The 115,343-nt window shown below is 62.7% G+C and carries 90 protein-coding genes, 4 other RNA genes and 16 pseudogenes (2 of these 110 cut by a window edge); 64 read left to right on the forward strand and 46 right to left on the reverse strand.

Annotated features, from left to right (window positions below; all coding sequences use genetic code 11):
* The 3 genes and pseudogenes from J5I97_RS20495 to J5I97_RS04025 form a co-directional block, all read left to right on the forward strand.
* Nucleotides 1–257: pseudogene (locus J5I97_RS20495) on the forward strand (winged helix-turn-helix domain-containing protein); its annotated part reaches 469 nt to the left of the window's first position; the annotation flags it as partial.
* 218 nt (nucleotides 258–475) lie between these two features.
* Nucleotides 476–1,369 (forward strand): helix-turn-helix domain-containing protein, encoded by an 894-nt coding sequence (locus J5I97_RS04020; RefSeq protein WP_208589220.1) that lies wholly within the window; start codon nucleotides 476–478, stop codon nucleotides 1,367–1,369.
* A gap of 49 nt (nucleotides 1,370–1,418) precedes the next feature.
* Nucleotides 1,419–4,388, forward strand: coding sequence for a TonB-dependent receptor plug domain-containing protein (locus J5I97_RS04025; RefSeq protein ID WP_208589222.1), 2,970 nt, complete (start codon nucleotides 1,419–1,421; stop codon nucleotides 4,386–4,388).
* A gap of 323 nt (nucleotides 4,389–4,711) precedes the next feature.
* Here the strand turns inward: J5I97_RS04025 and J5I97_RS04030 are convergent, their stop codons facing one another.
* Entirely contained in the window at nucleotides 4,712–5,860 is a 1,149-nt protein-coding gene (locus J5I97_RS04030) for an HDOD domain-containing protein (RefSeq protein WP_208589223.1), read from the reverse strand.
* Nucleotides 5,861–5,973: 113 nt separating this feature from the next.
* A complete protein-coding gene (gene ppa / locus J5I97_RS04035) occupies nucleotides 5,974–6,510 on the reverse strand; it encodes an inorganic diphosphatase (protein ID WP_208589225.1) in 537 nt (178 codons plus the stop codon).
* A 196-nt stretch (nucleotides 6,511–6,706) separates the two neighbouring features.
* Here ppa and J5I97_RS04040 point away from each other — a divergent pair, with 196 nt between their 5' ends.
* Both J5I97_RS04040 and J5I97_RS04045 read left to right on the forward strand, forming a co-directional pair.
* Complete coding sequence (locus J5I97_RS04040) at nucleotides 6,707–7,189, forward strand: hypothetical protein (RefSeq protein WP_208591544.1); 483 nt, start codon at nucleotides 6,707–6,709, stop codon at nucleotides 7,187–7,189.
* A gap of 117 nt (nucleotides 7,190–7,306) precedes the next feature.
* Nucleotides 7,307–7,382, forward strand: a non-coding RNA gene (locus J5I97_RS04045) — sX9 sRNA.
* A gap of 103 nt (nucleotides 7,383–7,485) precedes the next feature.
* Here the strand turns inward: J5I97_RS04045 and J5I97_RS04050 are convergent.
* Nucleotides 7,486–9,513 (reverse strand): sodium-translocating pyrophosphatase, encoded by a 2,028-nt coding sequence (locus J5I97_RS04050; RefSeq protein WP_208589226.1) that lies wholly within the window; start codon nucleotides 9,511–9,513, stop codon nucleotides 7,486–7,488.
* Nucleotides 9,514–9,762: 249 nt separating this feature from the next.
* On the opposite strand from J5I97_RS04050, the gene J5I97_RS04055 reads away from it, so the two are divergent.
* Nucleotides 9,763–10,287, forward strand: a complete 525-nt coding sequence (locus J5I97_RS04055) for a hypothetical protein (protein WP_208589227.1) — start codon at nucleotides 9,763–9,765, stop codon at nucleotides 10,285–10,287.
* 53 nt (nucleotides 10,288–10,340) lie between these two features.
* Here the strand turns inward: J5I97_RS04055 and J5I97_RS19760 are convergent.
* Nucleotides 10,341–10,616 (reverse strand): annotated as a pseudogene (locus tag J5I97_RS19760) (type IV secretion system protein); the annotation flags it as partial.
* A 142-nt stretch (nucleotides 10,617–10,758) separates the two neighbouring features.
* Here J5I97_RS19760 and J5I97_RS04060 point away from each other — a divergent pair.
* A non-coding RNA gene (locus tag J5I97_RS04060) (sX9 sRNA) lies at nucleotides 10,759–10,832 on the forward strand.
* A gap of 99 nt (nucleotides 10,833–10,931) precedes the next feature.
* Here the strand turns inward: J5I97_RS04060 and J5I97_RS04065 are convergent.
* On the reverse strand, nucleotides 10,932–12,194 hold the full coding sequence (locus J5I97_RS04065; protein WP_208589229.1) for a 6-phosphofructokinase: 1,263 nt from the start codon (nucleotides 12,192–12,194) through the stop codon (nucleotides 10,932–10,934).
* Nucleotides 12,195–12,354: 160 nt separating this feature from the next.
* Here J5I97_RS04065 and J5I97_RS04070 point away from each other — a divergent pair, with 160 nt between their 5' ends.
* The 4 genes from J5I97_RS04070 to J5I97_RS04085 all read left to right on the forward strand — a co-directional run bounded on the left by J5I97_RS04070 (nucleotide 12,355) and on the right by J5I97_RS04085 (nucleotide 15,420).
* Complete coding sequence (locus J5I97_RS04070) at nucleotides 12,355–12,918, forward strand: adenylate kinase (RefSeq protein ID WP_208589231.1); 564 nt, start codon at nucleotides 12,355–12,357, stop codon at nucleotides 12,916–12,918.
* A 344-nt stretch (nucleotides 12,919–13,262) separates the two neighbouring features.
* Complete coding sequence (gene mpl, locus J5I97_RS04075) at nucleotides 13,263–14,630, forward strand: UDP-N-acetylmuramate:L-alanyl-gamma-D-glutamyl-meso-diaminopimelate ligase (RefSeq protein ID WP_208589232.1); 1,368 nt, start codon at nucleotides 13,263–13,265, stop codon at nucleotides 14,628–14,630.
* Nucleotides 14,630–15,226, forward strand: coding sequence for an LON peptidase substrate-binding domain-containing protein (locus tag J5I97_RS04080; protein ID WP_208589234.1), 597 nt, complete (start codon nucleotides 14,630–14,632; stop codon nucleotides 15,224–15,226). Before mpl ends, J5I97_RS04080 begins: the two co-directional genes overlap by 1 nt.
* Before the next feature lie 118 nt (nucleotides 15,227–15,344).
* Nucleotides 15,345–15,420: non-coding RNA, sX9 sRNA (locus J5I97_RS04085), on the forward strand.
* On the opposite strand, the gene J5I97_RS04090 is transcribed toward J5I97_RS04085, so the two are convergent.
* Entirely contained in the window at nucleotides 15,415–17,523 is a 2,109-nt protein-coding gene (locus J5I97_RS04090; protein WP_208589236.1) for a bifunctional DedA family/phosphatase PAP2 family protein, read from the reverse strand. The two genes, J5I97_RS04085 and J5I97_RS04090, sit on opposite strands and share 6 nt — an antisense overlap.
* 162 nt (nucleotides 17,524–17,685) lie before the next feature.
* Between J5I97_RS04090 and J5I97_RS04095 the strand changes: the two genes are divergently transcribed.
* The 3 genes and pseudogenes from J5I97_RS04095 (at nucleotide 17,686) to J5I97_RS04105 (ending at nucleotide 19,233) form a co-directional block, all read left to right on the forward strand.
* Nucleotides 17,686–18,345 (forward strand): serine/threonine-protein kinase, encoded by a 660-nt coding sequence (locus tag J5I97_RS04095; RefSeq protein ID WP_208589238.1) that lies wholly within the window; start codon nucleotides 17,686–17,688, stop codon nucleotides 18,343–18,345.
* 60 nt (nucleotides 18,346–18,405) lie between these two features.
* A pseudogene (locus tag J5I97_RS04100) lies at nucleotides 18,406–18,725 on the forward strand (SDR family oxidoreductase); the annotation flags it as partial.
* 337 nt (nucleotides 18,726–19,062) lie between these two features.
* Nucleotides 19,063–19,233, forward strand: coding sequence for a hypothetical protein (locus J5I97_RS04105; protein ID WP_208589240.1), 171 nt, complete (start codon nucleotides 19,063–19,065; stop codon nucleotides 19,231–19,233).
* Between the two features lie 121 nt (nucleotides 19,234–19,354).
* Here J5I97_RS04105 and J5I97_RS04110 read toward each other — a convergent pair.
* A pseudogene (locus tag J5I97_RS04110) lies at nucleotides 19,355–19,783 on the reverse strand (ion transporter); the annotation flags it as partial.
* A gap of 73 nt (nucleotides 19,784–19,856) precedes the next feature.
* On the opposite strand from J5I97_RS04110, the gene J5I97_RS04115 reads away from it, so the two are divergent.
* A complete protein-coding gene (locus tag J5I97_RS04115; RefSeq protein WP_208589241.1) occupies nucleotides 19,857–21,083 on the forward strand; it encodes an acetylornithine transaminase in 1,227 nt (408 codons plus the stop codon).
* Between the two features lie 154 nt (nucleotides 21,084–21,237).
* Here the strand turns inward: J5I97_RS04115 and hemL are convergent, their stop codons facing one another.
* Nucleotides 21,238–22,527 (reverse strand): glutamate-1-semialdehyde 2,1-aminomutase, encoded by a 1,290-nt coding sequence (hemL, locus tag J5I97_RS04120; protein ID WP_208589250.1) that lies wholly within the window; start codon nucleotides 22,525–22,527, stop codon nucleotides 21,238–21,240.
* A gap of 171 nt (nucleotides 22,528–22,698) precedes the next feature.
* Between hemL and J5I97_RS19765 the strand changes: the two are divergent.
* Nucleotides 22,699–22,962: pseudogene (locus J5I97_RS19765) on the forward strand (hypothetical protein); the annotation flags it as partial.
* Nucleotides 22,963–23,170: 208 nt separating this feature from the next.
* On the opposite strand, the gene thiE reads toward J5I97_RS19765, so the two are convergent.
* Nucleotides 23,171–23,791, reverse strand: a complete 621-nt coding sequence (gene thiE, locus J5I97_RS04125) for a thiamine phosphate synthase (RefSeq protein ID WP_208589252.1) — start codon at nucleotides 23,789–23,791, stop codon at nucleotides 23,171–23,173.
* Between the two features lie 23 nt (nucleotides 23,792–23,814).
* Between thiE and J5I97_RS04130 the strand changes: the two genes are divergently transcribed.
* The gene (locus J5I97_RS04130; RefSeq protein WP_208589254.1) at nucleotides 23,815–24,054 is read left to right on the forward strand and encodes a rubredoxin; all 240 of its coding nucleotides are present in this window, start codon (nucleotides 23,815–23,817) and stop codon (nucleotides 24,052–24,054) included.
* Nucleotides 24,055–24,748: 694 nt separating this feature from the next.
* On the opposite strand, the pseudogene J5I97_RS04135 reads toward J5I97_RS04130, so the two are convergent.
* The 9 genes and pseudogenes from J5I97_RS04135 to J5I97_RS04175 all read right to left on the reverse strand — a co-directional run bounded on the left by J5I97_RS04135 (nucleotide 24,749) and on the right by J5I97_RS04175 (nucleotide 31,056).
* Nucleotides 24,749–26,114 (reverse strand): annotated as a pseudogene (locus tag J5I97_RS04135) (IS5 family transposase).
* 278 nt (nucleotides 26,115–26,392) lie between these two features.
* Nucleotides 26,393–27,274, reverse strand: a complete 882-nt coding sequence (locus J5I97_RS04140; protein ID WP_208589256.1) for a SirB1 family protein — start codon at nucleotides 27,272–27,274, stop codon at nucleotides 26,393–26,395.
* A gap of 172 nt (nucleotides 27,275–27,446) precedes the next feature.
* Nucleotides 27,447–27,896, reverse strand: coding sequence for a DUF192 domain-containing protein (locus tag J5I97_RS04145; RefSeq protein ID WP_208589258.1), 450 nt, complete (start codon nucleotides 27,894–27,896; stop codon nucleotides 27,447–27,449).
* Nucleotides 27,897–28,050: 154 nt separating this feature from the next.
* Nucleotides 28,051–28,698: a ribose-5-phosphate isomerase RpiA gene (gene rpiA, locus J5I97_RS04150; RefSeq protein WP_208589260.1), complete on the reverse strand. Its 648-nt coding sequence runs from the start codon at nucleotides 28,696–28,698 to the stop codon at nucleotides 28,051–28,053.
* Between the two features lie 89 nt (nucleotides 28,699–28,787).
* On the reverse strand, nucleotides 28,788–29,264 hold the full coding sequence (locus J5I97_RS04155; RefSeq protein ID WP_208589264.1) for an EVE domain-containing protein: 477 nt from the start codon (nucleotides 29,262–29,264) through the stop codon (nucleotides 28,788–28,790).
* Nucleotides 29,261–29,857, reverse strand: a complete 597-nt coding sequence (locus J5I97_RS04160) for a 5-formyltetrahydrofolate cyclo-ligase (protein WP_002812467.1) — start codon at nucleotides 29,855–29,857, stop codon at nucleotides 29,261–29,263. Before J5I97_RS04160 ends, J5I97_RS04155 begins: the two co-directional genes overlap by 4 nt.
* A 403-nt stretch (nucleotides 29,858–30,260) precedes the next feature.
* A non-coding RNA gene (gene ssrS / locus J5I97_RS04165) (6S RNA) lies at nucleotides 30,261–30,444 on the reverse strand.
* Between the two features lie 94 nt (nucleotides 30,445–30,538).
* A complete protein-coding gene (locus tag J5I97_RS04170; RefSeq protein WP_208589270.1) occupies nucleotides 30,539–30,838 on the reverse strand; it encodes a cell division protein ZapA in 300 nt (99 codons plus the stop codon).
* Nucleotides 30,835–31,056, reverse strand: a complete 222-nt coding sequence (locus tag J5I97_RS04175) for a TIGR02449 family protein (protein ID WP_039410450.1) — start codon at nucleotides 31,054–31,056, stop codon at nucleotides 30,835–30,837. Before J5I97_RS04175 ends, J5I97_RS04170 begins: the two co-directional genes overlap by 4 nt.
* Before the next feature lie 239 nt (nucleotides 31,057–31,295).
* Here J5I97_RS04175 and J5I97_RS04180 point away from each other — a divergent pair, with 239 nt between their 5' ends.
* Nucleotides 31,296–31,838 (forward strand): YecA family protein, encoded by a 543-nt coding sequence (locus J5I97_RS04180; RefSeq protein WP_208591545.1) that lies wholly within the window; start codon nucleotides 31,296–31,298, stop codon nucleotides 31,836–31,838.
* Nucleotides 31,839–31,852: 14 nt separating this feature from the next.
* Entirely contained in the window at nucleotides 31,853–33,196 is a 1,344-nt protein-coding gene (locus tag J5I97_RS04185; RefSeq protein ID WP_208589272.1) for an aminopeptidase P N-terminal domain-containing protein, read from the forward strand.
* 275 nt (nucleotides 33,197–33,471) lie between these two features.
* Here J5I97_RS04185 and pepQ read toward each other — a convergent pair whose 3' ends face one another.
* From pepQ to rph, 6 genes and pseudogenes are all read right to left on the reverse strand, one after another.
* On the reverse strand, nucleotides 33,472–34,800 hold the full coding sequence (gene pepQ, locus J5I97_RS04190; protein ID WP_208589274.1) for a Xaa-Pro dipeptidase: 1,329 nt from the start codon (nucleotides 34,798–34,800) through the stop codon (nucleotides 33,472–33,474).
* A gap of 66 nt (nucleotides 34,801–34,866) precedes the next feature.
* Nucleotides 34,867–35,221: pseudogene (locus tag J5I97_RS04195) on the reverse strand (PilZ domain-containing protein).
* A pseudogene (locus J5I97_RS04200) lies at nucleotides 35,220–35,622 on the reverse strand (DUF1631 family protein); the annotation flags it as partial. The pseudogenes J5I97_RS04200 and J5I97_RS04195, both read right to left, overlap by 2 nt.
* Before the next feature lie 107 nt (nucleotides 35,623–35,729).
* Nucleotides 35,730–36,887 carry a radical SAM family heme chaperone HemW gene (gene hemW, locus J5I97_RS04205; protein ID WP_208589276.1) on the reverse strand — a complete coding sequence of 386 codons (1,158 nt, stop codon included), beginning with the start codon at nucleotides 36,885–36,887 and terminating at the stop codon, nucleotides 35,730–35,732.
* A 6-nt stretch (nucleotides 36,888–36,893) separates the two neighbouring features.
* Complete coding sequence (gene rdgB / locus J5I97_RS04210; RefSeq protein ID WP_208589278.1) at nucleotides 36,894–37,493, reverse strand: RdgB/HAM1 family non-canonical purine NTP pyrophosphatase; 600 nt, start codon at nucleotides 37,491–37,493, stop codon at nucleotides 36,894–36,896.
* A 23-nt stretch (nucleotides 37,494–37,516) separates the two neighbouring features.
* Complete coding sequence (rph, locus tag J5I97_RS04215) at nucleotides 37,517–38,242, reverse strand: ribonuclease PH (protein ID WP_208589285.1); 726 nt, start codon at nucleotides 38,240–38,242, stop codon at nucleotides 37,517–37,519.
* Between the two features lie 111 nt (nucleotides 38,243–38,353).
* On the opposite strand from rph, the gene J5I97_RS04220 reads away from it, so the two are divergent.
* From J5I97_RS04220 to J5I97_RS04260, 9 genes are all read left to right on the forward strand, one after another.
* The gene (locus J5I97_RS04220; RefSeq protein WP_208589287.1) at nucleotides 38,354–39,214 is read left to right on the forward strand and encodes a YicC/YloC family endoribonuclease; all 861 of its coding nucleotides are present in this window, start codon (nucleotides 38,354–38,356) and stop codon (nucleotides 39,212–39,214) included.
* A 152-nt stretch (nucleotides 39,215–39,366) separates the two neighbouring features.
* Nucleotides 39,367–39,978, forward strand: a complete 612-nt coding sequence (gene gmk / locus J5I97_RS04225; protein ID WP_208589288.1) for a guanylate kinase — start codon at nucleotides 39,367–39,369, stop codon at nucleotides 39,976–39,978.
* 142 nt (nucleotides 39,979–40,120) lie between these two features.
* Entirely contained in the window at nucleotides 40,121–40,420 is a 300-nt protein-coding gene (rpoZ, locus tag J5I97_RS04230; RefSeq protein ID WP_002812428.1) for a DNA-directed RNA polymerase subunit omega, read from the forward strand.
* 127 nt (nucleotides 40,421–40,547) lie between these two features.
* Nucleotides 40,548–42,719, forward strand: coding sequence for a RelA/SpoT family protein (locus J5I97_RS04235; RefSeq protein ID WP_208589289.1), 2,172 nt, complete (start codon nucleotides 40,548–40,550; stop codon nucleotides 42,717–42,719).
* A 224-nt stretch (nucleotides 42,720–42,943) separates the two neighbouring features.
* A complete protein-coding gene (locus J5I97_RS04240; protein ID WP_208589290.1) occupies nucleotides 42,944–43,324 on the forward strand; it encodes a RidA family protein in 381 nt (126 codons plus the stop codon).
* A gap of 30 nt (nucleotides 43,325–43,354) precedes the next feature.
* Nucleotides 43,355–45,499 carry an ATP-dependent DNA helicase RecG gene (recG, locus tag J5I97_RS04245; RefSeq protein ID WP_208589291.1) on the forward strand — a complete coding sequence of 715 codons (2,145 nt, stop codon included), beginning with the start codon at nucleotides 43,355–43,357 and terminating at the stop codon, nucleotides 45,497–45,499.
* A 119-nt stretch (nucleotides 45,500–45,618) separates the two neighbouring features.
* The gene (locus J5I97_RS04250) at nucleotides 45,619–46,557 is read left to right on the forward strand and encodes a nucleoside hydrolase (RefSeq protein ID WP_208589292.1); all 939 of its coding nucleotides are present in this window, start codon (nucleotides 45,619–45,621) and stop codon (nucleotides 46,555–46,557) included.
* A gap of 71 nt (nucleotides 46,558–46,628) precedes the next feature.
* Complete coding sequence (locus tag J5I97_RS04255; RefSeq protein WP_002812414.1) at nucleotides 46,629–46,871, forward strand: type B 50S ribosomal protein L31; 243 nt, start codon at nucleotides 46,629–46,631, stop codon at nucleotides 46,869–46,871.
* Nucleotides 46,872–47,095: 224 nt separating this feature from the next.
* Complete coding sequence (locus tag J5I97_RS04260; protein WP_208589297.1) at nucleotides 47,096–48,385, forward strand: citrate synthase; 1,290 nt, start codon at nucleotides 47,096–47,098, stop codon at nucleotides 48,383–48,385.
* 83 nt (nucleotides 48,386–48,468) lie between these two features.
* Here J5I97_RS04260 and J5I97_RS04265 read toward each other — a convergent pair whose 3' ends face one another.
* The gene (locus J5I97_RS04265) at nucleotides 48,469–49,119 is read right to left on the reverse strand and encodes a hypothetical protein (protein ID WP_208589298.1); all 651 of its coding nucleotides are present in this window, start codon (nucleotides 49,117–49,119) and stop codon (nucleotides 48,469–48,471) included.
* Between the two features lie 194 nt (nucleotides 49,120–49,313).
* The gene (locus J5I97_RS04270; RefSeq protein ID WP_208591547.1) at nucleotides 49,314–51,836 is read right to left on the reverse strand and encodes a penicillin-binding protein 1A; all 2,523 of its coding nucleotides are present in this window, start codon (nucleotides 51,834–51,836) and stop codon (nucleotides 49,314–49,316) included.
* Between the two features lie 118 nt (nucleotides 51,837–51,954).
* Between J5I97_RS04270 and J5I97_RS04275 the strand changes: the two genes are divergently transcribed.
* From J5I97_RS04275 to J5I97_RS04295, 5 genes are read left to right on the forward strand one after another with little or no spacing between them, the layout of a single operon-like run.
* Complete coding sequence (locus J5I97_RS04275) at nucleotides 51,955–53,013, forward strand: pilus assembly protein PilM (RefSeq protein WP_343237655.1); 1,059 nt, start codon at nucleotides 51,955–51,957, stop codon at nucleotides 53,011–53,013.
* Complete coding sequence (locus tag J5I97_RS04280) at nucleotides 53,013–53,756, forward strand: PilN domain-containing protein (RefSeq protein ID WP_208589301.1); 744 nt, start codon at nucleotides 53,013–53,015, stop codon at nucleotides 53,754–53,756. Before J5I97_RS04275 ends, J5I97_RS04280 begins: the two co-directional genes overlap by 1 nt.
* Nucleotides 53,753–54,418: a type 4a pilus biogenesis protein PilO gene (locus tag J5I97_RS04285; RefSeq protein WP_208589302.1), complete on the forward strand. Its 666-nt coding sequence runs from the start codon at nucleotides 53,753–53,755 to the stop codon at nucleotides 54,416–54,418. The genes J5I97_RS04280 and J5I97_RS04285 overlap by 4 nt, the downstream gene beginning before the upstream one ends.
* Nucleotides 54,415–54,948: a pilus assembly protein PilP gene (locus J5I97_RS04290; protein WP_208589304.1), complete on the forward strand. Its 534-nt coding sequence runs from the start codon at nucleotides 54,415–54,417 to the stop codon at nucleotides 54,946–54,948. The genes J5I97_RS04285 and J5I97_RS04290 overlap by 4 nt, the downstream gene beginning before the upstream one ends.
* Before the next feature lie 19 nt (nucleotides 54,949–54,967).
* Nucleotides 54,968–56,860, forward strand: a complete 1,893-nt coding sequence (locus tag J5I97_RS04295; protein WP_208589305.1) for a type IV pilus secretin PilQ — start codon at nucleotides 54,968–54,970, stop codon at nucleotides 56,858–56,860.
* Nucleotides 56,861–56,909: 49 nt separating this feature from the next.
* On the opposite strand, the pseudogene J5I97_RS04300 reads toward J5I97_RS04295, so the two are convergent.
* Together J5I97_RS04300 and J5I97_RS04305 are read right to left on the reverse strand one after the other, a co-directional pair.
* A pseudogene (locus tag J5I97_RS04300) lies at nucleotides 56,910–57,599 on the reverse strand (transposase); the annotation flags it as partial.
* Nucleotides 57,600–57,617: 18 nt separating this feature from the next.
* A pseudogene (locus J5I97_RS04305) lies at nucleotides 57,618–58,547 on the reverse strand (IS4 family transposase); the annotation flags it as partial.
* Between J5I97_RS04305 and J5I97_RS04310 the strand changes: the two are divergent.
* Nucleotides 58,548–59,021, forward strand: a pseudogene (locus J5I97_RS04310) (IS5/IS1182 family transposase); the annotation flags it as partial. It abuts the pseudogene before it with no gap.
* Nucleotides 59,022–59,268: 247 nt separating this feature from the next.
* Here the strand turns inward: J5I97_RS04310 and J5I97_RS04315 are convergent.
* Nucleotides 59,269–60,074, reverse strand: a protein-coding gene (locus J5I97_RS04315) for an IS5 family transposase (RefSeq protein ID WP_208586475.1) whose coding sequence is annotated in 2 segments (ribosomal slippage) — nucleotides 59,269–59,744 and nucleotides 59,744–60,074 — 807 coding nt in all. Because the reading frame shifts where the segments join, the coding sequence is not laid out codon by codon here.
* Nucleotides 60,075–60,396: 322 nt separating this feature from the next.
* On the opposite strand from J5I97_RS04315, the pseudogene J5I97_RS04320 reads away from it, so the two are divergent.
* The 3 genes and pseudogenes from J5I97_RS04320 to J5I97_RS04330 all read left to right on the forward strand — a co-directional run.
* Nucleotides 60,397–61,250, forward strand: a pseudogene (locus tag J5I97_RS04320) (IS1595 family transposase); the annotation flags it as partial.
* A 55-nt stretch (nucleotides 61,251–61,305) separates the two neighbouring features.
* Nucleotides 61,306–62,110 (forward strand): IS5 family transposase gene (locus J5I97_RS04325; protein ID WP_208589313.1). Its coding sequence is split into 2 segments (ribosomal slippage): nucleotides 61,306–61,637 and nucleotides 61,636–62,110, totalling 807 coding nucleotides; the frame shifts between segments, so codons are not numbered across the junction.
* An 8-nt stretch (nucleotides 62,111–62,118) separates the two neighbouring features.
* A pseudogene (locus J5I97_RS04330) lies at nucleotides 62,119–62,229 on the forward strand (IS1595 family transposase); the annotation flags it as partial.
* A gap of 418 nt (nucleotides 62,230–62,647) precedes the next feature.
* Here J5I97_RS04330 and J5I97_RS19770 read toward each other — a convergent pair.
* The gene (locus J5I97_RS19770) at nucleotides 62,648–64,468 is read right to left on the reverse strand and encodes a hypothetical protein (protein WP_238135638.1); all 1,821 of its coding nucleotides are present in this window, start codon (nucleotides 64,466–64,468) and stop codon (nucleotides 62,648–62,650) included.
* A gap of 346 nt (nucleotides 64,469–64,814) precedes the next feature.
* Between J5I97_RS19770 and J5I97_RS04340 the strand changes: the two genes are divergently transcribed.
* The 9 genes from J5I97_RS04340 (at nucleotide 64,815) to J5I97_RS04380 (ending at nucleotide 75,983) form a co-directional block, all read left to right on the forward strand.
* Nucleotides 64,815–65,834 (forward strand): AAA family ATPase, encoded by a 1,020-nt coding sequence (locus J5I97_RS04340; protein ID WP_208589314.1) that lies wholly within the window; start codon nucleotides 64,815–64,817, stop codon nucleotides 65,832–65,834.
* Between the two features lie 21 nt (nucleotides 65,835–65,855).
* The gene (locus J5I97_RS04345) at nucleotides 65,856–66,818 is read left to right on the forward strand and encodes a DUF58 domain-containing protein (protein ID WP_208589315.1); all 963 of its coding nucleotides are present in this window, start codon (nucleotides 65,856–65,858) and stop codon (nucleotides 66,816–66,818) included.
* 2 nt (nucleotides 66,819–66,820) lie between these two features.
* A complete protein-coding gene (locus tag J5I97_RS04350; protein WP_208591551.1) occupies nucleotides 66,821–67,282 on the forward strand; it encodes a DUF4381 domain-containing protein in 462 nt (153 codons plus the stop codon).
* Nucleotides 67,279–68,286: a vWA domain-containing protein gene (locus J5I97_RS04355; RefSeq protein WP_208589316.1), complete on the forward strand. Its 1,008-nt coding sequence runs from the start codon at nucleotides 67,279–67,281 to the stop codon at nucleotides 68,284–68,286. Before J5I97_RS04350 ends, J5I97_RS04355 begins: the two co-directional genes overlap by 4 nt.
* Nucleotides 68,283–70,121 (forward strand): tetratricopeptide repeat protein, encoded by a 1,839-nt coding sequence (locus tag J5I97_RS04360; RefSeq protein WP_208589317.1) that lies wholly within the window; start codon nucleotides 68,283–68,285, stop codon nucleotides 70,119–70,121. Before J5I97_RS04355 ends, J5I97_RS04360 begins: the two co-directional genes overlap by 4 nt.
* Entirely contained in the window at nucleotides 70,118–71,857 is a 1,740-nt protein-coding gene (locus J5I97_RS04365) for a BatD family protein (RefSeq protein ID WP_208589318.1), read from the forward strand. Before J5I97_RS04360 ends, J5I97_RS04365 begins: the two co-directional genes overlap by 4 nt.
* A 287-nt stretch (nucleotides 71,858–72,144) precedes the next feature.
* Nucleotides 72,145–73,425 carry a dicarboxylate/amino acid:cation symporter gene (locus tag J5I97_RS04370; RefSeq protein WP_208589319.1) on the forward strand — a complete coding sequence of 427 codons (1,281 nt, stop codon included), beginning with the start codon at nucleotides 72,145–72,147 and terminating at the stop codon, nucleotides 73,423–73,425.
* A 206-nt stretch (nucleotides 73,426–73,631) separates the two neighbouring features.
* Nucleotides 73,632–75,632 carry a transketolase gene (tkt, locus tag J5I97_RS04375; protein WP_208589320.1) on the forward strand — a complete coding sequence of 667 codons (2,001 nt, stop codon included), beginning with the start codon at nucleotides 73,632–73,634 and terminating at the stop codon, nucleotides 75,630–75,632.
* A 150-nt stretch (nucleotides 75,633–75,782) separates the two neighbouring features.
* Nucleotides 75,783–75,983 (forward strand): hypothetical protein, encoded by a 201-nt coding sequence (locus tag J5I97_RS04380; RefSeq protein WP_208591864.1) that lies wholly within the window; start codon nucleotides 75,783–75,785, stop codon nucleotides 75,981–75,983.
* Nucleotides 75,984–76,084: 101 nt separating this feature from the next.
* Here the strand turns inward: J5I97_RS04380 and J5I97_RS04385 are convergent, their stop codons facing one another.
* The 3 genes and pseudogenes from J5I97_RS04385 to J5I97_RS19775 all read right to left on the reverse strand — a co-directional run.
* Nucleotides 76,085–76,798, reverse strand: a complete 714-nt coding sequence (locus J5I97_RS04385) for a M23 family metallopeptidase (protein ID WP_208589321.1) — start codon at nucleotides 76,796–76,798, stop codon at nucleotides 76,085–76,087.
* Between the two features lie 2 nt (nucleotides 76,799–76,800).
* The gene (locus tag J5I97_RS04390) at nucleotides 76,801–77,775 is read right to left on the reverse strand and encodes a L,D-transpeptidase family protein (RefSeq protein WP_208589322.1); all 975 of its coding nucleotides are present in this window, start codon (nucleotides 77,773–77,775) and stop codon (nucleotides 76,801–76,803) included.
* 331 nt (nucleotides 77,776–78,106) lie between these two features.
* Nucleotides 78,107–78,380, reverse strand: a pseudogene (locus J5I97_RS19775) (TonB-dependent receptor); the annotation flags it as partial.
* Between the two features lie 62 nt (nucleotides 78,381–78,442).
* On the opposite strand from J5I97_RS19775, the gene J5I97_RS04395 reads away from it, so the two are divergent.
* The 3 genes and pseudogenes from J5I97_RS04395 (at nucleotide 78,443) to J5I97_RS04405 (ending at nucleotide 80,655) form a co-directional block, all read left to right on the forward strand.
* Nucleotides 78,443–78,808: a BlaI/MecI/CopY family transcriptional regulator gene (locus J5I97_RS04395; protein ID WP_208589323.1), complete on the forward strand. Its 366-nt coding sequence runs from the start codon at nucleotides 78,443–78,445 to the stop codon at nucleotides 78,806–78,808.
* A pseudogene (locus J5I97_RS04400) lies at nucleotides 78,798–80,098 on the forward strand (TonB family protein). Before J5I97_RS04395 ends, J5I97_RS04400 begins: the two are co-directional and overlap by 11 nt.
* Nucleotides 80,095–80,655, forward strand: a pseudogene (locus J5I97_RS04405) (hypothetical protein). The pseudogenes J5I97_RS04400 and J5I97_RS04405 overlap by 4 nt, the downstream one beginning before the upstream one ends.
* 194 nt (nucleotides 80,656–80,849) lie before the next feature.
* On the opposite strand, the gene modC reads toward J5I97_RS04405, so the two are convergent.
* From modC to J5I97_RS04435, 6 genes are all read right to left on the reverse strand, one after another.
* Complete coding sequence (gene modC / locus J5I97_RS04410) at nucleotides 80,850–81,464, reverse strand: molybdenum ABC transporter ATP-binding protein (protein ID WP_208589324.1); 615 nt, start codon at nucleotides 81,462–81,464, stop codon at nucleotides 80,850–80,852.
* A complete protein-coding gene (gene modB / locus J5I97_RS04415; RefSeq protein WP_208591553.1) occupies nucleotides 81,464–82,150 on the reverse strand; it encodes a molybdate ABC transporter permease subunit in 687 nt (228 codons plus the stop codon). Before modB ends, modC begins: the two co-directional genes overlap by 1 nt.
* Before the next feature lie 15 nt (nucleotides 82,151–82,165).
* Nucleotides 82,166–82,942 carry a molybdate ABC transporter substrate-binding protein gene (modA, locus tag J5I97_RS04420; RefSeq protein WP_208589326.1) on the reverse strand — a complete coding sequence of 259 codons (777 nt, stop codon included), beginning with the start codon at nucleotides 82,940–82,942 and terminating at the stop codon, nucleotides 82,166–82,168.
* A gap of 76 nt (nucleotides 82,943–83,018) precedes the next feature.
* A complete protein-coding gene (locus tag J5I97_RS04425; protein WP_208589328.1) occupies nucleotides 83,019–83,843 on the reverse strand; it encodes an MBL fold metallo-hydrolase in 825 nt (274 codons plus the stop codon).
* Nucleotides 83,844–83,856: 13 nt separating this feature from the next.
* On the reverse strand, nucleotides 83,857–84,789 hold the full coding sequence (locus J5I97_RS04430) for a S1/P1 nuclease (RefSeq protein ID WP_371885828.1): 933 nt from the start codon (nucleotides 84,787–84,789) through the stop codon (nucleotides 83,857–83,859).
* Nucleotides 84,759–85,373: an OmpW/AlkL family protein gene (locus J5I97_RS04435; RefSeq protein ID WP_208589338.1), complete on the reverse strand. Its 615-nt coding sequence runs from the start codon at nucleotides 85,371–85,373 to the stop codon at nucleotides 84,759–84,761. The genes J5I97_RS04430 and J5I97_RS04435 overlap by 31 nt, the downstream gene beginning before the upstream one ends.
* A gap of 390 nt (nucleotides 85,374–85,763) precedes the next feature.
* On the opposite strand from J5I97_RS04435, the gene gap reads away from it, so the two are divergent.
* The 6 genes from gap (at nucleotide 85,764) to J5I97_RS04465 (ending at nucleotide 92,917) form a co-directional block, all read left to right on the forward strand.
* Entirely contained in the window at nucleotides 85,764–86,765 is a 1,002-nt protein-coding gene (gene gap, locus J5I97_RS04440) for a type I glyceraldehyde-3-phosphate dehydrogenase (protein ID WP_208589346.1), read from the forward strand.
* 213 nt (nucleotides 86,766–86,978) lie between these two features.
* On the forward strand, nucleotides 86,979–87,449 hold the full coding sequence (locus tag J5I97_RS04445) for a hypothetical protein (RefSeq protein ID WP_238135639.1): 471 nt from the start codon (nucleotides 86,979–86,981) through the stop codon (nucleotides 87,447–87,449).
* 467 nt (nucleotides 87,450–87,916) lie between these two features.
* A complete protein-coding gene (locus J5I97_RS04450; protein ID WP_208589349.1) occupies nucleotides 87,917–89,092 on the forward strand; it encodes a phosphoglycerate kinase in 1,176 nt (391 codons plus the stop codon).
* On the forward strand, nucleotides 89,089–89,736 hold the full coding sequence (locus J5I97_RS04455; protein WP_208589351.1) for an HAD family hydrolase: 648 nt from the start codon (nucleotides 89,089–89,091) through the stop codon (nucleotides 89,734–89,736). The genes J5I97_RS04450 and J5I97_RS04455 overlap by 4 nt, the downstream gene beginning before the upstream one ends.
* A gap of 188 nt (nucleotides 89,737–89,924) precedes the next feature.
* Complete coding sequence (gene pyk / locus J5I97_RS04460; RefSeq protein WP_208589358.1) at nucleotides 89,925–91,391, forward strand: pyruvate kinase; 1,467 nt, start codon at nucleotides 89,925–89,927, stop codon at nucleotides 91,389–91,391.
* A 521-nt stretch (nucleotides 91,392–91,912) separates the two neighbouring features.
* Complete coding sequence (locus J5I97_RS04465; RefSeq protein WP_208589360.1) at nucleotides 91,913–92,917, forward strand: class I fructose-bisphosphate aldolase; 1,005 nt, start codon at nucleotides 91,913–91,915, stop codon at nucleotides 92,915–92,917.
* A gap of 139 nt (nucleotides 92,918–93,056) precedes the next feature.
* Here the strand turns inward: J5I97_RS04465 and J5I97_RS04470 are convergent, their stop codons facing one another.
* The 3 genes from J5I97_RS04470 to cobA form a co-directional block, all read right to left on the reverse strand.
* Nucleotides 93,057–93,626, reverse strand: a complete 570-nt coding sequence (locus tag J5I97_RS04470; protein WP_208589362.1) for an O-acetyl-ADP-ribose deacetylase — start codon at nucleotides 93,624–93,626, stop codon at nucleotides 93,057–93,059.
* A gap of 314 nt (nucleotides 93,627–93,940) precedes the next feature.
* On the reverse strand, nucleotides 93,941–94,900 hold the full coding sequence (gene cysK / locus J5I97_RS04475; RefSeq protein ID WP_208589364.1) for a cysteine synthase A: 960 nt from the start codon (nucleotides 94,898–94,900) through the stop codon (nucleotides 93,941–93,943).
* Nucleotides 94,901–94,916: 16 nt separating this feature from the next.
* Nucleotides 94,917–96,122: a uroporphyrinogen-III C-methyltransferase gene (cobA, locus tag J5I97_RS04480; RefSeq protein WP_208589366.1), complete on the reverse strand. Its 1,206-nt coding sequence runs from the start codon at nucleotides 96,120–96,122 to the stop codon at nucleotides 94,917–94,919.
* Nucleotides 96,123–96,283: 161 nt separating this feature from the next.
* On the opposite strand from cobA, the gene J5I97_RS04485 reads away from it, so the two are divergent.
* Nucleotides 96,284–97,267 carry a LysR family transcriptional regulator gene (locus J5I97_RS04485; protein WP_208589368.1) on the forward strand — a complete coding sequence of 328 codons (984 nt, stop codon included), beginning with the start codon at nucleotides 96,284–96,286 and terminating at the stop codon, nucleotides 97,265–97,267.
* Between the two features lie 158 nt (nucleotides 97,268–97,425).
* Complete coding sequence (locus tag J5I97_RS04490; RefSeq protein WP_208589370.1) at nucleotides 97,426–97,707, forward strand: hypothetical protein; 282 nt, start codon at nucleotides 97,426–97,428, stop codon at nucleotides 97,705–97,707.
* A gap of 331 nt (nucleotides 97,708–98,038) precedes the next feature.
* On the opposite strand, the gene J5I97_RS04495 is transcribed toward J5I97_RS04490, so the two are convergent.
* Entirely contained in the window at nucleotides 98,039–99,235 is a 1,197-nt protein-coding gene (locus tag J5I97_RS04495) for a sensor histidine kinase (protein WP_208589371.1), read from the reverse strand.
* A 313-nt stretch (nucleotides 99,236–99,548) separates the two neighbouring features.
* Between J5I97_RS04495 and J5I97_RS04500 the strand changes: the two genes are divergently transcribed.
* The 3 genes from J5I97_RS04500 (at nucleotide 99,549) to J5I97_RS04510 (ending at nucleotide 103,746) form a co-directional block, all read left to right on the forward strand.
* Nucleotides 99,549–99,986 (forward strand): DUF2946 family protein, encoded by a 438-nt coding sequence (locus J5I97_RS04500; protein WP_208589373.1) that lies wholly within the window; start codon nucleotides 99,549–99,551, stop codon nucleotides 99,984–99,986.
* 200 nt (nucleotides 99,987–100,186) lie between these two features.
* Nucleotides 100,187–102,190, forward strand: coding sequence for a TonB-dependent receptor (locus J5I97_RS04505; RefSeq protein WP_208591556.1), 2,004 nt, complete (start codon nucleotides 100,187–100,189; stop codon nucleotides 102,188–102,190).
* A complete protein-coding gene (locus J5I97_RS04510) occupies nucleotides 102,190–103,746 on the forward strand; it encodes a PepSY-associated TM helix domain-containing protein (RefSeq protein ID WP_208589375.1) in 1,557 nt (518 codons plus the stop codon). Before J5I97_RS04505 ends, J5I97_RS04510 begins: the two co-directional genes overlap by 1 nt.
* Here J5I97_RS04510 and J5I97_RS04515 read toward each other — a convergent pair whose 3' ends face one another.
* The 3 genes from J5I97_RS04515 to J5I97_RS04525 form a co-directional block, all read right to left on the reverse strand.
* A complete protein-coding gene (locus J5I97_RS04515) occupies nucleotides 103,747–104,475 on the reverse strand; it encodes a phosphoadenylyl-sulfate reductase (RefSeq protein WP_208589377.1) in 729 nt (242 codons plus the stop codon).
* Entirely contained in the window at nucleotides 104,472–106,178 is a 1,707-nt protein-coding gene (gene cysI, locus J5I97_RS04520; RefSeq protein WP_208589384.1) for an assimilatory sulfite reductase (NADPH) hemoprotein subunit, read from the reverse strand. The genes J5I97_RS04515 and cysI overlap by 4 nt, the downstream gene beginning before the upstream one ends.
* Before the next feature lie 123 nt (nucleotides 106,179–106,301).
* The gene (locus J5I97_RS04525; protein WP_208589393.1) at nucleotides 106,302–108,149 is read right to left on the reverse strand and encodes an assimilatory sulfite reductase (NADPH) flavoprotein subunit; all 1,848 of its coding nucleotides are present in this window, start codon (nucleotides 108,147–108,149) and stop codon (nucleotides 106,302–106,304) included.
* A 181-nt stretch (nucleotides 108,150–108,330) separates the two neighbouring features.
* Here J5I97_RS04525 and cysD point away from each other — a divergent pair, with 181 nt between their 5' ends.
* From cysD to J5I97_RS04545, 4 genes are all read left to right on the forward strand, one after another.
* Nucleotides 108,331–109,236 (forward strand): sulfate adenylyltransferase subunit CysD, encoded by a 906-nt coding sequence (gene cysD, locus J5I97_RS04530; RefSeq protein ID WP_208589401.1) that lies wholly within the window; start codon nucleotides 108,331–108,333, stop codon nucleotides 109,234–109,236.
* On the forward strand, nucleotides 109,236–111,212 hold the full coding sequence (gene cysN, locus J5I97_RS04535; RefSeq protein WP_208589409.1) for a sulfate adenylyltransferase subunit CysN: 1,977 nt from the start codon (nucleotides 109,236–109,238) through the stop codon (nucleotides 111,210–111,212). The genes cysD and cysN overlap by 1 nt, the downstream gene beginning before the upstream one ends.
* A 261-nt stretch (nucleotides 111,213–111,473) precedes the next feature.
* Entirely contained in the window at nucleotides 111,474–112,541 is a 1,068-nt protein-coding gene (locus J5I97_RS04540; protein WP_208589417.1) for an efflux RND transporter periplasmic adaptor subunit, read from the forward strand.
* On the forward strand, nucleotides 112,538–115,343 hold the 5' portion of the coding sequence (locus J5I97_RS04545; RefSeq protein WP_208589419.1) for an efflux RND transporter permease subunit. Its footprint extends 320 nt past the window's final position; the window shows 2,806 of its 3,126 coding nt (coding positions 1–2,806); its start codon is at nucleotides 112,538–112,540; its stop codon lies off the right edge, out of view. Before J5I97_RS04540 ends, J5I97_RS04545 begins: the two co-directional genes overlap by 4 nt.

The following is a 115,343-nucleotide window of genomic DNA, read 5'->3' on the forward strand; positions in this document are numbered from 1 at the left end:
AGCCTGCGCGGCCGTTACCCGCTGCGCCAACATCGTTGCGTCAGCGTCGCTGGATGGCCTTGGCAGTCGCCAGCGCGGCGTTGTTGGTGGTGCTCGGCTTGGCTGCACGCACGCTGCGCTTGCGCGGCCCTTCGACGGCTTCGTCAGAGCTGTTGGGCAGCCCCAAGCGGCCGTATCACGTCATCACGGCAGGCGGCGGTTTCGATCTCACATCCAGCCTGCCGCCGGATGTGAGCGAGAGTGAACCCGCCTCGTTGCGTTTGATCGAAGGGTTGCGAGCGCATGCGCGTCAGGCCTCAGACCGGTCCGCCGACTCGCAACGCCTGCTTGTCAGCGGCAGCGATGCGGACGGGCATGCAGCGCTGTTCGAAGCGACCCCGAGCACCGGCAAGGCATTGCGACTGCCGGTGCCTCAGCCATCGCAGGCGATTCACCTTCTCGATCTAAGCCATCTTTTTTACGGGGCACTGCCAATATGCAACGGGTCATCACCGCAGATCGCGGACTTGCACTTTCATTGGATGGTGCCAGCGAGTTGGCCTCGACCACCTGTCTGGCAGCCTCGCGTCTGGGCAGCATCCGGACCGTTGCTTCGACATTCACGCTGTGGGTGCAGTTGCGCGGCCGCGCCTGGGTGGAATCCAAGGAAGGACGTTTTCGTCTGCGCGCCAGCGACTGGATCGCCTTCGACAAGGATTCGCATCCCACGGTGCAGACAGACCGCAGCGCGCTGTGCGTTGGCGTCAGCCTCGATGGCGACAGCTTGCAATCGCTGGCCGCATTGACCGATGCCACTCTGTATCCGGGCCGCAGCCAGCTATCGCGTAGCGATCTGCGGATCGCGTTGCGTTTATGGCGTCATGCCGCTGCACAGAGCGGCAGCGCATCGGCACGCCCATTGTTGTTGCACTTGGCCGCAATGCAACGCGACTTTATCGAGCAAGAACAACGTTGCCCGGGTCGCTCGCGTAGCCGCCGTCGTCAGGTGTTCGGTCGCATGCAGCGTGCGCGGCTGTATCTGGAAGGCAATAGCGACCGCGTGGTGCGTATCAGCGAACTGGCGCAGCTGACCAACTTCTCCAGTTGGTATGTCTCCAAGACCTTTCAAAGTTTGTATGAAGAGAGTCCGCAGGCTTTGTCGGCGCGTTTGCGTCTGGAACGTGCATCCGACCTATTGCGTGATACCTCCATGATGATCGGCGAGGTTGCTGCCGCTAGCGGCTTCGACAATTGCTGCAGCTTCGCGCGTGCCTTTCGTGCGCGATTTGGTGTCTGCGCATCGCACTACCGCGATCAAACGGAAAATTCGCCAGATTCGGCAAAGCCACGGAACGTGACGCGCAAAGCTACGGTGTTTACGCAATCGTAACTTGGACGGATGCGCTTAACGCGCTACTAAACGAACCCTGGAGAGATTGATGAACCTTCGCACTTCCGCAGTGCGGCTGGGCCTGTTGCCCGCCGGTATTGCGATCGCGTTGACGCCGGCATTTGCTGCCAATGCACAAGAGCAGTCCGCACCGTCTACCACGACGTTGGACCGCATTGAAATTACCGGCTCGCGCATCCGCTCGGTCGACGTGGAAACCGCACAGCCGGTGTTTACCGTCACCCAGCAGGACATTCAGAAGTCGGGCCTTGTCAGCGTTGGCGACATCCTCCAGAACTTGTCGATTGCTGGTACGCAGACCTACAGCAAGGCAGCAGTGCTGACCTCCGATCCGGAACAGGGTGGCCAGTACATCAACCTGTATAACCTCGGTGAGAACCGTACCCTGGTGCTGGTGAACGGCAAGCGTTGGACCAGCAGCCTGTCTGGCCTGAGCGACATGTCCACGATTCCGAGCGCGCTGATCGAGCGCATCGAAGTCTTGAAGGACGGCGCTTCGGCGATCTATGGTTCCGACGCAGTGGCCGGTGTGGTCAATATCATTCTGCGCAAGAACTATGAAGGTGCAGAAGCGTCGGCGTACTTCGGTCAGAACGGTCGTGGCGACGGTTCCAAGGAGCAGTATTCCTTCACCGCCGGTACCACCAACGAGCGTTCGTCGCTGGTGTTTGGCGTCAACTACACCCAGGAAGATCCGGTGTGGGCCAAGGATCGCGCGCTGACCCGTTACTCGGCTGGCCCGAACCATATCGAAGACAGCTTGAGCGCAACCGGCCCGTGGGGTCGTTTTAACGATCCGCGTGCAGTGGGAACGCCGGGCGCGGGCAACTATCTCGACGCCGACGGCAATGTGGTTGGTGCTGGCGCGGGCGCATGGTCGCCCAATCAGTGGGTGCTGAACCACACGGGTTCGTTTGATGGCAAGGGCGTTGGCGCCGATTCGCGCGACCTCTCCAACTATCACGTTGGCGCGGGCGTGGACGACTACTACAACACCGTCAACCAGATGATGTTGCAGCAGTCCAGCAAGAACAAGTCGATCTTCACAAGCGGCAGCTACAACATCACCGACAGCATCACCTTCAAGTCGACGGCGATGTATTCCGAGCGCGATTCAAACCGTCAGATTGCCGGCTATCCTCTGCAGGCCGCATCGCAGCCGCAGTTCCCGGTGGCGATCAGCGGTAGCAGCTACTACAACCCGGTCGGCCAGGACATCAACAGCTGGTTTCGCCGTATCGTCGAGTTGCCGCGTACCACCGAGAGCAACGTCAAGTCCACCCACCTCGATGCAGCGCTGGAAGGCGTGCTCGATGTCGGCAGCCACGGCTGGAACTGGGACGTCGGCTTCAACTACAACAAATACGACGTGACCCAGGTCTCGCGGGGCAACATCAACCTGTTGGCGTTGCAGAAGGCGATCGGTCCGTCGTTCCTCAACGCGCAGGGTCAGGTGCAGTGCGGTACTGCTGCCAGCCCGCTACCGCTGGGCACCAGCAATGCGCTGGGCCAGTGCACCCCGTTCAACGTCCTGGGCGGCCCATCGGCCTCCACCCCGAATGCGCTGCAGTACATCAATGCATTGGGTCAGTCGACGCAGCAGAGCCTGAGCAAGCAGTGGACCGCCAACATCACCGGCGGCCTGTTCGACTTGCCGGCAGGTGAGCTGGGTTTCGCTGCAGGTTTCGAACACCGCGAGATCAGCGGTTACGACTACCCGGATCAGCTGTCCAGCGCCGGTTACACCACCGATCTGGCCGCGCAGGCAACCGAAGGTAGCTACCAGACCAACGAAGCCTATCTGGAGTTCTTGATTCCGGTACTGAAGGATCTGCCGGGCGCCAAGCAACTGTCGTTCGACGTCGCTGCACGCTACAGCAACTACAGCCGCTTCGGCGACACCACCAACAGCAAGTTCAGCTTCACCTGGAAGCCGATCGACGACCTGCTGGTGCGTGGTACCTACGGCACCGGCTTCCGGGCGCCGACGCTGGCCGACACCTTCGGTGGTGGCTCGCAGACGTTCGACACCTTCACCGATCCGTGCGATGCAACCTTCGGTTCGTTGGGTAACAGCGGGGTGGCAGCACGCTGCGCTGGCGAAGGCCTGCCGGCTGACTTCCATCAGACCGATAGTGCTGGCAACCCGGTGACCCGTCGCGATGTACAGGGCAATGCGCCCTTCAACTCTGGCGTCGGCAATGCCGAGCTGGAGCCAGAACGCAGCATTACCCGCACCGTCGGCATGGTCTATAGCCCGCACTGGGTGCAGGGTCTGGACTTCTCGCTGGATTGGTACCGGATCTCGATCTCCAACATCATCACGCTGCTGTCGGCCAACGATGTGTTGAACAATTGCTACCTAAACAATGTGGCAAGCTACTGCGCCGACTACGGTCGCGATGCGGTGACCGGTCAGGTCACGACGCTGAGCCGTGGCAACGTCAACCTGGGTCGTCTGGAAACCGAAGGCTATAACTTCGGAGTGCGTTACCGTTTGCCGGAAATGGGTATCGGCAAGTTCGCCGTTAACCTCGACACCAACTATCTGACGACCTACAAGTCTCAGGCCGAGTCTGGTGCCGAGTGGCAGAACGATGCCGGTTACTGGAACTTCCCGCGCGTGCGTGCAACGCTGGGTGTTGATTGGTCGCGTGATTCGCTGTCGGCCAGCTGGGACCTGCGTTACTACGGTGGCTTCCGTGACTACTGCTGGGATGCTGCGGCTGGTATCGAGTGCAACGACCCCAACTACCAGACGTCCAACCCGGCATGGGGCGGCGGTAACGGAGCCAACAAGAAGGGCTCGATCTCCTATCAGGACGCCTCTGTCAGCTGGCAGGCTCCGTGGGACGGCAGCGTGACCATCGGCGCACGCAACGTGTGGAACAAGAAGCCGCCGATCACCTACTCGATCACCAACAGCAGCACCGCTGCGATCGATCCGATGCTCGATTACGACCGCTTCCTGTTCGTGCAGTACAACCAGCGTTTCTGATCATCGAAGCGTCGTAAGGCTTTAAAAGAAGCGGGCCGCAAGGCCCGCTTCTTTTGTGGTTCGCTTGAAGTCGCGTGTGATTGCGGGCGAGATATGGCGAGGTCATTGCCGAGAGGAGTGTCTTGTTAAGCGCGCTTTTTCGGCATCCTACGAAATCATCGATATCGGTACATATTGATTGCCTCCATGCTTGCTCAGGTGCACACCGAAGCGCTGTATATGCATCTGTATAGTGCATTCGAAAGAACTCCTCGAGAGAATCAAAGAAAAAGGGCGCGACCATGTCGCGCCCTTTTTTATTCATCAACCGCATTACCACCAACTCACGCGTCGGCAAGCCCCAATAACGTATCAGCCTGCTCGCGCCAGACCGGCAAGCGGGCGATGACGCCGACCTTGTTCAGATACTCTTCGTCCACGGTTTCGCCGCTGGCCAGTGCCGTTGCAACATGCACAGCGCCGGTCACCCAGAAGCTGCGCAGGCTGGAGCGCTGCGGGTTGCGATAGAAGGCCACCGCTTCGATGATCGGCATCGGCAGGCCCCATAGACCGAGCAGGTACGCACCGGCTTCGGTGTGACCCGGGCGCTCGTCGCCGCCTTCCGGCGGCGGTCCGCGCTCGTCACGAACGCCAGGCAGCAACAAGCCGATATCGGCCAGAAGCGCTGCGGTGGAGCCGAGTTCTGCGCTGGTTGGCTGCAGTATCCTGGCCGCCAAGCGCGAGGAAAGCAGGGCGCGGCGCTGCATTGCGCTGCGCTCGACCGGAGCGAGGCTCTGCACCGAGAATACTTCGCTGGCCAGCACCAGATCTCGCAATGTCGACACGCCCAGGCGGGTCACTGCCGTGCGTAGATCGGTGATGCTGCGGCCGCCGGAAAAGAAGGCCGAATTGCACAGCTGCAACACCTTGGCCGCGATCGCCGGGTCGCCGGCGATCAGTTTGGCAATATCCGCCGCATCGGCGCCATCGTCTTCTTCCAGCGCGTGCATCAAACTCAGATAAAGGTGTGGTGGCGACGGCAGTTTTTCGATACGCCCGATCGCTGCGCGCAGACGCGGGTTGCTGAGCAGATCGCGCAATTCTTCCAGGCTGGTGACCGCTTCGAGCAGCACTTCCGGCGCCAACGGCATCGGCAGGAAGCGATGCGCCACGCCGATGATGCGTGCCGGCGGCGTGCGCTGGCCGTCTTGCCCATCGATCAAGGCGATGCGGATGGTGTCCGGGCGCAGCGTGCGAATCTGTCCCAGCAATGTGGCGGCAGTGAGGTCCGGCAACACGGGTGCAACGATGACCGCATCGAACGGCGACAGTGCGGTAGCTTCAATCGCCGAATTTCCGTCGGCCACCTGCTGTGCCTGCCACTGGTCGCCGAGATCGGCAACATAGTCGACAAGGTCGGACGGAAGACTTGCTTCGTCCCCAACAAACAGAATACGCAAGACACTTCCCCAAGAGTCACCGGTGACAGACACCGGCCAGACGCTGTCGGCAATGTACCCAATCTGCCGACGGCGGTCATCGGGATCACGCCGGAAGCGTGATCCCGATCGCTTCACGTCTGCGGGTGTGCATCACGGTCGATGGATCAGGGGGCGTCGGAATTGTAGCGCTCTACCGACTCCACCAGAATGCGCTTGGCCTCGACCGCGCCGCCCCAACCGTCCAGCTTGACCCACTTGCCCTTCTCCAAATCTTTGTAATGCTCGAAGAAATGGCCAATGCGTTCCATCCAGTGGCTGGACACCTGGTCGATGTCTTCGATGTGCGCGTAGCCGGAGAAAATCTTCTCGATCGGGACGGCTAGGATCTTTTCGTCGCTGCCGGCCTCGTCGCTCATACGCAGCACGCCCACCGGACGGCAACGCACCACCGAGCCCGGAACCAGCGGCAGCGGCAACACCACCAGCACATCGGCCGGGTCGCCGTCGCCGCACAGGGTGTTGGGCACGTAACCGTAATTGCAGGGATAGCGCATTGGGGTCGACAGGATGCGGTCGACGAAAATCGCGCCGCTGGCCTTGTCCACTTCGTACTTGACCGGCTCGGAATCCTTCGGGATCTCGATGACGACGTTGATTTCTTCCGGCAGATTTTTGCCAGAGGTGACCAGTTCAAGGCCCATGCGGGTAGCTCCGAGGCGTCAGCAGTGTGTGGAACACAATTCTACGCGTTCGGCTGTTGCGCTGCAGCGACACTGAATGGGCAATGTTCTGACGGTCGCGCGCGGCATATCCCGCGTTCATCGCGAGGAGGTCGCCGATCATTGCAACCAACACTGCGGCGCACGCTACAGGCTCATCCATTGCTCGGGAATCGCCATGTCCAGGCTCGCGCGTTTGCTCGTCGTATTGCTGCTGTCCCTCATCGCACAGCTTGCTGCCGCGGTAACGCTACCGCCGACCTTTGTGGACGCGGTAGACTGGCCAGCTAATGGCGAAGGCTGGGAGGCTTTCATCGATCTGGAACAGCGGCTGGATCACGACTTCGACCAGATTTGCGGCGACACCTTTTGCGGCGGCGAGTTCAGCAACTATCAGCCGCTGCGCTTCCGTTGCTCGGTGCATCGTGTGACCGGGGTGGTGCGCAGCTGCATCTGGACCTTTGGTGCCAGCGAGGTCAGCGTCGATCCCCGCAGCGGGTTCCTACACTCGAATAGCCGGGTCTGGCGCTGCACGGCGCCATTGAAGGATGGGACCCGCCTGGACGAGATGTATCGCACGCTTGCGGTAAACAATCCGCTGTTCGAGCCGCTGCCGAACGGCGCGTCGCCGATTTACGACGGATTGATCGATTGCCTTTGAGCCTGATGTCAAAGGGCTGCACATGGTCGTACAGCCTTTCGCGCCCTCCAGCTAAGAGCGGCTAACAAAACGACTGCGCTCACCGCCAGGCGGGCGCGGCCGGTGCTCGGAATCGGCATGTACCACGCGTACACTCCGGTTCCTGCGCGCCGTGAGCACCCACCTGACGACTGCTCGCTACGTTTTGTTAGCCACTCTAATTTCATGGGGCGCGCTCGGTCGGCGAGCAAGTGCGATTGGGGCGATAACCACAGCGTTGGGTTGGCTCCAAGCAGTGCGTACGTCTGGTTGACTGTTTAAAGCAACGGGACCAACAGCAAAGCCACGATATTGATGATCTTGATCAGCGGATTGATCGCAGGCCCGGCGGTGTCCTTGTACGGGTCACCTACCGTGTCGCCAGTGATTGCAGCTTTGTGCGCCTCGCTGCCCTTGCCGCCGAAGTGGCCGTCTTCGATGTACTTCTTGGCGTTGTCCCAGGCACCGCCGCCAGTAGTCATGGAAATCGCCAGGAACAAGCCGGTCACGATTGTGCCGATCAGCAAGCCACCTAGTGCGCGTGGGCCGAGCAGCAGCCCGACCACGACGGGAACGACGAGCGGCAGTAGCGAAGGCACGATCATTTCGCGGATTGCCGAGCGGGTCAGCATATCCACCGCGCGGTCGTATTGCGGTTTGGCGGTGCCGGCCATTAGGCCGGGGATCTCGCGGAACTGGCGACGCACTTCCTCGACCACTGCCCCTGCCGCGCGGCCCACCGCTTCCATCGCCATCGCCCCGAACAGATACGGGATCAGTCCGCCGATCAACAAGCCGATGATCACCGTGTGGTTGGACAAATCAAACGCGAACGCTACGTTGGGATTGGCCGCCTGCAGGTTGTGGGTGTAGTCGGCAAACAGCACTAGTGCAGCCAGCGCTGCCGAGCCGATCGCATAGCCTTTGGTCACTGCTTTGGTGGTGTTTCCCACCGCATCCAGCGGGTCGGTGATGTTGCGTACTTCTGGCGGCAACTCGGCCATTTCGGCAATACCGCCGGCGTTATCGGTGATCGGCCCGTAGGCGTCCAGCGCAACGATCATGCCGGCCATCGACAACATCGCTGTTGCAGCGATCGCAATGCCGTACAACCCGCCAAAGTGGAATGCGCCCCAGATCGCGGCACACACTGCGATGACAGGCAGTGCAGTGGATTTCATCGAGATGCCCAGGCCGGCAATGATATTGGTGCCATGACCGGTGGTGCTCGCTGCTGCAACATGCTGCACCGGCTTGTATTGGGTGCCGGTGTAATACTCGGTGATCCACACGATCAAGCCGGTGAGCACCAGACCGATCAATGCGCAGGCATACAACGACGTGGCGCCGTGGCTGTTGTCGCGCATCAGCGACTGGGTGATCGGCCAATAGGCGAGCGCAGCAAGCACGCCGGAAACGATCACACCTTTGTAAAGCGCGCCCATGATCGAGCCACCTGCTGCGACCTTGACGAAGGCCGCGCCGATGATCGAGGCGATGATAGACACACCACCGAGCACCAGTGGATACAGCACCGCGTGTGGCCCGGTTTCGGTAAGCGTCAAATTGCCGAGCAGCATGGTAGCGATCACGGTGACCGCATAGGTTTCGAACAGATCCGCCGCCATGCCCGCGCAGTCGCCGACGTTGTCGCCGACATTGTCCGCGATCACCGCCGGATTACGCGGGTCGTCCTCGGGAATGCCGGCTTCGATCTTGCCGACCAGATCCGCGCCTACGTCTGCGCCCTTGGTGAAAATACCACCACCCAAACGCGCGAAGATCGAAATCAACGACGACCCGAACGCCAATCCAACCAGCGCATGCAGGTTCTCTTCCAGTGGCAACCCCATCGCTTGCAGTACCGCGTAGTAACCGGCCACGCCGAGCAGGCCAAGGCCCACCACCAACATGCCGGTGATGGTGCCGCCACGGAACGCCACATCCATCGCCTTGCCGATGCCATGCCTTGCGGCCTCTGCAGTACGCACGTTGGCGCGCACCGAGACATTCATGCCGATATAGCCGGCCAGTCCCGACAACACCGCGCCGATCGCGAAGCCGATCGCTGTGTACCAGCTCAAGAACAGCCCAACCAGCACGAACAGCACGCCGCCGGCAATCGAAATGGTGAGGTATTGCCTGTTGAGATAGGCGCGCGCGCCTTCCTGGATCGCGGCGGCGATCTCCTGCATTCGTGCATTGCCGCTCGGCTGCGCGATTACCCAGCGTGCCGACACAATCCCATAGATGATTGCCAAGATCGCACAACCCAGCGCAAGCGGTAACCCGTAGTGTTCCAGCATGACCCCTCCCAAGAGTATGGACGTTGTCCGGTCGGGAAGAACCAAAGGCGATGCACGCGACGAGGGAACGGCGAATACGGACTCGACGGTTGCAAGGACCGTAATGCGCGTCGCGATGTTCATGTGGCCGGATCGTGATCGAGTATGCGCCGCACCTTGCGGGGCTGCCACCACTGCAGCTTTGGCGCCTGGTTCAGTCGCGGCATGACAGCCTGCGGCCAACGCGATTCGGTTAATCCAGGAGTGTCTATGTCCAACTATGCTGCATCCAAATATGCCGTGATGATTGCAGCGCTGCTGCTGACCACCCACGCGTTTGGGGCCGAACCGACGCCTGAACTAAAACAGCGCGCACCCGGCACCGCACAAGCGGTCGGTGCCGTGCATACCTTGCGTCAGATCCCCGAAGCCTGTGCCCGCCTCGAAGGTGTGTTCACCGGAAATGCAACCCAGCCGTACACCTTCTCGGTGGTACGCAGCAGCCCCACCTGCCAACCGCGCGCGCGCTTCGTGGATTTCGCCAAAGTCGCGCCCAGTGCTGCATCGGGATGGATCTTCAACGACGTGATCCGCGTCCCGAGCGCAGCCTGCCCGGCACAGCAGGCGGTAGTGCGCGTCTGGCGCAAGCCGTTGGATGCCAGGCCGCAACTCGATGGACAGGGGCAGTCGCGCATCTATCTGGAAGACGCCAAGCAACAAGCCACGGCCGGAGAGATTCCGCAGGTGCCAATGTTCGCTGCGCAGATGACGGTGGAGGGCAAGGCTTGCAATTGAAATTTCAGCGCTTCGGACTTTCGACGCGCCGTGGACACTGGGACCTGGCGATCAATGCCGACGTTGCCGGCCTTGATCATCGTTGCCATCGCACTCTCACGCGGTTGCCCGGTGGCGATGCGGTAGCTCAGGATCAGCACCCACAGCATGGTAACCGTCAGCGCGACTGTGCTGACCCAGCCCATGGAGCGGCTCATGAGCTTCAGGCCGAATGCTTGAATCTCGGTGTTGAAGTAGTCGTTGACCAGTTTGAAGAAAACGAGGTCCCCGAGTTTGGCGTCCGCAATGGGCTGCGGCCAGCTCGTCAGTCTGGCCTCGGCAGAAAGAATTTGTCGCCCAGGTCGTGCTTGCGAAACTGCAGCTGCTGCAATTGGATGAGTTGCTGCTGAGAGCGGTCAAGCTGTTGCTGATACTGCTTGAACGTGTCGCAAAACGACTGCGCAGCCGCCAGGCGGGCGCGTCGGAATCGGCATGTACCACTCGTACACTGCGTCCTCCGCGCCGTCCGCGCCCAACTGGCGACTGCTCGCTACGTTTTGTTAGCCACTCTTATTCGAACGCACCCATACCAGCGAACGATTGGCCGCCGGCTTCGCGAAGATAGTCGCCTGCTGGGCCATTATCCTTCTCAAGGGATCGCCACATTATGGTTCACCCTCCCAAGCCGGCAATTTCTTTGGCACAGCGACATTCTTCAACGTCACATACTTCGGCAGACCATCGCCGCCGTAGGCCAATGGAGCTTCGCCCTTAATCAACGGAGCGAAGTAGCGGCGTGCGCGTTCGGTGATACCGAAGCCGTCCTTGCGCAGGAAGCTGGGGGGCATCTTCTTTTCGTGGTTGGCTACCTTGTGCAGTGGGGCCGGTACGATCTTCCAGCGATAAGGAACATCACTGACGCGTTCGATCACCGGGATCACTGCGTTCATGCCGTTGAGCGCGTACTGCACCGCGGCCTTGCCGACGGCCTGCGCCTGCTCCCAGTCGGTCTTGGAGGCCAGGTGGCGTGCGGAGCGTTGCAGATAATCGGGCAGCGTCCAGTGCACTTTATAGCCGAGTTCCTGTTTGACCTGCGCGGCAAGGAACGAGGCGACGCCCCCGAGTTGTGCGTGGCCGAACGAGTCGGTCGCGCCGCCTGCATCGGCGACGAATTTGCCATGTGCGTCCTGGATGCCTTCGCTGGCCACAACCACACACCAGCCCACCTTTTCCACCACCTGTTTGACCTTGGCCAGGAACGCGGCCCGATCGTAGGCACGCTCGGGCAGCAGGATGATCTGCGGCGCGTCGTCCTGACCTTGACCGGCCAAGCCTGCCGCAGCAGCCAGCCAGCCTGCGTGACGGCCCATCGCTTCGTAGATGAAAACCTTGGTTGAAGTGTCGGCCATTGCGGCCACATCCAATGCGGCCTCGCGCACCGACACTGCGGTGTATTTGGCCGCCGAGCCGAAGCCGGGGCAGGTGTCGGTGACTGCAAGGTCGTTGTCGATGGTTTTGGGCACGCCGATGCAGTGCAGCGGGTAGCCGTAGGCCTTGGCCAGTTGCGAGACCTTCCATGCGGTATCGGCCGAATCGTTGCCGCCGTTGTAGAGGAACCAGCGCACATCATGCGCACGCAGCACATCCAGCAGGCGCTCGTATTTGGCGCTATCTTCTTCCAGCGATTTGAGCTTGTAGCGGCACGAGCCGAACGCGCCGCCTGGCGTCTGCGCCAGCGCGGCGATCGCGGTGGCCGATTCTTTCGATGTGTCGATCAGCTCCTCGCGTAATGCGCCCAGGATGCCGTTGCGTGCGGCCAGCACTTTGATCTTGCGGGCGCGCGCTTCGGTGATGACACCGGCAGCGGTGGCGTTGATGACGGCGGTGACGCCGCCGGATTGGGCATACAACAAGTTGCCAATGGTCATCGGGGAACAGGCTCCTTACACGGGGACATGGCGCGGGGGGGACAGTGCCGGGACATTCCCCGGATGCGGTAAGCTGCACGACCATACGGTCAGCGCTGGCGAAGGCTTGAGTCTAACGCCGCCAACCGCAACGTGTTTTATTCGAAAGTGGAGTCCACTCATGCGATTGGTTCTTTTGGGACCGCCCGGTTCGGGCAAGGGCACCCAGGCGACACGTCTCAAAGACAAGTTTGAAATCCCGCATATTTCCACCGGCGACTTGCTGCGCGCCGAAGTGGCCGCCGGTTCACCGCTGGGCCTGAAGGCTAAGGAAGTCATGGCACGCGGCGACCTGGTGTCCGACGGGATCCTGCTCGGCATGCTCGAGGCTCGCCTCGGTCAGGCCGATGTGGCCAAGGGTTTCATCCTCGATGGCTACCCGCGTAACGTGGCGCAGGCCAATGCGCTGGACGAGCTGCTCAGCAAGATCGGTCAGCCGTTGGATGCGGTGGTGCAGCTGGATGTCGCTAGTGAGTTGCTGGTCGAGCGTATCGCCGGTCGTGCCAAGGCCGAAGGCCGTGAGGACGACAATCCCGAATCGGTACGCAAGCGTCTGCAGGTCTATACCGAGTCCACCGCACCGGTGATCGGCTTTTACGAGCAGCGCGGTAAGCTGGCGCGCGTAGATGGCGTGGGTTCGCTGGACCAAGTGCTCGAGCGCATCGGCAAGGCGCTCGGTCGCTGAGTCAGGTGGGGCCGGGCGCAATGCTTTGGTCCATGCAGCAGCGTGCTGTCTTTCAGCGCTGCTCTTCTGCGGATCTGAGGCTCAAAGGAAAACCCCTGGCCGTACAGGACGGCCGGGGCGGAATGACGCCATTAATGGGCTTGCTCAGTGCCCGACAGCATGAGTTCGCTGGGGATTAGGCCTCTTGGGGAGTAGAACCAAAGGGGTGCGACCATTCGTTTCCAGCATGGCGGCTGATGTGACGGAGTCTGCATATCGGGAAATGCCGACAGTACGGTAAGAGTTTCCCGACACCTGGGCAGGCGGTGGACTGGAATGTCCCGCAACTCCGGCGATCGGCGACAATGTGCGACATGACTAAACTCCACATCCTCGGCATCGCCGGGACTTTCATGGGCGGGGTGGCCGCCCTGGCGCGCGAACTGGGCTGGCAAGTGGAAGGCAGCGACCAGGCTATCTACCCGCCGATGTCCACCCAGCTGGAAACGCTCGGCATCGCGCTGGCGCAGGGCTACGCGCCTTCCAATATTTCGGCAGACGCCACCGATGTGGTCGTCGGCAATGCCTTGTCGCGCGGCAATCCTGCGGTGGAGGCGGTGCTCGACGCCCGCCGTCGCTACACCTCCGGTGCGCAGTGGCTGGCCGAGCAGGTGCTGCCGGGCCGCGACACGCTGGCGGTCGCCGGCACTCATGGCAAGACCACCACTACTACCATCCTCAGCTATCTGCTCGAGGCGGCCGGGCGTGCGCCGGGGTTTTTGATCGGTGGCGTGGCCGAAGACTTTGGTGTGTCGGCGCGACTGGGCCAGGGGCGCGAGTTCGTCGTGGAAGCCGACGAGTACGACACCGCATTTTTCGACAAGCGCAGCAAGTTCGTGCACTACCGGCCACTGGTGGCGGTCCTCAACAACCTCGAATACGACCATGCCGATATTTTTCCGGACGTGGCCGCGATCCAGCGTCAGTTCCATCATCTGGTGCGTACAGTGCCGGCGCGCGGGCGACTGATCGTCAACGGCGAAGATCCGCGCCTGGCCGAAGTGCTGACGATGGGTTACTGGACGCCGGTGGAGCGCTTCGGTTTCAATGCGGCGCTTGAGTGGAGCGCACGCCTGATGGCTGCTGATGGCAGCACGTTTGCGGTGCTGCATCGGGGTGTGGAGATCGGCCAGGTGCAGTGGCCGCTGGTCGGGCGGCATAACGTGCTCAACGGTCTTGCCGCGCTGGCAGCGGTGCATGCGGTGGGCGTGGATCCGGCAATGGTAATGCCGGCGCTAGCGCGCTTTCAGAGCGTCAAGCGGCGGTTGGAGATACTGGGGCGGGCGCGCAACATCACGGTTTACGACGACTTCGCACATCATCCCACCGCGATTGCGACCACCCTGCAGGGTCTGCGTGCGAAGGTGGGTGCGGCGCGCGTGCTGGTGGCGATGGAGCCGCGTAGCAATTCGATGCGGCTGGGCGCGCATGCGCAGGCGTTGGCGCCGTCGCTGCAGGAGGCCGACGCGGTGGTGTTTTTGCATCGGTCGGAATTGGCGTGGGATGCGGCACCGATCATTGCGCAGGTGCGCGGCGATGTACGCGTGGCGCATGACGTAGACGCGCTGCTGCAGACACTGGGCGAGATCGCACGGTCGGGCGACCATGTGGTGTTCATGTCCAACGGCGGCTTTAACGGCGCGCCGCGTCGCTTCCTGGCGCAGCTGTCCTGATGGCGAACATCACCAGCACCGCCGACACCAGCGCCTTGCCGCTGTTTCCGTTGCACAACGTGCTGCTGCCAGGTGCGGCGATGGGGTTGCGCGTGTTCGAGCGACGCTATCTTGACCTGGTGCGCGAGAGCGGCCGCGCTGGCACCAGCTTCGGTGTGTGCCTGATCCTGGATGGCAACGAAGTCGGCGCACCGGCACGGTCGGCCGCGTTCGGCACCGAAGTGCGCATCGAGGATTTCGATGTCGGCGCCGATGGCGTGCTGGTGCTGCGCCTGCGCGGTAAGCGCCGCTTCCACGTGCAACGCTTGCGCATCTGCGACAACGGCCTGGTGGTGGGCGAGGTGAGTTGGTGCGAGCTCGACAACGATGACGAATTGCGGCCCGAGCACAGCCTGCTGGCGACCGTGCTTGAACGCATGCTCGAACAGGTGGGCGGCGAATTCGCATCGGCCGGGCCGGGCTTGCTGGATCAAGCGGCATGGGTGGGTTGGCGGCTGGCCGAGTTGTTGCCGCTGACCGAACAGCAACGTTTGTCGCTGTTGCAGCAGGACTGCCCACATCTGCGCCTGGATCAATTGCTCGCGTGGATACGGTGAACGCGGTACTGTCGGTCTATCGATCAGTCCACCGCCATGTTTGCAGCGATCGACTAAAAGTGGCTAACAAAACGACTGCGCAGTCGCCAGGCGGGCACGGCCGGTGCTCCGAATTGGCATGTACTAGGCGTACACTGCGGTTACTTCTCGCCGTCCGCACCCACCTGACGACTGCTCGCTAGGTTTTGTCAGTCACACCAACGACGTAGTGTTGTGGGATCGGACGCAGCCGGATTGAATGCGGTCACCGCGCTTATCGCAGTCGTTGCTTGCGGTGCGTTATCGTTGTCCTCGCCTCGAACCGTGTTGCCCGAGGTGCTGTCGATCAGCATCACCGGCACTTGCGAGCGGGGACGTCGTTCCAGTCGATAGGGCAACGGGCCGAGTGCTTCGCGCAATGCGCTCAATGCCGGGTCCACACCACGCAGCGGGTACCACAGCCCAATCAGGCTGAAGTGGCGGCTATAGCGCAATGTCTGCGTGCTGCCCACCCAGAGCGGTTGTGCATCCGGCTGCAAGCGTGCGGCCGCTGGCCACAGACGCAGCACATGCACATGGCCGAGCGCAGCGGGACGCACCATCAACAAGGCCTCGACCTGCGTATCCAGCGTGGCCGGCAGAATCGGCACATCGTCCGGGTGGCCGCTGACATCGAGCAGATGCAGCGCCTGTTCCCAGCCGGCCTGCGGTTGTGCCCGCCAGCCGCGCGCTTCGAGCTGACGCTGCAACGGTGCAAGTGGGCCGGCGAGTTGTACGTCCAGCGGCCAGCGCTGGTCGTCGTCGAATTCGTTGCGGCGCGCGGGCAGCAAGCGCCATTGCCCGTTCCACCAGTCGTTGGTCGGCAGCTCCAGCAGCAACGGCGGCGGCGGTTCGAACTTGGCCAGCTTGGCCTCAAGATTGCGCGGTGCAAACACAATCGCGCAGGTCAGGACCACGCCGTAGAAGATCCACGACACCGGCTTGACCCAGAACGCACGCGTGGCGCGGCGGCGATAAGCGATGCCCAGCACCAGCAGCCAGAAAATGCCGAACAACATGCCGCCGACCACGTCGCTGAGCCAGTGCGCGCCCAGATACAACCGCGCAAATCCAATCAGCGAGACGATCGCGCCGCTGACCAGATACGGCCACACGCGACGCCGGCCAGGCAGCTCGCGCGCGATCAGTAGTGCGAAGAAACCGAAGCCGATCGTGGCCATGGTGACCGCCACCGACGGGAAGCCGAAACCACTGCTGGCCGCAGGCGGGCGCACCACTTGAACGGTGGCGCCCAGCCACTGTGTCAACGCAAGCCCGAACGCAAGCGCGATCACCCAATGCGCCACGGCCATCCAGCGGCGGCGCCAGGCCAGATAGCCCATCGCCGCAGCGATCGCTGGCAACAGCACCTGCCAGTCGCCTAGCGAGGCCAGCGCCACCATTGGGTAGTCGGCCAGCGGGTTGCGCAGTGCCAACATCAGATCGTGCACGGCCAGGTCTAAGCGCAGCGGCTCGCCGTGCGCCAATACCACCATCAACAGCACGAACCAGCCCCAGCCCAGCAACAGCAGCATCAACGCCATCATCGCCAGCGGCACCGACTCGCGACGGTGCGGGTCGAACACGCTGACCGACCAGTTGCCCAGCACCGGATGCCGATGCGACCACTCCAGCAACCGCGCCAGCAGCGCATCCAGATGGCCGGCGGACCAGCGATACGAATACAACACCACCGCCCAAGCCAGCGCGATCACCGCAACCAGCAGAGTAACCACCACGAACAAGCGCCCGGCCACTGCGGCGACTGCATCGTAGGCAGTGCCCAGCACCCAACCGGGCACCAGAAACAGCAACGCCCACGAGATGCAGGCCAAACCGCTGGCGACCACATAACGTTTGAATGGCATGTGCGACATGCCGGCGATCGCCGGCACGAACGACCGTACCGCGCCCACATAGCGCGCGATCAAAATGCTCTTGAAGGCGTTGCGTCGGAACAGCAGCTCACCGCGTTCCAGCAATTGCGGATAGCGGCGAAACGGCCAGTAGGTATGCAACTGGTGACCCCAGCGATGGCCGACCCAGAAGCTCAACGCATCGCCGACGAACGCTCCCAGCGTGGCGCAGATTACCGCATACGGGCCGTTGATCTGCCCAAGCCCGATCAGTACGCCGATGGCGAACAGCAACGGCAGCGCGGGCACGATGGCACCGAGCACGATCACCGCATCACAAAATGCGATGGCAAAGATCACCACGCCAGCCAAGGTGGGGTGGTGTCCGATCCACTCCAGCGTGGCGTCGATCCATGAGTTCATTCCCGAATTATAGGCGGGCGCGGCGGCGACCGACTTGTGCGTTCTCACATCGGCCTGTCCGCTTCGCCTGAGGTCGCGACCGCGCAACGGGCGCAAGCGCGCATGACACATATGCAGACCGTGCGTGGTGTAGCGATGCAAACGGGCCGCCTACAATGTGGAATGAGCCATGATCCCGTCGGCAACCTGCCGCTGAAGTCCGATACATTCGGGCGCATCCTCTTGATCCGCAAGGCCGGCCGCGTGTTCGTGCGGCGGGACCTGAGCGTGGCGCCATGGCTGTTGCGTGGTGTGGCCTGGTGGTTGGCGCGACGCGAAGCGCTGGCCTTGCGCCAACTGGATGGATTGCCGCGCACGCCGCGGCTGTTGCACTGGGACGGGCGCCATCTGGATCGCAGTTATCTGGCTGGCGATGCGATGTACCAACGCCCGCCGCGCGGCGACCTCGCCTACTTCCGAACCGCACGCAAGTTGCTGCAGCAGCTGCATCGCTGCGGCGTCGCGCATAACGATCTGGCCAAGGAAGCCAACTGGCTGGTACAGGACGATGGCAGCCCGGCGGTGATCGATTTCCAGCTCGCGGTTCGCGGTAACCCGCGCGCGCGCTGGATGCGTCTGCTTGCGCGCGAAGACCTGCGCCACCTGCTCAAGCACAAGCGCATGTATTGCCCGGCCGCGATCACCCCGGTGGAACGTCGCGTGCTCAAGCGCACCTCCTGGGTGCGCGAACTGTGGTTCGCCACCGGAAAACCGGTCTACCGTTTCGTGACCCGCCGCGTGCTGCATTGGGAAGACAACGAAGGACAGGGGCCGAAGCCCTGAATTGCCGGGGTTGGTGATTCGTAGGAGCGCATGGGTTGGGCTGTGGGTTTGTCGATGGCGGCCAAAATGGGCATGAGTCTGGCGACCCAGGGGTTGGCAGCCGAATTCGGCGCGCAGGGTGTGGCGTTCAATGCACTGTGGCCGCGTACCGTGATTGCGACCGATACGATCAATTGCTTCCCGGCGTGGACGCGGCGGCCTGTCGTCGGCCGGAGATCATGGCCGACGCCGCGCATGCAGTGCTGACCCGCACGGCGGTCGGATTTCATGGCCAGTTTCTGATCGACGACGAGGTGCTGGCGCAGGCCGGCATCACCGACTTGAGCGGCTACGCAGTCGATCCGTCGCGTGCGTTGTTGCCGGATCTGTTTCTTGACTGAGGCGGCGGACAACATTGGCGAGTGGGTGCCATCTGGGCGCTTGTCGGCCGTGATCGAGTCGGAGGGCAGGTGCATGGCTACCGTTTCTGTCGAGGCAGCGCCCCGAACTTCTGAAAAACGGCGCGATGCGCAGCAAAGCGTGGAGGCCAAACTCGGCACCTATATCGATTGCTTAAACTGTAGTCGATGCGCAGATGCATACCGGCGCCAAGCAATACGCCTGCTGTATGGAAGATCTGGTTGCCGGTTCGGCCGGTCGTGAGCCCGGCATGACCTGTCCATACGATATCGACGACCGCGCAATCAAGGAGTGCGACGCACTGGCCAGTGCAGCCCGTTGCAGCGCCCCCGTCATTGCCGAAACTGGAGGCGGCAGCGTGGCGCGATCACGACGCATCAGCGCATCGAACAAGGCTGGCTCGATAGCCCGTCGCTGGTACCGGAGGATGCGCCGAGCAAGTTGCTCAACACCTGCAACGCGCTGATGTCCGATAGCAACCGACAGTAATCGCTACTGCCTTAACAGCTTCTGCTAGCGTCGCTGTCGGCGATCTCCATCTTGCCGGCTGCCAGAAACACACGCCAGCCGGCCCAGTTGAATGCGCCGTCAAGATCAATGCCTACATTTACATGCTGGTCGGAATGCTGGTGAAGCCATGCTGCGGGCCTTCGATCACGTACATCACCAGCAGCGGTTGCGCGCCTGGCACGAAGAACGACAAGTAACTCTGCAGGATCGAGAGCAGATCGATCACGCCCCACGCGCTGAGCGCATAGCGCAGCGGGCGCCGCACCACCGCCAGGCGCAGCGCGTATTCGACGGTAAAAATCACCGGGAACGCCCATTCTAGCGGCACCAACCAATGCGCCGAGTGCGAATGGATGCGTGGCACTTTGTCGACCATGATCACCACCACGCTTGCCAGGATCGCGACCACCGGCATCAGGTCGAAATTGCGTGATGGGCGAGTGTCGTGCCGATAAATGATGTCGAACCATTGCCGGCGCCAGCCGTCAGTGGCGGCGGGAGTGAGCTGAGGATCGGAAGAAGGGCGCATGCGCGCAGTGTGCCGCAGGTCGGCGAATGCGCGAGAATGCGAATTCTCCCTCCGCTTCTGCGACCCCCCCATCATGAGCACCGCTGCCGATTCGCCCCTGTCCCTGGCGCATTACTACTTGCCGGTTTACCGCCCGCGCCAAGTGGTGCTGGAGCGTGGACAGGGCAGTCGCGTGTGGGACGACAAGGGCCGCGAATATCTGGATCTGTCGTCGGGCATCGCAGTCAGCGGGCTGGGCCATAACGACCCCGACCTGATGGCCGCGCTGACCGAGCAGGCCGGCAAGCTGTGGCACACCAGCAACGTGTTCTACAGTGCGCCGCCATTGAAGCTGGCCGAAGAATTGGTCACCGCCTCGCGTTTCGCGCAGAAAGTGTTTCTGTGCAACTCCGGTACCGAAGCCAACGAGGCGGCGATCAAGCTGGTGCGCAAGTGGGCCAGTAGCCAGGGCCGCCCGGTCGACAAGCGCGTCATCGTGACCTTCCGTGGCAGTTTCCATGGGCGCACCTTGGCTTCGGTTACTGCGACCGCGCAGCCCAAGTATCAGGAAGGTTATGAGCCGCTGCCCGGCGGCTTTCGCTATGTGGATTTCAACGATGTGGCGGCGCTGGAAGCGGCAATGTCCTCGGGTGATGTGGCAGCGGTGATGCTCGAGCCGATTCAGGGCGAGGGCGGAGTGATGCCGGCCGAGTCGGGCTTTTTGAGCCGCGTGCGCGCACTGTGCGATCAGCACGATGCATTGCTGGTGCTGGACGAGATTCAGTGCGGCATGGGCCGCACCGGCACGCTGTTCGCGCATTGGCAGGAGCAGGTGACGCCGGACATCGTGACGCTGGCCAAGGCGCTGGGTGGCGGCTTCCCGATCGGCGCGATGCTCGCCGGCCCCAAGGTCGCCGAGACCATGCAGTTCGGGGCACACGGCACCACCTTCGGCGGCAATCCGCTGGCTGCGGCAGTGGCGCGTGTGGCGCTGCGCAAGTTGGCCTCGCCGCAGATCGCCGAGAACGTGGCGCGGCAGTCGTCGGCATTGCGCGATGGTCTGGACGCGCTTAATGCCCAATTCGGCCTGTTTGCGCAGATTCGTGGACGCGGCCTGATGCTGGGTGCAGTGCTGGCGCCGGCGCATGCCGGGCAGGCTGGGGCGATCCTGGATCTTGCGGCCAAGCACGGCTTGCTGCTGTTGCAGGCCGGTCCGGATGTATTGCGCTTCGTACCTGCGCTCAACCTGACCGATGCCGAACTGGCCGATGGTCTTGCACGCCTGCGTCTGGCGATTGCCGAGTACGCAGCGCAGCAATGATCGAGGCCTGCGTCTTCTATCAGCCGCTTCGAAGGTCCCCACTCATGCCCATCCATGCACACTTTTCAGAATAAGGTATGACGGCCACAAGACAAAAGCGAAGTCTGCGGCGGTCACCACGCAGACTGTGCGTGGTTAACCGGGCGAATACGCCTCAGCGCGCCACTTCCGCAAACGCTTCGCGCGCGGCTGCAAGCGTCGCTTCGATCACCGCTTCATCGTGTGCGCTCGACATGAAGCCGGCTTCGTACGCCGACGGCGCCAGATACACGCCTCGCTGTAGCATCGCGTGGAAAAAACGATTGAAGGTGGTGATGTCGCAGGCCGTCGCCTGTGCGTAGCTCTCCACGATTTCATCAGTAAAGAACAGCCCGAACATGCCCCCAACCTGGTTGGTTGTGACTACAATGCCGGCTGCGCGCGCGGCATCTTCGAGCCCTTCGCATAGCACGCTGGTGGCATCGCTCAGGCGTGCGTGGAAACCCGGTTCCTGCACCAGTTCCAGCATCGCCAGGCCGGCAGCCATTGCCACCGGATTGCCGGACAAGGTGCCGGCCTGATAAATCGGGCCGGCCGGGGCGATTTGCTCCATGAGCGCGCGCCGGCCGCCATACGCGCCCACCGGCATGCCGCCGCCGATGATCTTGCCGAACGTGCTTAGGTCCGGGGTCACCCCGTAATGCGCCTGCGCTCCGCCGAGTGCGACGCGGAAGCCGGTCATCACCTCGTCGAAGATCAGCAGTGCGCCATGCCGCGTGCACAGCGTGCGCAGATGCTGCAGGTAGCCGGCCCGCGGCGGAATGCAGTTGGCGTTGCCCACCACCGGTTCGATGATCACCGCCGCCACATCGGCGCCGATCTCGTCGAATAGTGCGGTGGCGCTCTCGAAGTCGTTGAAGCTGAGTGTGGCGGTCAGCTCGCTCAAGCCGGCCGGGACGCCCGGAGAGGTGGGCACGCCCAGGGTCAGCATGCCGCTGCCGGCCTTGACCAGGAACGAGTCGCCATGGCCGTGATAACAGCCTTCGAATTTGATGATGCGGTTACGCCCGGTTGCGCCGCGCGCCAATCGCACCGCCGACAGTGTGGCTTCGGTGCCGGAATTGACCATGCGCACCATCTCGCAGGACGGCACCAGCCGGTTGATGGTCTCGGCCATGGTGACCTCGGCCGCGCACGGCGCACCAAACGACAAGCCATGGCGGATCGCGCGCGCTACCGCTTCATGCACCGCCGGGTGGTTATGGCCGGCGATCATCGGGCCCCACGAGCCCACGTAATCGATGTAGCGGTTGTCGTCGACGTCATACAGATACGGGCCATCGGCCCGCGCCACGAAGAACGGCTCGCCGCCGACCGCCTTGAACGCCCGCACCGGTGAGTTGACGCCGCCGGGCAGCAGGGTCTGCGCCTGAGCAAACAGGGCTTGGGAGCGGGAGTGATTCATGCGCAGGTCCTTGAGTGATACCGAGTGGAGGCGGCGATGCCCGACAGCGCGCACCGCACCCACCATTGTCAGGCTTGGAGCCGCGTGCGCCTACCCGCTATGTGCTTGCCTCCCCATCGGAGCCGATGGGTAGGGCCTCATCGTCACCGCCCACCACCATCGATATCTAGGGGGGCATCGACCAATTGCAGCCAGATGTCGGGCGCGCCGCATCATTGACTGGACAACGACGACGGCAATACCTGCACCGGTCGCGACCCGGTCTGCTATTGCGGCAGCGAAATCACCGGTGGCCCGTACCACTGGTGCTACACCCCCGAAACCGGCACCGGCGTGCATCATCACCTCGGGGGTTCATACGGGCGCCTGCGCTGGATTGCGCAGCTGGACATGGGTGTGACTTACAAGCTGGCGTTCGCTGGCGGCAAGCTGGCTGGCACTGCGTTTGGAGGTGTTCAAATCACCAATGCGCAGGCCCGCGACCCACGTTTGGGGGCAGGTTACGAGGGCCGCGGGCTTCTGGTTGGCAGCGCCGTCCGTACGCAGCCCACTTGGCATCGCCGATCGCTTTTTTCGGGGATGCGTTGGATGTGCTTCATGGCCTGTCCGCCGGTATTGCTGTTGCAGGCAGGCACTATGTCGGCTAAGCAAAACACGCCCGATACGCCTGCAATGCTGCGACCGGATCCGTCGCGGCATAGACGCCGCTGACCACTGCGATCAGATCGGCACCTGCAGCGACTAGGTCCGGCACATGTATCGGGGCGACGCCGCCGATCGCTACCCGCGTCAGCCCCAGCGATGCGGCCTGTTGCAGCAACGCGGGCGTGGCGCGCCGTGTCGTCGCCTTGGTCGGGGTGGGGAAGAAGGCACCGAAGGCCACATAGCTCGCACCCGCCACAGCCGCTGCCTGTGCACGCGCAATCTCGTCATAGCACGACACCCCGATGATGGCCTGCTCGCCCAACAGCGCGCGCGCTGCGGCGACCTCACCATCGTCTTCGCCCAGATGCACGCCGTGTGCGCCCACCTGCAATGCCAGTTGCGCATCGTCGTTGATGATCAAAGGCACGCCGTGTGCCGCGCAGGCCTCGCGCAATGCGCTGGCTTGTTGCAGCCGCAGCGCCGCATCGGCCTGCTTGTTGCGGTATTGCAGCCAGGTGATGCCCGCCAGCAACGGCGCCGTACAGGCGAGCAGCCTTGCAGTGTCGGGTTGGTCGGGCGTGATGAGGTAGACGCCGCGGGCGTTGTGAAGGTTGGGCACGGCAGCGCTTCCGAAAGCGGTAGGTGGGATGGGACAATACAGCCCCACCGTTGCATAACCGCGATTATCCGATGAGCGAGACATCCACGACCACCTACCGCACCTGGATGTGCGTCGTCTGCGGGTTTCTCTACCACGAGGCCGACGGCATGCCCGAAGAAGGCATCGCCCCGGGAACACGCTGGAAAGATGTGCCCGATAGCTGGACCTGCCCCGATTGCGGCGTGACAAAGGAGGATTTCGAGATGGTGGAGATCGGCTGAATGCTAATTTTTGAAATTAGCCCATTGAGAGTATGTCTTTAAAAGAACGGTAGTAACTACCTTCGGGCATGGGTTTGGCGGGCAGTTGAATTGCGATTTCAAAAAACGTATGTTGCTTTTGTGGCCATGGAGGATGCGCGAACTATGCTTATGGTCTGGTTGGCTGTATTGAGACGTAAATTTCCTACACTGCTTCAGTACTAAAAAGGATTGTTGTGTTTAAATTATCAGTGTGCTCTACGACGCTGCTGGTTTTATCCCTAACAATGCCATTTGCCGCGATTGGTTCCACGGTTGGCCAACAGGCTCTTATACAAGGAATGGGTGAGCGTTTGCCGGCTGGCAAGGCGAACCTGAGCCTGTCACCGCTGTTTAAGGTGTATGTTTTCGAAAAGGCTGGGCTGAAATTCGTTCAAATCAACGCTCTTGACAGTCGCGTTTTATCAGTGTTGTCCCTGGTGCCGGGCGCAGCATCTCAGCTACCGATCGGAACCAACGCGCAGGGCGGCATGGTCCAGGCAAGCGGAATGGTGACAACTCAAGCGAGCTGTCCTTGCAGCGCACAAGTGGTATACAGCGATGCGAACTACAATATCGTTGTTATATATGGTTCCAATGGCGAATATATAACCTCTTACCAAGTGCCCAGATCTCCGCAGGATCCGCCTAGGTAGTCGTCCCTGAAAAATCCCCTTCAAGCGCCAAGTGCCGTCGGTGACAGCGGCACGGCACTCAAGAATGACCATCCCATCGCCCGCCTCCAGGCACGCAAAAACGCGATCCAGCGCAGCAGCCAGCGCAGGGTGTAGCCAGCGGCGCAGCCGAGCACGTGCAGCGCATCGCCTTGTGCACCTTCAGCCTGCAGCGAGGCAACCTGCAGTCGTCTTTCAGATGTCCGATCACCGGCTCCACCGCCTGCCGTCGCTTGATCCAGCGCCATTGCCGTCGCGTCAGCGTCTTGGCCTTGCCGCGATGCAGGACCTGCACGCCATCGACTTCGCGCCCGCGATCGCCCAGGTCCACGATCGCCACCGTCGGTTCTACGCGCACATCCTGCAGCAACCCGCGTGTCTGCTCCAGCTGCTCGGCCAAGGTATCCCCGTCGTACGGGTTGCCCGGGAAGCTGCGCGCACCCACGACCAATCCCTTGCAGGCGGTGACCGCAATGCCGACCTTGACGCCAAATTCGTACGCTTGACGCGCCTTGCCCTTGCCGATGCATTCCACTTCCGAGGCATGCAATGCGTACAGTTTTTGTTTGTCCTTCGGACGCTGCGTGTACAGCCGTTGCGCACGTTCCAGCCAGACCGCGATGCGCTCGCGCACGCCGGTGTTTACCTGATCGAGTTTGCGTTGGATGTCGCGCATGAGCCGTCCCAGCACTGTGCGTTGACGTCGCAGCACGCGCCGCATGCGCTTGAACTGGCGCGCATGCGCATACCGACCTGCCTTGCGGCTCAGGCCAGGCCTTGCCGCGCGTCGCTCTGCCGCAATCCGATGCCGTGCCGCTTGGCCAGTAACACCAGCTTCTTGCGTGCTACCTCCAGCAAACGGCTGTCGGTCGGATAGGCGATCGCCTTCTCTTGCACCGTGGTGTCCACGATCACCCGCGACAACTCGCGTGCGTCCACCGCCTGCATCGCATGCGCGGCGTTGATGGTGTGCGCCAGCAGCTCTTCCATCCCGGCCTCACCCAGGCGCTGCCGCCAGCGCGTCAGCGAGCTGGCATCGCACGGCAAGCGCGTCTGGAACACGACCTCGCCAGTGAAGAATTGCCAGTACGGATTCTCCAGCCAACGCTCGCACACCGCTTCATCGGACAGGTCGTCGGCGTGTTTGAGGTAGAGCAAACCGGCAATCAGCCGCACCGGCAATGCCGGCCGACCGCCACCGGCCTGGGTGGCCGGCAAGCGCGATGAAAGTGCTTGCTCCAACGCCGTCCACGGCATCCGTTGGCTCAGCTGCGCCAGCGGATGACGCAGATCGATCTGGTTCTCCAGGCGCGAACGAAACAACTCCTCGGCGGGCATGTGCTCGGCAGCAGGACGGCGTGTACGCATGAGTGAAAATTGCCAGAAACCAGCCTTCAGCGTAGCGAACACTGGTAGTTTTGGCACGCCGGTGCAGACATCAAGGCCTTGCGGTCGTTGGGCGGTTGGGGTTTTTCAGGGGCGACTAGGTAGTTGGTGTTGCGGGTTAATTGCCAATAGCGGGAGTTGAGGCGAGTGTCAGCTCCCGCTCAAACGCTGACTATGCGGATGCCGATTCATAGTCTGAAACATATCTTCTGTACTGGTATGACATCCGGTTCTCGCCGTCAATGCTAGGCTTCTATTGCTCAGTGCGCGCGCGTGCGCTGGCTGTTCAACGCGACCAGGTGCTCATGCAGGCTGGCTGCATCCTGCGCGCTGGGGTGAAGCTGCAGGTAGCGCGACAGGTCGCGACGGGCGCCGTTGCGATGACCCAGATGCAGATAGGCCATGCCGCGATCACGCAGGGCTTCAGGTTGATCGGACACTAGCTTCAAGATGCGGTCGGCGCTTCGTGCGGCACGGTCCCAGTGCTCGGCATCGGCGTACACGCCGTGCAGATTGCGCAGGATGCGGATCAGAATCGCGCGATGCGGGGCCGGGTCGAGAATTTGCGCCAAGGCGCGGTCGTCGGGAATCTCACCGCCCAGGTGCGGACGTGCGCGCTCCCGTAACTCATCCACATCCAGCGGGCGGCCGCCATTGAACGGGTCCATCACCAGCACGCCATCATCCACCGGCAGGCGCACCAAAAAATGACCGGGAAACGACACCCCTGCCAACGGAATGCCCAGCCGGCGTGCCACTTCGATCTGCACCATTGCAAGTGAAATCGGATTGCCCAGCCGGCGTTCGAGCACCTGATTGAGGTAGCTGTTACGCGGGTCGTAGTATTCGTCGTGATTGCCCGAATACCCCAGCTCGTCGAACAGGTAGCGGTTCACCGCCGCCATCTTCAACGGCCACAGGTCGATCGCTTCGACTTCCCGGCGCAGATGCTCGACATGGTTTTGTACCAGCGTGTCGTAGAGCTCGGCATCCAGCTGCGGATACTCGTCGCGCGCGATCAGCAGCGCGGTGGACATCAACGGCACCGCATCGTCGTCCAGGCTGGCGAGCGCGGTCCAATGGGGGAGTGGGAGCATGTCTACCATGCTGCCAAGAGTGTCGGCAAGCGGCGCCGGGTTCAAGTCCGGTACTTCCTGACAGGGGCGCGCATGGCGTGAAGCCGTGCGCCCTTCAAGGCAGCTGTGCCGCCTGTGGGATCTTGCCGCGGATTCGGTATGAATCGCGCAAGCGCTGCAGTTCCTGCCCGCGGTGCGCCGACCGGATAACAGTTCGCTTAGGCGTGTGTAGCAGCGCTTACTTGGGCGTCGGGATGCCCGGGCCGACAGTCAGCGTGGTGCCATCTTTCAGGTCGAGCTTGGTAGCCTGCCCGGCATTGAGCTCCAGCACGTAACGCGCCGGCTGCTTGCTGGGGTAAGGCGGGCAGGCATCGCCGGCCGAGCAGGGCGGTACATCGCGCTGCTGCGACACCAACCGGCGCTGGTTGTCGAAATACAGGATGTCCAGGGCGATCTTGGTGTTCTTCATCCAATATGCCAACGGCTCCTGGCGGTCATGGATGAACAGCATGCCGCGATCCTCCTCCATGGCGTCGCGGAACATCAGGCCTTGCGCGCGGTCGGCGTCGTTCTGCGCCAATTCCACCTGATAGCGCGTGCCGGCCAGTTCCACCCAGGAGCTGCCGGCGCTGGCGCAGCCGCTGAGCAGGATCAGACAGGCGAGGCCGAGGAAGCGAAGATGGCGCATGCGGCGTACCAGCGGGCGGGTGGATGGCGCACCTTCTGCCAAGCGCTGCTGTGCGTCAAGCCGCCGATGCTCACCGGAAGCGACCGATCGACCGACTGCATGGCGGCAGGCCAGCGGTGACTGCGCGCAACCGGCGCGTCCACGCCGGCTGCATTCAGATCACGCGCGGCGGTTCGCCGCCGACGATCACCACATCGGCCGGTCGACGCGCAAACAGGCCTACGCACACTACGCCCGGGATCTGATTCAAGCTGCGCTCCAACGCCACCGGGTCGGTGATCTGCAAGTTGTGCACGTCCAACAACACGTTGCCATTGTCGGTGACCACGCCATCGCGCCACACCGGCTGGCCGCCGGTGAGGGCAAGAATCTGGCGGGCGACCAGGCTGCGCGCCATCGGAATCACTTCGACCGGCAGCGGAAACTTGCCCAGCACCGGCACCTGCTTGCTCGGATCGATGATGCAGATGAAGCGCTCGCTGGCTTCGGCGATGATCTTCTCGCGTGTCAACGCTGCGCCGCCGCCCTTGATCAGGCAACGGTTCGGGTCGCACTCGTCGGCGCCATCCACATACAGCGACAGATTGCCGGTGTGGTTGAGATCCAGCACCTCGATGCCGTGACGTTTGAGCTGCGCGCTGCTTTGCTCGGAGCTGGACACTGCCCCCTTGATGCGATGGCCAATGCGGCCCAGTGCGTCGATGAAATACGCCACCGTCGAACCGGTGCCCACGCCGACGATCATGCCGTCTTCCACGGAATCGATCGCTTTTTCAGCGGCCAGTCGTTTTGCTTCGGACATGTGTGGGCTCGTGGTTTGTAATCGAGAATTTGGGATGGGTAAGCGCGGTGTAGAGCGGGCGGCGGGTATTGGCAGATCCCCAATCCCAGCTACTCCATCTCCATCGCTAGAAGCAGCTTCCACTGTGCGGCGGTGACCGGCAGGATCGACAGGCGGTTGCCGCGGGCGATCAGGGGGAAGCCTTCGCCCAGTGCGTCGGCCTGTTGCTTGATTGCGTCCAGCGAAATTGTGCGTTTGAGTTTGCGTTCGAATGCCACGTCCACCAGCATCCAGCGCGGGTCTTCGCGGGTGGCCTTGGGGTCGTGGTAATCGGATGTTGGATCGAACTGGGTGTCGTCCGGGTAGGCTGTGCTTGCAATCTTGGCAATGCCGACAATGCCTGGCACTTTGCAATTGGAGTGATAGAAGAACACGTCGTCGCCGACATGCATGCCGTCGCGCATCAAGTTGCGCGCCTGATAATTGCGCACGCCATTCCAAGGCTCGGTGCCGACACGCTCCAGATCATCGATGGAAAACGTGTCCGGCTCGGACTTCATCAACCAGTAGCGCTTGCGGGCAGTCATACGGAAACGGCGTCGTCTTTCAGGAAGGTGGCGTGTTCGGTGCAGATGGCATCCACCGCCACATCCCACGATTCGGTGGGCAAGGCGGCGACCTGCTGCATGGCGAAACCGACGCCGACCAGCCAGGGGGGCGGCGCTTGGCGATGCCGGAACGCGAAGCTGCGATCATACCAGCCGCCTCCCATGCCCAGCCGGCGGCACGCCGCATCGAACCCGGTCAACGGCGTGAGCACCAGCGTCATCTGTTCGGGCGCAAGCGTATCGGCGCGGTCCACGTCTGGCTCCGGGATACCGTAGCGATTGCTGACCAGGCCCTGGCCGGGTTGCCACGGTGCAAAGCGCAACACGCGCCCGTCCAGCACCGGCAGGCAGTAGCGCACGCCGTCCGGCAGGCTAAGTTGCCAACGGGGCAGGTGCAGCGCGATTTCGCCATCCATCGCCCAGTACCCGGCCACCGCGCCGGTCTGCGGCGCGAACGGCAGCGCCAGCAAGCGCTCGGCCAAGGCATCGGCGGCGGCCAAGCGCTGCGAGGCCGGCAGGCTGCGGCGCTGCGCACGCAACTGCTGGCGTAGCGCGGCTCGGTCGTCGGTCATCGGTGTCTCGCATCGAAAGGTGTTGCGCATTGTCGACGGCATATGTGCGCGTGCCTAGCTGTTGGTGCAATTGCAGCGTGTGCACTCTTGCAGATCATGTGAGGTGGCACCGAGCCGACTCAGAGCGGCTAACAAAACGACTGCGTAATCGCCAGGCGGACGCGGCCGGTGCTCGGAATTGGCATGCATTACGTGCGAATTGACAACGCGTGTTCCGCGAAAGCGCGCCCATGATCGCAAGGGGAGTGCTGAGATCGCGCTGCAGCGTGAGCAAGCGCGCTCGTGCAGAAGCTGACGATGGGAAAACACACATCACGGCAGCATCACTGCAGTCAGGAGCCGTGAGCGCAGGCGTTTTGGACGCACAAAAAGAAACGACGCCCGAAGGCGCCGTTCCAGATTTGCATTCTCCACCATGACGATGCGGGCGAAACGACCTTGAACCCGGGGTTCAAGTGGGGACGCTGTGAGGCCATCGGGCTTCCCGCTACAAGGCGGACTTGCACACCCGACTTCGTCGCGCCCCCGTGGTCGTAATTAAGGGACAAGGCGAATGTTTTGCACGCTGTCGTTTACAGCAGAGAACGCAGGTGAAGTATAGACCTCTGCTGCGCAATGGCTAGCCCATTCGTCGGCCAGCACTTGAAGATTCATCTTTGCGATGGCAGTGCGAGGTATGCCTCAACATGGTGTATCGGTAATGCTGTCCAGCCGACGATTCAAGGTGTCAAGCGTGTTGGCCAATTCGCGATCATAGAGTGCCTGCTGCTCGCGCAGTTGCTGCAATTCGTGCGCAAGGTTGAGCGCAGCCAGCACTGCGACACGATCGACGGCCGCCATGCGATTGCTGCCGCGAATCTCGCGCATGCGCAAATCCAGCATCCGCGCCGCTGCAGTCAGGCTCTCGCGCTCGTCTGCAGTCACGCCGACCGTGTATTCACGATCCAGAATACGCACGCTGACCGGCATGTTGTTGCTCACGTGTGCTGCTCCAGTGACTTCAACCGCACGATCATCGCTTCCACGCGCGAGCGCGCCTGTTCGTTCTTGGTCAACAGTTGCGATCGCTCGCCGATCAACTGCTCTTGTTGATGACGCAGGCTACGGTTCTCGTCTGTTAGCCGTTGGGTGCGCTCGACCAATGCCTCCACGCGGGCGGCAAGTGCGCGGATTTGAGCGAGGGCGGCAGCGTTGTCCATGCGCTCACGATAGGGGCGCGTGCGCGCAGCGGTCAAGCGCCACTCACAGCCCGATCGCGCAGCCTCAGGCTAACCACCGCAAGGCTTGGCGGAAGATCGAAACAGGCCGGCATCATGTGCGCGAACGCTGCATGGAATGTCACGGTAGCGGCCGACTCGGGGCGCCTTGATACACTTGGAAGTCTGATCGCCGAATCTGATCGTCGGCGCCTTTATGTTCTTAAAGCTTGGATGACCTGATGGATCTGCCCGAGGTAACCGCTGTGCAAAACGAAAGTCGTCAGCTCGCGCTGGCGTCCTCTGCGGCGGAGTTGCATGGCGTGCTGTGCGGGTGGCTCTGCGGTGGTGGCGCCGACAGCGGCGACTGGCTGGCGCACGTCCTGGCCGACACCGCGCAGGTGGCACCCAAGCAGGGCGGCGCGCTGGACCAGATGCGCCAAGCCACCGTGGCGCAGCTCGAAGACCGCGATTTCGCGTTCGAGCTAATGCTGGTCGAAGACAGCGCCCCGCTGCCGACGCGCACTGATGCTTTGTTCGACTGGTGCCGCGCCTTTTTGGGCGGGTTCGGCCTGGCTACGCAGCAGCGCCCGGCGCTGACCGAAGATGGCGAGGAGGCGCTGCAGGATCTGGCGCGTCTGGCGCAGGCCTCCAGCGACGATTTCGATGCGGCCGAAGAAGACGACACCGCGCTGGCCGAAATCGAAGAGTTCGTGCGTGTGGCGGTGCTGTTGCTGCATGGCGACTGCGTCATGGGGCCGCGCTTCCGCCAACGTTTGAATTGACCGCGCAACCGATTATGAAAAAGCTCACCGGAATCGGCGCGACCGAGTACGCGCGTCGGCGCAAGCAGCTAATGCAGATGGCGGGCGATCAGGCGATCCTGATCCTGCCGGCCGCGACTGAACGCGTGCGCAGCCACGACACCCATTACCCGTATCGCCAGGATTCGGATGTCTGGTATCTGAGTGGTTTTCCGGAGCCGGAAGCGGTGTTGGTGCTGGTGCCCGGGCGCAAGCATGGCGAGGCGATCCTGTTCTGTCGCGAGCGCGACGCCGAGCGCGAAGCCTGGGATGGTCCGCGCGAAGGTCAGGAGGGCGCGGTGGAGCGTTACGGCATGGACGATGCGTACCCCATCGACGATGTCGACGAGATTCTGCCGGGCCTGCTGGAGGGGCGTAGCCGCGTCTATTACCACTTCGGGCGCAACGTCGATTTCGATCTCAAGTTGATCGGCTGGCTCAAGCGTGTGCGCGAGCAGGTGCGCCACGGCGCGCAGCCGCCGCACGAATTCCTCGAACTCGGGCATCTGCTGCACGAGCAGCGGTTGTTCAAATCGCGCGACGAAATCGAGTTGATGCAGTACGCCGCCGACATCAGCGTGCGTGCGCATCGTGCGGCGATGCGGCTGGCGCGGCCAGGCGTGCACGAGTACGAACTGCAGGCCGAGGTCGAGCGCGAATTCCGCGCCGCCGATGCATGGTCGGCCTATGGCAGCATCGTCGCTACCGGCAGCAATGCCTGCGTGCTGCATTACCGCGCCAATAACGCGCGCAGCCGCGATGGCGAACTGGTGCTGATCGATGCCGGCGCCGAATACCGCGGCTATGCGGCAGATATCACTCGTACTTTTCCGGTCAATGGCCGTTTCATGCCGGCGCAGCGTTCGCTGCACGATCTGGTCGGCGCCGCGCAGGCTGCCGCACTCGCACAGGCGCGCCCTGGTGTGGCCTACGAAGCCGGGCATCTGGCCGCGGTGGAAACCTTGACCGAAGGATTGCTGCGACTGGGCCTTCTCAAAGGCAAGCTGGAACGCAACATCGCCGACGGTCATTACAAGCGCTTTTATCGGCATAAGACCGGCCATTGGCTGGGCCTGGATGTGCACGATGTCGGCGACTACCGGTTGGCTGGTGATTCGCGCCTGCTCGAAGCCGGCATGGTGTTCACTATCGAACCGGGGCTCTACATCTGTGCCGACGACACCACGGTTGAGGCCAAGTGGCGCGGTATCGGCATCCGCACCGAAGACGATGTGCTGATCACCGCCGATGGCCATCGCGTATTGACCGATGCATTGGCGCGCAGCGCCGACGAGATCGAAGCGGAGATGGCTGATAGCGCATCGCGCGATCTCGGCTGAGTTAGAGCGGCTAACAGACAGCCACCGAGCGTGGATCGAATCGGTGGACCCAAACAAGTCAATCAGCAAAAATCAGGTAAAACGCCGCCACTGGAAACCAGCATGCAACCAGAGCGATATTTCCATTCATTGCCGTGAGACTGAACGGCTTTGACACGATCAGTGCTGATACCAAGGGCAATTACATGGTGAAAAGCTATTGGAGTTGTCTACAGAATTCCTGACCAAGCGAATCCGCTGAGTCCAGCCGCGCGATCCAGTTTTTCCATCGGAACTCAAGTAGGTGCAGCGAGCACCGAGCGAGTCAAATTCTCCGGATCGCCATTGGTGCACACCACTTCGTCTTCGATGCGGATGCCGCCATAGGGTTTGAACTGTGCCACGCGCGCCCAATCGATGCTGGCGGCGTGGCCGTTCTTCTTCACTTCGTCCAGCAACATGTCGATGAAGTACACGCCCGGCTCGATCGTCACCACCATGCCCGGTTCGAGCACGCGTGTCAGGCGCAGATACGGATGGCCGGCCGGCCGCTCGATACGCCCGCCGCTGTCGTTGGCCGCCAAGCCGGCTACATCGTGCACCTGTAGGCCGATCAGATGGCCTAGCCCGTGCGGGAAGAACGCGGCGCTGACGCCGGTGGCCAATGCGGCTTCCGGCGAGACGGTGAGGATGCCGAAGTCTTTGAGGATGCACATCAACGCCATATGCGCGTCTATGTGCAGTTGCTTGTAATCCACGCCTGCGCGAACGCTTTGGCCCATGCACTGTTGCGCAGCATCCACCGCATCGATCAGCGCCCGGAATTCGTTACCGGGGTCGGCAGCGTAGGTACGGGTGATGTCGCTGGCATAGCCATAGGCCGAAGCACCCGCATCGATGAGAAAGCTGCGCAGCGGCTGTGCGGGTTGCTGGCCGAGCTCGGTGTAGTGCAGCACCGCAGCGTGTTCGTTGAGCGCGATGATGTTGCCGTACGGCAGTGCATTTGCATCCTGACCCACCGCCGCGCAATACGCCATGTGGATGCCGAATTCGCTTTGGCCAGCACGGAACGCCACTTCGGCCGCGCGATGTCCGCGTACCGCCAACTGCTGCGCGATGCGCAGCAATGCCAGTTCGTACGGTGTTTTGAACGCGCGCTGGTACTCCAGGTAATCGATCACCGGCTGCGGGTTGTTCGGCACGTACGCGCCGAGCGCGCTTTGCGCCTCACCGAGAATCGCGCAGCGTTCGGGCTGTCTGGGCAGCAGTGCCAGCGCCTCGTCCGGGGTGCGGATGATGTGGATGTCGCAATGCTCCACCCACCAGCCGCTGGGCGCGTCGGGCACCACATGCCAATAGTCGAAGGGCTGGTAAAAGATCACCGTCGGGCGCTTGCCCGGCGTGTAGATCAGCCAGCTGTTGGGCACCCGCGTCAGCGGCACCCAGGCCTTGAAGTGCGGGTTGACCGCGTATGGATAGTCGCGGTCGTCGAACACCTGGTAATGCAGGCTCCCGCTGGGCACGACCAGATGATCGAAGCCGCCACGCTGCAACGCCTGGTAGGCGCGCGCGGTGAGCGTGCGCAGGTGATCGGAATATAGGCTGCTCAAGGAGGGCTGGGTCATCCGGGGCTCGATCGGCAATGCAATGCGAAGGAATGCGCAATTTTGCCGCAATCCATGCGGCCTGCGTCAGCTGACTATCTGTTCTTCGGCGATCCAGGCGCGCAGGCGTTGTCGATGCGGCTCGGGCATGGTTAGAAACGAAAGCCCACCCATGCTTGAACGGGAGCGTGCGCAGCTTCGGTCCACAGGTCCACAGCAGATGCGCGCCGACCTCGATCTCAGTGGCGCAGCCTACGCGCTTGGGCAATATAAAGCGCAGTTGGTACAAGGCATCGTCATGGAGTGGAACCGAAGCCAACAGCAACATGCCGGTTTCCGAGACATTGCCGACCCGGCCGATCTGCGCGTCGCTGAGCATGTCGGTGACTGGCGCCATCTCTGCCGGTTGGCGGCGCGGTGCACGGCCGGTGTCCTGGATCATGGCTGTCCTCTGCAACGGGCGACTGGCCGGCCAGGCTGCGCAGCGCGCGCATGGTTGCATGCCAGGGGCGATCGATCAGTCGCGATTTTTCTTCGACCAGCAAACGCGCTTGTCCGCAGGCCATTAGCCGCGACAGACTGCTTGCCGACTTTTTGCTATAGCCAATTCACAAACAATACATTTGTCTGTCGTCGGGCTATATCAGGACAGCCGTTGCCGGCGCAGATCGCCTGCTGGTTGCTCGCGAATTCAAACCAGGCGCCCAACGGCAGGCTGCGCGCCTGAGCCTAGCACGCCTCTTCGGCAGATGTACGCGGCATGGAAATTGGCTTGCGTGTGGCGTTGTCGTCCTCGCCGCCGGGCGTGGACAGGCGCGGCGTGATCGCGACCGCGCAGCAGTGCGGGATTGGCGCACCCGGTATACCTCGTTGGGCAACGCCGCCGGTTCGCTGTGCAGCCGATGAGCTGCGCCCTTGAAACTGACCACCAAGCGATAGTCGATCGCGACTCAGACCAGAAACAACTCGACCACGTCATTGGTGAATCGACGGCCCAGCTCGGTCGGCATCACGCGTCCGTCGTGCCGGGTCATCCAACCTTGTGCAACCGCACGCGCCACCGATGTTTCGATGACAGACGCGGCCAAACCGGTGCGGGCCTCGAAATCGCTCGAACGGAAGCCTTCGTGCAGACGCAGCAGGTTGAGCATGTATTCAAACGGCAACCGCTCGCGCGGCACGATCTCATCGCCACCGATCGACGCCGCAGTGCCGGCGCTGACCAGATAACTTTGCGGATGCTTGTGCTTCCAGCGCCGCAGCACATGCTGGTGGGCGCCGGAACTGATTTTCCCGTGTGCGCCTGCGCCAATGCCCAAATAATCGCCGAAACGCCAGTAATTGAGGTTGTGCGCGCATTGCCGCCCAGGCTTGGCATATGCGCTGACTTCGTAGTGCGCGTAGCCGGCCTCGGCAAGCAACTGCTGGCAATGTTCCTGGATATCCCAAGCCGCATCGTCGTCGGGAATGCCCTGGGGGGGGCGCGCGAAGAATACCGTGTTCGGTTCCAGCGTTAGCTGGTAATGCGACAGGTGCGTGGGCTGCAGCGCGAACGCGCGTTCCAGATCGTGCTCGGCTTGCGTCAGCGTCTGCTCCGGCAACGCGTACATCAGATCAATATTGAAATTGTCGTAGCCGGCGTCCTGCGCAAGCTTTATCGCGCGCTCGGCTTCGGCACTGTCGTGGATGCGACCGAGCCGCTGCAGTGCCGCCTCGTCGAAGGTCTGCACGCCGAAGCTCAGGCGGTTCACGCCGGCGCTGCGGTAGCGGTCGAAACGGCCATGCTCGGCCGTGCCTGGATTGGTTTCCAGGGTGATCTCGAGATTCGGCGCAAAGCGTAGTCGCGCGGCTGCAGCCTGCAAGAATCGGTCGATCGCTTCGGGCGGAAACAGGCTCGGCGTGCCGCCGCCGAAGAATACCGAATGCACCACACGGCCCCACACCAACGGAAGGTCCGCATCCAGGTCGCGGATCAACGCATCCACATATTCCTCGAACGGCAACGCGCCCTTGGCCGCATGCGAATTGAAATCGCAGTACGGGCATTTGCGCACGCACCAGGGTAGGTGCACGTACAGCGAGAGCGCAGGTGGGATCAGGTTAGACACTGTCGTTTAAAGCGACAACGCGTGCAGCTTATGCTGCAGCGTGGACAGGGCTACCGCACGATGGCTCAAGCGGTTCTTCAAGTCGCTGTCCATTTCCGCAGCGGTCAGGCCGTAAACCGGGTCCAGAAACACTGGGTTGTAGCCAAAACCGCCATCGCCGCGCGGCGCGGTGGTGATCACACCTTCCCAATTGCCTTCGGCGATCAACGGTTGTGGATCTTCCGGGTGCCGTAGCAACACGATCACTGCATAAAACCGCGCGCTGCGGCGCTCGGCCGGTACATCGCGCATCGCATCGAGCAACCTGGCATTGTTGGCCTGCGCGTTGGTCGGGCTGCCGGCGTAGCGTGCGCTGTACAAGCCGGGCGCGCCACCCAGGGCATCGACGATCAGGCCAGAGTCGTCGGCCAGTGCCGGCAAACCGGTTGTTGCGCTTGCATGACGGGCCTTGATCAAGGCGTTCTCGACGAAGGTCAGGCCGGTTTCCGGTACATCCTCCACGCCAAGTTCGCCTTGCGCGACGATGCGTAGCGGCAGCGCCGCGAACATGGCGCGCAGCTCTTCCAGCTTGCCGGCGTTACCGCTGGCAAGGACCAATTGTGTCATTGCGGTCTGGGCGATGCGACGACTCATCCGGCCAGCGCGTCGCGTTGCAGTGCGAATAGTTCGCCCATGCCTTTTTCGGCGAGTGCGAGCAACGCGTTGAGTTCGTCACGGCGGAACGCATGACCTTCAGCGGTGCCCTGCAGCTCGATAAAACCGCCGCCGTCGTTCATCACCACATTCATGTCGGTATCGCAGTCGCTGTCTTCCGGGTAATCCAGATCCAGCACCGGCTCGCCGCGATAAATACCCACCGACACCGCGGCCACCGCGCCGATCAGCGGGTGCTTCTTGATGTCGCCACGCTTGAGCAGTAGGTTCACCGCATCGGCCAATGCCACATAGGCGCCAGTGATCGCCGCAGTACGGGTGCCGCCATCGGCCTGCAACACGTCGCAGTCCAGGGTGATGGTGCGCTCGCCCAATGCATTGCGATCCACGCAGGCGCGCAGGGCGCGGCCAATCAGACGCTGGATTTCCAATGTGCGGCCGCCTTGCTTGCCGCGTGCGGCTTCGCGATCGGAGCGGGTATGGGTGGAGCGTGGCAACATGCCGTATTCGGCGGTTAACCAGCCTTCGCCCTTGCCGCGCAGGAAGTTCGGTACGCGGTTTTCCACGCTGGCGGTGCACAGCACACGGGTGTCGCCGAAGCTGACCAGCACCGAGCCTTCGGCGTGACGGGTGAAGGCGCGTTCGATGCGCACCGGGCGCAGCTGGTCGGCCGTGCGGCCGCTGGGACGGGAAAAGGTCATGCGATGAGTCCGAAAGTCGGGAGATGGGTCTAGATGCCAGTGCGCAGCGTGCAGGCAGCCGGCAAGGCTCGCTAGGTTACCATTTGCGCTTTGAAGGTACGGGACTTGACGATGATTCGAAGCATGACCGCCTTTGCTGGCGGCGAACGCATCACGCCCTGGGGCACGCTCGGTTGCGAGCTGCGCTCGGTCAACCACCGGTTTCTGGAAGTGGGCGTGCGTTTGCCCGAAGAATTGCGTGCGCTGGAGCCGATGCTGCGCGAGCGCGTGGCGGCAAAAAACAGCCGCGGCAAGCTGGATCTGGCGCTGCGTCTGCGCGCGCCTGACAACGCGCAGACGCTGGCTGTCAACGAATCGCTGCTGTGGGAACTGGGCGCGTTGGCCACACGGCTGGACGGGATGTTTCCCAAGCTGCAGGTCGGCTTCACCGATCTGCTGCAGCTGCCGGGCGTGTTGCAGGTGCAGAACGTGGACGCCCCCGCGCTGCAGGCGCAGACCCTGGCATTGCTAGACGAGGTGGTGGGCAGTTTTGTCGCTGCGCGCGAGCGCGAAGGCGCCAAGCTGGCCGAAGCGATCAGCGAGCGGGTCGATGCGATAGAGCGCATCGCTGCCAAAGTGCGCACCTTGATCCCGGCCATCCGGGAAGGTCAGCGCGCCAAACTTGCCGCACGCCTGGCCGATCTGCCGCATCCGGTCGATCCCGGCCGCGCCGAGCAGGAACTGGTGCTGTGGCTGCAGAAGCTCGACGTGGACGAAGAACTCGACCGCCTGTCCAGCCATATTTCCGAGATCCGCCGCGTGCTCAAGCAGCGCGAGCCGGTCGGTCGCCGTCTGGACTTCCTGTTGCAGGAATTCAACCGCGAAGCCAATACCCTAGGTTCCAAGTCGGTCGACAGCCGCACCTCCAATGCCGCGGTCGATTTGAAAGTATTGATCGACCAGATCCGCGAGCAGGTGCAGAACATTGAGTAACCGGGAGTGGGAATTCGGGCTTGGGCGACCGCAAATCCCTGGCTTGGGCGGGCAGCGGCCAATCCCGGTAGCATGTCTACCCTGGGGTTACCGGTCCGCAGTCTGTTCGCGAATTCCGACTCCCCAATTCCGACTCCCGACTCCCTGACCCTATGCGCGGCACCCTCTACATCGTTGCGGCCCCCTCGGGCGCCGGCAAGAGCAGCATCGTCAACGCCACTCTGGCGCGCGATCCCAAGATCGCCTTGTCGATCTCGTTCACCTCGCGCGCACCCCGGCCGGGCGAACGGCATGCCGAGCACTACCATTTTGTCTCCGCCGACGAGTTCCAGGGCATGATCGAAGCGGGCGACTTCTTCGAATACGCGCTGGTGCATGGCGACTGGAAGGGCACCGCGCGGCAGTCGGTCGAGCCGCAGCTGGCCGCCGGCAACGACGTGCTGCTGGAAATCGACTGGCAGGGCGCGCATCAGGTGCGCCAGAAGGTGCCGGATGCGGTCAGCGTGTTCATCCTGCCGCCGTCGCGTCAAGCCTTGGACGAGCGCATGCGCAAGCGCGGGCAGGACAGCGAGGATGTAATGGCGCAGCGCCTAGCAGCCGCACGCCAAGAGATGCTCCATTTCGAAGAATTCGATTACGTCATCATCAACGAGATCTTCGACACCGCTGTCTCGGAGATGTGTGCAATCTTCACCGCAAGCCGCTTGCGTCGCAAGGCACAGCAGCAGCGGCACGCCGGGCTGATTCAGGCGCTGCTGGAATGAGTTTCACGCCCTCTCTTGGTCCAAATATCTGATTCCAAAGGAAACTGGGTAGGCAGCGATTGCCTGGGCGCCAGTCCGGGCGTACACTCCGGTCCCTTTCCCTCATTCGATGAGCGGCCGTTGCCGGTCGCCGGGAGCCCGCATGGCCCGCATTACCGTAGAAGATTGCCTGGAAGTCGTGAATAACCGTTTCGAGCTGGTCATGATGGCCTCCAAGCGTGCCCGTCAGCTCGCCAACGGCGTGCAGCCGCTGATCGAGAACGCGGACGCCAGCGACAAGCCCACCGTGATGGCACTGCGCGAAATCGCCGCACGCCGTATCGACAACGCGCTGATCGATGAAGTCGAGAAGGCCGAGCGCGAGCGTGCTGAGCGCGAAGCTCTGGAATGGGCCGCTGCCGAAGTGGTTGCCGACGAAGACATGTCCAAGAACGACGATTGATTGTTCGCATCACTTCGATCGATCAGAACAGCCCGCCCAATGCGGGCTGTTTGCGTTTGAGGCCTCATCCGTGCTGTATGGCGCGCAAACGTTTGCCGTGACTGCGTTGCTGGAATAGTCTTCCGCCATGAACCCAGGCCCCACTGCCCAGGCGACCGTCGTGACGTCTCCGTCTTCCGACCAGGCCATCCCCGACTACGTCCTGCACCTCGAACGCGCGGCCAGCTACCTCCCAAAGGAGCAGCTGCCGGTCCTGCGCCGTGCCTGGGAAGTCGGTGCCACTGCGCATGCCGGCCAGACTCGCAAATCTGGCGAGCCCTACATCACTCATCCGGTTGCCGTTGCCTGCGTGCTCGCCGAGCTTGGCCTGGACATGGAATCGCTGATTGCCGCGATCCTGCACGACACCATCGAAGACACCCCGCTGACGCGCGAAGAGCTGGCGTCGGAGTTCGGCGAAGCGGTGGCCGAGTTGGTCGACGGTGTCACCAAGTTGGACAAGCTCAAGTTCCGCGACCGCCAGGAAGCGGCGGCGGAAAGTTTCCGAAAGATGCTGCTGGCGATGTCGCGCGATTTGCGCGTGATCATGATCAAGCTCGCCGACCGTTTGCATAACATGCGCACGCTGGGCGCGCAGAGCAGCGAAGCACGCAGCCGCATCGCACGCGAAACTCTGGAAATCTACGCGCCCATCGCGCAGCGCCTGGGTATGAGCCTGATCAAGTCCGAGCTGCAGAATCTGGGCTTTTGCGCGCTGTATCCGTGGCGTCACGCCATTATCGAAAAACATATTCGCAGCCAGCCGGTGGTGCGTCGCGAATCGATGGCGCAGGTGGAGGTGCAGTTGTCGCAACGACTGGCCAAGGAAGGGCTGGAGCATCGGCTGGTCAGCCGCATCAAGACGCCCTGGAGCATCTATTCCAAGATGCACGAAGAGAACAAATCATTCGACCAGGTGATGGATGTGTTCGGCTTCCGTCTGGTGGTGCGCTCGGTGGCCGATTGCTATCACGCGCTAGGCGCGGTGCATGCGAGCTTCAAGCCGCTGGATGGGCGTTTTCGCGATTTCATCGCCATTCCCAAGGCTAATGGTTACCAGTCATTGCACACCGTGTTGTTCGGCCCTTACGGATCGCCGATCGAAGTGCAGATCCGCACCGAAGAAATGGACCTGATCGCCGAGCGCGGTGTGGCAGCGCACTGGACCTACAAGGTCGGCTCGGCGTCGCCGAATAGCGCGCAGAGCCGCGCGCACGACTGGATCGTGGAGCTGATCGATTCGCAGCGCGCCGCCGGCTCATCGCTGGAGTTTCTGGACAACGTCAAGGTCGATCTGTTCCCGGACGAGGTCTATCTTTTCACGCCCAAGGGCAAGATTCTGGCGTTGCCGCGCAATTCCACCACGCTGGATTTCGCCTATGCAGTGCACACCGACGTGGGCAATCGCGCGGTCGCCTCGCGCGTGGACAAAAAGCTAGTGCCGCTGCGCACCAAGCTGGTCAGTGGCCAGGCGGTGGAGATCATCACCGCGCGTTCGGCCACGCCCAAGCCGCAGTGGCTGGAATTTGTGGTCAGCAGCAAGGCGCGTACCGCGATCCGCCACCAGCTCAAGCAACTCGAACACGAAGATGCCGTGCAGCTTGGCCATCGCATGCTCGATCGCGCGCTGGAAGCGATGGACAGCTCGCTGGAGCGGTTGCCTAAGGGGCGGCTGGATGCCTTCCTCAACGAGCATCGCTACCCGCGTCTTGAAGCCTTGCTGGCCGATGTGGCGCTCGGCAACTGGATGCCCAACCAGGCGGCGCAGGCGCTGATGGCTTACGCCGAATTGCGCGGCGCAGGCCAGTCCAAGCATTCGCACGAAAAAATCCTGATCGACGGTAGCGAGCGTGGCGTGATCAGCTTCGCCAACTGTTGTCAGCCGATTCCCGGCGACGAAATCATGGGGTATCACACTGCTGGCAAGGGCATCGTGGTGCACCGTCTGGACTGCCCGAACCTGGCCGAGCTGCGCAAATCGCCCGAGCGCTGGGTGCCGATCGATTGGGATTCCGGCGTCACCGGCGATTACGACACCGCGCTGGTGGTGGAAGTGGAAAACCGCACCGGCGTGCTGGCCCAACTTGCCGCAGCGATTGCGCAGAGCCAGTCCAATATCGAGCGTGTGGATTACCTGGATCGTGATTTCAATGCGGCGGTGCTGCGCTTCAATATCCAGGTACGCGATCGTCGCCATCTTGCCGAAGTGATGCGCCGGTTGCGGCGTCTGCATGTGGTGCAGAGCGTCGGGCGGCAGTAGCGTGCGGTACGCTCGTCAGGGTGGGCGCCCCCAAGGACAATCGGCAGTTTCGCGTGCGGCATCCGCGTTGGCGCGATTGCGACCGCCACCGCGTGCGATGGCGGGATTTCGGCTCGTTGCAGGTTGAACGCCTGCTGCGCCATCGTGCGCTGCCTCGCAGAACAGTCGAGCAAATCCGCACAAACGCCTAAACTGCTGTGCACATCATTTGTAGTGGAGTTTCCATGTCCCAGATCATCCATACCGACCGGGCGCCCGCCGCCATTGGCCCGTACTCGCAGGCCGTGCGTGCCGGCAACACGGTGTATTTCTCCGGGCAGATCCCCTTGGATCCGGCCACCGGCGAGATTGTGCCCGGTGACATCGGCGCGCAGGCAGGCCGCGCATTCGACAACCTCAAGGCAGTGGCCGAAGCGGCCGGCGGCTCGCTAGACAAGATCGTGCGCCTGGGCCTATATCTGACCGACCTCGGCCAGTTCGCTGCGGTCAACGCGGTGATGCAGGAGTATTTCCAGGCCCCGTTCCCCGCACGTTCGACCATCGAAGTCTCTGGTCTGCCCAAGGGCGTCGGGTTCGAAGTCGATGCGGTGATGGTGCTCGACTGATCCAGTTCGACTGATCCGACTCGGTCTACCGTGCCGCGCGCGCATACCGTTACACCGAGCCTGGCCGTTGCAGGCCAGGCGTCGCTTTCCAGCTTGCCCGGTGTCGGCCCGAAAGTGGCCGAGAAATTCACTGCGCGCGGCATTCTCACGGTGCAGGACTTGTGGCTGCATCTGCCGCTGCGCTACGAAGACCGTACGCGTTTGACCACGATCGCGCAGCTGCAGGGCGGTGTGCCGGCGCAGATCGAAGGGCGTGTGGATGCGGTCGAACGCGGTTTCCGTTATCGGCCGATGCTGCGCGTGGCGGTGTCGGATGATTCGCAGTGCACCGTGGTGCTGCGCTTTTTCCATTTTCGCGCCGCGCAAGTGGCGCAATTCGCACCGGGCACGCGGCTGCGTGTATTCGGCACGCCAAAACCCGGTCAATACGGCTGGGAGATCGTGCATCCCAGTTACCGTGTGCTCGCACCTGGCGAGGATGCCGGGCTAGGCGATAGTCTGGACCCTGTGTATCCGGTGCTGGAAGGTGTCGGCCCGGCCACGCTGCGCAAACTCATCGGCCAAGCGTTGGAGCGGCTGCCGCCCGAAGCAGCGCTGGAACTGCTGCCGCCGCACTGGCTGCAGGACGAGCAGCTACCTTCGTTGCGCGAGGCGTTGTTGACCGTGCATCGCCCACCGGTGAACACCGACCCTCAGCAATTGCTCGCGGGCGGTCATCCGGCTCAGCAGCGCTTGGCGATTGAAGAACTGCTGGCGCATCAATTGAGTCTGCGCCGGCAACGCATCGCCTTGCAGCGCTTCCATGCGCCGATACTGCCTGGCGATGGCGATTTGGTGCAGCAACTGCGCGCCGCATTGCCGTTCCAGCTCACCGGCGCGCAGCAGCGCGTGTTCGAACAGATCGCACAGGATCTGGCCAAACCATCGCCGATGCTGCGCCTGGTGCAGGGCGATGTCGGCAGCGGCAAGACCGTGATCGCCGCGTTGGCGGCGATGCTTGCTGTGGAGCAGGGCAAGCAGGTTGCACTTGCCGCTCCGACTGAACTGCTGGCCGAGCAGCATCTCAACAATCTGCGCGACTGGCTGGAGCCGTTGGGCGTGCGCATCGTTTGGTTGGCTGGCAAGGTCACCGGTAAGGCGCGTGCTGCTGCGATGGCCGAGGTCTCCTCCGGTCATGCGCAGGTGGTGGTCGGCACGCATGCATTGATGCAGGAGGCGGTGGTCTTCCACGACCTCGCGCTGGCCATCATCGACGAGCAACACCGCTTCGGCGTGCATCAGCGTCTGGCATTGCGCGACAAAGGCGCGGCCGCCGGTAGCGTGCCGCATCAGTTGGTGATGACCGCCACGCCAATTCCGCGCACCTTGGCGATGTCCACCTATGCGGATCTGGATGTCTCGGCCATCGACGAACTGCCGCCCGGCCGCACGCCGGTGCAGACGATTGTCTTGAGCGCAGAACGTCGGCCTGACCTGGTCGAGCGCATCCGCGCCGCCTGCGCCGAAGGGCGCCAGGCGTACTGGGTGTGCACCTTGATCGAAGAAAGCGAAGAGCCCGAGAAGGGCGCACAAAACGGGCCGCCACGCATCGAAGCGCAGGCTGCGGAAGCCACCTTCGAGGCGCTATCCGCGCAACTGCCGGGCGTGCGCGTGGCCTTGGTGCACGGCCGCATGAAGCCGGCCGAAAAGCAGAATGCCATGCTGGATTTCAAGCAAGGCCGCAGCGATCTGCTGGTCGCGACCACGGTGATCGAAGTCGGCGTGGACGTGCCCAACGCCTCGTTGATGATTATCGAAAATGCCGAGCGCTTGGGCCTTGCCCAGTTGCACCAGTTACGCGGCAGGGTCGGGCGCGGCGCGGCGGCATCCAGCTGCGTGTTGCTGTATCAAGCGCCGTTGTCGATGATGGCGAGACAACGCCTGGAAACCATGCGGCAAACCAACGATGGCTTCGTGATTGCGGAAAAGGATCTGGAGCTGCGCGGTCCGGGCGAATTGCTAGGCACCCGGCAGACTGGTTTGGCCAGTTTCCGCATCGCCGATCTCGCCCGTGACGCCGGGCTGCTGCCGTGCGTGCAAATGCTCGCCGAACGTTTGCTGGATGAAGCGCCGGAGATCGCCGACCGTGTCGTGGCGCGTTGGATCGGTAGCGCAGTGCGTTACGCCGCGGCGTAGGTCCGGTTTGGGCATGCTGGATTGGGGATTCGTAAGAGCCAGGCTGCTGCGTGCTGGTGATTCGCTTGGCCGGCCGATCCTTGCGAAGATGCCGCATCGAATCCCGAATCCCGAATCCCATGACCAAACAGATACCGTTGCTGATCGACACCGACCCGGGCGTCGACGACACGCTGGCATTGCTGATGGCCTTCAACGACACCCGTCACGAGGTTGTCGGCCTGACCATCGCAGTCGGCAACGTGGGTCTGGAGCACACCGTGCGCAATGCCTTGAAGGTCTGCGAGATCGTTGGTCGCGACGATGTGCCGGTCTATGCGGGCTGTCCGCAGCCATTGCTGCATCCGTCGGTGGACGCGGCGCATGTGCATGGCATCGATGGCTTCGGCGATGTCGGTCTTGCGCCGGCCAAGCGTACTGCCGACGCAGAGCATGCCGCGCTCGCTATCCTGCGCTTGTCGCACGAACATGCCGGCAAGCTGTTGCTGGTCGCACTCGGCCCGCTGACCAATCTGGCCCTTGCGCTCACCCTGGATCCGACCCTGCCGCAGCGCGTGGCGCGGCTGGTGGTAATGGGCGGGGCGTTGACCGGACACGGCAACATCACCGCAGTGGCCGAATTCAATATCGGCTTCGACCCGGAAGCGGCGCACATCGTGTTCCGCGGTTTCCCGCAGTTCGACGTTGCCGATTGGGAAGCTGCCATCGCTCACGGCCTGCTGCATCGGGATGTGGAGAAGTGGCTGGCGGCGGACTCGGCCTGTGCCCGTTTCTATGAGGAAATTTCGCGCAAGACCCGCTTGTGGTCGGCAGACAGCCGCGGCAAGTATTGGTATGCCGCCGACGCGCTGGCGATGGCCTTCGCGCTGCACCCGGAAGGCGCACACCGCTTGGAGCAGCGCCCGGTCCATATCGAACTGTCCGGCACGCATACCCGCGGCATGACCCTGGTGGATTGGAATCGCCAGGGAGGGGCGCCGGACAACGCCAACCTGCTGCTGGAGTACGACCGTCAGCAGTTCTACGGCCTGGTCGGGGCCGCTTTGGCGGCAGGGTAAGGTGATCTTGCGCGGGCTGTCCGCAGACAGCTATAATTTCCCGCTTACCAAGGCAGCCCGGCGCCAAGTCTATGAAAGATAACGTTCATCCCAGCTACAAAGACGTCGTCTTCCACGACGTGACGTCTGATTTCAAGATTCTGACCCGTTCCACCATGGGCTCGAAAGAGACAGTGAAGTGGGAAGACGGCCAGGAATATCCGCTGATCAAGGTGGAAATTTCCTCTGCATCGCACCCGTTCTATACCGGCAAGCAGAAGGTGATCGACACAGGTGGGCGTATCGACAAGTTCCAGAAGCGCTACGCGCGCTGAACTTGCAGAACGGGCTGTACCGGCAACGGCCGCGCATTGCGCGGCCTTTTTTTGGATGTTACTGAGTCCGTCGTCGCGTTCCTGACGGCTTCGTCTACGACTTCTGTCCAAGCACGGCCAAAATGCTGCTGTGCGATAATAACGTGATCCGGGCGATGTCCTGGACTTCCATCACGCGCCTGCCCGTTCGGGTGCAGGCGCCTTCCACTGAAGGAGCGTACACAGTGTCCGATCTTGATCAGGTCACGCTCAACGCCGGCGACAAGTCGGTTGTTCTGCCGGTTCTCAAGCCCACGCTTGGCAATGATTGCGTTGATATTTCCAAGCTGACCAAAGAAACCGGTCTGTTCACCTATGACTCGGGCTTTACTGCCACCGCCAGTTGCAAGTCGGCCATCACCTACATCGATGGCGACAACGGCGTGCTGTTGTATCGCGGCTACCCGATCGAACAGTTGGCCGAGAAGTCTAGCTTCCTCGAAGTTTCTTATCTGCTGATGAACGGCGAGCTTCCGACGGCGGACGAATTCGAGAAGTTCGACCACGAGGTGACGCATCACACGATGATGCATGAATCGCTAAAGAACTTTCTCGGTGGATTCCGCCATGACGCGCATCCGATGGCCATGCTGGCCGGTTCGGTCGCGTCGTTGTCGGCGTTCTACCACGATACCCTGGACCTCAACGACCCGGAACAGCGCCGTCAGGCAGCCATCCGTCTGATCGCCAAAGTGCCGACCCTGGCTGCTGCTGCGTACCGCTATTCGATCGGCTGGCCGATCCGCTACCCGCGCAACAATCTCAACTACGTCGACCGCTTCCTGCACATGATGTTCGAAGTGCCGAGCGAGCCGCTGGAGATCAATCCGGTCGTCGCCAAGGCGCTGGATCTGCTGTTCATCCTGCATGCCGATCACGAGCAGAACGCCTCGACCTCGACCGTGCGTCTGGTTGGTTCGACCGGTGCGAATCCGTACGCCTCGGTTGCTGCGGGTATCACCGCGCTGTGGGGCCCTGCACACGGTGGCGCCAACGAAGCCGTGCTGAAGATGCTGGAAGAGATCGGCACCGCCGACAACGTCGAATCCGCTGTTGCCAAGGCCAAGGACAAGAACTCCTCGTTCCGTCTGATGGGCTTTGGTCACCGCGTATACAAGAACTTCGATCCGCGCGCCAAGATCATCCGCGAGATGACCCACAAGGTGCTGGGCGAGCTGGGTGTCAACGATCCGTTGCTGGAAGTTGCGCTGAAACTGGAAGAAGCCGCGTTGAAGGACGACTACTTCGTGCAGCGCAAGCTGTACCCGAACGTCGACTTCTACTCGGGTCTGATCTACAAGGCGCTCAACATTCCGGTGGAAATGTTCACCGTGATGTTTGCCATCGCACGCACCGCCGGTTGGGTGTCGCATTGGCTGGAGCAACAGGTCGACCCTGAAATGAAGATCGGCCGTCCGCGCCAGATCTACACCGGCTATGACAAGCGAGATTACAAGCACGCCGGCCAGCGCTAAGCGCTTGTGTGGTTATCTGTTTGAACGAACGCCCCGCATTGCGGGGCGTTTGCTGTTGGGTGGAACTCAGACGCGGCTGTGCATCAGCGCAACTGTTGTAGGGCGTCGTCGCCGTCATCTTCGGCCAATAACTGACGTACCTGTGCGGCCGATGCGCGGGTCATCGGCTTTTCGTCGAGCTGCGATAGCGGGGCCTGACGCAGCGCGTCGTAAGGCAGCACGGTCAGGTCGAAGGTGAGTTCCTCGGCGTCGAACAGCCACACCGGGAAATCACCGTTGCGCTCGCGATCCAGGCGCAATCGGCGCATGCGCGATTCGGCCGGAATGCGATGCTCTTCCAGGAAGCGTTGCACTGCGTCGGCATCGTCGCTATGCAACTGCAACTGCACCGGCGCATTGGCGTCGGCGGTGCCGTCGAGCACCGTGCCGGTGAGTCGCGGCTGGAACGGGCTGAGAAATTCCAGTGCCCACAACGCAGCCTCGCGGCGTTGGCGCAGACGCACGCCATGTGCAGGCCCTGCAAACAGGCGCTGATATTCGCGCAACGCGTCTTCAATCTCGCGATTGCGCGGCAGCGATGCGTCGTCGTGGATGCCAAGCCGGCTGGCGGCCTTGAGCTTGGCGTGATGAAAATCGCGGATGCCACCTTCGGCCATCAAGCGTGCGGCTTCGTGCGCCAACCGATGGCGACGTTCCCGGGTGTGTGTCTCGGCGTGCTCGCGTGCGTGATGCATGACCGGGCTCCCCTCATGAACCTAGATTCGACTCTACAACAGCGGCATGAAGAGTCGGCGAACGCTTCATGCCGTTTCTGAAGGGGCAATCACCCAATGGTGATTGCCAGGTGCTCTCTGCTGCGAGTGTACATGCCGGTACCGCTAAACCGATCGTATCCCCAGATGGGCGACGCCGTCTCCAATCCCAGCACTTAAAAGATATCGAAGGCCTTCTCGTCCTGCTGTTCCTGCAGACCGTAATCGTAGTCCTGCAGGCGATCCAGATCTTCGTTCTTCACCCATTCGACTGCGCCATTGATGGTGGCCTGGGTCATACCTTCAGGCGGGTCGTTGGCTGCGATCGGCATGTCTTTCAACGCCACGCGCATGTAGTCGATCCAGATCGGCAACGCCGCCTTGCCACCGTACTCGCGATAACCGAGCGAGCGGAAATCATCGCGACCCACCCACACCGTGGTGGCGTAGGGTCCACCGAAGCCGGAGAACCAGGCGTCGCGGTGATCGTTGGTCGAACCGGTCTTGCCGCCGACGTCCTCACGCCCCAGCACCTTGGCTGCGGTGCCTGTGCCACGCTGGACGACATCGCGCATCATCGACACCAGCTGATACGCAGTGCGCGCATCGATGGCGCGCGGTGCGATCCTGGTTTCGGCAATGGCGGCCGGCGCGGTTTGTACAGGCGCTGGTGCTGCATCGGCTGCGGGTGCTGGCAGTGCGGCAGGTGCCTGAGCGCCGAAGTTGAAGCCGTCCACGACCTGGCTCACCGGTGCGGCGGTGCCGCCTTGCAACGCGCAGGTGCGGCAGGCCACGGCCGGCACTTCCTTGAAGATGACGTTGCCGTCGCGGTCTTTGACCTCATCGACGATCCAGGTCTCCACTCGCGAGCCGCCGTTGGCAAACACTGCATAGCCCCGCGCAACAGATAGTGGCGTCAGCGACGCGGTGCCCAGCGACATCGACAGATTGGGCGGCAATTCTGCTTCCTGGAAACCGAACTGGCTGATGTATTTACGTGCGAAATCGACGCTGATCGCGTCCAACAAGCGCACCGACACCAAGTTGCGCGATTGCACCAGGGCTTCGCGCAAGCGCATCGGGCCACGGAAACCGCCGCCGTCGTTCTGCGGCGACCAGGTCTTGCCGCGACGATCGCGGAATACCACTGGCGCATCCAGCACGATCGAAGCGGGATTGAAGCCCTTCTCGAATGCGGCCGCATATACGAACGGTTTGAAGCTCGACCCCGGCTGACGCCGTGCCTGGGTGGCGCGATTAAACTTGTTGCCGGCAAAACTGAAACCGCCGATCAAAGCCCGCATGGCCCCGCTATTGGCGTCCAGCGACACCAGCGCGGCCTGGCCGAGCGGCAACTGGTCGATGATCCACTCGCCGTCCTTTTCGCCGGCACGGATGCGGGTCAGGTCACCGCGGGTCAGTAGCTTGGCCGGCGTTTTGTTGGTCCAGTGGCTGGCAGTTGCCGGCAAGGTCAGTTCGGTTTTGTCGCTCTGCACCACGGTGACGCCGCCATCGGCATTGGTGTGCGCCACGATCACCGCGCGCAGGCCGCCCTGGGTGAATACGCCCGACAAATGCTTGGCCAATGCCGGCGCGTCGGCATTGGCGGCCACGTCAAAGTGCTGCTCCACGCCGTGCCAGCCATGCCGGTGGTCGTACAGGCGCAGGCCTTCGGCAACCGCCGCGTCGGCACCGCTCTGCAGCGCGGCGTCGATGGTGGTGGTGACATGGTAGCCCTTGTTGAGCACATCGCCGCCGTACTTGGCGATCATCTCCTGACGCACCAGCTCGGCCACGTACGGTGCATACACCTCGACCGGCGGCTCGTGCGGCTTGGCATGCATCGGCACCGCCTTGGCAGCATCTGCTTCGGCTTGACTGACGAAGCCCAGATCGGCCATGCGTTGCAGCACGTAATAGTCGCGACGTTCCTGCGCACGCTCTGGGTTGCTGATCGGATTGCCGCTGGACGGGAATTTGGGAATGCCGGCAAGCGAGGCCATCTCGTCCAGGCTCAACTCACTCATTTTCTTGCCGTAGTAGTACTCGGCGGCAGCGCCCACGCCGTAGGCACGGTTACCGAAGAAGCTCTTGTTGAGATACAGCTCGAAGATCTCGTCCTTGCTCAGTTCACTCTCGATCTTGCGCGCCAACAGGATCTCGGCGAGCTTGCGCGTGTAGCTGTACTCGGAACTCAGGAAGAACTGGCGCGCCACCTGCTGGGTGATGGTCGAACCACCCGGCACGCGCTTGGCGTCGGTGCTGGCCAGCAGCCAGACCGCGCGGGCAATGCCCTTGTAGTCCACGCCCCCGTGCTCGTAGAAGCGCGCGTCCTCGGTCGCCAGGAAGGCCTGCTTGAGTCGCAGTGGCACGTTCTTCATCTGGATGGGGTAGCGCCGGGTCTCGCCATAGACGGCCATCAGGCGACCGTCGCTGGAATAGACGTACATCGGCTCTTGCAGCTCGACCTGCTTGAGCGACTGCACGTCCGGCAACTTCGAGGAAATGGCGTAATACAGGCCACCGGCAGCAATAGCGCCAAGCAGTGAGAGCACTACGATCATGGCCAGGATCCAGCCCAGCCAACGGCGAATACGCGGCATGTAAGAGAGATTCCAATTGCAGATTTCTTGATCACAGAGTATAGATGACGTTGAGTTCGGCTGGGGCCGAACTCTGGGGATCGCAGCAGACAACACTGGGGGCATGGCGCGGGGCGATTGCCTGGCGTGTGCGGGACTTGTCAACTGTTAAGATTCGATTATTAATACGACGGCACAGCCATGCGCCCAAGTGCCCGTCGGCAGGGGAGTTTCCGTGGGGCTTCTACCCAAGAGTCAATCGCCGCTTATCGGTGTCGATATCAGTTCCACTGCCGTCAAGCTTTTGCAGCTGTCGCGCAGTGGGAATCGTTTTCGCGTGGATCATTACGCGGTGGAACCATTGCCGCCGAATGCGGTGGTTGAAAAGAACATCGTCGAAGTAGAGGCGGTCGGCGAAGCCATTCGCCGCGCCATGAACCGTTCCGGCAGTAAGGCCAAGAACGCGGCCGCCGCCGTTGCCGGGTCGGCAGTGATCACCAAATTGATCCCGATGCCCGCTGATCTGGACGACGGCGATCTGGAAGCTCAGGTCGAGCTGGAAGCCACCAATTACATCCCGTACCCGATCGAGGAAGTGAATCTCGACTTCGAGGTGCTCGGCCCGCTGCCCAACAGCCCGGACATGGTCCAGGTGCTGCTGGCGGCGTCACGTTCGGAGAATGTGGAACTGCGCCAGTCGGCACTGGAACTTGGCGGCCTGACCGCCAAGGTGATGGACGTGGAGGCTTTTGCGGTCGAAAACGCCTTTGCCCTGGTCGCCAGCGAACTGCCGGTCGCCGCCGATGCGGTGGTCGCGCTGGTGGACATCGGCGCCACCATGACCACGCTGAGCGTATTGCGCTCCGGTCGCAGTCTGTATAGCCGCGAACAGATGTTCGGCGGCAAGCAACTGACCGATGAAGTGATGCGCCGTTATGGATTGACCTACGAAGAAGCCGGGCTGGCAAAGCGTCAAGGCGGTTTGCCGGAGAGCTACGAGGTCGAGGTGCTGGAGCCGTTCAAGGAAGCGACGGTGCAGCAGATCAGCCGTTTGCTGCAGTTCTTCTATGCGGGCAGCGAATTCAACCGCGTCGACTGCATCGTGCTGGCCGGCGGTTGCGCCGCGCTTTCGCGCCTACCGGAGATGGTGGAAGAGCAGCTCGGCGTGACCACCGTGGTCGCCAACCCGCTTGCCCAGATGACCCTGGGCCCGAAGGTTCAGGCCCACGCGCTGGCGCTGGATGCGCCTGCATTGATGATCGCCACCGGCCTGGCCCTGAGGAGCTTTGACTGATGGCAAGAATCAATCTATTGCCCTGGCGCGCCGAGCGCCGGAAGGCGCGCGAGCGCGAGTTTTACTCGATGCTGGGCTTTGCCGCGCTCGGCGGCGTTCTGCTGTCTGGGCTGATTTGGTTCTACTACGACGTGCAGATCAGTGGCCAGACCGAGCGCAATGCGTTCCTGATCACCGAGATCGACAAGGTCAAGGCGCAGAACGAAAAGATCAAGGAACTCGATAAGAAGAAGGACCGCCTGCTTGCCCGTAAGAAGGTGATCGAGGAACTGCAGGCTAATCGGTCGCAGATGGTGCATCTGTTCGATTCGCTGGTGCGCACCATTCCCGATGGCGTGGTGCTGACCAATATCAAGCAGGACGGCGACATCCTGACCCTGGAAGGGCGCTCGCAGTCCAATGCCCGCGTCAGTGCGTACATGCGTAATCTGGAAGGCTCGGGTTGGATGACCAATCCGGATTTGTCGATCATCGAGGCCAAGAGCCAGGACAAGGCCGGGCAACCCGCTGCATCGTCGATGGACACCAAGGCGCTGCCGTATGTGTTTACGCTCAAGGTCAAGTTGGCCAATCCGAACGAGGCGGACAAGAACGGCGCTACGCCAGCAGCGGTCGATGCGCAAGCGCCGGCTGGAAAACCGGCCGGTGCGACATCTGCAGCGCCCGCGCCTGCCACGCCGCCTATACCTATGCAGGCGGCGCCGGCGCCGGTGAATCGACCGCAGGAGGGGGCGGCATCATGAGTAAGAAATCATTCAAGCTCAGCGATCTGGATTTCAACAACATCGGCGGTTGGCCGCAGCAAGCACGTATCGTGTTCTGCGTGGTTGTCGGCCTTTTCATCCTGGTTTTGGCCTGGTTCCTGCTGATCAGCAGCAAGCGCGATGCGTTGGAAGGACTGGAAGCCACCGAAACGCAATTGCGCAGCGAGTTCGAGACCCAGCAGGGCCGCGCTGTGAATCTGGAGCCACTCAAGCAGCAGCTCGCGCAGATGGAACAGGTGCTGCAGCAGATGCTGCGTCAGCTTCCCAGCAAGACGGAAATGCCGGATCTGATCATTGACATCTCGCAGACCGCGCTGTCCAGTGGCTTGTCCAACGAGTTATTCCAGCCGGGTCCGGAATCGCCCAAGGAGTTCTATGCCGAGAAGCCGATTGCGCTACGCATGGTGGGTGGTTACCACCAGTTTGGTGCCTTTGTCGGCGGCGTGGCTTCCCTGCCGCGCGTGGTGATCCTGACCATGCACGACATTAACCTCAAGCCGAAGGAACCCAAGGCCGGCATCACGCCGCGCGGGGCGCTGGAACTGTCCGGTACGGTCAAGACCTATCGTTATCTGGACGACGAGGAAATGGCCGAGCAGGAGAAGGCCACGGCCGACGCTGCCAAGAAGGGCGGCCAATGACCATGAGACTGCTCAAAATCCTGTCTTGCTTGGCGTTAATCGCTGTACTGCCGGCGTGCAGCCGCGGCGTCACCAGCACGCCTGGCGATGCGCCGAACCTGGAAGCGTGGGTGGCCGAAGTGCGTGCGCGTCCTGCGCCGCCGCTGGAGCCGCTGCCGGTGATGCAGCAGTTCGAAACCTTCGAATATGCGGCGCAGGTGATGCGGGACCCGTTCAGCGATGCCTGGGTCGGCGCCGAAGGTGGCAATGGTACGCGTCCGGATCCGAACCGGCGCAAGGAACCGTTGGAAGCTTTCCCGCTCGACGCCCTCGACATGGTGGGGACCATTGGAGGCGGGTCGGGCCTGATCGCTCTGGTGATGGCGCCCGACAAGGTGACCTACCGGGTGCGGCCGGGTGTGTATTTGGGACAGAGCGATGGCCGGGTCACCGGGGTCTACGAAGACCGCATCGAGCTGATTGAACTTGTGCCGGACGGTGCGGGTGGATGGCTTGAACGGCCGGCCGCACTCGCATTAGATGATCAATAAAGTGATAGGGGATAGCACGATGACGTTTTCCAATGCCCAGCGGCTGCGTCCGGTGCGACGCCACGCGATAGTCCAGGCCTGCACGTTGGGGTTCGCGTTGGTACTGGCGAGCGGCAGCACATTCGCGGCGGCGGCGCTGAATCAGCCGGCGCAGGATCCGGCCAAGGTCGCTCCTGCGAGATTGGCGGTGTCCAAGATCGATTTCAAACGCGGTGAAGACGGCGCAGGCCGTCTGATCCTGCAGTTCGACGGCCAGGGCGCCAGCCTGGACCTGCGTACGCAGGGCGATAACGTGCTGGTCGACATCAGCAACGCCCGGTTGCCTGCCGAACTGCAGCGCCCGCTCAACGTCACCGACTTCGCAACGCCGGTGCAGCGTGTCGAGGTCAAGCCGTCTGGTTCTGGCTCGCAGCTGGTGCTGTCGACCAAGGGAGCATTCGACTCGCTGGCCTACCAGACCGGCAACGAATACGTGGTCGAAATCACTCCGCGTAAGGGCCAGCCGGCAGTCGGCGGCGTAAGCGCCGCGGCGGTCACCCAGGCCGCAGCGCAAATTGCTGCGCGCGGCTACAGCGGCCGCCCGGTGACGTTCAACTTCCAGGACGTGCCAGTGCGCACCGTGCTGCAGCTGATCGCTGAAGAGTCGAACCTCAATATCGTGGCGTCGGACACTGTGCAGGGCAATGTCACCCTGCGCCTGATGAACGTGCCGTGGGACCAGGCGCTGGACATCGTGCTGCGCGCCAAGGGTCTGGACAAGCGCCGCGATGGCGGCGTGGTGTGGGTCGCACCGCAGCCGGAGCTGGCCAAGTTCGAGCAGGACAAGGAAGACGCTCGCATCGCGATCGAAAATCGCGAGGATTTGATCACCGATTATGTGCAGATCAATTACCACAGCGCGTCGTTGATTTTTAAGGCACTGACAGAAGCCAAGGGAATTGGCGGCGGCGGTGGCCAGGGCGGCCAAGGCGGCGGCGCGGGGCAGCAGGACAATGGGTTTTTATCGCCCCGCGGTCGCCTGGTTCCCGACGAACGTACCAATACATTGATGATCAGCGATATTCCGAAGAAGGTCGCGCAGATGCGGGAATTGATCTCGCATATCGATCGTCCGGTAGATCAGGTTTTGATAGAAAGCCGTATTGTTATCGCGACAGATACATTTGCGCGTGATCTGGGCGCGCGTTTTGGTGTTACAGGGGCAACTGGGCGCGGAATCCTCAGCGGCTCGCTGGAGAGCAACATCAACTATTTGAACAGCTCTGCGCACTTGTTCCCTTCAGGACTCAATGTAAGTCTCGGTGCAGCCGGAGGATTCACCAGCAGCACGCCTGGCAGCCTCGCCTACACCTTGCTAGGGTCGAATTTCAATCTGGATATCGAGCTGTCCGCGATGCAGCAAGAGGGTCGAGGCGAGGTTGTTTCCAATCCGCGCATCGTAACCGCCAATCAGCGCGAAGGCGTTATCAAGCAGGGGCGCGAAATCGGCTACGTGACCATCAGCGGCAGTGGTGCTGGCGGTGGCGGTTCGCAGGCCAATGTGCAGTTCAAAGAAGTTCTGCTTGAACTCAAGGTGACGCCAACCATTACCAACGACAATCGCGTTTTTCTTAACATGAATGTCAAGAAGGATGAAATTGCACGGCTCATCGATTTGCCGCTGTATGGCACCGTGCCGGAGATTAATCGTCGGGAGATCAATACCGCCGTCCTGGTGGGGGATGGTGAGACTGTTGTGATCGGCGGCGTCTACGAATTTACCGATCGCGAAAGCATTTCCAAGGTGCCCTTTCTGGGCGACATTCCGTTCCTTGGCAATTTGTTCAAGAAGCGTGGTCGGAGCAAAGAGAAGGCTGAGTTGCTGGTGTTCGTGACGCCGAAGGTGCTGCGTGTGGCTAGCGCCACGCGCTAATACGCTCCCATGCATTAAAAGAAAAAGGCCGCAGACAGCATAATGCTGTTCACTTAAGCGGAGCAGCCTTTCGATCTACCGGATAGCGGGTCTTCGAGATCTTCACCGTCCTTGGCCGCGTAGGCCTTGGACGGTGATCGAGGAACAGGCTCGCGATGCCTGAGCGAAGCTGGGATAGGCGTCTTCCTGTGGCGGAAGCCGGATTGGCCGCGGCCATCACGATGAGTTGCACTGCGATGTACTGGCAGACCGGTGTGAATCGGATGTCCGCAGGCGTTGTGCCAAACGCCACAGCTGCCTGACCGGCTTCACGTCCAATGATGTTGTAGGCCAGCAGCAACCCCCAGACCTCCTGGTACACCAAGTCGATCTTCTTGCTGCGTAAGGTCGTTGCGTTGTGCTGCATCGAGCTTTTGATGTCGCGCAAACCCAGTTCGATTTCCCATCGCTGCTGGTAAAGCGTTGCGACAGACTTGGCGCTGTAAGTGGTGGCAGGCAGCGAGGTCAGTACCGACTTTCTCTTCCCCTGATGCAGATAGCTCACTTCACGCACGTCCCAGTGCGTGGGAAGCGCTGGATTGCGTTTTCTGGCCTGTGGCGAGACACGCATGCGCAGTAACCGATCATCAGTGCCATAACGCGTGATTTCCTCAGCCACCAAGCCCTTGCGTGCTGGTGTCAGCCAGTGGCGTGCAGTGCCAGTATTGGCGAGCGAAAGCAACAGATCAGCGCTCCAGAACTAAGGTATCCCCACGTTTTACACCGTAAGCATCATCTGCTCGCGCACTGCCGCAGGCAGTGCGCGCAAGCGCTCTATCCACCGTGAGACAGGCTCCATCGGCCAGTGCCTGATTAAGGCTTCTCGACCGATGCGTCGCGTGGAGTAAAGCTTGCGTGTTCTGTTGCGTGGAGACAGCCACTGGGCGATACCGGTAGCTTCGCATCCCAGCCCTGCCAACCAGCTGGCGAATGCAGCCAACGTATTGATCAACAGCAGGATCTGTAGTCGCTCGCCGCGTCGGGGCAAACTGTCTTCCAGCGCCTGGCCGTAGCGATGTGATTTCAGATCGCGAAATGCCAGTTCGATCTGCATCCGTCGTGCGTACACATTCACCAACTGCTTAGCGCTGGGTGCCTGCAGCTGCGGGGATGCAACGATCAACCAGGGCTCGCGCCCACGCGCCGCGGCCTTCAGACTCGATGACGCACGCGAGGCTTTGGCGGGTGAGCGGCGATTGCACTGTTTGCGCCCTTGCCGTGTCTTGGCGTAAACCACTAACCGGCAATCGAGTGGATCGCTGCGATTGGCCTGCATCGGCGGTAACTCGCAGGCACGATTGGACGCCAAAACGTGCAGTTTCCGGCTGTCGCTCCATTGCTCTGCCTCATCCGGCACGTTCTGCGGCTTGACTTGCGGGCGTCCGCGCAGTCGCCCAACTCAACACCAGCCCATGGCCGATACGGCGCGGAACCACGGTGTCCGGAAGCCGGCGTCAGTGACCAGGATCGGGCGAACATCGTCCGGAACCAGTGCCCTCAGTTGTTGCAAGAAGCGTTTTTCTGCACCAGGCGATCCCTGCTGCTTTCCTGGCACCACCATGTCCAGCAAGGTGAGCGTGCGGCCGCCCACCGGCACCGCTGCGCGCAGCAGACACCACGATTTGTCTGGCTTCAAATCGCTCCAGTCATTGCGGTCACCGCCAGCAAGAGATTGGTCGTGGGCGCGCGCAGTTTTCCTGGCAATCCGTACGACGGCGACACCTTGGCCGAACAGCTGGAGCAGACACGCGGGTTGCTGCAGGATGTGAGCGTAGAACCGATGGTAGCGATCGTGGACCTTGGCGATCGCGGGCGCGAGGTCGATGGCGTGCAGGTCCTGCATCGCGGCAAGGCCAAGACGCTGACGCGACGGCAATGGCGCTGGATCAAGCGACGGCAGGCGGTGGAGCCGGTGATCGGACATCTGAAAGACGACTGCAGGTTGCCTCGCTGCAGGTTGAAAGGTGCACAAGGCGATGCGCTGCACGTGCTCGGCTGCGCCGCCGGCTACACCCTGCGCTGGCTGCTGGGCTGGATCGCGTTTTTGCGTGCCTGGAGGCGGGCGATGGGATGGTCATCCTTTAGCGCCGTGCCGCTGTCACCGACGGCACTTGGCGCTTGAAAGGGATTTTTCAGGGACGACTTTTTATCAGGGTTCATCTTCAGTGCCTTGATGCAATGTGTCCGCGCTGCGAGCCTTGAAAACTGACGGACCGTTGCTCCCGATACACGACTCATTTTTTCTAAATATTAAGCTTGCGTTAAGCGAGCTAATCTGCAACTCTATGCTCCATAGGACTGCGTATCCGCAGCTGTAATGGAATTACGAGAAAGTGAGATGGGTAATAAAGCAGTAGCGCTAAGAGCGGCTAACAAAACCCAGGAAGAAGCCGTAAGCAGATGATGGAGCATGCAAGCGAGAGCAACGCCAAGTGGAGATCGATGCGGCGTTCAAAGCGGATGCGCAGTTTGCCCATGCCTGCGAACCAGGCATGCGTGCGCTCGACGACCCAGCGATGACGGCCCAACCGGTCGTTGCGCTCGATTCCCTTGCGTGCGATCCGCGCAATGATGCCGCGCTGCTTGAGGAAGGCGCGACAGCGGTCGATGTCGTAAGCCTTGTCGGCGTGCAATTTGTCTGGCCAACGTCGCGGGCGCCCTGGTTTGCCACCAATTGGCGGCAAGGCGTCGATCAACTCCTCGAACACGACCGAGTCGTGCCGATTGGCGCCGGTGACGCACACTGCCAAGGGCACGCCGTTGCGGTCCACGATCAGATGCCGTTTGCTGCCGAGTTTGCCGCGATCGGTCGGGTTTGGCCCGGTGTAGGCGCCCCCCGGGGGGAGGCCACACTGGCGGCGTCCAGACTGGCTCGGCTCAGATCCAGCCTCTGGGCGCGACGCAGCTCGGTCAGCAACACCTGATGCAGACGATGCCACACACCGGCGGCTTGCCAATCACGCAACCGGCGCCAGCAGGTCATGCCGCTGCCATAGCCCAGTTCCACAGGCAGGTCTTCCCATGGCATGCCCGTGCGCAAGACATAGACGATGCCGTTGAGGGCTTGCTGATCACTGATGCGCGGCCGTCCACCTTTGGGCGAACGCTTCACTTGGGGAATCAGCGGCTCGATGCGCTTCCACAGCGCAATGGGGATCTCTTTGCGACGTGTCATGTCCGCAATTTTGCCACCGGCGAGACAAGATTCAAGGGGTTTTGTTAGACGCTCTAAGTGCAGCAGCACTAGCAGTCGTAGTAGCTGGCATCATCTGGACGCACGAAGCGCGTAAGGGCGAAGTCCCAACGCAGGGCATTTATCAGAATGAGACCTTCACTGAGTCGAACGAGTCAGTGGAAGCTCAGGGTGCATTTCAGGCGGTTGGCAAGGGCGTCAATCCTGATTCATCTGCTCCTGCCAGGAACCCGTTTCCCGAGGTTCCGAAAACTCGAGATGGAATGAGCTTCGATAACGACCCTGGATATGTCGAAAGGGCGTGATGCGCATCAATGCCGTGCAGTTCCAAGCTGGAGTATCGATGCCCGAGTTCTTCGCATCCTACGGTACCGAAGCCAAGTGCTACCGCGCCCTGTAAAAGTGGCGGTGGCCGCAGGGATTTCGTTGCCCCTGCTGTGCTGGATGGTCGCGCTCGCGTTTCAAGCGGGGGGCTGCGATCTACTCCCAATGCAGCGCGTGCCGTCATCAGACCAGCCTGATCGCTGGCACGATGTTCGAAGGCACCAAACTGCCGCTGCGCACCTGGATGCTGGCCTTGCACCTGTTGACCTGGACCAAAACCAATATGGCCGCGCTTGAGTTGATGCGCCATCTGGGGGTTAACTACAAGAGCGCCTGGCGGATGAAGCACAAGATCATGCAGGTCATGGCCGAGCGCGAATCTGTGCGCAAACTATCTGGTCTTGTGCAGATCGACGATGCCTATCTGGGCGGTGAGCGTAACGGCGGCAAGGCTGGACGCGGGTCGGAAAACAAACAACCGTTCCTGATTGCGGTACAGACCGATGCCACCTTCACCGCGCCGAGGTTTGTGGTGATCGAGCCGGTGCGCAGCTTTGATAATGCCTCGCTCAAGGACTGAACGGCGCGTCGCCTGGCGCCCGCATGCGAGGTCTACACCGACGGGCTAGCCTGCTTCCGCCGCCTGGAAGAGGCCGGCCACGCGCACACCACGCTGGATACCGGTGGGGTGGGCGGGCGGCGACCGAAGCGGCCGGCGCCCGCTGGGTCAACGTGGTGCTGGGCAACCTCAAACGCGCCATCAGTGGCGTGTATGACGCCATCGCGCAAGGCAAATACGCAAGGCGTTACCTGGGAGAAGCGGCCTATCGTTTTAGAGCGGCTAACAAAACCCTTTGACTATTGTTTCGTTGGCGGCAAAATTGCTGGCATGACACGTCGCAAAGAGAGCCCCATTGCGCTGTGGAAGCGCATCGAGCCGCTGATTCCCCAAGTGAAGCGTTCGCCTAAAGGTGGACGGCCGCGTATCAGTGATCAGCAAGCCCTCAACGGCATCGTCTATGTCTTGCGCACGGGCATGCCATGGGAAGACCTGCCTGTGGAACTGGGCTATGGCAGCGGCATGACCTGCTGGCGCCGGTTGCGTGATTGGCAAGCCGCCAGTGTGTGGCATCGTCTGCATCAGGTGTTGCTGACCGAGCTGCGTCGCGCCCAGAGGCTAGATCTGAGCCGAGCCAGTCTGGACGCCGCCAGTGTGGCCTCCCCCGGGGGGCGCCTACACCGGGCCAAACCCGACCGATCGCGGCAAACTCGGCAGCAAACGGCATCTGATCGTGGACCGCAACGGCGTGCCCTTGGCAGTGTGCGTCACCGGCGCCAATCGGCACGACTCGGTCGTGTTCGAGGAGTTGATCGACGCCTTGCCGCCAATTGGTGGCAAACCAGGGCGCCCGCGACGTTGGCCAGACAAATTGCACGCCGACAAGGCTTACGACATCGACCGCTGTCGCGCCTTCCTCAAGCAGCGCGGCATCATTGCGCGGATCGCACGCAAGGGAATCGAGCGCAACGACCGGTTGGGCCGTCATCGCTGGGTCGTCGAGCGCACGCATGCCTGGTTCGCAGGCATGGGCAAACTGCGCATCCGCTTTGAACGCCGCATCGATCTCCACTTGGCGTTGCTCTCGCTTGCATGCTCCATCATCTGCTTACGGCTTCTTCCTGGGTTTTGTTAGCCGCTCTTAATCGCCGATTCCGCTTGTGCGACATGCCGCCACGACTTGCCACGGCCATGATGCAATCCGCACCATGTCTAGAGCCGGTTTTGCGTGCGGCGAGCAATTTTCATGGCTGAGAGTCAGGGCTAATCAGTAGGTTTTTAGAGGTATCCTGAACATCACGATGCCCGTCAGTGAACCAATCGCGTTCGAATCGCTCACACTGGATCTGTGAACGCACCGCCGCTCTTACCCTTAGAAGCCGCTGCCGCGCCCGCCTAAAACCGGTTGCATCGATCTGGATCTCCACGTGGCGTTGTTCCCGCCGGCCTGCTCCATCATCTGCTGGCGGTGGCGCAGTAGTTTTGTTAGCCGCTCTTAGCCACCTCGAAAGAAGCGAAGACAGATAAAGGTGGGGCTGGCTCCACGCGTTGGTCACGCTCGTCATGGCGACAACGCGATACTGCATGCTGCGGATACAACCGATCTGCTGCTCTCAAGCCCCACGATGCAATAGCCATTGGGGACAGGCTATGGATCATGTTTCCAGTTGGGTCAGGTGTCGTCCTCGTTGGATGTCGGTAGTGACGCTTGCGACATGGCGGTGGTGCGCTGCGGCCTTGTAGCTTCTGGATGCAGTGCATCCCGGTTGAATGCAAGGGTGGAACTCGATGGCTCGGACTGGGCTGACCACGAAACTTCCCTCACCTCCGCCGGGGGCATGTTGAGGTCCCAACTACGTTGAGGCGTCTGCGGCTCGGGGGCTGACCCCGACGGTCCCGCTAGCTCCTCCGCGGGCATATTGAGATCCCATCTGTAAGGCGCCTGCGGCCGACCACCCGAACGAGTGGGTTCAACCATGGAAAGGTAAGAAGGCCCCGACGGCTCAGCTCTGCTTCCGAGCTCAGGCGACTGCACGTTAAGAGGAAGCATCTCGCGCATTCTCTTCAGCATGCCTTGCATGGAACCGGCGTTTTTCGATTTTCCGGCATCGATGTACAGAGCCAAATCGTCATCCAACGTTGGGTCGTGCAAACGCGACGCCATTGTCGCTTTTGCGTTCTCATCTAGCCAGACGCTGAATCGGATCATACGGGATGACATCTTATCGGCGTAGCTTTGCCCGCTATCGTATGTCTTCCCGCCGCTGTTTTCCCACAAAGCCTTTTTATATCGCTCTCTGAGTCGGCGGTCGGCTTCGGGTATTTTACCCACACTATGCCTCTTCACGAAGTCCGTCTCTCCGGTGAGGTAAAGTTTCCGCAGTTTCTGCAATGCCCTAACTGACTTTTCACTACTCGCCATGCGAGTTCTTGCGAAGGCGCGGGCGTCATCCATCAATGTTTGTGAGTGCAGCCTGCCCGTTTCGCACAATCCCTTTTTATCCTGGGCATGGAGCCATTCACTGAACGCGCGCAACGTGGTTGCATACGTGTTTGCATAATTGGGGTGAGCAGAAAACGCATTAGCGATGAATTCTTCATCGCCGCCAGGAGCCTCATGGCGGCTGTAATCCCGGATCTTTACCGTTCCGTCTTTATCAGATGCCATAATACTCAGATGGTTCATTGCCGCGTCCAGATGATTGCGTTTCATATTTTCTTGAAAACTAAGGACATCGAGTTTCAGCCCGTCCTTGTCTTTGAGGAGCCGGTCTGGCAGAGCAGCCTTTTTCTGCTCCCTGAGCCAATTGCTAAAACGTATCAACACATAGATGTAGCTTCTTGCGGTATTGAATGTGCTCTGCGCCTCCTCGAGGCGGGTTATAAACTGCTCGATGAGTTCCTGGTCGGCTGGATAGAGTGCATTGAAGCTTGACGGCCCGCGCGCGCTTCGTATCGTGTCTCTTAGCTTGGCGAACCTGCTGCGCCTATCGCCCGAGGTTGATGGACAATCAACTGGCGCCGGACGTTCCTCATGAACTGCGACGTCTTCGGAAGCAGGCTGCTGCGCTGTTGTCCCCTGGGGCCCAGGCGCATCCGCGCGCCGAAGTTGAGGAACATGACTGTTGGGGTGCGGGTCGTCGTAATGCAGCGCGAAGGGAAACGGTATCGATGTGCCGTTCGGCGCCAGAAGCGCACTCGGCCCCGGCACCGAACGCGCAGCAGATGCCTCGGTGCGACGGCGCTTATTCGGTCGAGCTGGCAGTTCGCCGAGGACGCCGGAGGGCGCTGACGACGACGGCATTCCGGCCGGAGCGCCACCCGGGCTCGCCGACCGGCCAGTCGCCTGCTCTGGCACGCTTTGGTAGGTGCTCTGGGCATGCGTCCGACGATTGCTGCTCTTTGGCCTCATCATTTTTTCGCTCCGCTTCATGATGAAAAAGACGGCTCGTTGCTGCATCTTGTCAAGCTGATGCGGCGCAGGGATATCCACTGAATACCGCCAACTCTCGCGCATTGGCTCCACTGGTGAGCTTGCTTCTCGTTTTGTTCGAAGCGACGCCGATCCTGCTCTCTAGTATCGAACATCGTGATCGATCGATCGCAAATCCGGCGCGCAGATGGCGAAGGGGTAGCGAGTTTGCCGAACATCAACGTGAGTGTTTTAGTAAAAGGAGCCCTGCGGGCTCCCTGCAGAATAATTTCGATGCGTGTTATGTGTGAAGATCAACGTGGTGCTTGTGTCAAAGCAGCCACAACCATGCATTGTGTCGCTCGCTGAACGGCCTGAGCCCACTTAGGAGTGAACCAATCGCGTTCGAATCGGTCACACTGAGTCTATGAACGCACCGCCGCTCTTACCCCCAGAAACCGCTGCCGCGCCCGTCGAGGACCGGCTGCATCGTCAATTCACCTTGCTGCGCGAGTCGCTGGCGCAGCGCATCGTTGGTCAATCGGCGCTTGTCGAGCGGCTACTGATCGCGTTGCTGGCCGACGGCCACCTGTTGGTTGAAGGCGCGCCCGGGTTGGCCAAGACCACTGCGATTCGTGCGCTGGCTTCTCGGCTGGAGGCCGACTTCGCGCGGGTGCAGTTCACGCCGGATTTGCTGCCTGCCGATTTGACCGGCACCGAGATCTGGCGATCGCAAGACAGCCGCTTCGAGTTCATGCCAGGGCCGATCTTCCATCCGATCCTGCTGGCCGACGAGATCAACCGTGCCCCGGCCAAGGTGCAGTCGGCGCTGCTGGAAGCCATGGGCGAGCGCCAGGTCACGGTCGGTCGGCATACGTATGCGCTGCCGCAGCTGTTTCTGGTGATGGCGACGCAGAACCCGATCGAGCAAGAGGGCACCTTCCCCTTACCCGAGGCGCAGTTGGATCGCTTTCTGATGCATGTGCGCATCGGCTATCCGCAGGCCGATGCGGAGGCGGAAATCCTGCGCCTGGCGCGCGAGGCTGCGCGCGATACCTTGGAAAAGCATGAGGCCGTGCCCGACAAGATTCCGCTAGAGGATGTCTTCGCTGCACGAGGTGTGGTGCTGGACGTGCATCTGGCGCCGCAGTTGGAACGCTATCTGATCGAGATCGTGCTCGCTTCGCGCGATGCGCAGCGTTACGACCCGGCGTTGGCGCGGCGGATCGCCTGGGGCGCGAGTCCGCGCGGCTCGATTGCGTTGGAGCGTTGCGCGCGCGCGCGCGCGTGGCTGGCCGGGCGCGACTACGTGACGCCAGACGATATCCGCGCAATCGCGCCGGACGTGCTGCGTCATCGCGTGCTGCCCAGCTATGAAGCCACCGCTGAAGGGTGGGATGGCGAACGTCTGGTTGCCGCGTTGCTGGAAAAGATTCCGCTGCCCTGATCGGGTAGCGTTCGCTGAGGTATGCCGCCCTCTCGCCAGACTCCGATGTTTTCGATGCCTTCTTCATCCCCTGAAATCGCTCCGTCGTCCGTCGCCGGTGATGGCCTGCGCCCCAGCCTTGCGGAGTTGATCGCGCTGCGCGGTACCGCGATCCATCGCGGGCAACCGGGGCGCGGTCGCCATGGATTGGTCGGGCCGGTGCCGGCGGCAACGCGCGGGCGCGGGATGGAGTACGCCGAGTCACGCGAGTATGTGGCAGGCGACGATGCGCGGCACATCGATTGGCGCGTTACCGCGCGCACCGGGCGGGCACATACCAAATTATTCCAGGCCGAGCGCGAGCGCTTGAGCCTGATCGTTGCCGACACCTCGCCGGCGCTCTTTTTCGGCACCCGGGTGCGCTATAAATCGGTGCAGGCGGCACGCGCCGGCGCCGTTGCGGCGTGGCTGGCGCTGCGGCAAGGCGACCGGATCGCGGCATTGCGCGGCACTGCCAGCGAGGCGCCGATTACGCCGCGTTCCGGTCAACGCGGTGTGTTGCCGGTTCTGGATGCATTGATGCGTTGGTATGCGCAACCGCCGCACGGCGATGCGGGGCTGGATGTTGCGCTGGATCATGCCGCGCGCCTGTTACGCCCCGGTGCACGCCTGACCGTGCTGGCCGATGCACGCAGTGCCAGTAGAATTTCCACCACGCGCTGGTCGGGCTTGGCCTTGCATCATGAAGTGGTAGTGATCGTGCTGGTCGACCCATTGGAGCTGGCGCCGCCTGCACGCGTATTGGCATTCGATGCAGGTGGCGAACGCATTGCGATCGATCTCTCCAGCCAGGCCGGACGCGCGCGCTGGCAGGACGAATTCGTAGCGCCGCTGGAACAACTCACCTCGCTGCTGCGGGCGCGCGGTGTACGTCTGCACCGCCTGTCTACCGACGATACCAGCGATGCTTGGTTGGGCGGCAGCACGACCGGGTGCGGTGGATGAGGGTGGTACCGCAATCGCTGCCTTTGCGTGATGTCCACCTGCCGCCGTCGCCATCGTGGTGGCCACTGGCGCTTGGCTGGTGGTTGGTGATCGCTGCAGTCGTGCTGGTGCTTGGTGCCGCATGGTTCTGGTGGTGGCGCCGCCGCCGTCAGCAACGCCGCTGGTTGGAAGCATTCGATGCCGAACTGCAGAGCGCAACAACACCTGCACAGCGCTTGGCGAGGTTGTCGGTGCTGTTGCGGCGGGCGGCTCGTACTGTCGATGCGCAAGCCGATCGACTGCAAGGCGAGGCTTGGTTGCAGTTTCTGGATGGACGTAACAGCAAGGGCCATACGTTTTCGCAGGGTCCGGGCCGGGCAGTCCTGGACGGCGGTTTTCAACGCACACCGGTCGTTGCCGACCTGGATGCGGTACAAGTGCTGGCGCGGCAGCGCTTCGTGAGTCTCATGCGGGGCCAGCGATGAACTGGCTGCAGTGGTCGCAATGGCAGGATGCGTTTGCGCACTGTGGATGGCCGTGGGCGTGGTGGTTGATGCCACTGCCGTTGCTGATGTGGTTCTGGCCGCAGCGCAGCGCCGATGCACCCGCGCTACGCGTGCCGTATGCGGATCAGTTGCATGCGGTTGCGCGGGCGCAACGCGTGCCTGCACTGCGCATGCCGCGCTGGCTTGCATGGTTGGGGTGGTTTCTGTTGTGCGCGGCGCTTGCGCGTCCGCAACAATTAGGCGAAGTGATTCAGCCGCCGCGCGAGGCGCGACAGATGATGCTGGCGGTAGATCTGTCCGGCAGCATGAGCGAGCCGGACATGGTGCTCGGCGGCAATGTGGTGGATCGGCTGACGGCCGCCAAAGCGGTGTTATCAGACTTTCTGGATCGGCGCGATGGCGATCGCGTCGGCCTGCTGGTGTTCGGCCAGCGCGCTTATGCACTGACACCGTTAACCGTAGACCTGACCTCTGTGCGCGACCAATTGGCCGATAGCGTGGTGGGGCTGGCCGGGCGCGAAACCGCGATTGGCGATGCGATCGCGTTGTCGGTCAAACGTCTGCGCGAGCAGAAGCAGGGGCAACGCGTGGTGGTATTGCTCACCGACGGCGTCAACACAGCAGGCGTGCTCAATCCGTTGAAGGCTGCCGAACTTGCCAAGGCCGAAGGTGTGCGTGTGCATACGATCGCGTTCGGCGGCAGTGGGAGTCATGTGTTGTTCGGCGTGCCGATTCCGGCAGGTGGCAACGACGATATCGATGAAGACGGGCTGCGCAAGATTGCCGAGCAGACCGGCGGGCGCTTCTTCCGCGCCCGCGACACCGAAGAGCTGGCTGGCATCTACGCCGAGCTGGATCGGCTTGAACCGGTCAAGGGGCTCGGGCCATCGGTGCAACCGCGCGTGGAGCGTTATTACTGGCCATTGGGCGCGGCGATCATCATTGCGCTGCTGGCCTATGTGTTGCCGCGGAGATGGCGATGAACGCGCCGACTGAGCTGACAGGCTCGTTGCAGTCGTTCCATCTGCTGCGTCCGACGTTGCTATGGGCGCTGCTTGTGATCGTGCCGGCAGCGGTGCTGTGGCAATGGCGTCGACGCGATGCGCAAGTGTGGCGGCAGAATGTGGATGCGCATCTGTTGCCCAAGTTGCTGGTCGCCGGTGGCCGGCGTGGCTGGCTGGGGTTCGTGCTGGCGGCGCTGACGTATGCGCTGGCGGTGGTGGCGATGAGCGGACCGAGCTGGCGGCAGACCGAGCGACCGGTGTATCACTCCAGCATGCCCTTGGTCGTAGTGCTGGACTTGTCGTCCAGTATCAACGCGACCGATTTGCCGCCATCGCGCCTGCTGCAGGCGCGTGCCAAATTGGCCACGCTTTTGCGCAAGCGCGCCGGTGGCGAAGTTGCGTTGTTGGTCTATGCCGGCGAAAGCTTCACTGTTGCGCCGCTCACCGAAGACACCGCCAATGTAGCGTTGTTTCTGGATGCACTGTCGCCATCGGTGATGCCGGTGGACGGCAAGCGTGCCGATACCGCCATCGATGCGGCGACCCAGCTGTTGCTGCAAGCAGGCTTCAAGCAGGGCGCTATTTTGTTGGTGAGCGATAGCGCGGATCGGTCGGCCGAAAGTTCCGCACGGCTGGCGCACTCGCGTGGGTTCAAGGTGTCTGCGCTCGGTGTGGGTGGCGAGCGCGGGGCTGCCTATCGCAAGACGAGCGGCGAGATAACGCAGGCGAAACTGGATGAAGGCAGTCTGCGCGATCTGGCCGGGCAGGGCGGTGGCCGCTATGCGCGCATTGCGGCCGACGATTCGGATCTGCGTGCACTGGGGGTGCTCGATCTTTCGCAACAGCCGTTGGCAGATGAAACGGCAGAGTCCAACGGCGGCAAAACCTGGTTGGACGAAGGCTATTGGCTGCTGCTGCCGGTGATGCTGCTGGCGCTACTGGCGTTTCGACGACGCGCGGTCTTGGCGGTACTGGCATTGGTGTGCGTGTTACCGCTTTCCCCGCCGGCACACGCTGCCGATGGCACCTTGTGGCAGCGCGCCGATCAGGTGCAGCAACAACGCTTGGATGCCGGCGTGCAGGCCTATCGCAAAGGCGATTTCGCGGCGGCGCAGAGGGCCTTTGAAGGTGTGCCGACCGATGAGGGCTTGTACAACCTCGGCAACGCGTTGGCGCGACAGGGCCAGTACGACGAGGCGATTGCGGCCTACGACCGTGCGCTGAAGCAACATCCCAATCAGCCCGATGCGATCGCCAATCGTGCGGCGGTCGACGCTGCGCGCAAGCGCCAGCAGCAAAACAATAAAGACGGCAAAGGCCAATCCAACGATCAGAACAAATCTGGTCGGAACAAACCCGGCCAAGGTCAGTCCAAGCAGAACAAGCAGGACGATCAAACGTCCGGCCAAGATGGGCAGAACAAGCAGGACACGCAAGGCAAGCAGGACGGCAAGGATCCGCCATCGGACTCGAAGACGCCGCAGGACGGAAAGTCGCAAGACCAACAGTCCAAAAATGGGCAAGGCGAGCAGAGCAAGCAGGACGCGCAGCCGCAGTCGTCCGATGTAAAAGCGCAGCAACAGGCCGACGCCGCGCAGCGGCAAAAGATGCAGCAAGCCATGGCGCAGGCCGGCGACAAGCGTGCGGATGCAAACGGCAAGCAGGAAGCCGCCCCCTCAAGCGAGACGCCCGAACAACGCGCGCAGCGCCAGGCAGTGGATGCGTGGCTGCGGCGGGTGCCGGATGATCCAGGCAGCTTGCTGCGAACCAAATTCAGGCTCGAACACGAACGCAGGCAACGGGACGAACGATGATCGGCACACACCACTTGCGCCGCGCGGTGATTGGCATGTTGACCAGCGTGGTGCTGCTTATCTGCGCACCGGTGGGTGCGGTAACGCGCGCGTGGTTGGATCGCGACAGCGCCAATACAGGCGACGTGGTCACGTTGAATATCGAGACCGATCAACGGGGTGTCGATCCGGATTACACGCCGCTACGCAACGACTTTGCGCTGGGTGCCAAGAGCGCCAATCAACAGATGCAGGTGACCAACGGCTCGGTGGCCCTGCGCGCATTGTTCGGTGTGGTGTTGACGCCGCGAAAGAGCGGCGAGCTGACCGTGCCGGCGATACGCGTCGGCAATGAACGTACCGAGCCACTACGGCTGCAGGTGGTCGCATCGGCAAACGCTGCCGGCAGCGACAATGGCGCCGTCAGCGGGCCGACAGCGGCGCAGGGCAACCAAGAGGCCTTTGTCGAAACGCAGGTGGACGACCCGCAGCCCTACGTGCAGCAGAGCGTGGGTGTGGTGGTGCGATTGTACCTGGCTACCCAGCTGGCGTCTGGTGAACTGGATCTGGAGGCGCCCGATGGTGCATCGATGCAACGCGTTGGTGATGACGTCAGCTCGGTCAGGCTGATCAATAATCGCCAGTACAACGTGGTGGAGCGGCGCTATCTGCTGGTACCTGAGCGCAGTGGTCGTCTGGTGCTGCCCTCTGCGCGTTTCAGTGGCCGTTCGGTCGGCGGGTTTTTCGACGATTACTTCGGTCGCGGCAATGGCGAGCTGAGTGCGCGCAGCGCCAGCATTCCGTTGCAGGTGCGCGCGCAACCTACCAACGCGCCACAGCCATGGTTGCCGCTGCGTCGCCTGCAGTTGCGCTATACCGCCACGCCGCAGCGCGCGACTGCCGGTGAAGCGGCGCAGATCGTGGTGGAAGCTGACGCACTCGGTGCCACGCAGGCGCAGTTCCCGGAATTGCCGACCCCGAGCGTACCCGATGCGCAGGTGTTCGCTGAGCCGGCGCAGTACGAAGAACGTTTCGTTGACGGCTCGCCACAGCTGCGGCTGACCCGGCGTTATTCGATCGTGCCCAACCGCGCCGGCCCGTTGGTGGTGCCCGGCTTGCAGGTGGCGTGGTGGGATGTCGGCGCGGCGGCGGCAAAGACCGCGTCGTTGCCGGATCTCACATTGGATGTGGCTGCGGGCAGCGGCGCCTTTGCGACGCCTGCGCCGGCACCAGCTGCGATGCCGTCAGCCAATCACGCTGCGCCAGCTCCGGCGGCCAGCATGCTCAGCCTGCAACAACCGTCGGCCGCGCAACGGCCGTGGGGTTGGATCGCGGCGGCGATCGGTTTTGCGCTGTTGTGGATCGTCACGCTGGTGTGGGCTTTGCTGCGGCCACGCGGCGGTTCGCCCGGTGCGCCGGTGATCAATGGCGGTGATGTGCCTGCGCCCGGCCGGCGCGCGACCCATGGCATGGCCGAGTTGCGGCGCGCGCTCGATACCGGCGGCATGGATGATGTGGCCGCCGTGCTGTGCGGCATGGCAGGTGTTGCCGATATCGACAGCGTGCTGGCGGCGTTGGCAGATCCGGCGCAGCGGGCAGCGGTGGCGCAGATGCAGCGCGCCCGTTGGGGTAGCGATGGCGACGTGACAGGCGCGCGTGCGGCATTGCGCGAGGCCTTCGCCAATGGGCCGCGCTGGCGACACACCACAGCTGCGGAGCCGGAGGTGCTGGCGCCGCTGTATCCGCCAGCGCCTTGAGTGGCTGCGCTGCATCAGCGGCGCTCCGACTGGCTTGCAAAGTACGGTAAGCAACTGACGGATAGTCGCCGACGGCGCGCGCTCAGCATTGCAAGGTCTAGCACACGTTGCTCCGAGCGTCGCAGTCCCGTAGTCGGTAAATTTGTTACCAGCTCCAAGTCCTACCTCACTTCGCGCCTAGGGCATACCTATCGATTGGCAGGTGCGCTGCGGCAGGCCGGGGAGATTGCTGCGGCGATGGCATTTGTTAAGCTACAGTCTTTGTGTCCAGATCGAGGCTCGACCAGATGACTGCACCACCAGCCACCCATCGCCCGGGCCTGTCCCTTCATTGGAAGATGGGCATTGGTTTCGCCCTCGGCCTATTGTTGGGTCTGACCGTCTACTACCTGGCCGGCAGCGACGCCGACTGGGTGCACGTGGTGACCAAGTACATCACCACGCCGTTCTCGCAGATTTTCCTCAATCTGATCTTCATGCTGATCGTGCCGCTGCTGTTTTCGGCGCTGGTAGTGGGCATTTCCGAAATGGGCGACATTCGCGCGCTCGGCCGCGTGGGTTGGCGCACCTTGGGCTACACCGTCGTGCTGTCGAGTGTGGCGGTATTGCTTGGCCTGGTGCTGGTCAACGTATTACGCCCTGGGGTGGGCGTAGATCCGCAACTGGCCAACCAGTTGATCCAGGAAAACACCGAGCGTACCCGCGAGATCATTTCCAGCTCCGGCACCCAGCCGCAGGGCATGGACATGTTGTTGTCGATCGTGCCGAGCAATGTGATTGCCGCGGCGTCCAGCAACGGCGCGATCCTGTCGCTGATGTTCTTCGCGGTGATGTTCGGTGTGGGCATAGTGCTCACCGACGATGAAAAGGTCGCCACGCTCAAGGGCGGCATCGAGGGTATCTTCGAAATCTCGATGACCTTGATCGGCCTTGTAATTCGCCTCGCGCCCTATGCGGTGGCGTGTTTCATGTTCAATCTGGCTGCGCTGTTCGGATTCGACCTGCTGATTCGCCTAGGCGCCTACGTCGGTGTAGTAGTGCTCGCGCTGGGTCTGCACATGGTGGTCACTTACGGGCTGGCGGTGAAGTTCGCCGGGCGCTCGCCGATCAGCTTCTTCAAGCAGAGCCAAGAGGCCACCATGATGGCGTTCTCCACGGCCTCCAGTAACGCGACCCTGCCGACCGCTCTGCGCGTGGCCGATGAGATGGGCCTGCCGCCGCGCGTGTCGCGCTTCGTGCTGACCGTGGGCGCTACGGCCAACCAGAACGGCACGGCATTGTTCGAAGGCGTGACGGTGATCTTCCTTGCGCAGTTTTTCAACGTGGACCTGAGTATCGGCCAGCAATTCATGGTGATGTTGGTCTGCATCCTGGGCGGCATCGGCACCGCTGGCGTGCCCTCCGGCTCGCTGCCGGTGGTAGCGCTGATTTGCGCGATGGTCGGCGTCAACCCGGTTGGCATCGGCATGATCCTGGGCGTCAATCACTTTCTGGATATGTGCCGCACCGCGTTGAACGTGACGGGTGATCTGGTGTTGACGACGTTGGTGGTCAAGGGCGAGGAATAGGGAAAATCGGGAGTGGGCAATCGCTAAAGCGGGCTATTGCGATCGGCAGCTGTGATGTGAGCTCTGGCGATCGCAATCGTGGCTGCTTTGGGGCAGTGGCGTCATCGACCAACTGGCGACACTGCATCCGGTTCCTCATTCCCGCCGCCCCATTCCGCTAACACGCTCTGTGGGAGAATAGGCGGCTCCTCTTCCCATAGACGTCCATGACCCAGCCCACCCGTCGCCAGCTGGCCAACGCCATCCGTTTTCTCGCCGCCGATGCGGTCGAAGCCGCCAAGTCCGGCCATCCCGGTATGCCCATGGGAATGGCCGATATCGCCGAAGTGCTGTGGAACGATTTCTTCCGCCATAACCCGAACAACCCGCAGTGGTTCAACCGCGACCGCTTCGTGCTGTCCAACGGGCATGGCTCAATGCTGCAGTACGCGCTGCTGCACCTGTCCGGTTACGACCTGCCGATCGAGCAGCTCAAGCAGTTCCGTCAGCTACACAGCAAGACCGCCGGTCACCCCGAGCGCAGCGAAACCCCCGGCGTAGAGACCACCACCGGTCCGCTCGGGCAGGGCTTTGCCAATGCAGTCGGTTTCGCGCTGGCCGAGAAGTTGCTGGCGCAGCGCTACAACCGCCCGGAGCTGCAGATCGTCGACCACCGCACCTGGGTGTTCATGGGCGACGGTTGCATGATGGAAGGCATTTCGCACGAAGCTGCGTCGCTGGCCGGTACCTGGGGCCTGGGCAAGCTGGTGGCGTTCTGGGACAACAACCAGATCTCCATCGACGGCAACACTGCCGGCTGGTTTAGCGACAACACGCCGGAGCGTTTCGAAGCGTACGGCTGGCACGTGATTGGCGATGTGGACGGACACGACGCCGAGAAGATCAAGGCCGCCATCGAAACCGCGCTGGACACCACCGACAAGCCCACCCTGATCTGCTGCCGCACCAAGATCGGGTTCGGCGCGCCGAGCAAGGCCGGCAAGGAATCCTCGCACGGCGCCCCGCTGGGCAAGGAAGAACTGGAAGGCGCACGCAAGGCGCTCGACTGGCCGTACGGCCCGTTCGAAATTCCCGAAGAGATCTACGCCGGCTGGCGCGCTAATGGCACCGGCACGTTGCGGCAGGCCGAGTGGGAGCAGCTGTTCGACAAGTACGGCAAGCAGTATTCGGCCGAAGCAGCCGAGCTGACCCGTCGTTCGCACGCTGAACTGCCGGCCGAGTTCATCGCCCAGGCCGATGCCTACATCGCCAAGGCGCAGCAAGATGGCCAGACCATCGCCTCGCGCAAAGCCTCGCAGCTGGCGATCGAAGCGTTCGCGCCGCTGCTGCCCGAACTGATCGGCGGTTCGGCCGATCTGGCGCATTCCAACCTGACCTTGTGGAAGGCCAGCAAGTCGGTAGCTACCGATGACCCGGATGCCAACTACGTGTATTACGGCGTGCGCGAGTTCGGCATGACCGCCATTGCCAATGGTCTGGCACTGCATGGCGGCTTCATTCCGTTCGATGCCACCTTCCTGGTGTTCAGCGATTACGCACGCAACGGCGTGCGCATGAGCGCGTTGAATCCGGCGCATGCCATCCATGTGTACACGCACGACTCGATCGGCCTGGGCGAAGACGGTCCGACCCATCAGCCGGTGGAGCACCTGGCCTCGCTGCGCTACATCCCCAACAACGATGTGTGGCGCCCTGGCGATGCGGTGGAGTCGGCAGTCAGCTGGAAAGCCGCCATCACCCGCAAGGACGGCCCGAGCTGCCTGGTGTTCAGTCGGCAGAACCTGCAACACCAGCCGCGCAGCGCCGAGCAACTCAAACTGATCGAACGTGGTGGTTATGTGCTGGCCGATGCCGAAGGCGGTACGCCGGACGTGATCCTGATCGCCACCGGTTCGGAAGTTGGCCTGGCGGTTGACGCCAAGAAGACTCTGGATGCGGCCGGTTTGAAGACGCGCGTGGTGTCGATGCCGTCCACCGATGTATTCGATCGCCAGGATGCGGCCTATCGCGAGTCTGTGTTGCCGAACGCGGTGCGCAAGCGCGTGGCGGTGGAAGCGGGCGTGACCGGCTTCTGGCGCAAGTACGTGGGCCTGGATGGCGATGTGGTCGGCATCGACACCTTCGGTGCCTCGGCGCCGGCCGATCAGTTGTATGCGTACTTCAAGATCACCGCCGAGCATGTGGTCGCGGCGGCCAAGGCGCTGTAACGCTTTGCGTCTTGAGTTAGAGAAAAAGCCGGCGAAAGCCGGCTTTTTTGTCGCGCGTGGTATTCAACGCGCGATGTGTCATCGTTCAACGCAGCGTTGTGCGTTGTGCGTGCTCGCATGGTCGGCCTGTATCAGGACGGCGAGTTGGACATGGACCGCTACAACCCGCGCAAGAAGATCGGCTCGTCGGTCATGGATGCCGACCTTACCGACAACACGTTGCCGAGCGTGGGCTACGAATATCAGAAAAAGTCCGCTGGTGTACGAAACCATTGCCGAAACGCGCGCAACGAATCCATGGTGTCCATCGATTGGTCGGCCATCTTGAACGGTGCAATCAGCGTGAGGTGATTTATGCGGCGTGCAAGCGTAATAGGCTTGCAACGGTCGGCCAGGGACCGCGCCGGCTACCTGCCGCAGTGTTATTTTGTGTGCATGACCGAGCCATCGCATCACTGCAAAGCTTGATCGCCATGCAACACGGGGTAAGGATTCAACACGTCGCCCTTCCACCAGTGTTTTTCTGGACCCAAGCGATGGATTTCGAAATGCAGATGCGGCGCCGCAGGATTCGCGTCGCCGGTACTGCCGACATAGCCAATGATCTGACCGCGCTTGATGGACTGTTTTTCAGCCAAGCCATCGGCGTAACGCTCTAGATGCGCATAGTAGTAGCAATATGTGCCATTCGGGTCGAACTGATACAGCGTCAAGCCTCCGCGTTCGCTGGTGAAGAGTTTCTCGACCGTGCCGTCCGCAACTGCCAGCACGGGTGTTCCTGACGGCGCAAGGATGTCGATGGCATCGTGCACGCGGCCTTCGCTGCGTGCGTCGGTGAAAGTGTCCTGCAACTGGCTGCTGCTGATCCCTTGCACCGGAATCAGCAGGCCGGTTTCTGAAACTGCGGTGTCGGCAGATGGCGCGGGCGTTGTTGTCACAGACGTGTCGATTGGAGCCGCATCGGTCGCGGGAGCTGAGACAGAGGCGGTAACCGCTGGTGCTGGTGCAGAAGATGCTGCCAGTTCAGCACGCGCGTCACGCTCTGTTGCCACAGGCGCAGTATTCGACGATGACGTGGTCTCTGCCTCCGGCACGCTATGTTTCAGCCACCAATAACCAGCTGCGCCCAGCAGCACACCCAATACCAACGTGATCAGCAGTTTCATGCTTACTCCTGCATGACCACCGGCACCGACGGGCCGACCACGCTGGCCAGGTTGACGACGTCCCAGTTGGTCAGGCGCACGCAACCATGCGATTCGGTCTTGCCGATACGGCCGGGCTCCGGGGTGCCATGCAGGCCGTAATGCGGCTTGGAAAGGTCAATCCACACGCGGCCGACCGGGTTGTTCGGGCCTGGTGGCAGCGTCGCTTTCTGATCGCCTTTTTTCGCATCCCAGAACAGCTTGGGGTTGTACTTGAACACCGGGGCGCGCGAGATGCCGAGGATCTTCCAGCGGCCGATCGGCAGTGGATCGTGCTTGCTGCCCGAAGACACCGGGAACTGCGCGTACAGCTTGCCGTCGGCATCGAACAGACGCAGCGTCGAGTCGGATTTGTCGATCACCAGTTTGGCCGGCTTGGCCAGTGGCGGGACACCGTCTATGTTCGGCACCTGGATCACGCTGCCGGCCTTGCTCAGGTCCACGCCGGGATTGAGTTGGCGCAGCAGTTCGGGGGCTGCATGGAAACGTTCGCCCAGTGCTTCGTCGACCGAGGTGTAGCCGAGCGAAGGCAATTTGGCCTGCTCTGCCGGGCCCTTGGGAATTGGCTGGAACGGGCCGGCGACGTCGGCATCGGTGAGGGTGTATTGCATCAATGCCGGCGTGGTGTCGGCTTGCAATGCCTGCCAAGTTGCGTCATCCAGCTCGCCGGTTACCTTGATCGTATGTGCGGCCTGAAACCCGGAAACAGCACGCTTTTGATTGGAGCCACGTTCGCCATCGATCTGCCCCGGCGAAAAATGCGCACGATCCAGCAATACCTGCGCATGCATGTCCGAACGTGGGCCGGTCGGCACGACGTTCGCGACGGGCACGGTTGCAGGTGCAGCGGCGGGCTGCGGCGCCTGCGCCAGTGCAGAGATCGAGGGGCCCAGTGCGAGGGCGAGCAAACAGGTGCGAGCGTAAGAGCGTGAAGACATGAGCAGGTCCGATGGATGCATGCGCATACCTTGCCCGATCGGCCTGCGTTTTCTTCGTGAAATGGCTGCACCCGGACTAACTGAGAGTGCGGTATCGATGCGGGGAATAAGTGATGGCGTGAGGTGTGGTTCCGCTTTGCGATCTCATACATGCGACACCGACACCGACACCGACACCGACACCGACACGGCGCGCGCGCGCGCGCTGTGCCGTGCACTTGTGCGTGGGCGATTTCATTGCATCGACCGACAACCGGTCACCTGCGTTCGGTCACCTGCGTTGCGCCTAAACGGTCGGCCGATGAAATCGGCGGCGATGTCAGCAGAAAGATTCGGCGTCGTCGGCTTTGCTCGGATGCAGATCGGGATTGAGCTTGGAGATGCCGACCACCTTGCTGGGTGTCGTCGCTGGAGTACACCGTTTCGCCGGAAATCAGGGCTGAAGGCCGGGCGTCTGAAACTGCGGTGCAGCCAGGTGCGGTACACGGTGAGGTCATCTGGACGATAGTTGATACGGACGTCCGGCAATACTTGTCCTTACGTGCTGCCGGTACCGATGAAACTGCTTCTGTGCTGCCATCGCAGCTGGATTGCCCGGAATCGGCGCAGCGACTTGGCAAGCATTCTGTTTACGGGCGTAATCGATAAAAATTACAGGCGTAATCGGATGTCGATCAGCGATGCGGAGACAGTGGTGATGCAAGTACTCTGGGACAGTGCGCCGTGCACGGCGGATGACGTTGTCGCCTCGTTGTCGCACACCGGTTGGGCCGATCCGACCATCAAGACTTTGCTCAATCGTCTGCTTACCAAGGGCGCCATCTCAGCCGAAAAGCAAGGCCGCAAGTACCACTATTGGCCATTGCTGCAACGCGACCAGTGGGTGCAACAACAGAGCGAAGGTTTGCTGCAACGGCTGTTCGGTGGACGAGTCGCGCCGCTGGTGGCGCACTTCAGCGAGCGCGGAAAACTCAACGCGTCCGATATTGCGGAATTGAAGCGGCTGCTCAAGGAGTTGGACGATGCGCCTTGATCCATTAGTGCTGCTGCAAGCCATGCTCTACATCACGGTCGCGTTGTTGGCGTGCTTGTTGCTGCGTCGTCCGCTGCGTGCCTGGCTGGGTGCAACGGCGGCGTATGCGATCTGGGCAAGCGTGCCGCTCGCGTTGGTGGCAGCCGCGCTGCCAGGCCGGCCGACAAGTGCAGCATTGCTGAAATTGCCCGCGCCGGTTGCCATGCCGCTTCCGCTCACCACGCACGACGGCGAACACGGATGGACGCAGTTCCTTGTGGCCGCGTGGCTTGCCGGGGCCGCAGTGATGGCGGTCGTTCTGTGGTGGCGTCAGCAGCGTTTCGTGCGCAGCATGGGGCCACTGCATGCGTTGGACAACGTGCTGTGGATAGCGACGCATGACGTCGGTCTGCCGGCAGCTTTGGGGATCTGGCGGCCGCGTATCGTGGTGCCGATGGATTTCAATGCGCGCTACACCGCTGGCGAGCGTGCCCTGATCTTGACGCACCAACGGCTGCATCTGCGCCGCGGCGACCTGCATGCCAATCTGCTGGCCGCACTGCTGCTCTGCATCGCTTGGTTCAACCCGCTGATGCACTTGGCATGGCGCGCGTTCCGGCTAGAGCAGGAACTGGCCTGCGATGCCGCGGTACTGGCGCGGTACCCCAGCAAGCGACGCGGCTATGCGACCACGATGCTCAAGTGCCAGCTTGGCAGTGGTTGGACCCCACTGGCCTGCCATTGGGTGTCGTCGCACATCCGTTGACGCAGCGCATTGCCGCATTGTGTGGTCCTGCGACGAATGTGCGGCGTGCCCGTTGGAAGATGGGCATGGTGCTGTCGCTGGCACTGATCGGGAGCGCCGCCTGCTGGGCCGTGCAGCCCTCGCGCATGGTTGCAACGGTGCGACCGACACTGGCGCCAGGCAACGCGCTGGATTTGGCTACGCTGCAACCGCCGAAATATCCACGCAATGCATTCGTTGCAGCGATCGAGGGCTTTGTCGAATTGCAGATCGAGGTGGACGTGCGAGGGGCGCCACAGCACATCGCTATTGTGCAAAGCCGGCCCGCCGGCGTGTTCGATCAGGCGGTGGTCGATGCAGCGCGCCAATGGCGTTTTAAACCTGCGCGTGTGGATGGCAAGGCGGTGACCTCCGCGGTCCGCGTGCCGGTCAGGTTCGAACTGGATGCTTCGGATGAAACGTCCGCATCCGCTGACGCCGGTGCAACGCGACCAGATGCCGCGCGGCCCGATCTTCTTGCTGGCTGCGCATCAGCACAGTGCGCGCCGCGTGGAGCCTTGCGATGAATCGCCGTCTGACATGCAGCGCAAGCGTGCTGCTCGTACTGAGTGGATGTGCCGCCCAACGCGTGCAGGAGCAGGAACTCAGCCAGCGCGAAGATTCGGTGGATCAGCACATGCTCACTTCGCAGTCTGGTGGAAATGGCGACGCATCCATCGAGCCCTACACACTGACGCCAACGCAGCGGTTCCGCGCCGGTATTGCCAGCCGATTCGCCACGGCAAACCTTGCCGCCGACCACCGTATGCGCCCATGTGATCGTCACGGCCGATGGCGCCGTGCAGTGCGTCGATCCCATGTCCGATCGCGACGAATGCGCAGCCGGGCTGCTGCCGGACAATGCCGATTTGGTGCAGGCGGTGCGCACCACGGTGCTGCAGTGGAGGTTTGTGCCGGCCGCGATGTGCACGTTTGCGCGAGGTGTCGCACAACCGGCGGCGCTGGACGATTGCACCGGCGCCGATAGCCAGGACCCGGTCCCGGTGACGCTGTCGTTCGCGTTCACCTTATGAAGTACGGCAAAGGCAAGGTAAGCGTGCGCACGGGCAAGGTCGCGCGATGACAAGCGATGCGTGCCGGCCAGCCCGCGCATGCAGCAAAGCGACCACACCAGCACTTGTGGCAGCCGACGCTGCGAACAGTTCTCAGGTCCTCGTAACCGACGCACAGAACGTGCGGTGCCCGCGTTTGCAACTGCTGTTTCGAGCGGCGACCACGCCCGCCGGAATCGTCGCATAAGCGCTCGGCTAGTAGTAGTCACTCCAGCGCATGCACGCTGTCGGCAATACGTTGCACCTCGTCGGGATTGTGGCTGACGTAGAGCATCGGCAAGCGGATCTCGTCGCGCACCCGCTGCAGATAAGGGATCAATTCTTCCCGGCGCGCCCGATCCAGCGCCGACAACGGTTCGTCGAATAACAGGATTGCCGGCTGCGACAACAGCGCCCGCCCAATCGCTACGCGCTGCGCCTCGCCACCGGAGAGATTGCGCGGCTGACGTTGCAGCAGCGGGCCGATGCCCAGCAACGCCACCACATCGTCGAACCCGAACGGCGATGTGCCACGCGCATGGCGACCGTAGCGCAGGTTGCGCCGCACATCCAGATGCGGGAACAACCGCGCATCCTGAAACACGTAGCCGATCCGGCGCTTGTGCGTGGGCAGGTTCACGCCTTGTCGATCGTCGTACAGACACCGCCCATCAATGCGAATATGCCCAGCATGCGGACGCACCAGCCCAGCAATCGCATTGAGCACGGTGGTCTTGCCGGCGCCGGACGGACCAACCAGCGCCACCACGCGCGCAGCGTCCTGGATGCGGATACGCCGCTGGAAGTTGCCGCGCCGCAGCTGCAGGTCGATATCGAGCATCAGTCTTCCTCGCGCGGATGCGGCCTGCGCACCAGCCACTCGGACAGCAACAGCGCCGCCAGCGAGAGCGCCAATGCAACGCCTGCCAGTCGCCACACGCCCGATTCCATACCCGGCACCTGCATCAAGCCGTAGATGGCCGACGACAAGGTCTGCGTTTCGCCCGGAATGTTGGAGACGAAGGTGATGGTCGCGCCGAATTCGCCCAAGGCCTTGGCGAACGCCAGCACCACGCCAGCGACCAATCCTGGCCAGGCCAGCGGCAAGGTGATGCTGAAGAACACCCGCCATGGGCCCGCGCCCAGCGTGGCGGCGGTAGCTTCCAGGCGGCGGTCGGTGGCCTCGATCGACAAACGGACCGCGCGCACCATCAACGGGAATCCCATGATTGCACACGCCACCGCCGCGCCGGTCCAACGGAAGGCGAACTGGATGCCGAGGTGTTTCAGCAGCCAGCTGCCGACCGGCCCCTGCGTGCCCAGTACCACCAGCAACGCATATCCGGTGATTACCGGCGGCATCACCAACGGCAGATGCAGCAGTGCGTCCAGCAGCGTCTTGCCCGGAAAGCGGCGCCGCGCCAGCAGCCAGCCGCAGGCGATGCCCGGCGGCAGGCTGGCGAGTGCAGCGACGGTGGCGACCTTGAGACTCAAGCCGATTGCAGTCAGCTCTTCCGGGGTGAACATCGACAACGGCGCGCCTCAATTCTTCAACGAAAAGCCACGACGGCTGAAGATCGCCTTGGCCGGCGCACTGCGCAGCCATTGCACGAACGCGGCCGTAGCGGGATTGCTGCTGTTCTTGAGCGCAGCAACCGGATACACGATCGCATCGTGGCTGTCGTCGGGAAAGGTGGCGACAACGCGCACCTTGGCATCGGCACGTGCGTCCGAACCGTACACGATGCCCAGCGGCGCTTCGCCACGCGACACCAGCATCAATGCGGCGCGCACACTCTCTGATTCGGCGAGGCGGTTGCTCAAACCATTCCAATGACCGAGCTTGCGCAACGCGGCGGCGGCATATTTGCCGGCCGGCACGCTGTTGGTCTGGCCAACGGCCAAGCGCCCGCTTGCGCCAAGCGCCCTGGTAATGGCGCCTGGCGTGCGCGGATCCACGCGGACCTTGCTGTTCGCCGGTGCAATCAACACCAGCGTATTGCCGAGCAGATTGTGGCGCTGCGCAGGCACGACCAAGCCGCGCTGCTGCAGATAGTCCATCCACGCTAGATCGGCCGAAAAGAACACGTCCGCCGGTGCGCCTTGTTCGATCTGACGCGCCAGCGCGGAGCTCGCTGCATACGATATACGTATCGGCGTGCCGGATGCTTTTTCGTAAGCGGCCGCGGCTTCGTCCATCGATTCCTTCAGGCTGGCGGCGGCAAACACCGTCACTGGCGCTGTCTGTGCAGTGGCCAACACGGGCAAGGCAAGCATCAGTATGCAGAACGCGCGCTGCCCAAAACCGATTGTGCGCATGTACAAGCTCCAGAAGGGTCGGACATCGATCATAACGGCTGCGCGCCGTGACCCGCGTGGCGAGCACGAACGAACGCTATGGAGCCAAGCCTTTGCAGCGTCCCGCCTGAAGATTGGCCTGCAACGCGGGCCTGATCAGTTTGGGCTCGGGCAAGGTGGCATCGCGCGCCTGGCGCTGGGCCACGAATGCGTCGATATCGGCTCCATCGCGTACATGGATGTTGCTGCGCCGCTGTTCGCCGATGCTGGTCTGGTGCGCCACGGCGCGACCGCCCGGGCCGTAGTCGTGGCAGACGAACACACGCGTGCTCTCCGGCAGCGCGTACAGGCGTTGGATGGAGGCATACAGTTGCCGCGCATTGCCACCGGGAAAGTCGCAACGCGCCGTGCCCGCGTCGGGCATGAACAACGAATCGCCAGGAAACAGTGCATCGCCGATCAGATACGCAATGCTGTCGCTGGTGTGCCCAGGCACGGCGATGATGCGTGCGCAGATGCCGCCGAGCATGAAGCGCTCTTCGTCGGCAAACAGATGATCGAATTGCGAGCCGTCGGCACGAAAGTCCTCCGGCAACGCATAACGCGGCGCAAGCGTCTGCTGTACATCCCGAATCCCTTCACCGATACCGATGCGCGCCTGCGGCCAGTGCTGTTTCAGCCATTGCGCGGCGGACAGATGATCGGCATGCGCGTGGGTTTCCAGCAGCCACTGCACCTGCCACCCGTGGTGCCGGATAGTAGCGACGATGGCTTGTGCCGCGTGCGTGCCGACTTGGCCTGTGTCCGCCGCGTAGTCCAGCGCCGGATCGATCACCGCAGCCGCACCGGACGCCGCATCGGCGACCACATAGGTGAAGGTGTTGCTGTCGGCATGAAAGAACGCAAGGACTTGGGGTTGCATCGGCGTCTCCACGTCAGGGGCTTGCCAGCGCCGCATTGAGGACGGCGGCCAGTCGATCGCCGGCGACGCGCAATTGGGTTTCGGCAATCGGACGATAGGTTGCGATGTAGCCGCCAGGCAATGCGTGCGCGCTTGGGTACACGCCCGGAGTGACGGCGATCTTGCACGAGGCCTGCGCCCAGGCCGCAGCGGGCGGCGGCAGCACCGACGACACTGCGGCGGCTGCCGGCAATGCCAACAAGCGTTGCAGATAGGCATCGTCGCTGAGATGGCGGTCGTTGAGCATGCCGCTATCCCACAACGCATGCAGATTGCTGCCCTTGCCATCGACCTGCAGCTGGAAATCGTTGCCTCCCTTGTCGTGCGCGTAACCTGCGTGCATGGGCTGATGGATGTCGCCGACAAGATGCACCACGAACTTCAAGGCCTGGCGGCGCACGTCCAGCGGTTGGCTGCGGTCGCCGAGCAATGCGGTTTGCTTCTCCAGCGCGTCGATCACGCAGTTGCCATCCGGGCAGTCGCGTGGCGGGGCGTAGCCGCAGTCGTGTTCGGCAAGGTTGACGTAATGCCACCGCCCGGAGCGCTTGCCCAGATCCGGATCGTACTCGCGCACTTCGTCGGCCCAGGTGGCCACCCCATGCAGCGTGGGGTCCGGCTCGCCAGCAAGCAACTGCGCCACCTGCGCACGCGCTTGCGTACTTAGCTCGGTTTCGGCAACACGCGCCACCAGGCGGTGGCCCTGCGGGCCCCAGGCGAATGCGCTGGTGGGCTGGAATGCTGCGGCAACGGCTGCAGCGAGAACGAATGCATATGGGGAGAAGGTCTTCATCCCGCAATTGTACGCATCGCTTTGGGACGGTTTGATGGCCGTCCCGGTCGAGCGACAGCCACGCCTCGAGGTGGCGTCCGCAACGATCAGAAATAGACCAGATACGACATGCCGCAGGTCAGCGGATCGATCTTCGCCTTGCCCAACCGCGCGCCGTTGAAGTCGACGTTGCTGCGCGAGTCGGCCCAGCGTGCATCCACACGCAAGCCGCTGCGCTCGTTGAAAATGAAGTCCACGCCGACATGTGCGGTGGCACCGACCGAGTCTTCGAAGCTCAGATCGCCATTGCCGGACGCTTTGTCGGTGTCTTCGCCGAGGAAGGTGGTGTAGTTGATGCCGATGCCCACGAAAGGCGACACCGTGCCGTAACCGTTGATGTGATATTGCAAAAGCACGCTCGGCGGTACCGACCAATAACTGCCGACCTTACCGACGCCTTCGAGTTCGAAGTCGTGCTTGCCCGCGACCGCGGCGTGTACCTCGATGCCGAGGTTGTTGCGGATGAAGTATTCGTAGGTGAACGACAGCGTCGGTGCGCCCTTGATCTCGGCACGTGTGCCGCCGAAGGTGCCGCTGTTTGACGTGGGCAAGACATAGCCGACGCCGTAGCCAGTCGTCCAGTGGCCGGCCGACTGGGCAAGAGCGGGTGGGGCCGAAGCGGCCAGTGCGATGGCGAGGGCGGTGCGAATCAGCGTGTTCATGGAGTTCCCGGTAAGTCGGACAGGCGGTCGACGTGAACTAGCCTGTCCGCACTCCGGCGGTGGATCCACGTCCCTGGACAGCAAGTTTGCCAGAGATGCGCCGCGCACGCCCCCCTGATTCAGAACCGGTGCACGTGCACCAGTTCGTAGACCAGTGGGTCGATGTTGGCCGTGCCGATAATGAATCCGATCGTCATGGCCAGCCGATGTCGTGGGCAGCCACGTTCGGGGCGTCATGCCTGCAGGTGCGGACCAAGGCAGCATCACCAAGTCGTCCAACAGCGGAGCCTGCCGACAGATTCCCGATTCCCGGCCACCCAAGTACGACGCTGCTAGAATGGCGATCCCTTTTCATCCGCCGCGCCGTCGCGGCCGCAGGAGCTAGTGAACATGGCAATCAAGGTTGGCATCAACGGATTCGGTCGCATCGGCCGCAACGTGCTGCGCTCTGCTGTGCAGAACTTCGCCAATGACATCGAGATCGTGGCCATCAATGACCTGCTCGAGCCCGACTATCTGGCTTACATGCTGCAGTACGACTCGGTGCATGGCCGCTTCAAGGCCGAGGTGTCGGTCGACGGCAACACACTGATCATCAACGGCAAGAAGATTCGCCTGACCCAGGAGCGCGACCCGGCCAACCTTAAGTGGGATGCCATCGGCGCCGAGGTGGTGATCGAGGCCACCGGTTTGTTCTTGACCAAGGAAACCGCACAGAAGCACATCGAGGCGGGCGCCAAGAAAGTGATCCTGTCGGCACCGTCCAAGGACGACACTCCGATGTTCGTCTACGGCGTCAACGATCATAGCTACAAGGGCGAAGCGATCGTCTCCAATGCCTCGTGCACTACCAACTGCCTGGCGCCGTTGGCCAAGGTGATCAACGACAAGTGGGGCATCAAGCGCGGCCTGATGACTACCGTGCACGCGGCCACCGCTACCCAGAAGACTGTCGACGGCCCGTCGAACAAGGACTGGCGCGGTGGACGCGGCATTCTGGAGAACATCATTCCGTCCTCGACCGGCGCTGCCAAGGCGGTGGGCGTGGTGATTCCGGAACTCAACAAGAAGCTTACCGGCATGAGCTTTCGCGTGCCGACCTCCGACGTCTCGGTGGTCGACCTCACCGTCGAGCTGGAAAAGCCGGCCACTTACGCCGAGATCTGCGCCGAAGTGGAGGCACAGAGCGAAGGCGCCCTGAAGGGCATCCTGGGCTACACCGAAGACAAAGTGGTAGCTACCGATTTCCGCGGTGAAACCTGCACCTCGGTGTTCGACGCCGACGCCGGCATCGCGCTGGACTCGACCTTCGTCAAGCTGGTGTCCTGGTACGACAACGAGTGGGGCTATTCCAACAAGTGCCTGGAAATGGTGCGCGTTGTGGCGAAGTAAGCACTGCGCCCATGTGACGAAAAAAGGCTCCGGCATGCCGGGGCCTTTGTTTTTTGACTATCGGCTTTTGATATTTTCTGCGCGATCACACTTGTTCTCGCCGCCACAAGATGTGGACTTTGAGGTAAGCATGTGCGCTAATTTGCGCTCACGGCGGCCGTTCCCGTGTCGTGTACGAAGGATCGGGGAACTCCATGGATCGAGAGAATAACGATGAATAAATTTTTGGTAGGCGCTTTAGCGCTCGGTGTGGTGATTGGGTTTTCGCTACCGTTGAACAGCTGGGCGGCGAAAAAACATACTGGTACGCCGGCCTGGATGAATGCTGACGGTGAAGTGATAAAGTCGTCCGACGTCGAGGCTGGCTATGGCGAGACCGTCAAGGGAGTCAACGACTATGAGGGCGAAATCACCGGCAAGCCTGCACCGGGCAGCAAGTTTACCCAGCTGAAGATCGGCATGCCGATGAAGCAGGTCACCGATCTGATCGGGCAGCCGACCGACCAGGGTTCCTATGTCACCGGCAAAGCCTTCATCCCGTTTTTCTACGGTGGAGATCGCTATCGCCATGAGATGGCCTACAAAGGCCAGGGTCGTCTGGTGTTCGCCGGCAAATCGATGGACACCGGCGGCAACCTGATCTGGATCATCCACAACAAGAACGACAGCGGCTACCGCGAATAGGTTTGAAACGCCCGGTTCTTCCGGGCGTTTTTTTAGGTCTGCAGCTCTGTGCGTGGCGCCGTTACGTGCGGCTATCGTTCACCGCATTCCGCAACGGTCTAGCTGATGCGGTTTGGCACTGCGTGTGCTGCATAGCTCGGCCGCCAATCGCAACGACTCACTCCCACATGCGTCGCAGTACGGTTTGCCGCTGCGGCGCGAAGGTCCGACAATGGTCTTTCCCCCGTCGCCAAGGCAGTCGCATTGCCCGTCGTGTTCGACCGACCACAGTTCGCGCGCCCTGCGCTTGCGGCGGCGATGCGCGTGGGATCCATCGACAAGCCTGCGTCGTGGCGCAAGGCCGGCATTGGACGGCTGAGCCATGGCCTCTGCCAGCGCAGCGCTCAGACGTGGGCGTTCTCTGCATTAGCTGCGTCTCCGATCCCCATTGCCGATTCTCCATTCCCCCGACTTAACGAGCTAAGCCCATGTCCATTGTCCGCATGACCGACCTCGATCTGACCGGCAAGCGCGTGCTGATCCGCCAGGATCTCAACGTGCCGATCGACAACGGCCAGATCACCTCCGAGCAGCGCATCACCGCCTCGGTGCCCACCATCAAATTGGCGCTGGAAAAGGGCGCTGCGGTGATGGTCACCTCGCACTTGGGCCGCCCCAAGGAAGGACGCTGGACCGAAGAGGATTCGCTGGCGCCGGTGGCCGCGCGTCTGACCGCTCTGCTGGGCGTGGACGTGCCGTTGGTGCGCGACTGGGTCGATGGCGTGGAGGTCGCGCCGGGCCAGGTGGTGTTGCTGGAAAACTGCCGCATGAATGTCGGCGAGGGCAAGGACGACCAGACGCTGGCGCGCAAGTACGCCGCGCTGTGCGATGTGTTCGTCATGGATGCGTTTGGCACCGCGCATCGCGCGCAGGCGTCTACGCATGGCGTGATCGGTTTCGCTCCCGTTGCTGCGGGTGGCCCGCTGTTGATGGCCGAGCTCGACGCGCTGGCCAAGGCGCTGGACAACCCGGCCAAGCCGTTGCTGGCGATTGTGGCCGGCAGCAAGGTGTCGACCAAGCTGGAGCTGCTGTCCAACCTGGTCAACAAGGTCGACCAGCTCATCGTTGGCGGCGGCATCGCCAACACCTTCATCGCCGCCGCCGGGCATGACGTTGGCAAGTCCTTGAACGAGCCGGATCTGATTCCGACCGCCAACCAGATCGTCGCCGATGCCAGGACGCGCGGCGCAGAGATTCCGTTGCCCACCGATGTGGTCGTCGCCAAGCAGTTCCTGCCCGATGCCGCCGCCAGCGTGAAGTCGCTCGCTGAAGTCGAGGCCGATGATCTGATTCTGGACATCGGGCCGCAGACTGCCGCGCGCTATGCCGAGCTGATCGCCAAGGCCGGTACCGTGGTGTGGAACGGGCCGGTTGGTGTGTTCGAATTCGAGCCCTTCAGCCACGGCACCGAAACGCTGGCGCGAGCCATCGCCGCTTCCAAAGCGTTCTCGATTGCCGGCGGTGGCGACACCTTGGCTGCGGTGGACAAGTACGACATCGCCAACGACGTGACTTACATCTCCACCGGTGGCGGTGCGTTCCTTGAATTTCTGGAGGGCAAGACCTTGCCGGCCGTGGCCGCACTCCAGGCCCGCGGCAAGTGAGTGCAGCCACGCTGTTCTTCGATCTGGACGGCACCCTGGTCGATTCGGAGCCGGGCATCGTCGCCAGCATCGTGCATGCCTTCGACGAAGTGGGGCAGCCGCGTCCATCGGCGCAGACGCTGCGCGCGTGGATCGGCCCGCCACTGCGCGATAGCTTCAGCGAATGCTTTCCGGATGATCCGGAACTGGTGCAGCGCGTGCTGGCGTTGTATCGCGGGCGCTACGAGGCAGTGGGTTGGACCGAGCTCAGCGTGTTCGATGGCATCGGCAATGTGATTGCCAGCCTGCATCGCGCTGGTCATCGCTTGGCGGTGGTCACGTCAAAGAACGAACGCTACGCGCGCCGCATCGTCGAGCATTTGCCGTTCGGGGCGTGCTTCGAAGAGGTGATCGGTGCCAGCGAAGACGGCCAGCGCCGCTTCAAGCCGGGCCTGATCGCCGAAGCATTGCGCCGTTTGAACATCGAAAAAACCGGCTGCGTGATGATCGGCGACCGTCGCATGGATATCGACGGTGCCAACCACCACGGCATCCACAGCATCGGCGTGTTGTGGGGCTTCGGCGACGAAGCCGAGTTGCGTGCCGCAGGCGCCGGCGCAATCGCGCACGAGCCCGCCGAATTGCGTGCATTGATCGAGGCGTAAACAGTCTGTTCTTCACCGCTACCGCGTTAGGGTTGCACCCGCATCGTCAGCACGCAGCACGGGCGCGCTGCGCATGTTCCGCATTGTGTTCACGACATGCCGGAATACGAGGGTGGCTATGCCGCAATGCCATTCTTGGGGCGTAACGTGTGTGTTAAGTTCCGCGGCTTGTAATAGGGGAGGCCATCATGAAAGAGCGTCAACGCCGCACCAAGATCCTCGCCACACTCGGACCGGCAACCGATCCGCCCGGCGTGCTGGACGCCTTGTTCAAGGCGGGCGTCAACGTGGTGCGCCTCAACTTCAGCCATGGCGACCCGTCCGGCCAGGCCAAGCGCGCCGCTGAAGTGCGTGCCGCTGCCGTGCGCGTCGGCGCCGAAGTCGGCATCCTGGCCGATCTGCCGGGGCCGAAGATCCGCATCGAACGCTTCGCCGAAGGCAAGATCAATGTGCGCATGGGCGAGCGCTTCGACCTGGTAGCCGATGCCAACGCGCCGGCCGGCGACCAGCATCAGGTGGGCGTCAGCTACCTGGGCTTGCCGCAGGACGTGACCGCCGGCGACGTGCTGCTGCTCGACGATGGCCTGGTGCAGTTGCAGGTGACCGAAGTGCAGGGGCAGCGCATCGTCACCACCGTGCTCAACGATGGCGTGTTGTCCGACCGCAAGGGTTTGAACAAGCAGGGCGGCGGTCTGTCGCTGGGCGCGTTGACCGATCGCGACAGGGAGCTGATCGGCATCGTCGCCAAGATCGGCGTGGACTTTATCGCAGTGTCGTTCTGCCGCAACGCTGAAGACATGAACGATGCGCGCGGCATCGCGCGCCAGCACGGCTGCGATGCCGCGCTGGTGTCCAAGATCGAGCGCACCGAAGCGATCGAGAACCTGGTCGAGATCGTCGAAGCCTCCGATGTGGTGATGGTTGCGCGCGGCGATCTGGGCGTGGAAATCGGCGATGCCGAATTGCCGGGATTGCAGAAGAAGATCATCCGCGAATCGCTGGCGCAGAACAAAGTGGTGATTACCGCCACGCAGATGCTGCAATCGATGGTGGAAAGCCCGATCCCGACCCGCGCCGAAGTGCTCGACGTGGCCAACGCCGTCATCGATGGTACCGATGCTGTGATGCTCTCGGCCGAAACCGCCGCCGGCGCCTACCCGGTGCGTGCGGTGGAGGCGATGGCGCGCATCTGTCTGGGTGCCGAGCGTCAGTTCGAATTCGATACCGATTTCGAAGCGGCGCAACGCAATCTGCAGCGCGCCGACCAGGCGATCGCGATGGCCACCATGTTCCTGTCCGAGCACATCGGTCTGGCCGGTGTCGTTGCGTTGACCGAGTCGGGCGGCACGCCGCGTTACCTGTCGCGTTTTCGCTCCAACATGCCGATCTACGCCTTCACTCGCCACGATGGTGCACGCCGCCACATGGCGATGATGCGTGGCGTGTTCCCGATCAGCTTCGACAGCCGCGGCATGACCCCGCGCGAAGCCGCGCGTGCGGCGATCCGTCTGCTGGTGGAGAACGAGCGCATGGGACCCGGGGCACGCGTGGTGTTCACCAGCGGCGAGCACATGGAAACCCACGGTGCCACCAACACGCTGCGTCTGCTGGAAGTGGGCGAAGACGGCCGCGCCAGTGGCTTGGGCGAGCTGTAACGTTTGGGCTGATCACGTTGTGCGTCGTCGTTTGATGCGTGACGCGAGTAAGCGGTGTTGTGTGCAAACACAGTGGCGGCATGCGGGTCGCCGTTGTGCTGTGTGAACTCGGGTGTGTTGCAAAGTGCGCCTGCATGCAACACGCCGCGTCGCGCCAAGGCGCCACGCCATCGGCACCATCTGATGAGCGTCCCACTCCGATCGCGCAAGCGGGTCGCGATCGATAGCAGCAGTTGCAACCCGCGCGCGTGCCGATAGCTGGTATCGAATTCTCATCGTTCCGCGCCATGAGTGCCGTACATGCAAGCATCCGAACCGTGCGCGTCGCTGCATTGTCTCAAGTGCCCTACTGCTAGCAGTAGCGTCAGTACTTAGCTCGTTGGCGGCGCACGCAGCGCGATGTGGGCCGCATATCCTGTCACGTAAAATACGTGTAATCGGTTGCAGACATTCCGTGAAGAAATGTGCGCGACGTTCGTCGCTATACTTTCGTTCTCCCCCGTAGCTGCCACAGGAACTACATGAGCATCGAACAGCTTGCCGAAACCGCCCAGGCCATGGTCGCCCCGGGCAAGGGCATCATCGCCATCGACGAATCGACCAGCACGATCGCCAAGCGTTTTGCCAGCGTCGGTATCGAGAACATCGAGGAAAACCGTCGCGCTTACCGCGAACTGCTGCTGACCACGCCCAAGCTGAGCGACTACATCTCCGGCGCCATTCTGTTCGATGAGACCATCCGTCAGAAGACCAAGGACGGCATGCCGTTCGCCGAGTACATGACCGCGCACGGCATCATCCCGGGCATCAAGGTCGACAAGGGCGCGCAGGCGCTGGCCGGTATGCCGGGCGAGCTGGTGACCGAAGGCCTGGACGGGCTGCGGGCACGGCTTGAGGAGTACTACACGCTGGGCGCGCGTTTCGCCAAGTGGCGCGCGGTCATCAACATCGGCGAAGACATTCCCTCCGGCACCTGCATCGAGGCCAACTCGCATGCGCTGGCGCGCTACGCCGCGCTGTGTCAGGAACAGGGCCTGGTGCCGATGGTCGAGCCGGAAGTGATCATGGACGGCGACCACGACATCGAGACCTGCTACGAAGTCACCGAAGCCACGCTGCGTTCGCTATTTGGCGCCCTGTATGAGCAGAATGTCGTGCTAGAAGGCACCATCCTGAAGGCCTCGATGGTCATCTCGGGCAAGGGCTGCGAAGAGCAGGCAAGCGTCGAAGAAGTGGCCGAGTCCACCGTGATGTGCCTGAAGTCGACCGTGCCGGCGATCCTGCCGGGCATCGTGTTCCTGTCCGGCGGCCAGACCGACGAGCAATCCACCGCGCACCTCAACGAGATGCACCAGCTCGGCAATCTGCCGTGGCCGCTGAGCTTCTCCTATGGCCGCGCCATGCAGCAGGCCGCACTCAAGCTCTGGGCCAAGGACATGACCGGCAACTTCGCCAAGGCGCAGCAGATCATTTATGAGCGCGCCAAGGAAAACGGCCTAGCCGCGCTGGGCAAGTGGAAGGGCTAATCGTTTCGTCGACCGCAAGGCCAGATCACTTGTAAGACGCAAAACGCCGGCAGTAATGCCGGCGTTTTTTGTTTGCATCGATACAGCAGCATCCATGTGATGTCGCGTCGTGCATCTACTCATCACTCCACTCGAACCCTCAACACCCTGTGATCGCCTGCGTCGGGCAGTTGGCATTTGCCGTTTCCCGAGCAGCCAAGGCTTGCTGATACGTTTTGTAGGTCGCCTCGTTATAGGCCACCAACACGATGTGCTTGGGCAGCTTGTGCGAGCGCTGCCAGTGGCGTGTTTCGGTCACGGCAATGCGGGCAGCCTGATACAGCGGGTAGCTGTAGATGCCGCAGCTGATCGCCGGAAAAGCGATCGAATGCAGCATCATTTGCTCGGCCAATTCCAGCGATTGCCAATAGCAGCTGGCCAGTTGCTCCGGCTCGTTGTGCTTGCCGTCGCGCCATACCGGACCGACGGTATGAAATATATGGCGTGCCTTGAGATCGAAGCCGTCGGTGATGCGGACTTCGCCGGTGGGACAACGCACGCCCGGACGTACTTGCGGCACTGCTTTGCAGGCTTCCAACAAGCGCGGGCCAGCAGCACGATGGATGGCGCCATCGATGCCTCCACCGCCCAGCAGTGATGCGTTGGCGGCGTTGACGATGACCTCAACGTCGAGTTCGGTGATGTCGCCTTGCCGGACTTGGATTCTCATAGCGTGATAGTTATGGGGTTTGCATGATGGGCGCATGATGAGTCAAGCGCTTCGGAACCTGCACGCTAGCGGCGATTCATCTCATCTGCTGCGACCTTCGGACGGGTTCGATCCGACGCTGATACCGGCCGCTTGCAAATCTTTTGAGACGATCGACTACGTCAATGGCCCATGGCCTAATTCTCACTTGCTCAACGCGATGAGCCAGCGGCGAACGCGCGCGCAGTAATCGTTGTCATGACATGCCAATTCGGCACGCAGCCGCGCTTTATCGTCAGGATGAAGCGGCTCACCGCCACGGTCGAGCCGATCGATCAGGGCAGGCCAGCCAGCCAGTCATCGTCGGAGCCTTCGTTGATGTCGGCGAACAGTGGTGTGGAGAAGTAACGCTCGCCAGTGTCGGGCAACATCGCCAGCACCACCGCACCCGGCACCGCGTTTTCGGCTACGTGAAGTGCAGTGGCCACGGTGGCGCCGCCGGAGATGCCGGTGAAGATGCCTTCCTCGGCAGCCAGGCGACGCGCCACGCTGATCGCGTCGGTGTCTTCCACGCTCAGCACTTCATGTGCGACGTCGCGATTGAGCACTTCCGGCACGAAGTCCGGGGTCCAGCCCTGGATTTTGTGCGGCTTCCAGTCCTGGCCCTGCAACAGCGCCGCGCCGGCCGGCTCGGTGGCGGTGATGCGCACTTCCGGGCGGGCCACGCGCAGCACTTCGCCCACACCGGTGAGTGTGCCGCCGGTGCCCCAGCCGGTGACGAAATGGTCCAGCCGGTGGCCGGCGAAATCGCGCAGGATTTCCGCCGCAGTGGTGTTGCGGTGATAGGCTGGATTGGCCGGGTTGGCGAACTGGCTGGCCAGGAACCAGCCGTGCTGCTCGGCCAGTTCCCTGGCCTTGCGCACCATGCCGCTGCCGCGCTCGGCGGCCGGGGTCAGGATCACCTTGGCACCATAGGCGCGCATCAGCTTGCGGCGTTCGATGGAGAAGGTTTCCACCATGGTGGCGACGAACTTGTACCCGCGCGCGGCGGCCACCATCGCCAAGGCAACGCCGGTGTTGCCGGAAGTGGCTTCGACAATGGTGTCGCCGGGCTTGAGCAGTCCACGCTGCTCGGCGTCCAGCACAATTGCCAGCGCCAGCCGGTCCTTGACCGAGCCGCCCGGATTGAACGCCTCGACCTTGACGTACAGTGTCACCTGCTCCGGTGCTAGGCGATGGAGTTTGACCACCGGGGTGCGGCCGATGGTGTCGAGAATGTTGTCGTACAGGGCCATGGGGTCTCCGTCGGAATCAGGCTGCGTGAGCGAGTGTGGGCGCGTCGGGCGTTGCGATGGGTGAGTGCGGGGGCGGCTGAGCGGTCAACGGCGGCGCGCCGAACCAGTGCAGTGTCCCGGCCAGCGCCGCCACTTCGCCCAGAATCAGCAAGGCCGGCGCATGCACCGCATGCTGCTGCGCGCTCGCGGCCAGGTTGGCCAGTGTGCCGGTGATCACGCGTTGCTGCGGGCGCGAGCCATTTTCGACCAGTGCGAACGGGGTGGTAGGCGCGCGGCCGGCCTGCAGCAGGCGCTGCTGGATGTCGCCCAGCCCCGCCACTCCCATGTAGAAGGCCAATGTCTGGCGTTCCTGGCCGAGCGCGTGCCAGTCGAGCGTGTCCAGCGAATCCTTGCAGTGCGCGGTGATCAGTCGCAGCGATTGCGCGTGGTCGCGATGGGTCAGCGGAATGCCGGCATAGGCGGCGCAGGCGATCGCGGCGGTAATGCCGGGAATGACCTGGAAGCCGATACCGTGGTCGCGCAGGAATTCCAGCTCTTCGCCGCCGCGACCGAACACGAACGGGTCGCCGCCTTTCAGGCGCACTACCCGACGACCGGCGCGTGCGTGTTCGCGCATCAGTGCGTGGATCTGCTCCTGGCGGGTGCTATGGCCTTGGGCGGCCTTACCGACTTCGATGGAGAGTGCACCACGGCGTGCAAGGCTCAGGATCTGCGGGCTGACCAGGCGGTCGTGGAGCACCACATCGGCCTGCCTTAGGGCGCGCAACGCATGCCGGGTGAGCAGGCCGGGATCGCCGGGGCCGGCGCCGACCAGAGTCACGCTGCCGGGGGGCAACGTGCCAACTGCAGTGCGCGTCGGCGGGGAACGTACTGGTGTCTCTGTTGCAACGGCCTTCGTGGGGTCGTGCGTGAGCAGGCGGCGCGCACTCGCAGCGGCACGCAAGGCGTCGTTGAGTTCCGGCGCAGTGCTTGCGGCGATGGTCAGCCAGACCGGTTGATCGGGCAATTCCAGCCATGCCGGGTCGAACCGGCCCAACAGCCAGCGCAGCTGCCCGGCCTGCGCCCAGTTGCGCAACTGCGGGGTGAGCTCCAGCGCACCGACCAGCGGCAGCGCGCCAGCCTGCAGCAGGTTTGCAGTGGCGCGCTCGGCATCGGTACCGCCACCGACCACCAGGACGGCACGGCCACGCAGGTCGGCAAGGAGCGGGAACACAGAGGGCACGGACTGGATCGTCGAGAAGGGAGGCCAGACCGTAACGCCGCCTTATAGCCGTCGGAAATGACTTCATACTCCTTGAAAATAGCGTTCGGTTATAAGCTGGCTCGCAGAAGTCCTTTACAGTCGAGCCCCTGTAGCGCCTCGCGCTTTCTTGGAGACAGCCAATGACGCTGACTCAACTTCGCTATCTGGTTGCCATCGCCGATGCCGAGCTGAACATCACGTTGGCCGCAGCGCGGGTGCATGCGACCCAGCCCGGTCTGTCCAAACAGCTCAAACAGCTGGAGGACGAGCTGGGTTTTCTGTTGTTCGTGCGCAAGGGGCGCAGCCTGGACGCGGTGACGCCGGCCGGCGTGGAGGTGATTGAACGCGCGCGTGCGGTACTGTCCGAAGCCAATAACATCCGCACTTACGCGGCCAATCAGCGCCGTGAGAGCCATGGTCAGCTGACCCTCACCACCACCCACACCCAGGCGCGCTTTGTGCTGCCGCCAGCGGTGGCGCAGATCAAGCACGCCTACCCGCAGGTGAGCGTGCATCTGCAGCAGGCGGCCGAAAGCGCAGCGCTGGATCTGCTCAGCCAGGGCGATTCCGATATCGCCGTGGTCAGTACCGCCGGTGGCGAGCCGAGTGCCGGCATCGCGGTGCCGCTGTACCGCTGGCGCCGGTTGGTGATCGTGCCGCGCGGCCACCCGCTGGATCAGGTACGCAGCGCCCCCGACATGCAGGTGCTGTCGCAGCACCCGCTGATCAGCTACGAATCCTCCACGCGGCCGGGCTCATCGCTGCAGCGCGCATTTGCGCAGGTCGGGTTGGTGCCGAGCATCGCGCTGACTGCGCTGGATGCGGACCTGATCAAGACCTATGTGCGCGCTGGCTTGGGTGTCGGCCTGGTGGCAGAGATGGCTGTCAGCGCCAGCGACGAGGATCTGCGCGCCTGGGCCGCACCGGTGCCGATCGCCGAGTGCATCGCCTGGGCGGTGTTGCCGCGCGACCGGGTGCTGCGCGACTACGCATTGGACTTGGTGCATGTACTGGCGCCGCAGATCGACAAGCGCGATCTGCGCCGCGTGCTGGACGGCAACCAGGCACCGGCCTGGCCGCCGCCGCCGACCTGGGAGTCGCTGACCCAGACCATCACCAACTGAGCGGTTGTCGAGGAGACTGCGTCGCCATGAGGTTGCGTGGTCGACACACGAAACCTGCATGGCTCGCGACGCGTACACTGTGGCTTCAGCGCGAGGGCGGTGCACCCGGGGCCGCCCTCGCGCGAGGTCCTGTCAGCCGCTCTGAGGCATTGCAACCGATGACCGAGACACTGCGTCCGCCACTCAGCAGGGTGTGGTCTTCCGAACCGGACGGCGGTATGTCGCTGCAACTATCGGCCGGCATCGATGGGCGCGAGCATGAGGTACTGACGGTACAGGCCGACCCGCACGACGAATCGTTGTGGGTTGTGCTGCACGCTGGCGGCACGCAGGTGCAGATTCCGTTGGCGGTGCTGCGCCAGGTGTTGGAGGTCGCAGCGGAGGATGTGCATTCGGCGGACTGGTTTGCGCGGCAGGATGCAGAGGCGTCTGAATTCTGACTGCACGTGTCAGGGCTCGCCAGCCCGCGTTATCGGCGTGCATCAAGTTGCGCTTGGCCCTGTCGAAAAGCTCGATAGCAACCGTGACACGCCATCCTTGGACGTCTAGGGGTGGATTGCGTAGAACCGGCGATGCAGTGGATCGCGTCGCCGGTTTGTCTGGTTGTGTGGTCGAAGGCTGCCGGCGCTGTCGCATCACTGCTGCGTAAAGCTGCGCGATGGAGCGGGCTCGCGCATCCGGACCCTGGGGAGAGACCTTGCGTGCTTGGTGGCGCAGCTGGGTCATGAGTTCGGGTCCGCTTTATTTACGCCAATTTTGCAGTAGCTGCCCTCAGGCCAGCGGAATCCGTACCGAAAAACAGGTGCCGCCTTCCGGGCGCGAACGCACGTCCACCTCGCACCTCAGCGTTTCGGCAGTGCGGTGCACGATCCACAGACCGATGCCCAATCCATCGCTGTGTGGATCGGCCTGGCGGAATGCCTGGAACACCTGATCGGGTTGATCCAGATTCAAACCGATGCCGCTGTCGATGATTTCCACCACCGCGAAACCGGGGCGGCGACGGGTGCCGACCAGCACGCTTCCGCGTTCGGTGTATTTGATGGCATTGCCGACCAGGTTGCCGATCAAAGTGGTCAGCAAGGTGGGGTGGCTGCGCACACGCAGCGAGGTGGGTACATGACGTAGCGCCAGGCATTTGTCGATCGCCGGCTGCCGCCATACGCCCAGCACCGCATGCAGCACGTCTTCCAGCGGGATCGGTTGCAGATCCGGCGTGGCGGTCTTGCTTGCGGCCGCCAGCGTGGCGATTTCGTCGAGGCTGCGCGTCACCAGACCGATTGCATCGCGCGCGGTCACCAGGATCGGAATGGAGTCGACATTGGCATGCCGGCGCATCTTGTCGATGGCGTAGGCGGCAGTGCGCAATGGGGTCTTCAGATCATGCCCGGCAATGGCCATCAGCCGGCTGCGGTAGCGGTCGGATTCTTCGGCGATCAGCAGCGCACGGCGCAGTTCCAGCTGCGCCATGGTCTGACGAGCCAGCGCACGTAGCGCTTCGATCTGCTCGTCGGTGAGCTGACGCGGCTGCCGGTCAAGCACGCAGACCGTGCCCAGCGGCAGGCCGTCGGCAGTCCTGAGCACGGCGCCAGCGTAGAAGTACAGCGGCGCTTCGCCAGTGACCAGCGGATTGCGTGCAAATCGCACGTCGCTGCGGGTGTCGGGGACCACCAGTACGTCGTTATCGAGCAACGCATGCGCGCACATCGATTTGAACAGCGGCGTCTCGCGCTCGCCCAGGCCGCGCTCGCTCTTGAACCACTGGCGGTCGTCATCCACCAGGCTGATCAAGGCGATCGGGGTCTGGCAGATGATCGAGGCGAGCCGGGTGATGTCTTCGAAGGCCGCCTCGCGTGGCGTATCGAGAATGCGGTAGCCGCGCAGCGCTTGGAGGCGCAATGCTTCGCTGGGCGGTTTGGGCGCGCAGGGAAATGGCTCAGCCGCTGGATCGGACAGGACGGTGCTCATGCGCGCGCAGCATCAATTGGGATGATATGCAAGCATAGGGCATGACAGAGGGCGTCATGTGTCCCCGATCACATCCCCGCCTGGAAGTGTGACTGCCGACCTGGAAAAAAAGGATATCAGTGACGTTCGAGTGACGATGGCAAGCGCTGGTTGAATTGCGAGCTGTCGGTGTCTGCGACGTCTCAAACGTCTGCAGCCTGCGCGTGCCCGGTGCCGTTTGGTACGGGCGCCGGATCCGATCCAGGGTGCGACATCCGGTCGCGCACCGGCTGCAACCATCGCTCCCAAGCACCCGGCGGCATACACTTCAACGATGCTGCGTTCGTTCCGCCGTCACCGGTTGCTGCACCTGCTTGCCTGTCTGGCGGTGGCGCTGATGCTGGTGGCTCCGCTGATCAGTCGCTGGAGCCAGGCGCAGGCGGGCGAGCCGATGTGCATGAACGGGCCGGCTCTGGATGCGAGCAGTTCGCTGCATGCCGATCATCTGTCCATGTCGTTGCAGACTGCGGCGCATCGGCACGTCAGTGCTGATACGACAGCGCACCTTGCCGGTGGCCACGACGCGGCCATGCATGGCGAAGCCTGCGACTACTGCGTACTGGCTGCGCGGTTGCTGCCATGGCTGGCATGGGTGGCGCTGTGTCTGTTGCAACTCCGGCCATCGCCGGTTCCAGTGCACGTCAATGCACGGACATGGTCGGCCTTGCGCTGGGCCGCCCTTGGGGCACGTGGGCCACCTCTGCACGCATGAGCCTTGCCCCATCGCGAGCGTCCACGCTGTTGCGTCCATTGCGCGCCTGATCCTTCGGCGTGTCTGCAAGCAGAGCGACGGACACTCGTTCCTTGAGTGAGTGATGCCTGCGGCCGCTGTTGCGGCGTCGCACGGCTGTGTTGCCGTACTGCGACGGCGAAGGCGAAGGGTTGGACATGTGTTTGCGGTTGTTGAAAACGATGTGGTACGCGCCGTCATTGGCGCTGGTGTGGGCGCCTGTATGCCATGTGCAGGCACAGGACGCGGCATTGACGCTGGGCAAGGTGCAGGTGAGCGAACAAAGTCAGCGCAGCCCGAGCACGGCGCGGGTGCTGAGTTCGGTGGATGTGATCGGCGGCGAGCTGCTGCACGATCAACATGTGGACTACAGTTGGGAATTGCTGATGCGTGCGCCGGGCGTGCAGGTCACCCAGTTCCGCATGGGGACCGATGCTGGGCGGTTCTCGTTCCGTGGCTTCAATGGCGAGGGGCGGATCAATGCGGTGAAGCTTCTGATCGATGGCATCCCCAGCAACGACAATGCCGGCGGCATGCCGTATCTGGATGCGGTGTTTCCGCAGGACATCAGTGCGATCGAAATCGTCCGCGGCACCAACGACGCGCGCTACGGTTCGAACGCGATCGCCGGCAGCGTGGATGTGCTGACCCGCACCGGTGGCAACGATGGCCTGCTGAGCGTGACCGCCGGCAGCTTCGGTGCACGTGAGGTGCAACTGGGCAAGGGCTTGGAAAACGGCGCCTGGAGCCAGAACTATGGGTTGGCGTGGCGCGATTGCGATGGCTATCGCGCGCACGCCGATGCGCGCAAACGTAGCGTGGCCGGCAAGTGGTTCTACACCGACCCGGACGGTGCTTTCCGTGCCGGGCTTACCACCCGCTACTACGACAACCATGCGCTGGAAGCCGGCTATCTGGATGCGGCCGCCGCGCTTACAGCGCCGCGCAGTTCGCCCACGTATGCGCAGGACGATAGAAGCGAACGCAGCGTGCGGCAGACTGCGTTGCACGCCGAGGGTAAGCTTGCTGCGGATGCGCGATGGAGCGCCAAGGCCTACCAGAACGACTATCGCAATCAGCGCTGGGTACGGTTTTCTGCCGCCGGCCTGCAACAGGAACGCGATACCGATGAAACCCACCGCGGGCTGTTGTTTCGCGGCAACTGGCAGCCCGACGGGGGCGCGCTGGCGACCAATCTCCAAGCCGGCGTGGATGCCCAGTGGCAGGACAATCGGTCGCAGCGCTACCGCACCGTCGCACGCGTGCGCGGTGCGCAATTGCGCAATTGGAACTACGACCTGCGTACGCGCGGTGCGTATGTGCAGGCGGTGCTGACGCCTGTTCCAGGTTTGCAGTTAGTGCCGGGGTATCGCATCGACCGCGTCGATGGCCAGCTGCACGATGCGCTGGCCGGCATCTACGCGCCTACCTACGATTACGGCACCATCAAGCAGCCCAAGTTCAGTGCCAGCTATCAATTCGCCGAGCAGAGCAGCGTTTACGCAAATTGGGGCCGTACCTTCCAGATCGGCAGCGGCGATGGTGCGTATCGGCGCCAGCCGGCATCTCTTGGCCCGTCGATCAACGCTGGTTGGGAGGCCGGTTTCAAGTTCGCACCGTCGGCTGTGATGGACGGGCGCCTAGCGTATTGGCAACAACGTGCCTCTGGCGAGGTCGCGACCATTTTAGGAGTGAACGGCGTGGTCGGTGTCGGCGATGTCGCCAACGTGGGGCGCACGCTGCGGCGTGGCTGGGATGCACAGCTCAACCTGCAGCCGGCCGAACACTGGCGTATGTGGATGTCGTATTCGCGCCAGAAAGCCAGCATCGCCACGCCCGATCCGAGTGCTCCGGCCACGCGTGGCAAAGAGATCGAAAACGTGCCGCATTGGTTGGCGACCGCTGGGCTGGAGTGGCAGGTCAGTGCAGCCGTACAGCTTAGCGCCTGGGGCAATGCGCAAGGCGATTATTATCTGGAGCGCAGCAATACGCTGGGCCGCACCGGTGGTTACGCCTTGCTCAATCTGGGCGCGCGCTGGAACGTGGATGCGCGCAATGCGCTCAGCCTGCAGCTGCGTAACATCACCGATCGTGCGTATGTGTACGCCTGGTACGACAGCGGCAGTTCCGGGTATTCGCCGGGTGATGGGCGTGCGCTGTCGCTGTCGTGGGACTGGAGTTTCTGATGCACGCCATCACTGCCCGAGGCAGCGTGACCGAGGCGCGTCAGGACAGCCGCTGGCGCTTTTATGGTGCGGTGTGGCGCTGGCATTTCTATGCCGGCTTGTTGGTGCTGCCTTTCATCATCTGGCTGGCGCTGACCGGTGCTGCGTTTTTGTACCAGGAGGCGATCGATCGTACTGTGCACCATGGACTGAAAGTGGTGCCGGTGGGCGAGACTCGCGTCTCCGCGCAGCGATTGGTCGATGCCGCTCAGCGTGCTTATGGCGGCACATTGTTCCGCTTCACCACGCCTAAGCATGCCGACGCCAGTGCCGAGATCGGGCTGGTCGATGCGCAGGGCGCGCGGCATGTGGTCTACGTCGATCCGTATCGCGCACGGGTGCTTGGCACGCTGCCGGAGCATGGCACGCTGGCTTGGACGATTCGCCGGCTGCACAGTCTTGAATTGCTCGGTCCGTTTGCGCGCGGGTTGATCGAGATGGCGGCGGGGTGGGCCATCGTGCTGGTGCTTACCGGGGTGTATCTGTGGTGGCCGCGCGGACGACGCGGCGGCGGGGTGGTCAGTGTGCGCGGCAAGCCGGTGCAACGGTTGTTCTGGCGCGATCTGCATGCGGTGACCGGCGCGGGCGTTGGTGCGATATTGCTGTTCCTGGCGCTGACCGGTATGCCGTGGTCGTGGCTGTGGGGTGCGCAGGTCAATCGCTGGGCCAATGGCCATGATTTTGGATATCCCGCTGGCCTGCGCGTGCAGCAACCGATGTCGCAACAGCGGCTTGTCGACAGTGGTGAGCCTGCGTGGTCGTTGCGACAGGCGCGCGTGCCGCAATCTGTGGTACCTGGGCGCGGAGTTGCTGCGTTGGATGCTCGGTTGCGTGATGGGCAGGGTGGGCTGCAGGCGGATGCGTTGCGTGCGACCGACACTCGCCCCAACCACTTTCCCCATGAAGGCGACCGAAGTCCCGGTGGGAGAGCGGCTAGCTTCCATGCTGCACACTCAGAACACACGGCCCACGGTGGCGCCGGAAGTGTCGCTGTGCCGGGACTTGGGGCGATGGGGCTGGATGCGGCGATGGAACGCTGCGAGGCGCGCGGTATTGCTGCGGGCTACAGCGTGGCGCCGCCGCGTGGTCCTACCGGCGTGTATACCGCCTCTGTCTATCCGGCCGATCTGCAACGTCAGCGCGTGATTCATCTGGATCAATATAGCGGTGCGGTGCTGCTGGACATGGCCTACCGCCATTACGGACCGGTAGGGCGCGCGCTGGAATGGGGCATCAACGTGCATCTGGGCCAGCAGTACGGCACTGCCAATCAAGTGATCCTGTTGCTGGCTTGCGCGGCGATCGTGCTGTTGTGCGTCAGCGCTGCAGTGATGTGGTGGAAGCGGCGCCCGGTCGGCGGGCTGGGCGTGCCGCCAATGCCGCCCGATCCTGGCACGCTGCGCGGCCTGATGGTGGTGCTGGTGATATGCGGGCTGATCTTTCCGCTGGTCGGTGTGTCGTTGTTGATGATGTGGCTGCTGGATCGGTATTGGATTGGCCGATCGCCGCGCGGTTGATCAGATGTCTTCGTGGATGCCGCACTCGCGCTTGAGCCCGAAAAAGCGCGTGTCCTCTTCGCGCATGCCAGGTTCCCAGCGACGCGTGGTGTGAAAGTCGCCGATCGAGACGTAGCCCTGTTCCCACAGCGGGTGATACGGCAGATCGTGCGCTTGCAGGTATTGCCACACATCGCGATCGGTCCAATCGGCGATCGGGCTGATCTTGTAGCGGTCGCCGCGCTTCTGCACGATCGGTGTCTGCGCGCGGCCGCCGGACTGGCTGCGGCGCAGGCCGGTAAACCAGGTACCTACGTTGAGCTCGTCCAACGCGCGCCGCATCGGCTCTACCTTGCGCAGGTTGTTGTACTGGTCGATGCCGACCATGCCTTGCTCCCACAAGCGGCCGTGGCGCGCTTCCATCCAGGCGCGGCTAACCAGTGGGCGGTACACCTTGAGATTGAGCTTGAGCCTGTCGGTCAAGGCGTCGGCAAAGCGGTAGGTTTCCGGGAACAGATAACCGGTGTCGATCAGGATCACCGGAATGTCCGGGCGCTGCTGGGTGAGCAGGTGCAGCGTCACCGCCGATTGCGCGCCGAAGCTGGACGACAACGCTGCATCCTGCCGGCCATGTTGCAATGCCCAGGCCACGCGTTGGTCGGCACGCAAGGTGTCCAGATGTGCGTTGAGCGCGTCCAGGTCGTCCAGCGCGGAAGAGGGAGCGGTCGAGGTGACAGGCAGCGCGGTCATGCGAGCAATTCCAGGTCGAGGTAGCGGTGCGTGGGGTAGGGTGGCAGCGCGATCAGACCGCTGCGATGCAGGAAATCGCCGAAGCCTTCGTTGTTTGCTTGATCGCGTTCGGCGGCGTAGCGGGCTAGCAGCGGCTCCAGTGCGGTCAGGATCTCGGCTTCGGTGATGTTGTCGCGATACAGCGTGTTCAACCGCTGGCCGCGCCGATCGCCGCCTAGCATCAGGTTGTAGCGGCCGGGTGCCTTGCCCACCAGCGCGATCTCGGCCAGGTAAGGCCGCGAGCACCCGTTGGGGCAGCCGGACAGGCGCAGCACGATCGGCGTGTCGGCCAGTCCGTGCTGCTGCAGCAGCGGCTGCAAGGCGGCGCTGAAATCGGGCAGATAGCGCTCTGCCTCGGCCATCGCCAGGCCGCAGGTGGGAAGCGCCACGCAGGCTATCGCGCCGCGTGCCAGCGCAGTGGCAGCGTGATTGCCGGCATCCAGCGCGTATTGCGCGACCACTGCATCGACCCGTGCGCGCTCGCTGGCCAGCACACCGGCAATCACCAGATTTTGGTTGGGCGTCATGCGGAACTCGCCGAGGTTCAACTGCGCGATCGCACGCAGCCCGCTCAGATGCGCCGCGGTCTCGGTATCGGCGATGCGTCCGGCCGGCAACGACAGGGTCAGATGGCACAGCCCGTTGTCGCCCTCGACCCAGCCATAGCGGTCGCCGTTGTGCTCGAACGCGAAATGCTTTGCCGGCTGCAGCGCAAACCCGGCACGGCGTTCGATCTCGGTCACGATGGTATCCAGGCCATGATCGTCGATGGTGTACTTGAAGCGCGCACGCTTGCGCACCGCACGGTTGCCGAAGTCGCGCTGGGTGGTGACCACTGCAGTGGCGATGTCGAGCAATTGATCGCGGGTGACAAACCCGATCACATTGGCCACGCGTGGCCAGGTTTCTGCATCGCCGTGGCTGGCACCCATGCCACCGCCGATGCTGATGTTGTAGCCGAGCAGTTGCTCGTTGCGCAGGATCGCAATGAAACCCAGATCGTTGGCGAACACGTCCACATCGTTGAGCGGCGGCGCGGCGAAACCGATCTTGAATTTACGCGGAAGATAACGATCGCCGTAGATCGGTTCTTCTTCGCTGCCCGAGCCGGACACGCGCTCTTCGTCCAGCCAGATTTCGTAGTACGCGCGCGTATTGGGCAGTAGATGCTCGGACACGCGCGCGGCATCGGCATACAGCGTGGCGTGCGCCTGCGACACCAGTGGATTGGCGGCCACCTGCACATTGCGATTGACGTCGCCGCATGCAGCAAGCGTGTCGATCAAGGTCGCATTGATCGCCTGCATGGTCGCCTTGAGTTCGCGCTTGATCACGCCATGGAACTGAAATGCCTGGCGCGTGGTGATGCGCAGCGAATGATTGGCGTAACGCGTGGCGATGCCATCCATCGCCAGCCACTGCGTGGGCGAAATCACCCCGCCCGGCGTGCGCGTGCGGATCATGAACTGATACGCCGGTTCGAGCTTTTGCCGACGCCGCTCATCGCGAATATCGCGGTCGTCTTGCTGATAGCTGCCGTGATACTTGATCAGCGTTTGATCGTCCTCACGCAACGCACCGGTCACCGCATCGGCCAGGCTTTGTTCCAGCGACCCGCGCAAACGGCGACTTTCGGATTTGATGTCTTCGACGGAATGGCTCATGACGGGATTCGGCATTGGTGATTTGGGATTGGCAAAAAGAAACAACGAGCAGCGACACGACAACACCACGACCCCAGGAGCCCGCCGTTGCCAATCCCCAATCCCGACTTCTCAACCCGCGGTTTAATACACATCGCGCGCATACCGCCCCTCCGCCTGCAACCGGGTGAGGTATGCCGCGGCGGCCTCGATCTCCAGGGCGCCGTGGGTGGCGACGATGTCCAGCAGGGCAGCGTGCACGTCCTTGCCCATGCGGGTGGCACCGCAGACATAAACATGCGCGCCGCCTTGCAGCCAGGCGTAGACCTCGGCGCCGCGGGCGCGCAGGCGGTGTTGGACGTAGATCTTTTCGGCCTGGTCGCGTGAGAACGCCACTTCCAGTGCATGCAGTTCACCGCGCTGCAGGGCTTGCTGCCACTCGGCCTGATAGAGGAAATCGGTATTGAAATGCGGGGCGCCGAAGAACAGCCAGTTGCGGCCCCTGGCGCCGGTTTCGGCGCGTTCCTGCACAAAGCCGCGAAACGGTGCCACGCCGGTGCCCGGGCCGATCATCAGAATGTCGCGGTCGGGGTCGGCCGGTACGCGGAAGCGTTCGTTGGGTTCGATGTAGACCGGGGCGGTATCGCCCTCGGCAAGCGCGGCGAGAAAGCCGCTTGCCGAGCCCAGGTGCGCATGACCATGCGCCTGGTAGGTGACTTCGTCCACGACCAGATGCGCCTCATCGCCCACACGTTTGCGACTGGAGGCGATCGAGTACAGGCGTGGGGTGAGCGGACGCAGGGCGGCCAGCAGGCTGCCGTGGTCCCAATCCGCCGGCCAGCGTCGCAGCACATCGATCACTTGGTGATCGCAGAGCAACGACGCCAGGCCGGCAGTCTGGGTCGGGGTGAGCAGCGCTTGCAGGTCGTTTGCGCGCGCTCGCTCGGCATGGGCACTCAGAAACGGTCGCGAAAGCCTGGTCAGCTCGCGCCGGGTGGCAAGCCACTCGTTCAACGCCAGAGTCTCTTCGCCAACGGTGACCGCGGCATGACCGTCCAGCTGCAGTGTTTGCAGCAACGCATCCACCAAGGCAGGCGGATTGCGATGACGGATGCCCAACGCATCGCCGGGCGCGTAGTTCAGGCCGCTGCCTTCCAGCGAAAATTCCAGATGCCGCACGCGCTTGCCGGGCAGGCCATAGACGCGAAAGCCCGGGCCTTTGAAGTCGCGTCCGCTGACGATCTGATTGGCCAGCAACTCGGCCGCGAAAGGATGTTGGTGCGACCACACCGGCGCGACCGGGCTGCTGCGCAGCGGGGTGATTGTCGCCGAATGCGGGCCGCTCTTGAACTGCTCGCGTGCATGCTTCAGCGCCTGCGTGCGCCATGGCGCGGCGACGCTGTCGATGTCCAGATCGGCTTCGCCACGCGGCTGCACGCGGCTGCCGCCGAGTTCGGCCAGGCGTTCGTCGATGCGCCGCGCGATGCCGCAGAAATCAGCGTAACTGGAATCGCCCAGTCCCAGCACCGCGTATTTGAGGTCAGGCAGCTTGGGCGCGCGCCGGCTGGCCAGAAATTCGACCAGGCCGATCGCATCGTCCGGCGGGTCGCCTTCGCCCTGGGTGCTGATCACCACATACAGCAAACGCTCGCTGGCCAGCTCGCGGGTGGGGTAGCTGTCGGCGCGCAGCAGGCGCACGCTCAAGCCCGCAGCGTCGGCCTCGGCGGCGAGGTGCTCTGCTTCGCGGCGCGCATTGCCGGTCTGGCTGCCGTACACCACCGTCAGACGTTGGCTCTCCTGAGCGACAGCATGCGGCTGGCCCCCCGGCAGCACGGCCAGCGAGCGCGGCGGGTGGCCTTGTGCCAGCCCGGCGGTGTAGCCGGACAGCCACCACAACGATGCCCCATCCAGGCCGTCGACCAACCGGTCCAGCAGCCCCTTGCGCTCGTCGGGCAAGGGGCTGGGCGGTAGCGCGGAACTGGCGGCGGTCATTCGTATCCGTTGGTTCTGATTTAGATGACCGATGTTATGGAAGCGTTGCGGCGACCAGAAAGGATGAGCCGTTATCGCGTTATGCCGGCAGCTTATTTCGGTCCTGCCTGCGCCCGCCACACACTGCAGGGCCCTGCCCCTACCATCGGTTGGTCCGCCCACCGATGCCCACGACATTCCGATGACCCTGCCCCTGTCGCACCTCGATCGGCTCGAAGCCGAAAGCATCCACATCCTGCGCGAAGTCGCTGCCGAGTTCCGGGCCCCGCTGATGCTGTACTCGGTGGGCAAGGACAGCTCGGTGCTATTGCATCTGCTGCTCAAGGCATTTGCGCCATCGCCCCCACCAATTCCGCTGTTGCACGTGGACACGCGCTGGAAGTTTCGCGAGATGATCGCCTTCCGCGACCGCCGCGCAGCCGAGACCGGCGTAGACTTGCGCGTGCACATCAACCCCAACGGCGTCGCACAGGACATCGGCCCGATCAGCCATGGCGCTGCGGTGCATACCGACATCATGAAGACGCAGGGCCTGAAACAGGCGCTGGAGCGGGGCAAGTTCGATGCGGCCATTGGTGGGGCGCGCCGCGACGAAGAAAAATCGCGCGCCAAGGAGCGGGTGTTCTCGTTCCGCAATGCGCGCCATCGCTGGGACCCGAAAAACCAGCGCCCGGAGCTGTGGAATCTCTACAACGCGCGCACCAAGCCCGGCGAAAGCGTGCGTGTGTTTCCGTTGTCCAACTGGACCGAGCTGGATATCTGGCTGTACATCTACCGCGAGGCGATTCCGGTAGTGCCGCTGTATTTCGCCGCACCGCGCCCTGTGGTGGAGCGCGACGGCGCATTGATCATGGTCGATGACGATCGCTTGCCCCTGCACGCGGGCGAGACCCCGCAGCTGCGCTCGGTACGCTTCCGCACATTGGGCTGCTATCCGCTGACCGGCGCGATCGAATCTACCGCCGACACGCTGGAAGCGGTCATCGCCGAAATGCTGGTCAGTACCAGCTCCGAGCGCCAGGGCCGCATGATCGATCATGCGCCAGGGGCATCGATGGAACAGAAAAAGCGTGAGGGGTATTTCTGATGGTCAGGGATTGGGGAATCGGCATTGGGGATTGGCAACAGCGGTTGGCCGCAGACGGAACGAGGGAAGGGGCCGCCTTTGCGACCCCCGACTCCGCACTCCCCAAGCCCGGCGCCATCGGCGCCTATTTGCATCAACACGAATCCAAACCACTGCTGCGCTTGATCACCTGCGGCAGTGTGGACGATGGCAAGAGCACGCTGATCGGGCGGTTGTTGTACGACAGCAAGCGCTTGTTCGACGATCAACTCGCTGCGCTGGAAGGCGATAGCCGGCGGCATGGCACGCAGGGCGAGGGCATCGACTATGCGCTGCTGATGGATGGGCTGGCCGCCGAGCGGGAGCAGGGCATCACTATCGATGTAGCGTATCGCTATTTCGATACCGACCAGCGCAAGTTCATCGTTGCCGATTGCCCCGGCCATGAGCAATACACGCGCAATATGGCCACAGGTGCATCCACTGCCGATGTCGCGGTGGTGCTTGTGGATGCGCGCAAAGGCGTGTTGACGCAGACGCGTCGGCACAGTTACATCGTGTCGTTACTGGGTATTGGCCATGTGGTGCTGGCGGTCAACAAGATGGATCTGGTGGGTTACAACGCGCAGGTGTTCGCCGACATCGCCGAGGACTATCGTGCGTTGGCCGCGCAGTTGGGCATTGCCGATGTGCGGTACATTCCGCTGTCGGCGTTGAATGGCGAAAATCTGTCCAGTGCCTCGACACGGATGCCGTGGTACAGCGGCCCGCATTTGCTGCAGCATCTTGAAACCGTGCAACTGGAGCTGCCCGAGGCCGGCAGTGGGTTGCGCTTGCCGGTGCAGTGGGTCAATCGCCCAAACCAGCATTTCCGCGGTTATGCCGGAACCATTGCCGCCGGTCGGGTGCGCCCCGGCGATGCAGTGGTCGTGGTGCCGTCGGGGCGTCGCGCGCACGTGGCCGCAGTGCTGGATGTCAATGGCGAAGTGAGCAGCGCACGCGCCGGTCAGGCGGTGACGCTGACCTTGCGCGAAGAGATCGACATCAGCCGCGGCGACATCATCGCCGCGGTCGACGACCCGCCGGAAGTGGCCGACCAGTTTGCCGCGCATCTGCTTTGGATGGACGATGCCGCGCTGCTGCCGGGGCGGCCTTATTGGCTCAAGATCGGCACACGCACGATCACCGCGAGCATCAGCGAGATCAAGCACAAGGTCGATGTGAATACGCAGGAATGTCTGGCGGCCAAGCGCCTGGAGCTCAACGAAGTGGGCTACTGCAATCTCGCGCTGGACGAGCCGATCGCATTTTCGCCGTATGCGCGCAATCGTGTGCTGGGCGGTTTCATCCTGATCGACCGGCAGAGCAACGCCACTGTCGCAGCCGGCACGTTGGAATTCGCATTGCGCCGCGCCGGCAATGTGCGTTGGCAGCATTTGGATGTGGACCGCAGCGCACGTGCGCGCATCAAGGGGCAGGCGCCGCGCGTGTTGTGGTTCACCGGCTTGTCGGGCGCGGGTAAATCCACTGTCGCTAACTTGGTCGACAAACGCCTGCATGCGTTGGGGTATCACACCTTCATCCTGGACGGCGACAACCTGCGCCACGGGCTTAACCGCGATCTGGGCTTTACAGACGAAGATCGTGTCGAAAATATCCGCCGCGTGGCCGAGGTGGCACGCTTGATGGCCGATGCAGGCCTGATCGTGCTGGTGAGTTTCATCTCGCCGTTCCGGGCCGAGCGACAACTGGCGCGTGAGCGCTTCGATCAAGATGAGTTCGTTGAAGTGTTCGTCGATGTGCCGCTTGCGATCGCTGAAGCGCGCGACGTAAAGGGGCTGTACCGCAAGGCGCGGGCTGGGCAGATTCCCAACTTTACCGGCATCGATTCGCCGTATGAGCCGCCGGAGGCACCGGAGATCCATCTTCACGCCGATGGCGAGGATGTAGAAACGCTGGCGCGCTACGTGCTCGAATTTCTTGCGCTGGAACGCTGAAAGTGGCCGACAGGACGGAGCGCGCGGTCATCCGGTGGGGTGGCAGCGCGTGGAACTGCAGCGCATGCATCGCTCCAAGCAGTGTCTGAGTGCCGGTCGCGCCCGTTTGGCGGCTGCGCAGCCGTGTCGATAGCCGTGCCGACCAGCGCATCGCGCCGACGACAGCAAGGGTCTTTGGTCATGGTGCAAAGCGCACCCTTTCTGTCAACTCCATGGCGGCCAGGTCGTTAAACTTTCGACATACCCCGCCAGGATGTTCCGATGCTTGTTCGACCCAGCGCGCGCTTCGGTGCCGCGCTCTTGTTGACCGTTGTGCTGGCCTGCTGTAGCCGTCAGGCCAGCGCGCCGACCGCGGCCAAACCCATCCCGGTCTCTGTGCAGGCGGTGACCGCCCAACCCTGGAACTCGACCGTGCAGTCCATCGCCACCGTGCGTGCGCGCGAATCGGTGGCGCTGACCGCTGCCGTGAGCGATGTGGCCGAGCAGGTCTATTTCGACAGCGGCGATGAGGTCGAGGCCGGGCAATTGCTGCTGCGTCTGCGCGGAAACTCGCAGCAGGCTGCATTGACGGCCGCGCAAGCTACGTTCGAAGAAACCGATCAATTGTATCGCCGCCAGTTGAGTCTGGTCGGTCTGCAGTTGGTGGCCAAATCCACCGTGGATACGCAACGCGCGCTGCGCGATGCAGCCCAAGCGCGCGTGCAACAGATGCGCGCGCAGATCACCGACCGCGAAGTGCGCGCGCCGTTCTCCGGCGTGCTCGGCATCCGTCAGATCAGCCCGGGCTCATTGATCACTTCGAGCACCGTGATCGCCACGCTGGACGATGTGGAGCGCATGTATGTGGACTTCCAGGTGCCGGAATCGCAGTTGGGTCTGGTGCAGCTCGGCAACGCAGTCAGCGGCAGTGCGGCGGCGTATCCGGGTGCGCAGTTCGACGGCAAGGTGGCGGCGATCGATTCGCGTATCGAACAGACCACGCGCTCGGTGACCGTGCGCGCGGATTTCCCCAACGGCGATCGCCGGCTGCGCCCGGGCATGTTGCTCGACGTCAGGCTGTTTCAACCAGCGCGTCATGCAGTGGTGATCCCGGAGATTGCGGTGGTGCAGGTGGGGCGCGAGTCCTACGTATTCCGGGTCAAGCCCGACAGCAGCGTGGAGCGTGTCGATGTGCGGCTGGGCGAGCGGCGCGCTGGCAAGGTGGAAATTCTTCAAGGCCTCAGCGCCGGTGAGCGCATCGTGGTGGATGGCACCGGCAAGCTGCGGCCTGGCGTGAAAGTGGTCGATCGGGCCGCGCCCGCTGCGGCCCGCCCGCAGGCAGCGCGATGACACTCTCCAATCTGTCCATTACCCGCCCGGTGATGGCGGTGGTGATGAGCCTGTTGCTGATCGTGCTGGGTGTGATGTCGTTCACCCGGCTCACGCTGCGCGAGTTGCCGGCGATCGACCCGCCCATCGTCTCGGTGCAGGTGGAATACGCCGGCGCCTCCGCAGCAGTGGTGGAAAGCCGCATCACCCAGGTGCTGGAAGACGCGTTGGCCGGCATCGAAGGCATCGAGACCATCGAAGCACGCAGCCGCAATGGCTCGTCGGAGATCAGCATCGAGTTCGTGCAATCGCGCGATGTGGAAGCGGCCACCAACGATGTGCGCGATGCGGTCAGTCGGGTGTCCGACCGCATGCCCGATCAGGCGCGCCCGCCGGAAATCTCCAAGGTCGAGGCCGATGCCGACCCCATCCTGTGGCTCAACATGAGCTCCAGCAAGATGGACACGCTGCAGCTGTCCGATTACGCCGAACGCTATGTGGTCGATCGCTTCTCCAGTCTGGACGGCGTGGCGCAGGTGCGTATCGGCGGACGTCAGCGCTATGCGATGCGCATCTGGCTGGATCGCGATCAACTTGCCGCACGCGCGCTTACCGTAGCCGATGTGGAAACCGCACTGCAGAACGAGAATGTGGAGCTGCCGGCCGGCAGCATCGAATCGGCGCAGCGCGATTTCACCTTGCGCGTGGAGCGCAGTTATCTCAAACCCGAAGACTTCGCCAAACTGCCTTTGAGCAAGGGCCAGGGCGGCTATGTGGTGCGGCTGGGCGATGTGGCCAAGGTCGAGCTGACCTCGGCCGAGCGGCGTGCGTATTTCCAGAGCAACGGCGTGCCCAATGTGGGTTTGGGCATCGTACGCAACTCCACCGCCAATGCCCTGGATGTGGCACGCGAAGCGCGCGCGCAGGCCGTAGAAGTGCAGAAGTCGCTGCCGCAGGGCACCAACATTTTCGTTGCCTTCGACACGACGACCTTTATCGATGCGGCAGTGGAGCGCGTGTATCACACGCTGGTCGAAGCGGTGGTGCTGGTGCTGGTGGTGATCTGGGTGTTTCTGGGCAGCGCACGCGCCGCGTTGATTCCGGCGGTGACGGTGCCGGTGTGTCTGATCGCCGCCTTCATCGCGCTGTACGCATTCGATTTTTCGATCAACTTGCTCACTTTGTTGGCGCTGGTGCTGTGTATCGGCCTGGTGGTGGACGATGCCATCGTGGTGGTGGAAAACATCCAGCGCCGCATCGATCTGGGCGAACCGCCGCTGGTGGCCGCCAAGCGCGGTACCGGCCAGGTCGCGTTTGCAGTCATCGCAACCACCGCAGTGCTGGTGGCGGTGTTCTTGCCGGTCGGCTTTCTGGATGGTACTACCGGCCGCTTGTTCCGCGAGTTGGCAGTGGCGTTGGCCGCAGCGGTAGCGATCTCTGCATTCGTGGCGCTGACGCTTACGCCGATGATGTCGTCAAAGCTGTTGCGCTCGCACGGGCAGGCCAAACCGAATCGCTTCCATCGCTGGTTCGATGGACGCATGCAGGCGGTGTCCGGTGCGTACGGGCGTTCGCTCAAACGGCATGTACATCGCACCTGGATCTTCGCGCTGCTGATGCTGTTGGCGCTCGGTGCCAGTGCGTTGCTGATCAGCCGCATTCCTTCCGAGCTGGCGCCTGCGGAAGATCGCGGCAATTTCCAGATCATGATCGACGGCCCGGAAGGCGCCGGCTTCGATTACACCGTGAAGCAGATGCATCAGGTCGAAGCCATCCTGAGTCCCTACGTCGGCCCGGACAAACCCATCGCACGCGCCAATCCGCGCGTGCCCGGCGGCTTTGGCAGCAGCGAGGAAATGCACACAGGACGCGTCAACGTGTTCTTGCAGGACTGGGAAAAGCGCAGCCGCCCGACTACCGAAGTGGCCGATGAGCTGCAGCAAAAGCTCACTGTGCTTAGCGGTGTACGCGCACGCACGCAGGTGAGCGGCGGGCTGGTGCGCAGCCGCGGGCAGCCATTCCAATGGGTACTTGGCGGGCCGGATTATGCCGAGATCGCGCAATGGCGCGACCGCATTCTGCAGCGCATGGAAACTAATCCCGGCCTGGTCGGCCCGGACTCGGATTACAAGGAAACCCGGCCGCAGATGCGCGTCAATATCGACCGCCTGCGTGCGGCCGATCTGGGCGTGCCGGTGGCCGCGATCGGTGGGGCGCTGGAAGCCTTGATGGGCTCGCGTCGTGTCACCACCTTCGTCGATAACGGCGAGGAATACGACGTGATGCTGCAAGCCGATCGCCAAGGCCGGATGTCGCCGGAAGACCTCACCGCGATTCGCGTGCGCTCCACACGTGGCGAGCTGATTCCGCTCTCCAATCTGGTCACGTTGAGCGAAGTGGCCGAAGCCGGCACCTTGAACCGCTTCAATCGCCTGCGTGCGATCACCATCAGCGCCGGTCTGGCACCGGGCTATCCGCTCGGCGAGGCGATCGCCTGGGCGCAACAGACCGCGCAGGAAGAATTGCCCGAGTATGCGCAGGTGGATTGGAAGGGCGAATCGCGCGAATTCCAGCAATCCGGCAGTGCGGTGTTGCTGACCTTCGGCATCGCCTTGCTGGTGGTGTATCTGGTGTTGGCCGCGCAGTTCGAAAGCTTCGCGCATCCGCTGGTGATCATGCTCACTGTGCCGTTGGCGGTGCTGGGTGCGCTGGTCGGTTTATGGGTTACCGGCGGCACGCTCAACTTGTTCAGTCAGATCGGCATCGTGATGTTGGTGGGCCTTTCCGCCAAGAACGGCATCCTGATCGTGGAGTTCGCCAACC

The sequence above is a fragment of the Xanthomonas fragariae genome (assembly GCF_017603965.1).
GTDB lineage: Bacteria > Pseudomonadota > Gammaproteobacteria > Xanthomonadales > Xanthomonadaceae > Xanthomonas > Xanthomonas fragariae_A.

Coding starts and splice junctions, on each gene's coding strand:
- cysD (WP_208589401.1), top strand. CDS start 108,331: ATGACCCTGCCCCTGTCGCACCTCGATCGGCTCGAAGCCGAAAGCATC.
- J5I97_RS04490 (WP_208589370.1), top strand. CDS start 97,426: ATGACCGAGACACTGCGTCCGCCACTCAGCAGGGTGTGGTCTTCCGAA.
- modB (WP_208591553.1), bottom strand. CDS start 82,150: ATGTTCACCCCGGAAGAGCTGACTGCAATCGGCTTGAGTCTCAAGGTC.
- J5I97_RS04355 (WP_208589316.1), top strand. CDS start 67,279: ATGAACTGGCTGCAGTGGTCGCAATGGCAGGATGCGTTTGCGCACTGT.
- J5I97_RS04435 (WP_208589338.1), bottom strand. CDS start 85,373: ATGAACACGCTGATTCGCACCGCCCTCGCCATCGCACTGGCCGCTTCG.
- J5I97_RS04295 (WP_208589305.1), top strand. CDS start 54,968: ATGACGTTTTCCAATGCCCAGCGGCTGCGTCCGGTGCGACGCCACGCG.
- rpoZ (WP_002812428.1), top strand. CDS start 40,121: ATGGCCCGCATTACCGTAGAAGATTGCCTGGAAGTCGTGAATAACCGT.
- J5I97_RS04250 (WP_208589292.1), top strand. CDS start 45,619: ATGACCAAACAGATACCGTTGCTGATCGACACCGACCCGGGCGTCGAC.
- J5I97_RS04395 (WP_208589323.1), top strand. CDS start 78,443: ATGTCGATCAGCGATGCGGAGACAGTGGTGATGCAAGTACTCTGGGAC.
- cysN (WP_208589409.1), top strand. CDS start 109,236: ATGGTCAGGGATTGGGGAATCGGCATTGGGGATTGGCAACAGCGGTTG.
- J5I97_RS04340 (WP_208589314.1), top strand. CDS start 64,815: ATGAACGCACCGCCGCTCTTACCCCCAGAAACCGCTGCCGCGCCCGTC.
- J5I97_RS04525 (WP_208589393.1), bottom strand. CDS start 108,149: ATGACCGCCGCCAGTTCCGCGCTACCGCCCAGCCCCTTGCCCGACGAG.
- J5I97_RS04175 (WP_039410450.1), bottom strand. CDS start 31,056: ATGGACAACGCTGCCGCCCTCGCTCAAATCCGCGCACTTGCCGCCCGC.
- J5I97_RS04290 (WP_208589304.1), top strand. CDS start 54,415: ATGACCATGAGACTGCTCAAAATCCTGTCTTGCTTGGCGTTAATCGCT.
- rpiA (WP_208589260.1), bottom strand. CDS start 28,698: ATGTCCGAAGCAAAACGACTGGCCGCTGAAAAAGCGATCGATTCCGTG.
- gmk (WP_208589288.1), top strand. CDS start 39,367: ATGCGCGGCACCCTCTACATCGTTGCGGCCCCCTCGGGCGCCGGCAAG.
- J5I97_RS04450 (WP_208589349.1), top strand. CDS start 87,917: ATGTCCATTGTCCGCATGACCGACCTCGATCTGACCGGCAAGCGCGTG.
- J5I97_RS04255 (WP_002812414.1), top strand. CDS start 46,629: ATGAAAGATAACGTTCATCCCAGCTACAAAGACGTCGTCTTCCACGAC.
- gap (WP_208589346.1), top strand. CDS start 85,764: ATGGCAATCAAGGTTGGCATCAACGGATTCGGTCGCATCGGCCGCAAC.
- J5I97_RS04095 (WP_208589238.1), top strand. CDS start 17,686: ATGAGCCATGATCCCGTCGGCAACCTGCCGCTGAAGTCCGATACATTC.
- modC (WP_208589324.1), bottom strand. CDS start 81,464: ATGCTCGATATCGACCTGCAGCTGCGGCGCGGCAACTTCCAGCGGCGT.
- J5I97_RS04220 (WP_208589287.1), top strand. CDS start 38,354: ATGATTCGAAGCATGACCGCCTTTGCTGGCGGCGAACGCATCACGCCC.
- J5I97_RS04280 (WP_208589301.1), top strand. CDS start 53,013: ATGGCAAGAATCAATCTATTGCCCTGGCGCGCCGAGCGCCGGAAGGCG.
- J5I97_RS04485 (WP_208589368.1), top strand. CDS start 96,284: ATGACGCTGACTCAACTTCGCTATCTGGTTGCCATCGCCGATGCCGAG.
- J5I97_RS04470 (WP_208589362.1), bottom strand. CDS start 93,626: ATGAGAATCCAAGTCCGGCAAGGCGACATCACCGAACTCGACGTTGAG.
- J5I97_RS04115 (WP_208589241.1), top strand. CDS start 19,857: ATGAGCACCGCTGCCGATTCGCCCCTGTCCCTGGCGCATTACTACTTG.
- J5I97_RS04510 (WP_208589375.1), top strand. CDS start 102,190: ATGCACGCCATCACTGCCCGAGGCAGCGTGACCGAGGCGCGTCAGGAC.
- J5I97_RS04180 (WP_208591545.1), top strand. CDS start 31,296: ATGGATCTGCCCGAGGTAACCGCTGTGCAAAACGAAAGTCGTCAGCTC.
- J5I97_RS04025 (WP_208589222.1), top strand. CDS start 1,419: ATGAACCTTCGCACTTCCGCAGTGCGGCTGGGCCTGTTGCCCGCCGGT.
- J5I97_RS04020 (WP_208589220.1), top strand. CDS start 476: ATGCAACGGGTCATCACCGCAGATCGCGGACTTGCACTTTCATTGGAT.
- J5I97_RS04235 (WP_208589289.1), top strand. CDS start 40,548: ATGAACCCAGGCCCCACTGCCCAGGCGACCGTCGTGACGTCTCCGTCT.
- ppa (WP_208589225.1), bottom strand. CDS start 6,510: ATGGGCCTTGAACTGGTCACCTCTGGCAAAAATCTGCCGGAAGAAATC.
- cysK (WP_208589364.1), bottom strand. CDS start 94,900: ATGGCCCTGTACGACAACATTCTCGACACCATCGGCCGCACCCCGGTG.
- J5I97_RS04505 (WP_208591556.1), top strand. CDS start 100,187: ATGTGGTACGCGCCGTCATTGGCGCTGGTGTGGGCGCCTGTATGCCAT.
- hemL (WP_208589250.1), bottom strand. CDS start 22,527: ATGAATCACTCCCGCTCCCAAGCCCTGTTTGCTCAGGCGCAGACCCTG.
- J5I97_RS04515 (WP_208589377.1), bottom strand. CDS start 104,475: ATGACCGCGCTGCCTGTCACCTCGACCGCTCCCTCTTCCGCGCTGGAC.
- J5I97_RS04495 (WP_208589371.1), bottom strand. CDS start 99,235: ATGAGCACCGTCCTGTCCGATCCAGCGGCTGAGCCATTTCCCTGCGCG.
- J5I97_RS04185 (WP_208589272.1), top strand. CDS start 31,853: ATGAAAAAGCTCACCGGAATCGGCGCGACCGAGTACGCGCGTCGGCGC.
- J5I97_RS04380 (WP_208591864.1), top strand. CDS start 75,783: ATGGACCGCTACAACCCGCGCAAGAAGATCGGCTCGTCGGTCATGGAT.
- J5I97_RS04365 (WP_208589318.1), top strand. CDS start 70,118: ATGATCGGCACACACCACTTGCGCCGCGCGGTGATTGGCATGTTGACC.
- J5I97_RS04090 (WP_208589236.1), bottom strand. CDS start 17,523: ATGAACTCATGGATCGACGCCACGCTGGAGTGGATCGGACACCACCCC.
- J5I97_RS04445 (WP_238135639.1), top strand. CDS start 86,979: ATGAATAAATTTTTGGTAGGCGCTTTAGCGCTCGGTGTGGTGATTGGG.
- J5I97_RS04465 (WP_208589360.1), top strand. CDS start 91,913: ATGAGCATCGAACAGCTTGCCGAAACCGCCCAGGCCATGGTCGCCCCG.
- J5I97_RS04145 (WP_208589258.1), bottom strand. CDS start 27,896: ATGCGCCATCTTCGCTTCCTCGGCCTCGCCTGTCTGATCCTGCTCAGC.
- J5I97_RS04540 (WP_208589417.1), top strand. CDS start 111,474: ATGCTTGTTCGACCCAGCGCGCGCTTCGGTGCCGCGCTCTTGTTGACC.
- rdgB (WP_208589278.1), bottom strand. CDS start 37,493: ATGACACAATTGGTCCTTGCCAGCGGTAACGCCGGCAAGCTGGAAGAG.
- J5I97_RS04240 (WP_208589290.1), top strand. CDS start 42,944: ATGTCCCAGATCATCCATACCGACCGGGCGCCCGCCGCCATTGGCCCG.
- rph (WP_208589285.1), bottom strand. CDS start 38,242: ATGACCTTTTCCCGTCCCAGCGGCCGCACGGCCGACCAGCTGCGCCCG.
- J5I97_RS04080 (WP_208589234.1), top strand. CDS start 14,630: ATGGCGAACATCACCAGCACCGCCGACACCAGCGCCTTGCCGCTGTTT.
- tkt (WP_208589320.1), top strand. CDS start 73,632: ATGACCCAGCCCACCCGTCGCCAGCTGGCCAACGCCATCCGTTTTCTC.
- J5I97_RS04425 (WP_208589328.1), bottom strand. CDS start 83,843: ATGCAACCCCAAGTCCTTGCGTTCTTTCATGCCGACAGCAACACCTTC.
- J5I97_RS04370 (WP_208589319.1), top strand. CDS start 72,145: ATGACTGCACCACCAGCCACCCATCGCCCGGGCCTGTCCCTTCATTGG.
- J5I97_RS04345 (WP_208589315.1), top strand. CDS start 65,856: ATGCCGCCCTCTCGCCAGACTCCGATGTTTTCGATGCCTTCTTCATCC.
- J5I97_RS04040 (WP_208591544.1), top strand. CDS start 6,707: ATGTCCAGGCTCGCGCGTTTGCTCGTCGTATTGCTGCTGTCCCTCATC.
- modA (WP_208589326.1), bottom strand. CDS start 82,942: ATGCGCACAATCGGTTTTGGGCAGCGCGCGTTCTGCATACTGATGCTT.
- J5I97_RS04055 (WP_208589227.1), top strand. CDS start 9,763: ATGTCCAACTATGCTGCATCCAAATATGCCGTGATGATTGCAGCGCTG.
- J5I97_RS04070 (WP_208589231.1), top strand. CDS start 12,355: ATGCGATTGGTTCTTTTGGGACCGCCCGGTTCGGGCAAGGGCACCCAG.
- J5I97_RS04390 (WP_208589322.1), bottom strand. CDS start 77,775: ATGTCTTCACGCTCTTACGCTCGCACCTGTTTGCTCGCCCTCGCACTG.
- J5I97_RS04385 (WP_208589321.1), bottom strand. CDS start 76,798: ATGAAACTGCTGATCACGTTGGTATTGGGTGTGCTGCTGGGCGCAGCT.
- cysI (WP_208589384.1), bottom strand. CDS start 106,178: ATGAGCCATTCCGTCGAAGACATCAAATCCGAAAGTCGCCGTTTGCGC.
- pyk (WP_208589358.1), top strand. CDS start 89,925: ATGAAAGAGCGTCAACGCCGCACCAAGATCCTCGCCACACTCGGACCG.
- J5I97_RS04265 (WP_208589298.1), bottom strand. CDS start 49,119: ATGCATCACGCACGCGAGCACGCCGAGACACACACCCGGGAACGTCGC.
- pepQ (WP_208589274.1), bottom strand. CDS start 34,800: ATGACCCAGCCCTCCTTGAGCAGCCTATATTCCGATCACCTGCGCACG.
- J5I97_RS04500 (WP_208589373.1), top strand. CDS start 99,549: ATGCTGCGTTCGTTCCGCCGTCACCGGTTGCTGCACCTGCTTGCCTGT.
- J5I97_RS04160 (WP_002812467.1), bottom strand. CDS start 29,857: ATGACCGACGACCGAGCCGCGCTACGCCAGCAGTTGCGTGCGCAGCGC.
- J5I97_RS04065 (WP_208589229.1), bottom strand. CDS start 12,194: ATGACCATTGGCAACTTGTTGTATGCCCAATCCGGCGGCGTCACCGCC.
- J5I97_RS04155 (WP_208589264.1), bottom strand. CDS start 29,264: ATGACTGCCCGCAAGCGCTACTGGTTGATGAAGTCCGAGCCGGACACG.
- mpl (WP_208589232.1), top strand. CDS start 13,263: ATGTGCGACATGACTAAACTCCACATCCTCGGCATCGCCGGGACTTTC.
- J5I97_RS04360 (WP_208589317.1), top strand. CDS start 68,283: ATGAACGCGCCGACTGAGCTGACAGGCTCGTTGCAGTCGTTCCATCTG.
- J5I97_RS04285 (WP_208589302.1), top strand. CDS start 53,753: ATGAGTAAGAAATCATTCAAGCTCAGCGATCTGGATTTCAACAACATC.
- J5I97_RS04050 (WP_208589226.1), bottom strand. CDS start 9,513: ATGCTGGAACACTACGGGTTACCGCTTGCGCTGGGTTGTGCGATCTTG.